This is a genomic window from Hominimerdicola alba (genome assembly GCF_900112155.1).
Taxonomy (GTDB): domain Bacteria; phylum Bacillota; class Clostridia; order Oscillospirales; family Ruminococcaceae; genus Hominimerdicola; species Hominimerdicola alba_D.
The window spans coordinates 1-108,017 of the sequence record NZ_FOKQ01000013.1 but is presented as its reverse complement, the minus strand read 5'-3'; the positions used below and the strand labels follow the sequence as shown (position 1 = coordinate 108,017).

General features: G+C 45.0%; 83 protein-coding genes, 2 tRNA genes and 2 pseudogenes. 57 read left to right on the top strand and 30 right to left on the bottom strand.

Annotated features, from left to right (window positions below; genetic code table 11):
* On the top strand, positions 1-262 hold a 262-nt coding region (locus tag BM265_RS08995), incomplete at its 5' end, for a transposase (RefSeq protein WP_143098698.1).
* Positions 263-388: 126 nt separating this feature from the next.
* Here the strand turns inward: BM265_RS08995 and BM265_RS08990 are convergent.
* The 3 genes from BM265_RS08990 to BM265_RS08980 all read right to left on the bottom strand — a co-directional run bounded on the left by BM265_RS08990 (position 389) and on the right by BM265_RS08980 (position 3,084).
* A complete protein-coding gene (locus BM265_RS08990) occupies positions 389-1,255 on the bottom strand; it encodes a MetQ/NlpA family ABC transporter substrate-binding protein (protein ID WP_347500919.1) in 867 nt (288 codons plus the stop codon).
* Positions 1,256-1,409: 154 nt separating this feature from the next.
* Positions 1,410-2,084: a methionine ABC transporter permease gene (locus BM265_RS08985; protein ID WP_074961234.1), complete on the bottom strand. Its 675-nt coding sequence runs from the start codon at positions 2,082-2,084 to the stop codon at positions 1,410-1,412.
* The gene (locus BM265_RS08980; RefSeq protein WP_074961233.1) at positions 2,053-3,084 is read right to left on the bottom strand and encodes a methionine ABC transporter ATP-binding protein; all 1,032 of its coding nucleotides are present in this window, start codon (positions 3,082-3,084) and stop codon (positions 2,053-2,055) included. The genes BM265_RS08985 and BM265_RS08980 overlap by 32 nt, the downstream gene beginning before the upstream one ends.
* Positions 3,085-3,323: 239 nt before the next feature.
* Between BM265_RS08980 and BM265_RS08975 the strand changes: the two genes are divergently transcribed.
* Positions 3,324-4,709: a glutamate-cysteine ligase family protein gene (locus BM265_RS08975; protein ID WP_074961232.1), complete on the top strand. Its 1,386-nt coding sequence runs from the start codon at positions 3,324-3,326 to the stop codon at positions 4,707-4,709.
* A gap of 83 nt (positions 4,710-4,792) precedes the next feature.
* Here BM265_RS08975 and BM265_RS08970 read toward each other — a convergent pair whose 3' ends face one another.
* Genes BM265_RS08970 through BM265_RS08945 form a run of 6 tightly spaced genes read right to left on the bottom strand, consistent with a single transcriptional unit; the run spans position 4,793 to position 9,501 of the window.
* Positions 4,793-5,911, bottom strand: coding sequence for a cysteine desulfurase family protein (locus BM265_RS08970; protein WP_074961231.1), 1,119 nt, complete (start codon positions 5,909-5,911; stop codon positions 4,793-4,795).
* The gene (locus BM265_RS08965; RefSeq protein WP_074961230.1) at positions 5,904-6,776 is read right to left on the bottom strand and encodes a tRNA 2-thiocytidine biosynthesis TtcA family protein; all 873 of its coding nucleotides are present in this window, start codon (positions 6,774-6,776) and stop codon (positions 5,904-5,906) included. The genes BM265_RS08970 and BM265_RS08965 overlap by 8 nt, the downstream gene beginning before the upstream one ends.
* Before the next feature lie 39 nt (positions 6,777-6,815).
* On the bottom strand, positions 6,816-7,625 hold the full coding sequence (locus BM265_RS08960) for a HesA/MoeB/ThiF family protein (RefSeq protein WP_074961229.1): 810 nt from the start codon (positions 7,623-7,625) through the stop codon (positions 6,816-6,818).
* Positions 7,609-8,205 carry a GNAT family N-acetyltransferase gene (locus BM265_RS08955; RefSeq protein ID WP_074961228.1) on the bottom strand — a complete coding sequence of 199 codons (597 nt, stop codon included), beginning with the start codon at positions 8,203-8,205 and terminating at the stop codon, positions 7,609-7,611. The genes BM265_RS08960 and BM265_RS08955 overlap by 17 nt, the downstream gene beginning before the upstream one ends.
* 12 nt (positions 8,206-8,217) lie before the next feature.
* On the bottom strand, positions 8,218-8,718 hold the full coding sequence (locus tag BM265_RS08950) for a GNAT family N-acetyltransferase (RefSeq protein ID WP_074961227.1): 501 nt from the start codon (positions 8,716-8,718) through the stop codon (positions 8,218-8,220).
* Positions 8,719-8,721: 3 nt separating this feature from the next.
* Entirely contained in the window at positions 8,722-9,501 is a 780-nt protein-coding gene (locus BM265_RS08945) for a tRNA threonylcarbamoyladenosine dehydratase (protein ID WP_074961226.1), read from the bottom strand.
* 156 nt (positions 9,502-9,657) lie between these two features.
* Between BM265_RS08945 and BM265_RS08940 the strand changes: the two genes are divergently transcribed.
* The 10 genes from BM265_RS08940 (at position 9,658) to BM265_RS08895 (ending at position 19,479) form a co-directional block, all read left to right on the top strand.
* A complete protein-coding gene (locus BM265_RS08940) occupies positions 9,658-10,683 on the top strand; it encodes a DsrE/DsrF/DrsH-like family protein (protein WP_074961225.1) in 1,026 nt (341 codons plus the stop codon).
* Positions 10,684-10,698: 15 nt separating this feature from the next.
* Complete coding sequence (locus BM265_RS08935) at positions 10,699-11,292, top strand: HD domain-containing protein (protein ID WP_074961224.1); 594 nt, start codon at positions 10,699-10,701, stop codon at positions 11,290-11,292.
* Positions 11,293-11,769: 477 nt separating this feature from the next.
* On the top strand, positions 11,770-12,114 hold the full coding sequence (locus BM265_RS08930) for a NifB/NifX family molybdenum-iron cluster-binding protein (RefSeq protein ID WP_074961223.1): 345 nt from the start codon (positions 11,770-11,772) through the stop codon (positions 12,112-12,114).
* A gap of 17 nt (positions 12,115-12,131) precedes the next feature.
* Entirely contained in the window at positions 12,132-13,079 is a 948-nt protein-coding gene (gene cysK, locus BM265_RS08925; RefSeq protein WP_074961222.1) for a cysteine synthase A, read from the top strand.
* 14 nt (positions 13,080-13,093) lie between these two features.
* Positions 13,094-14,428 (top strand): nitrogenase component 1, encoded by a 1,335-nt coding sequence (locus BM265_RS08920; protein WP_074961221.1) that lies wholly within the window; start codon positions 13,094-13,096, stop codon positions 14,426-14,428.
* A 6-nt stretch (positions 14,429-14,434) separates the two neighbouring features.
* A complete protein-coding gene (locus tag BM265_RS08915; protein WP_074961220.1) occupies positions 14,435-15,988 on the top strand; it encodes a nitrogenase component 1 in 1,554 nt (517 codons plus the stop codon).
* Between the two features lie 22 nt (positions 15,989-16,010).
* On the top strand, positions 16,011-17,090 hold the full coding sequence (locus BM265_RS08910; RefSeq protein WP_074961219.1) for an ABC transporter substrate-binding protein: 1,080 nt from the start codon (positions 16,011-16,013) through the stop codon (positions 17,088-17,090).
* 28 nt (positions 17,091-17,118) lie between these two features.
* Positions 17,119-17,898, top strand: a complete 780-nt coding sequence (locus BM265_RS08905; protein ID WP_074961218.1) for an ABC transporter ATP-binding protein — start codon at positions 17,119-17,121, stop codon at positions 17,896-17,898.
* Between the two features lie 71 nt (positions 17,899-17,969).
* Complete coding sequence (locus BM265_RS08900; protein WP_177219564.1) at positions 17,970-18,863, top strand: ABC transporter permease; 894 nt, start codon at positions 17,970-17,972, stop codon at positions 18,861-18,863.
* A 58-nt stretch (positions 18,864-18,921) separates the two neighbouring features.
* Positions 18,922-19,479 carry a flavin reductase family protein gene (locus BM265_RS08895; protein ID WP_074961216.1) on the top strand — a complete coding sequence of 186 codons (558 nt, stop codon included), beginning with the start codon at positions 18,922-18,924 and terminating at the stop codon, positions 19,477-19,479.
* Positions 19,480-20,354: 875 nt separating this feature from the next.
* Here BM265_RS08895 and BM265_RS08890 read toward each other — a convergent pair.
* From BM265_RS08890 to BM265_RS08880, 3 genes are all read right to left on the bottom strand, one after another.
* Positions 20,355-21,212: a MetQ/NlpA family ABC transporter substrate-binding protein gene (locus BM265_RS08890; RefSeq protein WP_074961215.1), complete on the bottom strand. Its 858-nt coding sequence runs from the start codon at positions 21,210-21,212 to the stop codon at positions 20,355-20,357.
* Positions 21,213-21,279: 67 nt separating this feature from the next.
* Entirely contained in the window at positions 21,280-21,990 is a 711-nt protein-coding gene (locus tag BM265_RS08885) for a methionine ABC transporter permease (RefSeq protein WP_074961214.1), read from the bottom strand.
* The gene (locus tag BM265_RS08880; protein ID WP_074961213.1) at positions 21,987-22,775 is read right to left on the bottom strand and encodes a methionine ABC transporter ATP-binding protein; all 789 of its coding nucleotides are present in this window, start codon (positions 22,773-22,775) and stop codon (positions 21,987-21,989) included. Before BM265_RS08880 ends, BM265_RS08885 begins: the two co-directional genes overlap by 4 nt.
* A 392-nt stretch (positions 22,776-23,167) precedes the next feature.
* Between BM265_RS08880 and BM265_RS20385 the strand changes: the two genes are divergently transcribed.
* Entirely contained in the window at positions 23,168-23,308 is a 141-nt protein-coding gene (locus BM265_RS20385) for a hypothetical protein (protein ID WP_143098697.1), read from the top strand.
* Positions 23,309-23,492: 184 nt separating this feature from the next.
* Here the strand turns inward: BM265_RS20385 and BM265_RS08875 are convergent, their stop codons facing one another.
* From BM265_RS08875 to BM265_RS20030, 4 genes are all read right to left on the bottom strand, one after another.
* Positions 23,493-24,665, bottom strand: a complete 1,173-nt coding sequence (locus BM265_RS08875; RefSeq protein WP_074961212.1) for a MalY/PatB family protein — start codon at positions 24,663-24,665, stop codon at positions 23,493-23,495.
* Positions 24,666-24,677: 12 nt separating this feature from the next.
* A complete protein-coding gene (locus BM265_RS08870) occupies positions 24,678-25,475 on the bottom strand; it encodes a carbon-nitrogen hydrolase family protein (protein ID WP_074961211.1) in 798 nt (265 codons plus the stop codon).
* Between the two features lie 64 nt (positions 25,476-25,539).
* Positions 25,540-26,298 (bottom strand): AlkZ-related protein, encoded by a 759-nt coding sequence (locus BM265_RS08865; RefSeq protein ID WP_074961210.1) that lies wholly within the window; start codon positions 26,296-26,298, stop codon positions 25,540-25,542.
* Between the two features lie 89 nt (positions 26,299-26,387).
* Complete coding sequence (locus BM265_RS20030; RefSeq protein ID WP_177219563.1) at positions 26,388-26,564, bottom strand: hypothetical protein; 177 nt, start codon at positions 26,562-26,564, stop codon at positions 26,388-26,390.
* Positions 26,565-27,078: 514 nt separating this feature from the next.
* Here BM265_RS20030 and BM265_RS08860 point away from each other — a divergent pair.
* On the top strand, positions 27,079-27,999 hold the full coding sequence (locus BM265_RS08860) for a LysR family transcriptional regulator (protein ID WP_074961209.1): 921 nt from the start codon (positions 27,079-27,081) through the stop codon (positions 27,997-27,999).
* A gap of 51 nt (positions 28,000-28,050) precedes the next feature.
* Here BM265_RS08860 and BM265_RS08855 read toward each other — a convergent pair whose 3' ends face one another.
* The 4 genes from BM265_RS08855 to BM265_RS08840 form a co-directional block, all read right to left on the bottom strand.
* Complete coding sequence (locus tag BM265_RS08855; RefSeq protein WP_074961208.1) at positions 28,051-29,388, bottom strand: nitrogenase component 1; 1,338 nt, start codon at positions 29,386-29,388, stop codon at positions 28,051-28,053.
* Entirely contained in the window at positions 29,388-30,956 is a 1,569-nt protein-coding gene (locus BM265_RS08850; protein ID WP_074961207.1) for a nitrogenase component 1, read from the bottom strand. The genes BM265_RS08855 and BM265_RS08850 overlap by 1 nt, the downstream gene beginning before the upstream one ends.
* A 23-nt stretch (positions 30,957-30,979) precedes the next feature.
* Positions 30,980-31,693 (bottom strand): ABC transporter permease, encoded by a 714-nt coding sequence (locus tag BM265_RS08845; protein ID WP_242940810.1) that lies wholly within the window; start codon positions 31,691-31,693, stop codon positions 30,980-30,982.
* Positions 31,694-31,896: 203 nt separating this feature from the next.
* Positions 31,897-32,928: an ABC transporter substrate-binding protein gene (locus BM265_RS08840; protein WP_242940811.1), complete on the bottom strand. Its 1,032-nt coding sequence runs from the start codon at positions 32,926-32,928 to the stop codon at positions 31,897-31,899.
* A gap of 378 nt (positions 32,929-33,306) precedes the next feature.
* Here BM265_RS08840 and BM265_RS19565 point away from each other — a divergent pair.
* The 8 genes and pseudogenes from BM265_RS19565 (at position 33,307) to BM265_RS08800 (ending at position 39,600) form a co-directional block, all read left to right on the top strand.
* A pseudogene (locus BM265_RS19565) lies at positions 33,307-33,617 on the top strand (transposase).
* Positions 33,618-34,065: 448 nt separating this feature from the next.
* The gene (locus tag BM265_RS08830; RefSeq protein ID WP_074961204.1) at positions 34,066-34,827 is read left to right on the top strand and encodes a MotA/TolQ/ExbB proton channel family protein; all 762 of its coding nucleotides are present in this window, start codon (positions 34,066-34,068) and stop codon (positions 34,825-34,827) included.
* The gene (locus BM265_RS08825) at positions 34,814-35,404 is read left to right on the top strand and encodes a hypothetical protein (RefSeq protein ID WP_074961203.1); all 591 of its coding nucleotides are present in this window, start codon (positions 34,814-34,816) and stop codon (positions 35,402-35,404) included. Before BM265_RS08830 ends, BM265_RS08825 begins: the two co-directional genes overlap by 14 nt.
* 15 nt (positions 35,405-35,419) lie before the next feature.
* Positions 35,420-35,950, top strand: a complete 531-nt coding sequence (locus tag BM265_RS08820) for a hypothetical protein (RefSeq protein ID WP_074961202.1) — start codon at positions 35,420-35,422, stop codon at positions 35,948-35,950.
* Between the two features lie 3 nt (positions 35,951-35,953).
* The gene (locus BM265_RS08815) at positions 35,954-36,808 is read left to right on the top strand and encodes a patatin-like phospholipase family protein (protein WP_074961201.1); all 855 of its coding nucleotides are present in this window, start codon (positions 35,954-35,956) and stop codon (positions 36,806-36,808) included.
* Positions 36,809-36,811: 3 nt separating this feature from the next.
* Entirely contained in the window at positions 36,812-37,336 is a 525-nt protein-coding gene (locus BM265_RS08810) for an SMI1/KNR4 family protein (protein WP_074961200.1), read from the top strand.
* Positions 37,337-37,378: 42 nt separating this feature from the next.
* On the top strand, positions 37,379-38,266 hold the full coding sequence (locus tag BM265_RS08805) for a metallophosphoesterase (RefSeq protein ID WP_074961199.1): 888 nt from the start codon (positions 37,379-37,381) through the stop codon (positions 38,264-38,266).
* Between the two features lie 32 nt (positions 38,267-38,298).
* On the top strand, positions 38,299-39,600 hold the full coding sequence (locus BM265_RS08800) for a Sapep family Mn(2+)-dependent dipeptidase (RefSeq protein ID WP_074961198.1): 1,302 nt from the start codon (positions 38,299-38,301) through the stop codon (positions 39,598-39,600).
* 409 nt (positions 39,601-40,009) lie between these two features.
* Here the strand turns inward: BM265_RS08800 and BM265_RS08795 are convergent, their stop codons facing one another.
* The 5 genes from BM265_RS08795 to BM265_RS08775 form a co-directional block, all read right to left on the bottom strand.
* A complete protein-coding gene (locus BM265_RS08795) occupies positions 40,010-41,740 on the bottom strand; it encodes a LacI family DNA-binding transcriptional regulator (protein ID WP_074961197.1) in 1,731 nt (576 codons plus the stop codon).
* 13 nt (positions 41,741-41,753) lie between these two features.
* Entirely contained in the window at positions 41,754-44,357 is a 2,604-nt protein-coding gene (locus tag BM265_RS08790; protein ID WP_074961196.1) for an EAL domain-containing protein, read from the bottom strand.
* A 97-nt stretch (positions 44,358-44,454) separates the two neighbouring features.
* Complete coding sequence (locus BM265_RS08785) at positions 44,455-47,796, bottom strand: EAL domain-containing protein (RefSeq protein ID WP_074961195.1); 3,342 nt, start codon at positions 47,794-47,796, stop codon at positions 44,455-44,457.
* A gap of 214 nt (positions 47,797-48,010) precedes the next feature.
* Positions 48,011-48,083: transfer RNA gene (locus tag BM265_RS08780), tRNA-Ala, on the bottom strand.
* 16 nt (positions 48,084-48,099) lie between these two features.
* Positions 48,100-48,172: transfer RNA gene (locus BM265_RS08775), tRNA-Ala, on the bottom strand.
* Positions 48,173-48,592: 420 nt separating this feature from the next.
* On the opposite strand from BM265_RS08775, the gene BM265_RS08770 reads away from it, so the two are divergent.
* From BM265_RS08770 to BM265_RS08730, 9 genes are all read left to right on the top strand, one after another.
* The gene (locus tag BM265_RS08770; protein ID WP_074961194.1) at positions 48,593-49,582 is read left to right on the top strand and encodes a diaminopimelate dehydrogenase; all 990 of its coding nucleotides are present in this window, start codon (positions 48,593-48,595) and stop codon (positions 49,580-49,582) included.
* A gap of 167 nt (positions 49,583-49,749) precedes the next feature.
* Positions 49,750-51,396, top strand: coding sequence for a histidine kinase N-terminal 7TM domain-containing protein (locus BM265_RS08765; RefSeq protein WP_074961193.1), 1,647 nt, complete (start codon positions 49,750-49,752; stop codon positions 51,394-51,396).
* Entirely contained in the window at positions 51,393-52,664 is a 1,272-nt protein-coding gene (locus BM265_RS08760; protein WP_074961192.1) for a sensor histidine kinase, read from the top strand. Before BM265_RS08765 ends, BM265_RS08760 begins: the two co-directional genes overlap by 4 nt.
* A 3-nt stretch (positions 52,665-52,667) precedes the next feature.
* The gene (locus BM265_RS08755) at positions 52,668-53,303 is read left to right on the top strand and encodes a response regulator transcription factor (RefSeq protein ID WP_074835308.1); all 636 of its coding nucleotides are present in this window, start codon (positions 52,668-52,670) and stop codon (positions 53,301-53,303) included.
* 250 nt (positions 53,304-53,553) lie between these two features.
* Positions 53,554-54,408: an amino acid ABC transporter substrate-binding protein gene (locus BM265_RS08750; protein WP_074961191.1), complete on the top strand. Its 855-nt coding sequence runs from the start codon at positions 53,554-53,556 to the stop codon at positions 54,406-54,408.
* Positions 54,405-55,088 (top strand): amino acid ABC transporter permease, encoded by a 684-nt coding sequence (locus BM265_RS08745; RefSeq protein ID WP_081358414.1) that lies wholly within the window; start codon positions 54,405-54,407, stop codon positions 55,086-55,088. Before BM265_RS08750 ends, BM265_RS08745 begins: the two co-directional genes overlap by 4 nt.
* A 12-nt stretch (positions 55,089-55,100) precedes the next feature.
* Positions 55,101-55,847, top strand: a complete 747-nt coding sequence (locus BM265_RS08740; protein WP_074961190.1) for an amino acid ABC transporter ATP-binding protein — start codon at positions 55,101-55,103, stop codon at positions 55,845-55,847.
* Between the two features lie 154 nt (positions 55,848-56,001).
* Positions 56,002-56,538, top strand: a complete 537-nt coding sequence (locus BM265_RS08735; RefSeq protein WP_074961189.1) for a hypothetical protein — start codon at positions 56,002-56,004, stop codon at positions 56,536-56,538.
* A gap of 274 nt (positions 56,539-56,812) precedes the next feature.
* Entirely contained in the window at positions 56,813-59,227 is a 2,415-nt protein-coding gene (locus tag BM265_RS08730; RefSeq protein ID WP_074961188.1) for a glycoside hydrolase family 94 protein, read from the top strand.
* Between the two features lie 86 nt (positions 59,228-59,313).
* On the opposite strand, the gene BM265_RS08725 is transcribed toward BM265_RS08730, so the two are convergent.
* Entirely contained in the window at positions 59,314-60,138 is an 825-nt protein-coding gene (locus tag BM265_RS08725; RefSeq protein ID WP_074961187.1) for a hypothetical protein, read from the bottom strand.
* Positions 60,139-60,512: 374 nt separating this feature from the next.
* Here BM265_RS08725 and recG point away from each other — a divergent pair, with 374 nt between their 5' ends.
* The 8 genes from recG (at position 60,513) to BM265_RS08685 (ending at position 72,531) form a co-directional block, all read left to right on the top strand.
* Positions 60,513-62,546: an ATP-dependent DNA helicase RecG gene (gene recG / locus BM265_RS08720; protein ID WP_074961186.1), complete on the top strand. Its 2,034-nt coding sequence runs from the start codon at positions 60,513-60,515 to the stop codon at positions 62,544-62,546.
* Between the two features lie 80 nt (positions 62,547-62,626).
* Entirely contained in the window at positions 62,627-63,232 is a 606-nt protein-coding gene (locus tag BM265_RS08715; RefSeq protein WP_074961185.1) for a hypothetical protein, read from the top strand.
* Between the two features lie 298 nt (positions 63,233-63,530).
* Positions 63,531-64,727: a type II secretion system F family protein gene (locus tag BM265_RS08710; RefSeq protein ID WP_074961184.1), complete on the top strand. Its 1,197-nt coding sequence runs from the start codon at positions 63,531-63,533 to the stop codon at positions 64,725-64,727.
* A 94-nt stretch (positions 64,728-64,821) separates the two neighbouring features.
* Positions 64,822-66,303: a pilus assembly protein PilM gene (gene pilM / locus BM265_RS08705; protein WP_074961183.1), complete on the top strand. Its 1,482-nt coding sequence runs from the start codon at positions 64,822-64,824 to the stop codon at positions 66,301-66,303.
* 3 nt (positions 66,304-66,306) lie between these two features.
* On the top strand, positions 66,307-67,095 hold the full coding sequence (locus tag BM265_RS08700; RefSeq protein ID WP_074961182.1) for a hypothetical protein: 789 nt from the start codon (positions 66,307-66,309) through the stop codon (positions 67,093-67,095).
* A 130-nt stretch (positions 67,096-67,225) separates the two neighbouring features.
* Positions 67,226-69,679, top strand: a complete 2,454-nt coding sequence (locus BM265_RS08695; RefSeq protein WP_074961181.1) for a hypothetical protein — start codon at positions 67,226-67,228, stop codon at positions 69,677-69,679.
* A 21-nt stretch (positions 69,680-69,700) separates the two neighbouring features.
* Positions 69,701-70,480 carry a type IV pilus modification PilV family protein gene (locus BM265_RS08690; protein ID WP_074961180.1) on the top strand — a complete coding sequence of 260 codons (780 nt, stop codon included), beginning with the start codon at positions 69,701-69,703 and terminating at the stop codon, positions 70,478-70,480.
* A gap of 14 nt (positions 70,481-70,494) precedes the next feature.
* A complete protein-coding gene (locus BM265_RS08685) occupies positions 70,495-72,531 on the top strand; it encodes a PilW family protein (RefSeq protein ID WP_074961179.1) in 2,037 nt (678 codons plus the stop codon).
* 153 nt (positions 72,532-72,684) lie between these two features.
* Here the strand turns inward: BM265_RS08685 and BM265_RS08680 are convergent, their stop codons facing one another.
* Positions 72,685-73,518 carry a prepilin peptidase gene (locus tag BM265_RS08680; RefSeq protein WP_074961178.1) on the bottom strand — a complete coding sequence of 278 codons (834 nt, stop codon included), beginning with the start codon at positions 73,516-73,518 and terminating at the stop codon, positions 72,685-72,687.
* Between the two features lie 154 nt (positions 73,519-73,672).
* On the opposite strand from BM265_RS08680, the gene BM265_RS08675 reads away from it, so the two are divergent.
* Both BM265_RS08675 and BM265_RS08670 read left to right on the top strand, forming a co-directional pair.
* A complete protein-coding gene (locus BM265_RS08675) occupies positions 73,673-75,349 on the top strand; it encodes a GspE/PulE family protein (protein WP_074961177.1) in 1,677 nt (558 codons plus the stop codon).
* 105 nt (positions 75,350-75,454) lie between these two features.
* Positions 75,455-76,525 carry a type IV pilus twitching motility protein PilT gene (locus BM265_RS08670; protein ID WP_013499005.1) on the top strand — a complete coding sequence of 357 codons (1,071 nt, stop codon included), beginning with the start codon at positions 75,455-75,457 and terminating at the stop codon, positions 76,523-76,525.
* A 456-nt stretch (positions 76,526-76,981) separates the two neighbouring features.
* On the opposite strand, the gene BM265_RS08665 is transcribed toward BM265_RS08670, so the two are convergent.
* Positions 76,982-79,219: a DNA gyrase/topoisomerase IV subunit A gene (locus BM265_RS08665; RefSeq protein WP_074961176.1), complete on the bottom strand. Its 2,238-nt coding sequence runs from the start codon at positions 79,217-79,219 to the stop codon at positions 76,982-76,984.
* Positions 79,220-79,412: 193 nt separating this feature from the next.
* The gene (locus tag BM265_RS08660) at positions 79,413-81,398 is read right to left on the bottom strand and encodes a DNA gyrase/topoisomerase IV subunit B (RefSeq protein WP_074961175.1); all 1,986 of its coding nucleotides are present in this window, start codon (positions 81,396-81,398) and stop codon (positions 79,413-79,415) included.
* 294 nt (positions 81,399-81,692) lie between these two features.
* Between BM265_RS08660 and BM265_RS08655 the strand changes: the two genes are divergently transcribed.
* The 15 genes from BM265_RS08655 to BM265_RS08590 all read left to right on the top strand — a co-directional run bounded on the left by BM265_RS08655 (position 81,693) and on the right by BM265_RS08590 (position 105,553).
* Positions 81,693-83,195: a dockerin type I repeat-containing protein gene (locus tag BM265_RS08655; protein WP_074961174.1), complete on the top strand. Its 1,503-nt coding sequence runs from the start codon at positions 81,693-81,695 to the stop codon at positions 83,193-83,195.
* A gap of 45 nt (positions 83,196-83,240) precedes the next feature.
* On the top strand, positions 83,241-84,743 hold the full coding sequence (locus BM265_RS20605; protein ID WP_081358413.1) for a dockerin type I repeat-containing protein: 1,503 nt from the start codon (positions 83,241-83,243) through the stop codon (positions 84,741-84,743).
* A 663-nt stretch (positions 84,744-85,406) separates the two neighbouring features.
* Positions 85,407-87,740 carry a glycoside hydrolase family 11 protein gene (locus tag BM265_RS08645; RefSeq protein WP_074961173.1) on the top strand — a complete coding sequence of 778 codons (2,334 nt, stop codon included), beginning with the start codon at positions 85,407-85,409 and terminating at the stop codon, positions 87,738-87,740.
* A gap of 322 nt (positions 87,741-88,062) precedes the next feature.
* Positions 88,063-90,555 carry a fibronectin type III domain-containing protein gene (locus tag BM265_RS08640; RefSeq protein WP_074961172.1) on the top strand — a complete coding sequence of 831 codons (2,493 nt, stop codon included), beginning with the start codon at positions 88,063-88,065 and terminating at the stop codon, positions 90,553-90,555.
* A 360-nt stretch (positions 90,556-90,915) separates the two neighbouring features.
* Positions 90,916-93,609: a glycoside hydrolase family 9 protein gene (locus BM265_RS08635; protein ID WP_074961171.1), complete on the top strand. Its 2,694-nt coding sequence runs from the start codon at positions 90,916-90,918 to the stop codon at positions 93,607-93,609.
* A gap of 645 nt (positions 93,610-94,254) precedes the next feature.
* Positions 94,255-97,260 (top strand): glycoside hydrolase family 9 protein, encoded by a 3,006-nt coding sequence (locus BM265_RS08630; RefSeq protein WP_074961170.1) that lies wholly within the window; start codon positions 94,255-94,257, stop codon positions 97,258-97,260.
* Between the two features lie 153 nt (positions 97,261-97,413).
* The gene (locus BM265_RS08625) at positions 97,414-98,076 is read left to right on the top strand and encodes a response regulator transcription factor (protein WP_074961169.1); all 663 of its coding nucleotides are present in this window, start codon (positions 97,414-97,416) and stop codon (positions 98,074-98,076) included.
* The gene (locus BM265_RS08620; RefSeq protein ID WP_074961168.1) at positions 98,073-99,068 is read left to right on the top strand and encodes a sensor histidine kinase; all 996 of its coding nucleotides are present in this window, start codon (positions 98,073-98,075) and stop codon (positions 99,066-99,068) included. The genes BM265_RS08625 and BM265_RS08620 overlap by 4 nt, the downstream gene beginning before the upstream one ends.
* Positions 99,069-99,262: 194 nt before the next feature.
* A complete protein-coding gene (locus tag BM265_RS08615; RefSeq protein ID WP_074961167.1) occupies positions 99,263-99,487 on the top strand; it encodes a hypothetical protein in 225 nt (74 codons plus the stop codon).
* A gap of 161 nt (positions 99,488-99,648) precedes the next feature.
* Entirely contained in the window at positions 99,649-99,774 is a 126-nt protein-coding gene (locus tag BM265_RS20885) for a hypothetical protein (RefSeq protein ID WP_278287617.1), read from the top strand.
* Positions 99,775-99,909: 135 nt separating this feature from the next.
* Positions 99,910-100,101: a hypothetical protein gene (locus BM265_RS08610; RefSeq protein WP_074961166.1), complete on the top strand. Its 192-nt coding sequence runs from the start codon at positions 99,910-99,912 to the stop codon at positions 100,099-100,101.
* Between the two features lie 139 nt (positions 100,102-100,240).
* Positions 100,241-100,432, top strand: a complete 192-nt coding sequence (locus BM265_RS08605) for a hypothetical protein (protein ID WP_074833836.1) — start codon at positions 100,241-100,243, stop codon at positions 100,430-100,432.
* Between the two features lie 46 nt (positions 100,433-100,478).
* On the top strand, positions 100,479-101,246 hold the full coding sequence (locus BM265_RS08600) for an ABC transporter ATP-binding protein (RefSeq protein WP_074961165.1): 768 nt from the start codon (positions 100,479-100,481) through the stop codon (positions 101,244-101,246).
* The gene (locus BM265_RS08595; RefSeq protein WP_074961164.1) at positions 101,236-103,254 is read left to right on the top strand and encodes an ABC transporter permease; all 2,019 of its coding nucleotides are present in this window, start codon (positions 101,236-101,238) and stop codon (positions 103,252-103,254) included. The genes BM265_RS08600 and BM265_RS08595 overlap by 11 nt, the downstream gene beginning before the upstream one ends.
* 262 nt (positions 103,255-103,516) lie before the next feature.
* Positions 103,517-105,553 (top strand): glycoside hydrolase family 5 protein, encoded by a 2,037-nt coding sequence (locus tag BM265_RS08590; protein ID WP_431767989.1) that lies wholly within the window; start codon positions 103,517-103,519, stop codon positions 105,551-105,553.
* Between the two features lie 74 nt (positions 105,554-105,627).
* Here the strand turns inward: BM265_RS08590 and BM265_RS08585 are convergent, their stop codons facing one another.
* The gene (locus BM265_RS08585) at positions 105,628-107,565 is read right to left on the bottom strand and encodes a substrate-binding and GGDEF domain-containing protein (protein ID WP_074961162.1); all 1,938 of its coding nucleotides are present in this window, start codon (positions 107,563-107,565) and stop codon (positions 105,628-105,630) included.
* 264 nt (positions 107,566-107,829) lie between these two features.
* Here BM265_RS08585 and BM265_RS08580 point away from each other — a divergent pair.
* Positions 107,830-108,017, top strand: a pseudogene (locus BM265_RS08580) (hypothetical protein); the annotation flags it as partial.

Here is a 108,017-nt window from a genome sequence, read left to right as displayed (position 1 = left end):
CGCCGACAGCAAGGCTGAAAAGAAGGCAGCATATAAAGATAATACCGACAGGATCGAAGTGGAGCGTAAGTTCAGTCTCGCAAAGCGCAAATTCGGTCTTGGTCTGCTGCTCACAAAAAGAGAAGACACAACAAGAGCATCGATAGTTCTCAGCGTTATCGCAATGAACATCGACCGCCTGGCGGCGATGCTTTTGCGCTTCTGGAAAATAGTGATAAATATTCGCTTCTCATATCGCCAGCCGGTATGCCATGGATTTTAGAGGCTTGTTGAGGAGAGACTAAGTAGTCTTTTCATAGTGTCACCAGATAAGAAAAACGGTATTTCTTATCTGAAATATCATATGTTCCTGTTCATTTTTTTAGGTCATATTTTTTTGTAACGCTTATCAGAATATTGCTACTACTGCGCCGTCGTATTCGCTCTCGATGAACTGTTTTACATCATCGGTCTTGAGTGCGTCGATAATAGCTTTTGTCTTTTCACTGTTCTCATCGCCTGCACGTACTGCGATTATATTTGCGTATGTGTGGGCAGCATCACCGTCTGCATTCTCGACAGCAAGAGCGTTCTTTATGTCAAGTCCTGCTGCAAGAGCATAGTTGCCGTTGATCACTGCGAGAGAACCCTCATCAGAGTTGCCGAACTGTGCTGCAACTGTATCTGCCTGAACTGTGGTTATCTTATAGCCGCCGTCATCTACGATATCCAGAGTGGTAACGCCTTTTTCAGCGCTTGCATCATCAGGCAGCTTTATAAGACCCTCCTGCTGTAAGAGAAGAAGTGCTCTTGTTTCGTTGCTGTCGTCCGCAGGGATTACTATGCTTGCGCCTTCCTTGACATCATCAAGAGAAGATACACCGTTGCCGTAAAGACCGAAAGGCTCATAATGTATTTCGGCTGCACTTGCGAGGTCTGTGCCATTTTCTGAATTGTAGCTGTTGAGGTAGGGTGTGTGCTGGAAATAGTTCGCGTCAAGCTCTCCATCTGTCAGTGCCTTATTAGGCAGAACATAATCGTCATATATCTTGATATCCAGTGTCCAGCCCTGTTCTTCAAGTACGGGTTTGATGTGTTCAAGTATCTCGCCGTGGGGTGTGGAAGTAGTACCTATAACGATAGTCTTGTTATTGCTTGTTTCAGATTTTGAATTGCCCTGTGTCTTTTCGGAAGCATTTGTACTGTTGCAGCCTGCAAATGCAACAACGGACAGTGAAACTGCGATAGCTGATGTGATTATTTTCTTGATATTCATGATTAAAAACTCCTTTTTCAGATAAATGATTGTTTTATTGGTCACGGTCGAAAGTCATACATCGCAGCATTCGCCCGAACCTGAAATTTATCCGAAGGAGCTTCGTAAATCTTAATGTCATTTTTCATCTTTCCTTACTATGTAATTTAGTGGATCAGGCAGCGCGCTTGTCAGTCCTTCGGGCTATGCGCATACCGATCTCCTGGATAAGCTGTACTATGACTATGGTCAGAGCCACACATATCCATACTATTTCGTCATTAAAACGCTGATAACCGTAGGTTATGGCTATCATTCCAAGACCACCGCCTCCTATGGTGCCTGCCATAGCTGAGTAGCCAAGTATGGTCACAAGAGATATTACCGCACCTACAAGCAGTGCAGGCTTCGCTTCTGGTATAAGTACCTTAGTGATTATCCTGAATTCTCCCGCACCCATGGAATGTGCAGCTTCGATAACACCTTTGTCGACCTCTTTTATGGATGATTCGACCATTCTTGCTATATATGGTATCGCTGCCAGTACAAGGGTAACAATCATCGCTTTGTTTCCAAGGCTTGTGCCGACTATCAGCTTTGCCGCAGGCAGAACAGCGACCATAAGTATTATAAATGGTATACTGCGGAATATGTTGACCAGCAAGTCGAGTATCCTGTTCAGCCACCCGATGGGATGTATGCCGTCCTTTGCGGTGACTACAAGTACCACACCAAGAGGAAGTCCAACAAGATAAGCAAAGAATGCGGATATGAACGTCATGTACACCGTTTCCCAGATACCCAGCTGCAATACACCGTTATCCCACAGCTTTTGCAGTATTTCCGACATTCTGCTCACCTCCCTCGAACTCACTGAATGTGACATTGTTTGCTTTAAGATAGTTTCTGACCTTTTCGGATGAACGGCTGTCATCCGGCAGCTGAAGTATCATCTCGCCGTATGCTTTGCCGTCGATATCCTTTGTTTGGGCATAGAGTATATTGAGCGGCACTCCGCAGGCGAGTATAATATTTGAAAGCAGGGGTGTAAAGGAGCTTTCTCCGTTATAAACCAGTCTTATCCTGTCACCGCCTGTGATATTCTCCATAGTTTTAAGTTCGGGAAGTATCAGCTTTTTAGCAATATCAGATTTCGGGTGAGAGAAGACTTTTGCCACATAGCCGACCTCAGTCACAACGCTGTTATCCATAACAGCTACACGGTCACATATAGTGTCGATGACTTTCATCTCGTGAGTTATGACCACTATCGTTACCCCAAGCCTGCGGTTTATCTCGCGCATAAGTTCAAGTATCGACCTTGTGGTATCTGGGTCAAGGGCACTTGTGGCTTCATCGCACAGCAGATATTTAGGCTCGGTAGCCAGTGCTCTCGCGATAGCAACCCTCTGTTTTTGTCCGCCCGAAAGCTGTGAAGGATATGCTTTTTCTTTATCGGATAATCCTACCAGTTCAAGCAGTTCTTTGGCCCGCTTTTCGGCTTCACGTTTTGATACGCCTTTTATCTCAAGGGGAAAACAGATATTTTTCAGCACCGTCCTCTGTTCAAGAAGATTGAAACCTTGAAATATCATACCTATATTTTGTCTGAGTTTCAGAAGTTCCCGCTTTTTCAGATCGCCAAGCACCTTGCCGTCTATTATAACTTCGCCCGAAGTCGGCTTTTCAAGATAGTTGATACAACGCACCAGCGTGCTTTTTCCTGCTCCCGAAAGACCGATGATGCCGAATATCTCGCCGTCATTTATTGTAAGGCTGACATCTCTGAGGGCTGTAAAACTGCCTTTTTTTGTTTTGTAATCTTTGAAGATGTTTATCAGCTCTATCATCTCGGCCGCTCCTTTCTCATTTCCTATCGGGTATGTATGAATTATATCATACAAATCATAGTAAGTCAATAGGAAATTTCTCACAAAGAAAACCAAAGATATCATAGTTGATTTGTAGGAATTGAAATAGCTGTTGGTGATCTTTATCTTTTTCTTGACAATCCTATCCAAATGTGTTATTATATGGGTACATCATAGTAATATGATAGGAATACTTATATATAAAGCAAGGTGAACTTATGAAAATATACGATCTTGATGAGGCGCTCTACAATAAGTATATAGCACCCACAAAAAAAGACAGAGGGGCATCTATCGGCATCGAAATAGAGATGCCTGTTGTTGATATTTCGGGCAAAGCTGTGGATGAAGCTACGGTCTTATCTATCGCAGACAGATTCAGAGAACATTTTCGTTTCGAGATAACAAACAGCGATGACAACGGAAATGTCAACTCTATGACACATGAAGAAACAGGCGACAATCTGTCTTTTGACTGTTCATATTCAAATCTTGAACTTTCCATGGGAAAGAGCGATGATCTCAATATTCTTCATAAGCGATTTCTGAAATACTATAATTATCTTCAGGAACTGTTCAGACCATTTGGTTATACGCTGACAGGCATGGGGATAAATCCTCATTATAATATAAATACAAACAGACCTGTTCCTAATGAGCGCTACCGTATGCTTTACCATTATCTTCACAGCTACCGAAGATATGAGGGCGATATAGGCAGACATTTCCATGACCGTCCTGATTTCGGGACTTTCACCAGTGCGTCACAGGTCCAGCTGGATGTTTCGCATGATGATCTCATAGAGACCCTTAACGTATTCACTCTTTTAGAGCCATATAAGGCTCTGCTTTTTGCTAATTCATATCTTCCTGAATTTCCCGATTATCTCTGTGCAAGGAATATGCTTTGGGAGCATAGTATGCAGGGCTATAATCCTCATAACATAGGTATGTTCACCGACAAGCTCCACAGTGTTGATGAGCTTATTGAATATATAAAATCCCAATCGATATACTGCACTATGCGTGATGGCAAATACATAGATTTCAAGCCTGTTTCGGTTCGGGATTATTTTGAACTTGAAAAGGTCAGCGGAGAATATTTTGACGGCAGTTCCTACAGAAGCACTACTTTTTCTCCCGAATGCTGTGATCTTCAATACCTCAGAACTTTTAAATTCGAGGATCTGACATTCAGGGGAACTATAGAATACCGCAGCTCATGCTGTCAGCCCATAAGCGATGTTATGACAGTTGCCGCATTCCACACAGGTCTCTCCATAAAGCTTGATGAACTGAAAGAACTGCTTGACAAAGACAGGGTGATATACTCCCACGGATATTCACCTGCGGAATTGCAGGATATGCTTTCAAAGCGAGAACTTCCCAAATTTCTTGACCGTGATGGTCTTAGATCTCAGCTTGAAGCCATACTTGATATCGCAGCAAGCGGTCTTAAAGAACGAGCAAAGAACGAAGAACATTTTCTTGCACCCCTCTATGACCGTGCAGAAAAGCTGACAAATCCTGCGAAAGAGATGTTGGAAGGCTTAGAACAAGGCATACCTATGACGCAGTTTATAGAAAAATATTCGAGAATATAGAAACACTGATATTTAAAAAACTAATAAAGTCCTGCACAAGATCAGTGCAGGACTTTGCTTTTAATGTGGCTGATACATCAGCTTTATCTCTGAATAATACTCCCAAGTATCTCAATAAATTTTTCCAACTCGGCATCGGAGGTAAGGTGTGAAAGGCTTATCCGCCATGAACTGAGAGCACGCTTTCTGTCGTGAAAAAGTGCCATGACTGACCTTGATGGCGTGTTCGCCACCGAGCAGGCGGATTTTACCGAAACACATACGCCTTGCTCGTCCAGCAGACGGCGCATTTCTTCACCTTTTATACCATTTACAGAGATGTTCAGTATATGCGGGACTGCATCTTCGGGGCTGTTTATAGATATCATGTTATTTTCTAAAAAATGATCCCGAAGCTTTTGGTTCAACTCCGACACACGGGAATTACGTTCTTCAATTTCATTAAAGGCATACTTTAATGCTGCTGCACAGGCTGAAGCTGCGGGTGCATCGGGAGTTCCGCTGCGGTAAATGGTAGTGCTGGCACCGCCGTGAATAAGAGGTTCAAGTATGATACTTTTAGCCTTGTACAGTACGCCGAAGCCTTTCAGTCCGTAGAATTTGTGAGGCGCAAAGCTTGCAGTATGCACGCCTGTCAGGTCGAGTTTGATTTTGCCTATCGCCTGAGTTGCATCAACGTGCAGAACACAGTTTGGATAGCCTTTTACTATTTCAGAGATCTCGGATATGGGCTGAACAGTTCCAAGTTCGCTGTCAACGGCACATACGGCACAAAGTACGGTGTCATCGCGCATAAGGCTTTTCAGATGTTCAAGATCGATCTTTCCGCTGGGAAGTATATTCACAAGGTCTATCTCCCAGCCCTGTTCCTGCAAATATGTGAGCGCCCCGCTTACAGAACTGTGCTCCAGAAATGTAGAAACGATGTGCTTACCCTTGCGCCTGCGGCTGTGGGCTATGCCCTTTATCGCCAGATTATTTGCTTCGCTTGCCCCGCTTGTGAATATCAGTTCATCGGTAGATACACCCAACAGTTCCGAGATTTTTACAAGAGAATCATCCACTGCGGATCTTGCTTTTCTGCCCTCGCTGTGGAGAGAATTGGGGTTTGCAAAAGCATTTCTCGCTGTTTCGGTATATACAGAAAGCACACGTTCATCGGCGGGCGTATCGGCAGAATAATCAAGATAGATATTACTCATCGCTTACCTCCGCCACTGTTCCTCTGACGCTTCTGCCCTCATCGAAATCATCCAGAAAATGATGATACTCTTCACCGCGGTGATATGAGATTATGGTCTGCAAATTCACATTCTCAACACTGCGGAATATGTTCATGTCTATGGCAGGACTTTTCGCCCTCAGCTGTTTAAGCAGAGTTTTAACTTCCTGACGTTTTGAACCGCCTCCGCCGTTATCGCACATGGTACAGTTCTCGGTGAAACGACAGGCGCACTGGATAAACTGCAGGTCGTTGTACTGCTTCCACTTGATTATATCTTCCTCACGCACCATATACATAGGGCGGATAAGCTGCATACCCTCGTAGTTCTCGCTGTGAATCTTGGGCATCATGGTCTGAACCTGTGAACCGTAAAGCATACCCATGAGGATAGTTTCGATAACATCATCAAAGTGGTGACCCAGTGCTATCTTGTTGCAGCCCAGTTCCTTTGCAGTCTTGTAAAGATATCCTCTTCTCATTCTTGCGCAGAGATAGCAGGGGTGCTGATCCACCTTTGCCACAGCATCGAATATCTCTGTTTCAAACACCTGTATCGGTATCTGCAAAAGCTCGGCATTTTCTATTATCTTCTGATAGTTGATCTCATTGTAGCCGGGATTCATTACCAGGAATACTACTTCAAAGGGTATCTTTGAATACCTTTGCAGACGCTTCATGCACATCGCCATCAGCATCGAATCCTTGCCACCCGAGATACAGACAGCGATCTTGTCGCCTTCCTGTATCAGGTCGTATTCTTTTATTCCCTTGAGAAATTTTGACCATATGGTCTGACGGAACTTTTTCACAACTGAAAGTTCTATGTCATTTGGCATCTCCATTTATATCACCTTTCGTAAAAATCTAATTATATCATAATTTTATATTTGGCACTCGGGAGGTTCGTAATTGCTGTCCTTCAGCACAGTTATTGTCGGGTGATCACCGCATACTGCACAGCCTGATGTTTCTTTCGGCAGAGGGACTTTCCGAAACTCCATAGTCAGTGCGTTATATGTCAGCAGATTTCCTGTAAGCAGTTCGCCTATACCGAGGATATATTTTATGGCTTCAAGCGCCTGCAAGCTTCCTATCACTCCCGCCATAGCCCCGATGACTCCCGCTTCCTTGCAGGATGGCACAGCATCTTTTTCGGGAGGCTCAGTGAAAACACAGCGATAGCATGGACCTTTGTGTGGTACATAAGTCATAAGCTGACCCTGAAAACGCAGTATCCCTGCGTGAGAGAAAGGCTTTTCAGCCATAACACAGGCATCGTTTATCAAAAACTTTGCCGCGAAATTGTCTGTGCCATCGATGATAAAATCGTAGTCTTTGATAATTCCGAGAATATTCTCAGAGGATATGAATTCATGATATGTGATCACATTCACATCGGGATTAAGAGCATTTATGGTCTCTTTTGCGGATTCAATTTTAGGCTTTCCGATATCCTCAGTGCCGTGGATTATCTGCCTTTGCAGATTTGTGATATCAACATTATCGGCATCTGCTATGCCTATGGTGCCTACTCCTGCTGCCGCAAGGTACATCAAAGCAGGTGAGCCAAGACCGCCAGCGCCTATCACCAGGACCTTTGCGCCAAGCAGTTTTTTTTGCCCACGTACACCGACTTCTTTAAGCAGTATGTGTCTGGAATATCGCTCTATCTGTTCATTTGTCAGTGCCATATTCCGCACCTTCCTTTGTTTCGCAAAATGCTGTTATATCGGGCTGTACATCAAGATGTTCGCCTATGGTCTTGCCAAGCCATACCATATCATACCACCGCATGAATTTGTATCCGCTTTTCGAGAAAGTTCCTTTGAGTTCATAGCCCATATGTTCATGAAAATCCACACTGTTTCGGTCTATATATTCGTCAGCTTCACCGTTTGGCACACCTATGCAGGCGTAAAGATCAATTACACCCATAGCCCGCATACATTTTTCCAGTTCGTTATATAGAAGTCTGCCAACACCCGTTTTCCTTTTATTGTGGTCAACATAAATGGTAACTTCTGCCGACCAGTCATACGCTTTGCGTGCTATGAATTCATGGGCATAAGCATAACCGATGATCTTTTCGTTACTTTCGGCTACAATATATGGATATCGTTTGGTGATATCCCTTATCCTGCCCGCAAATTCATAGGCACTCGGTACTTCATATTCAAAGGTGATAGCTGTGTTTTTCACATAGTAAGAATATATATCAAGAAGCTCTTTTGCATCGCTGACAGCGGCTTTTCGTATCGTGATATCGCTCATATACAGCCCTCATTATTTGTCAAAATATATTTCCATATCATAGCTCACAACATTTCCCTTTACCGATTCCGAGATGCCATGGTTTGTATATCCCATGCTCTCGTAAAAGCCTATCAGCGATTCCTTGCAGGTAAGTGAAACATGATTTACTCCTGCCGATCTTGCCGAAGAAAGTATATGTGTCATAAGCCTGTGAGCTATCTTTTTATGGCGAAAATCAGGGTGTACAGCAAGCCCGTATATCAGCAGATTTTCACCTCTGTCATCAAAACCGCCGTCCTGCTCGTAGAGGTCATCGGTAATATACGGCTTTTTGGAACGGCTGCCGTCGATAAGACCGACTATCTGTCCCGCTATCTCAGCCTTGAAAAACCACTGAGGAAAATGTGTAAGACGGTATTCAAAGGCTTCTTTCGATGCTGCCTTTTCGGGTGGAAAAGCAAGACATTCAATATAATGAAGCTCGTCAAGGTCGGAAAGCTCCGCCTGTTTTATAATGATATCCGCTGACATATTTTATCTCCTTTTCTTTGCCTTGTGATAGCCTGTGGTGATATCCTTTACGACCTCGCCTGCAATAAGCAGACCCGCCACAGCAGGTACAAAAGCTGTACTTCCCGGGATATCCCTGCGTTCGGTACACTTGTGTTTCGCATCGGGGGGACATATACAATGTGTGCGGCAGCTTATGGACATATCTTCAATAGGGCGGGTGGGTATCTCGTCCGAGTACACCACTTTGAGTTCACTGACATTTCGCTTTCTCAGCTCGTAACGCATGACCCTTGCAAGTGGACATACCTTTGTATCGTAGATGTCGGCTATTTGCATACGTCCCGCATCCAGTTTGTTGCCTGCACCCATAGCGCTTATTATCGGGACTTTCTTCGCCTTTGCACGCATTATTATCTCAAGCTTTGCTGTAACGGTATCCACCGCGTCAATGACATAGCTGTATTCCTCAAAAGGGAAGTCATCGGCATTTTCGGGCAGAAAGAAGCATTTGTGAATGCGTATATCCACCTTCGGATTTATTTCCATCATGCGCTCCGCCATGACTTCAGCTTTGTACCTGCCCACGGTCTTGCGGGTGGCAAGTATCTGTCTGTTGAGATTTGTCAGACACACCTTGTCATCGTCGATAAGGTCGAAAGCCCCAACTCCGCTTCGCACCAGCGCCTCACAGACATATCCTCCCACGCCGCCTATACCGAACACCGCCACCCTGGCAGAAGATAGCTTGTCTATGCCCTCTTTACCGATAAGCAGCTGTGTTCTTGAAAACTGATCCAGCATCAGTGATCCTCCTTAGATATTTTTCCTTTGGTATTATATCATTAATATCATAGTAAGTCAATAGATTTAATATGTTATTAATTTTTTCTTCATTGAAATCCTTTCAGAAAAGGTGTATCATAAATATAATATGGTCATGGAAACGGAGATGGTGTAATGGAAGAAACTATAATCAAGCATATCTCGGCAGAAGATTTTTTGAAAATCGACAAAAGCGGAATTACTTTGCTGGATATCCGCGAGGAATACGAGGTTCAGATAAAGCCAATAGATTCCGCGGTGAACATACCGTTTTCAGTGCTTACAAAAAGGCTTTCCGAAATTGATAAAAACAAGCCTGTATATGTCATGTGCTCAACAGGCGACCTCAGCGAGGAGATAACCGAGATACTTACTGATATGGGATATGATGCTTACAATATCGACGGCGGATATGCCGCTTACAAAGAGAAGAAAGAAACTCTTCCGCACCGCGAACTTGATCTTAGGGGAGTTTGCTGCCCCGGTCCTGTGGTGCGTACAGCCGAAGAACTGAAAGATTTGGCTTACGGCCAGCGTTTGTATATCGTATCGGACGAAGCCGCTTTTTCTTCGGATATAGCCGTTTGGTGTGAAAGCACAGGCAACAGGCTGGTAAGTCTTGAAAATGACGGCAGAGAGATCAAAGCAGTCATAGAAAAACAGCCGCCTAAGAAACCAGCAGATGTTCGTCCTAACGGAAAGACCTTCGTGCTTTTCAGCGGTGATCTCGACAAGACCATAGCAGCTTTCATTATGGCGAATGCAGCAGCATCAATGGGCAGGAAAGTCACTTTGTTCTTCACTTTCTGGGGGCTGAATATCCTCCGCCGACCCGAAAAGGTCAGTGTCAGGAAGAATATAGTTGAAAAAATGTTCGGATTCATGATGCCAAGAGGTACTAAAAAGCTGGGACTTTCCCGCATGAATATGGGCGGAATGGGGGCAAAGATGATACGCACCGTGATGAAAAGCAAGGGCGTTGATTCTCTTGAAGAACTGATAGATTCGGCAAAAGCCCAGGGCGTGCGAATTGTTGCCTGTCAGATGTCCATGGATATAATGGGGATACATCGTGAAGAGCTGATAGATGGTGTAGAGCTGGGCGGTGCGGCTACTTTTATTGGTTCGGGCGAACAAAGCGATATGAGTTTGTTTATATAATGAGGAGGAGAAAAAATGATATCAAGAAACGAAGCTTTTGAACTGCTCAGAAAGTACAACAAGGATCATTTCCATTTGCAGCACGCACTTACCGTTGAAGCGGTGATGAAATGGTATGCTAACGAACTCGGTTACGGTGATGACGCTGAATACTGGGGGATAGTTGGTCTTCTGCATGATATTGATTTTGAGATATACCCGGAGGAACACTGCATAAAAGCTCCCGAACTGCTTAAAGAGGGCGGTGTCAGCGACGATATCATACACGCAGTATGTTCCCACGGTTACGGCATAACTGTGGGCTGCGGAGTTACTATAGATGTTGAACCTGTCCACGAGATGGAGAAAGTTCTGTTCGCGGCTGATGAACTGACAGGTCTTATAGGTGCGGCGGCTCTTATGAGACCTTCAAAGAGCACCAAGGATATGGAGCTTAAATCACTGAAAAAGAAATACAAAAGCAAGGGCTTTGCCGCAGGCTGTTCAAGAGAAGTCATCGGCAGAGGTGCAGATCAGCTTGGCTGGGAGCTTGACAAGCTTCTTGAACTGACCATGCGTGCCATGGCAGATACAGAAGATATCATAGCTCAGGAAATGAGCGAGCTTTGATTATATTTCTGCTTTCAATATATCAATATTATAAGTAAACGGCTTGTTCCATTAGCGGACAAGCCGTTTTTATATTGCAGATCTTGCTTTGGTGATATCAATTATCATAAATTGGCAGATAAATGAAATTTTCATAACAGCCTTGATCTGCTCAATGCCCTGAAAAAATGCTTTTCATGGGATGTAACGTTATCACGTATTTAGATTTTAACGCTTTTCCTGTGAAACCAAAAACTGTAAATCTATGGAAATTAACTGCAATGAGATATTTTGCTCATTATTCGTTTACAAATGCCATCGAATTATTTGTGGATAATCAAATGTGATGATAACGTTGCCCTATATTTTCGTTGACGAAAGCAAATTTTATGATATAATAAAAATCAATAAAGACAGATATGACATATAAATCAAATCTATTAGGTATGAATTTAACCAATAACTATAAATCATATTGATAAGGAGAGTTAAAAATTTATGAGCCAATATCGTATAGCAGTTGCTACGGCGGACGGACATAAAGTAGATCAGCATTTCGGTTCTGCTTCACGTTTTGATATCTATCGTATCGAAGATAATATTTCCGCCAAAGAAAAAACTGTATCCTTTGGAAATCAGGATGGCTGCAGCGGTGACCACAGAGGTGCAGAAGCCAGACTTGAACTGGTAGAAGACTGCCAGTATGTGATCGCTGCACGCATCGGCAGCAGGATACAGAGATATTTTGAGATACAAAAGAAGAAATATTTTGAAATGCCCGGTTCTGATACGGATTACGTGATCGAAAAGATCGTAGAGTACAGAAAACGCAGCGGTAAGTAAGGAAAGGTGATGTGATCATGTCAAAGGTAGCAGAAAATCTGACAGAGCTTATAGGCAATACGCCGCTTTTAAAAATAAGCAGGCTGGCAGGAGATGAGGAACTTTATGCAGAGGTGTATGCAAAGCTTGAATACTTCAATCCTCTGGGAAGTGTAAAGGACAGGATAGCCCTTGCGATGATAGACGATGCTGAGGAAAAAGGACTTCTCAAAGAAGGGTATACAATAATCGAACCCACAAGCGGAAATACAGGTATTGGTCTTGCATTCGTCGGTGCTGTCAAGGGATATAAAGTTATACTGACAATGCCCGAAAGTATGTCCATTGAACGCCGAAGGCTGGTAACTCAGCTTGGGGCAAAGGTGATACTTACTCCCGCGGCAGATGGAATGAAAGGTGCTATCCGCAAGGCTGAAGAACTCAATGCTATCATAGAGGATTCATTTATCCCTCAGCAGTTCGATAACCCTGTAAATCCCGAGGTACATACAAAGACTACTGCACAGGAGATCATAAGAGATACCGATGGCAAGGTAGATTACTTCGTTGCAGGTGTCGGTACAGGCGGAACTGTCACAGGTACGGGCAGAGCTCTCAAACAGAATGATCCCGATACAAAGGTGATTGCTGTTGAACCTTATGATTCATCTGTGCTTTCTGGAGAAGCTCCCGGTCCTCATGTTATTCAGGGCATAGGCGCAGGATTTGTGCCACATATCTTCGACAGGGAAGTCATCGATGAGATATTCAGGGTGAAGAACAAGGAAGCACTGGAAACTGCACGTACAGCGGCAAGGCTTGAAGGTCTGCTGGTGGGGATATCATCGGGTGCAGCATTGTTTGCGGCGATAGAACTTGCTAAGCGCAAGGAGAATAAAGGCAAGCGCATAGTTGTGCTTCTGCCGGATACCGGTGAACGTTACCTAAGTACCGCACTGTTCGATCAGCCTGCGGAACTTGCCTGATTAGGAGGGATATCATGTCATTTATAGAAAGACCAAGGTTTTCATGTATGCTCGGAGGAGCACTTGCTACTCTTACCTCTCTTCCGAGAGTAATACCTATTATACACGGAGCACAGGGCTGTGGCGGTCAGCTGACCAATTCATTTGCTTACGGCGGATATCTGGGAGTTGGTTACTGCGGTGGTGCTTCACTGCCCAGCTCAAATGTCAGCGAAAAGGAGATTATCTTCGGCGGTGCTGAGAGGCTCAGAAAAGAGATACTTGCAGCCTACGATGTTATGGACGGCGACCTTTTTGTAGTAGTTACAAGCTGTATGACTGACCTTATCGGAGATGATGTTGAAGCAGTCATCAGTGAGGTTGAAAGACCTGAGTATCCTCTGATATTCGTAGATACCGGCGGATTCAAGGGTAACTCTTACTACGGTTATGATATAGTGATAAAGAGCCTTTTTGAACAGTACATACCTGTAACTAAAGAAAAAGATGAAAAGCTGGTCAACCTGCTGGGAATTGTTCCCGCATATGATCCGTTTTTCAGAGGCGACCTTGAAGAGATAAGACGCATACTTAGCCTGATAGGTGTCAAAGCGACAACTTTCGTTACACCCGACCAGACCATTGATGATATCAGAAATGCAGGCAAAGCATCACTGAATATAGTGCTTTCACCAATAAACGGAGTAAGGGCTGCAAAGGCGGCTAAGGAAAAGCACGGCATAGATTATATAGTTACCGATCTTCCCATAGGCAGCAATGCTTCCGTTAAGTTTGCCCTTGAAGTCGCAGAAAAGCTGGGCATTGACAGGGAGTTTGCCGAAAAGGCTCTTGAAAAAGAAGTTCAGCGTTATTACAGCTATGTTGACAGAGCCACCGATGTTATTGCAGATACGGATTTCCAGAACTATGCAGTGGTAGTCAACAATGCAACACAGGCTCTGCCTTACGCACAGTACCTCGATAACGAGATAGGCTGGCTGCCAGAGTATGTATTTATAACCGACGAACTCAGGGATAAAAACAAGGAGCTTATCCGCAGGCATTTTGAAGAACTGCCCTTTGAATATCGCCCGAAGCTGGTATTTGAAACGGATACCTCAAAGATACAGCAGTACATCACACAGAACGACCCGCAGTATTTATCGGATACCTATTATGAAAAACTTGAGCCTGCATTCGTGCTCGGTAGTTCTATCGACAGAAAGCTTTCGCAGGTGCTGAACGGCAATTTCCTGAACATAAGCTTTCCTGCAATGAGCCGTATAATACTCAACAAAACTTACGCAGGCTTCAACGGTGGACTTGCACTGCTGGAAGATCTGATAACAGCACAGGTATCGGGGAGGTAAAGATATATGAAATTCGATGTTAATTTTGATGTGCAGGTACCGAATCCCAGAGAAAGGCAGAGAGCCACAGCCTATGCTTTCGGCGGATGCACCAGTGATCTGAGGAGCGGTTCATGCGCGGGATGTCTCGGAAGATGCGACCGCAGTTTTACGCAGGCAATGTTCTGCCAGATGGGTGTATCAACTCTGATATCATTCTCAACTAAAGATTCGGTAGTTATAATGCACGGCCCTGTTGGTTGTGGTTCACAGTCCCATGGTATTGATTTCAGTATAAAGCAGTACGGTGCGGCACGTGGCGTTAAGATGGAAGGCGCAAGATGGCTGAGTACAAATCTGACAGAGACCGATGTTATAAGCGGCGGAAACGAAAAGCTTTATAAAACCATAATCGAAGCCGACAGACGTTTTCGACCCACAGCTATATTCGTCTGCAACACCTGTGCCCCCGGAGTTATCGGTGATGATATCGAAAGTGTTGTAAACCACGCGCAGGAACAGGTAACAGCTACGGTAGTTCCTCTGCACTGTCCCGGTTTTGGCGCTAAGGTATTCTCTTCTGCATACGACGTTGTATATCACGGCATCATGCATAGATTCGGGTTTGAACCCAAGAAGTATATCGACTATACCCCCTTTGACAAGAGCGACCCCGACTATGAGCTGAAAAAACAGCGTTATGAATATAAGAAGAGCCGTACAGTGACATTGTACAATGCATGGTCCATAGGTCCAGGAGATGAAAAAGAGATCAAGAGACTTTTGAATGCCTTGGGTATCAACGTTAATATATTCGTTGAGTACAAAGAACCCGATGACTGGAGATTCATCACGGAGACAGCCTTGAATGTCAGCTTCTGCCACGTGCATGATGTGTACTTTCTTGAATTCCTGAAGAGAGAATTCGGCATACCTTATATACTGCCAACTATACCCATTGGTACCGAGCAGACAGTTAAGTTCATAAAAGCCATAGCTGAGTTCTTCGGGCTTGAAAAGGAAGCAGATCTTCTGCTGAAAAAGGAGACCGAGAAACTTAAAAAGGCTCTTGAACCCATAAGAAAGAATGTCGAGGGCAAGAAAGTGCTCATCAGCGGAGGATTCCTGCGTATCGGTGCAACTGGACTTCTGGCAGATGAGATAGGACTTAAAGTTGTAGGTTTCAGAAACTTCAACTATGATGAATTCGGAGATCAGCTGTTCAGCGAAGTTCAGGAAAAGATAGGCGATGTTCAGAATGCGGTTTCAACTCAGGCAAACGAGCTGGTAAACATGGTATACAAGCTTAAACCAGATATTGCAATATCTCACCCATCTGTGGGCGTATGGCTGGTAAAGGCAGGTGTCCCCTCGCTGACATTGTTTGCCCAGAGATTTACATATTTCGGATTTACAGGAGCATATTCACTTGCAAAGAGGATAGAGAGAACACTGAAAAATACAGCCTATGCAAGAAATATCTCAGCCCATACCAAACTTCCATATCAGGAGCAGTGGTACGGTAAGAGCCCATACCATTATATCACGGGTCTGCCCGAAACGGATAAGCCCACTATCTGATAATCGCGAAAGGAAGATATTTATGAAGAAAAGAGTAAGGAAAGCTATTGGAGTACTTATCGCAGCATCACTGCTTGCAGGCAGCCTGACAGCCTGCGGAAGTTCATCGAATAAGAAGTCATCGAGCGGTGTCAAAAAAGAGAACGTTGGTACACTGGAAGTTGCATGGTTCCCGTCATCCATAAAGTCTGCGCTGACAACGGTTGCTTACGATCAGGGATATTTTGAAGAGGAAGGCGTGACAGTAAACTGTGATGTTCTTCTCTCTACCGCTGACAGTTTAACTGCGTTGTCTACAGGTAAGGTGGATGTTGTGCCTGTAGGTATCACACTTCAGTTACAGTTCATGGCTGAGGGACAGGATCTTATATTCTTCGGCGGTTCAGCGCAGGAGGGCGGTGCTATAATCACCAAGCCGGAAAATTCAGATCAGTTTGCTGAACTTTCGGGCTGGGCAGGAAAGAAATGGGCATCAGCCAGAAGCTACACAGGCGATAACATCATACGTGCAAAACTCCGTGAGATAGGCATAGTTCCTGAAAAGGATATCGAGATAGATTACCTCAATGATGATACCTCGATAGTGCAGGCGGTATCAAAGGGCCAGGTAGATGTGGGTTACATCACAGCTGACGGTGTACAGACAGCCAAGAATTTCGGGCTTGATCTGGGTATTAAAGTCGGTGATATCGATCCATGCTATCCCTGCTGCCGTCAGACAACAACTTCAAAAGTAGTTGAAGAAAAGCACGCTGAACTTGTAGCATATCAGCGCGGCCTTATAAGGGCATACAAACTGATACTCAACGATCACGACAATGCCATAGATATAATGGTAAGACAGACAGGTCAGACTGAGGAATATGTTACAGAGGCACTTTATGGTGATTATGCTTCGCGTTACAATCCCGACCCTGCCAAGAACAGAGTTGTGGATTATGCAGCTTATCTTATAGGTGAAGGCATAATAAAAGATGCTGATATAAGCGGAAATGTCAACACTGAGATCTTCCGCGAAGCGCTGGATGAGATTCTTAAAGAATACCCCGATGACCCTGATTATCTTGCACTTAAAGAATTCTCGGACAAATACGATGTTTAAAAGATGATATTATAAGGAGGAACCGATAATGAGTAAAATAGAATTTCGTAATGTTTCATTCAGCTATGAAGCTGATAACAAAGCTGTAAATATCCTTGATGGTCTGAACTTTAAGGTAGAAGAGGGAGAGTTCGCTTGCCTTATCGGTCCTTCTGGCTGCGGTAAGAGTACACTGGTATCTCTGCTGCTGGGACTACAGTTTCCCACAAAGGGTGAGATACTTATAAACGACAAACCTGTGACAGGTCCGGATGTAAACAGAGGAATGGTTTTCCAGCACTATTCGCTGTTTCCGTGGCTGACAGCCAAAAAGAATATAATGTTCGGAATAAAGGAAGCAGGCTTGCTCAAAAGCAGAAAAGAGATCGCAAAAAGGGCAGAGGAATATCTTGAACTGGTAGGTCTTGCTGACAGTGCAGACAAATATCCTCACGAACTTTCAGGTGGAATGCAGCAGCGTGTCGCACTGGCTAGAGCTTTTGCCATGGATACTGATATACTCCTAATGGACGAACCATTCGGTGCAATCGACCCTCAGAAGCGTATAGAGCTTCAGGAACTCAGCATAGAGCTATGCAAAAAGCGGGGCGAAAAGAAGACCGTTGTATTCATCACCCATGATATCGATGAAGCTCTTGTTCTGGCTGACAAGGTATACTTCATGGAGCCTCATAAGATCAGGACGGAAGTAAATGTTGGACTTCCCGCGGATACTCCAAGAGAAGAACTGATAAGACTGAACAGATACGATCAGCTTCGTCATGAACTGCTGGATCTGTTCACAGAAGTGAAGGTGAGAACTGCATGACAGACGCAAGGACATTAAATTCATTGGAAACGCAGGGCAGTGAGAAAACATACTCTGTCGGAAAAATAATATTGAACATAGCAATCGTCACACTTTTCGCGGGAACAGTGATAACACTTTCATTTATAAAAGGAAAGGTCAGCGCACCGAAAAACACTGTTTATGTTTTTATCATGGGGTTTATCTGGCTCTACCATACTGCAAGGGCAGTCATAAAAAAAGATGAATATCATCCTGATATCGCCGTGCTGATATACAGTCTGTTCCTGATATGGGATATAAATTTCCGTATACTCGGCAATGGAAACCCAGTGCTTTCTCCACCGATGGAGAATGTATTTGAAGTATTCCTGAAGGACAGCCAATTTATCGCAGAGGGAATAGGTCATTCGCTGATGATACTGGTAATCGGATTTTCAATAGCTCTTATCACAGGAAATATACTTGGTATGATAGTGGGCTGGGTAAAAAGGCTTAATAATGATTTCACACCCATCGCCAAAGTACTCAGCCCGATTCCCCCCATGGTATATACCCCCTATCTCATCGCGCTTATGCCCACATTTACATCGGCATCTATCGCTGTAATAGGCATTGGTATGTTCTGGCCAATATTCCTCGGAATGATAAACAGGGTAGGCAGTATCAACAGCAGACTGATAGATTCGGCAAAGGCAATGAATGTCAGTACACCAACCATGCTTTTTAAGGTGATCCTGCCTTACAGTATTCCGTCGATTGTCGGAAGTCTGAAAATTCAGATTTCCACCATATTCATGATACTCATCATGGCAGAGATGATAGGTGCCACCAGCGGGCTTGGTTTTTTCATTAAGAAATATTCCGACTATGCTGATTATGCCAGAGTGCTTGCGGGAATATTCGTTGTTGGCGCTGTAATAACCATATTGAATGTTCTGCTGGACATAGCAGAGAAAAAACTGATAAAATGGAAAGCGGTCTGAAAGAATAATACGGAAATAACTGCTGGTTCTGTTTTAATAATATCAAGGAGATGTTCATATGAAAAAAAGCTTTGACAAAGGATTTGTAACACCGCTCCCGGTGTTCATCATAGCAACCTATGACAAGTATGGAAAGCCCAATGCCATGAATGCAGCATGGGCGGGACAGGCAGGGGGAGACCTTATCTCCATAACTCTAGGAGACCATGTTTCTACCGAAAACATCAAGTTGAACAAGGCGTTTACCGTTAGCTTTGCCACAAAGGAATTCATAGCTGAGTCTGACTATGTTGGAATAGTATCGCAGGCTCAGGTACCCGATAAGCTTGAAAAGGCTGGCTTCACCGTGACCAAGTCCGATAAGGTAAACGCGCCCATAATCGACCAGCTGCCTGTTGCTCTGGAATGCAATGTCAAGGATATAATCGAAGAGTACGGTTCGACAAGAGTGGTGGCTCAGATCGTCGGTTTGAAAGCAGATGAAAATGTCCTGACCGATGATAAAGTCGATCTAGACAAGGTAGGTCCGCTGGTGTTCGACTCGTCCGCATTAGCCTACCGCGTGATAGGCGGGATAGCAGGCGGCGCATGGAACGCGGGAAAGAAGTTTGAGTGAAGATTGGTTCATGTATATTGTGCTTATGATCGTACATCTCGGTATGCACATATCGCAAATTAAAGCTGAAAATCAAAATGCTGACAATGCTTTATGCAGGGTCAGCATTTTGCTGATTAAGCTACCAATTATTATTATATGTAAATAAAAAAATCGCAGTAAGATGATAAGAAGCTTTGGTATGCGGCTATAAATTTTATGTAACGCTATCGTACTCAATGGCAAGGTTCATCAAACACGCGATTCGTTATTTAGAATCACTCACCATAAACTGGCATGATAAAATAATACGCAACTGGCTATATGCAGTCAGACCAATTTCTGCTATACTGTAAAAAAACAAGAAATGAGGTTTTGGATATGAGTGAACAGTATCAGCTGAATAAGGAACTTGCACAGATGAGGCTATATGTCGGTATCTTGCAAGAAGCAGGAATATCAATGTTACAACTGAGCAGATTGTGATCGGTTCGGGTGCAGAATATCTCTACGGACTTTGTATCTGGTTTCTATTCCTGTACAGTCCCGATGCTTGAGCAGTATTTTCTGTCAGATTGGCTTGATTCAGGTGAATTTGAACGAAATATCAGCAAGATAAGAAATAGGGTGTAAAGCTATGATTCCTCTCGTCAATTGCAGTGCTAATTTGCTTGTCAAAGGGAATTATTTTTTTATGCCGATCACTGTCGTGACTTGAACAAAGATAAAAGAATCACAGATAGCTTTTTTCTGACTATATTATGTATAATAAAATTAACTAACGGCAGATGTAGGAAATCTACATCTGCCGTTTTTGTAGGGGCAATGGATTGTTTTATACTTATGGTTGATAAAGATGTTTTATATGGTTGCAATGAGGTAAAATATATAGCTTTTTACTCAGATATTTTAGTTACCGGAACGACCGCACCGTTGTACTTTTCGATTATGAACTTTGCGGTGTCCTCTGTTTCAAGAACTTCCACCAACGCTTTCAGACCTGGATCGTCCTTCTTGTCGGGTGTTGTCACGATGATATTTGCATAAGGTGAATCCTCACCCTCGCGGAACAGGTACTTTGTTGCATCAAGACCTGCTTCGATGACTTTGTTGGTGTTGTTGATATATACATCGAACTCGCTGATATGCGTGTTTATCTGTATCGAATCAAGCTCAGTTATCTCGATGGGCTTGATGAATTCTTCGATATCATCTACACTTGCACGTATGTCTTCTGTCTGTCTTAGTTTTATCCAGCCCTGCTGTTCAAGAATGCGGAGAGCTCTGTACTCGTTAGTAGCATCATTGGGTATAACTATTGTTGCGTTATCGGGCACTTCATCGGCAGAATCATACTTTTCGGAATAAGCTGCGATAGGTTCAACATGGATATTTCCTATATTGATAAGATCACCGTTATTGATCTCATTCCATTCTTTAAGATATGGTTCGTGCTGCATATAGTTGAAATCTACCTCGCCGTTCTCAACTTTTTCGTTCCAGGTGCTGTCGGAAGCTGTGCTGACAAGTTCTACCGTATAGCCCTTTTCGTTAAGTGCAGGTTCGATATATTCCAGTATCTCGCTGTGAGGTGTAAGGTCTGCCAGACCCTTTATAACTGTAAGCTCCTTGCCATTTTCCGCTTTCTTTGTTGCAGGCGCGGCAAGGGTAGAGTTTTCTGAGCCGCAGCTTGTGAATATAGCTGAGATGAGTGTTGCTGCAACAGCAGCTGCGATGATGTTCTTGGTTTTCATAATAATTTCCTCCTAAGTGTTTTCATTTTACTTTTCTTTTATATATAACGACTTTTGCCGTTTGTTGCTAAATGAGATGTCTTTTCCTGAGTATAAGGTTGGAGATAAGATCTCCCGCCAGCTGAGCGACCTGTACCATTACGATCAGCACCAGTACGGAAGCTATCAGCATATCATGATAAAATCTGTTGAATCCGAAGCGCACTGCAATATCGCCTATGCCGCCTGCACCGAAATTTCCGGCAAGTGCTGTCATGGAGATTATACCGATAAGTGCTACCGTGAAACCTCTTATTATAGAAGGTATGGCTTCGGGGAGCATTATACGGAAGACTATCGCTGCTGAACTTGATCCCATAGCCTTTGCGGCTTCTATCTTGCCCTTTGGTATCTCGACGAATGCGCCCTGAACCAGTCTTGCATACATTGGTATACAGCTTGCCGCAAGAGCTATGATACAAGCATTTGATCCGTAGCTTTGTCCCAACAGCGCCCTTGCCAGCGGAAGCGTTACAATTATCATTATCATCGATGGAAGTGAACGCAGACAGTTCACGATCGTTCCCGCTGTTTCGTTAAGCACCGGTACTGGTCTTACGCCATCCTTGGATATCACCGAAAGTCCTATTCCCAACAGGATACCAAGCACAAGGGTTATCACTGCACTGAGAGCTACCATATATAAGGTATCCCATACAGCGGGGAATACCGTATCCCACACCTCTTTGCTGAATGCGTGCTTTACAACTTCCCAGAACGAGTATTTCAAAAAACTCATATTCCGCCACCTCCTGTAAATGTTTCATTCTGTCTGAACTCTTTGTATACCTCAAGGAATATCTTTCCTGTTGAGCTTTGGGGATCGAGAAAGATATCGCTTGTTTTTCCGCTCTCGGTTATAACTCCGTTTTCAAGCACTGCTACCTTGCTGCATATCCGCTTTGCAGCTTCAAGCTCGTGGGTTATCATTATTATAGTTACACCCAGTTCTTTGTTGACTTGTTCCAGCAGGTCAAGTATCGAAAGTGTTGACTGCGGGTCGAGAGCACTTGTTGCTTCGTCCGAAAGCAGAACATCGGGATCGTTGGCAAGGGCTCTTGCTATTCCTACGCGCTGTTTCTGACCGCCTGAAAGAGAGCCGGGATATGCGTATTTCTTATCAGAAAGACCTACAAGCTTTAACAGCTTATCCACTTTGGATTCTATCTCCTTTTTGGGAGTTTTGACCAGCTTCAGCGGATATGCGATATTCTGGAACACCGTCATCGAATCGAAAAGATTGAACTGCTGGAATACCATGCCTATCTTTTTGCGTCTTTCTGCAAGCTGTTTTTTGTTCAGTGCTGTTATCTCGGTATCGCCTATCCAGACCTTTCCGCTGTCTGGTTCTTCCAGGCGGTTTATACAACGCACCAGCGTAGATTTACCTGCTCCCGAAAAACCTACTATGCCGAATATTTCGCCTTTGTTTATATTAAGATCTATGCCTTTCAGCACATCATTTTTCTCTTTCTTATTATAGAATGATTTATATAAGTTTTCTGTCCTTATATACGCACTCATATGGTATTACCTCGTTTCTGCTAAGGCTTTTCTATAAGCTGATATAGAATGAATTTATAAATCGCTGTTATATTGATTGATTATATTTATATCACGTTTTTTTCATACCGTCAATCCGAAAATGAGATAACGTTGTCACTGAGAAAGCTGCAAATGCCGATGATGTCATTTTTTTAAAACTAAATGTAAACTATTCTGTGAAATAACATTTCATATCAACTTGGCAAATGAATATTTTGTAAACAAGCGCATTCGAGATAAGTTTATGTGATAACGTGGTCATCTTTTATACGCCTATAATTCAGCAAATTCGGGATAAGATATATTTTTGCTGCGTCAAAAATCATTGCAAGGCGGATAACGTTATCGCTACTTGACATGAAGACTGAAAAGTGATATCGTATTCTGAAAATACAGAAACTGGCAGGATAAGAACAGCAGAAGTTCTGTTTGCAACATCCGGTTCAAGCGGAATGGGCAATTTTACAAAGAAACTGAAAATCAGCGTTTCTGATACGGCAGTTATCAATTAAGGAAAGCGATTCGCAGCAAACACTTCGGTCACCGAACTGAAAAAGTGGGTTAAATCTATCGGAGCGATGTAATGATATACATAACTTGAATAAATCGACTTTGTCGATCGGCAGAATGAATACTATGGCAAAAAGATAAGGGACTGCCGCGAAGCAGTCCCTATAATTGTTAAGGAATATTTTTTTATTCAGAAGCCGTCATTTCCGAAACCGCCCGTGCAAGACGCTCCAGTCCGTCCCGAACCATGCTGCGCGGGCAGGCGATATTCATTCGCAGGAATCCCTTGCCGCCCGTACCGAACTGTGTCCCCTCGGAGAGATATAACCCTGTCCGTCTGCGTATGCTTTGCGCAAGGGTCATTCCAGGATCGGGTTTCAAAGCACGGGCATCGAGCCAGAGAAGATATGTAGCCTGCGAGGGCGTTAACTTTATTTCGGGCAGGTTTGATATCAGAAAATCACGCACAAGCTCTTTGTTCCCATACAGATACTTTCGCAACTCGTCGAGCCATTCTCCGCCGTTTGTAAAAGCCGCAACTGCTGCCTGTGCCGCAAAGAGGTTTGGATAATCGATGCGCCGTGAATGAAGTCCGTCACGGATCTTACGGCGTAGATTGCTGTCGGGAACAACAACAGCCGAGGTCTGTATCCCCGCAAGATTGAATGTCTTGGTCGGGGAAATACAGATAATACTGTTTTCAGCCCGCTGGGGAGATGCAGAAAGATAAGGTACATAGCAGATATCGGGATCTGTAAGGTCGCAGTGTATCTCATCCGATAGAACGATCACATTATGCTTTCTGGCGAGATCTCCGATGTGCGCTAAGGTATCCTTGTCCCAGATATTTCCCGTGGGATTGTGCGGATTGCTCAGAAGCAGCATGGTCGTCTGCGGCAGACTGAACTGCTGTTCGAGAAGTGTGAAGTCAATGCAGTATGTCAGATCTTCCTCGGTCAGCGGACATTCCAGCACAGTTCGTCTGTTGCTGGTTATGCAGTCATAAAAGCAGTTATAAACAGGCGAAAACACAACGATATTATCTCCTGCATCTGTCAGCTCCTGAATAGCGGTACAGATAGTCGGCAGAACTCCAGGGCTGAACAGCAGGTGCGATCTTTGAAAGTTTACCCCATGTCGCTTCGTCCACCATGATGAATACGCTCCATACCATTCATCGGGAATGTCGGAATAGCCTAATACCCCGTTGGAAAGACGTTTCTGCAATGCTTCCAGAACAGTAGGTGCAGCAGGAAAATCCATATCCGCCACCCACATGGGAAGCTCTCCCGGAGCCGTGTTCCATTTCAGGGAATCCGTTCCGCTGCGGTCGGTTATATGGTCAAAATCATAGTTCATTGTAAATGCTCCTTATAAGTAAAATTCATTCCGGCGAAGCTGAGTATAAGGACGCTTATCTCGGATAATTTGTGACTGGGAAATGTCAAACTCCGCATATAGAAGCTGTGCCGTATCTTCAGCCTTGGCGATCACCGAACCGTTTGCATCGGTGACTATGGACTCGCCTGAAAAATGCATATCGTCCTCCCGTCCGACACGGTTGCACATAGCGATAGCAACTGAATTCTGGAACGCCTGCACTCGTACTTCACATTCGAACATTTCAGAAGGTTCTGCTTTCGTGTTGACAGTCGGAATGAGAATGAGATCGGCACCCAATAGTGCTTCCGTTCGGATACTCTCGGGGTAATGACGGTCAAAGCAGACAACAATTCCTATTTTGCCGAATGGCGTGTCAAACACCTTGAAGCCATCATCGGATGGCGTATAGTAGTCCTGCTCGTAAAACTGCTCAGCCTGTGCGATGTGGACCATCTTCTGTAAACCGATGATACTGCCGTCTGCACCGATCAATATGCTGGCATCGAAATATTTGTCATTTTCCCGCAGGTACAAATTCGGCACAGCCATGATCTTGCATTCACGGCATACATTCTGAAACGCGCGGACGGTATCGCTGTTCATTGTAACAGCGAAAGCGGACACATCCTGTCCCGGAAACTGCGGAAAAAACGGCGTGAGCTGTACTTCAGGAAACAGTATCAGGTCAGCACCGTTTTCGGCTGCCTCACGGATATATCGCAGGCTTTGTTCCATATTTTCCCGAACCCTTTCGCAGGGCTGCATCTGACATAATGCTAGTTTCATACTGATTCCTCCGGATGGTGTTTTTATATTATCACTCTTTATTATTTCTTATTGAAGACAGAGTTTACGTTCCGGGATACTTGATCGCAAGCAGTTTCTTGATCTGCTTTTCATCGGCATCGCGAAAGAAACACTTTACCTGTGATACTATCTTTTCCCACGACTCACCTGGCTTTTCATGGTAAGCGGATGTTGTGAAGTCATATCCCCATTTTGTTTCGGGAGTTCCCATTACCGCTATGTGCCAGCCATAGGTTTCACCTTTTTTGTTTTTCTTCTGACTGAAATCAGACATTATGAGATATGTTTGCATTTGCAGCTCCGTTAAGATCCCACTGAAATTCTTTTCAGTGCCGTTTTTCCCGAAACCGGCAATATCTTTCAGTTCGTTGCTCATTATTTCTTTTCCGACTGATTCATCATTCAGCTTAAAAGCGTCCATTACCTTCTTTGCACGATAGGAAGCAAGCTCATCGTCAAACATGGCTTCAAAATCATATCCGTTCCTACGATAGTTTGCAAATACAGGGAAGAAGTCCTTGTGGATAAATCCGGCTCTTTTATCGAAGAACTTACCGTATGCGATCTCGGGGTGAGCCGAAAGAATTATTCGCCATTCCCACGGGTCTGTATCGGCGTTGCCCGTCCACCATGAAGCGGCAGTCGTGCGTTCTTCAACGGAAAATCCGGTGATACCGCTTTCAAACAGCGGCAGAAATCCTATACTGCTAACAAGGGACAGGAGATCATCAACTGTTTTAAGGCGCTGCGGGTCATTTTCCGCGCAGCCTTTCATGATCCATTCTCCGTTTATTGTTTCCAAAAAGACATCTCCGTTTCGATTTTCAGTTTTATGTTATTTCTTTCTTCAGTCACTAAGTATTATTCAGGATAAGAGATCACGCCATTTTCTTAACTTTCGGAAAGATCGTCAAGCGTGATAACGCCGTTATTCAGCAGCGCCGTAATGTTCATGTGCATATCATTTCTGCGGAATCTGCCGGGCAGATCGAAAACAATTGCACGGCTGTCTTTACGAATACGTTCTTGAAGTTGAAAGAATTGATCGGTAGCGTTTTTTCCATTCAAATTATTTTTCGCTGAGCAGCTTCCAATAGCTTTCTTTTGGCATAGTGATGTTACTCTCAATCAAAAAGATATATGCCAATTATATCATAGCTAACTGCAATAGTCAATAAACGGCTGGCTTTCACGCCGAACACATTTAGGGAAATAGTTGATGGAGCTTATGAGAAAGTAAAATAACAGAAAAATGAATACCCTTTGTATGGATCATATCCCCGGGATCTACAAAACCGACGATCACGCACTAAGTTACGCCTTCACATCTTTTTTCAACCGTATCTCATTAAAATATTAAGTTTCTCTTTTCTTGTTAATTATTTCAGAACCCTGTTTCTGCTGATCGACTTGTAAGGTCAAGCATGATATAATTAAGCAAAAATTCATACTAAGCACATTGAAAAGGTGGGAATATAGGGCTATAATATGATCATGTATTATAATTTATGATAAATATATTGCTACTGAACTATGTTTGAAGTATGCTTATTTATGATCATTCATTATTGCGAGGTGTTTTATGACTTTACAGCAGATCAATTATCTTCTTACCATATCCGAATCACGCTCAATGAATAAAGCTGCCGAAAAATTATTCATAGCACAGCCCACCCTTACAGGCGCTGTGCGGGATGCTGAAAACGAGCTGGGAATACAGATATTTCACCGCACGCATAAAGGTGTTACTCCGACAGCCGAGGGAGATGAATTCTTACAAAAGATAAAACGTGTATATCAACATTATGAAGACGTAATGGAAGAATACGGCGAAGGAACGAATATTCGCCGACGCTTTGCTGTTTCGATGCAGCACTACTCTTTTGCGGTCAAGGCTTTCATAGAAATGGCAAAGCATTACGATTCAAACCAATTTGACCTTGCACTGAGAGAAACCGCAACGGCAAATGTGATAAAAGACGTAAGTACTATGAAAAGCGAGATAGGCATAATCTATACCTGCGAAACTAATCAGCGTATGATAAACAATCTGCTGAAAAAGAACGAGCTTGAATTTCATTCACTTATTGTCTGTTCCGCAAGTGTCTATCTTGCTAGATCGCATCCGCTTGCGAAGGAAAAAGAGCTTGGCTTTGAACAGCTTGACCCGTATCCTTGTCTTTCATTTGAACAGGGGAGCGAAAACGAGATATATTTCGCCGAAGAGATACTCATAGAACACGCTTATCAGAAAACCATAAAGGCTACCGACCGTGCTACAATGATGAATCTGATGGAAGGACTGAACGGGTATACATTGTGTTCGAGCATATACTCCGAAAAGCTCTGTGGCGATCAGTTCATTGTGATACCTTTCAGAGCTGATGATAATATCCAGAGCAGTATGAATATAGGATATATAATTAAGAAAAACAATGCGCTGAGCAGTATGGGAAAAAGATTTCTAGAGGAAGTAAGAAAAGAGCTTGAAATAAGAGAATAGTATCAAAGCCTGAAAGCTTATCTGCTTTCAGGCTTTATTATTATCTGCAATTTAACCGCTGACCGCTGCGGAATAAACTTTTTCAATGAATTGCAGTGCTCCCGTATATCCGATATATGTACGGTTCAGAACCACTTCCTCTGTGGCTATAGTACCTACTTCCACAAGCACGGCATTCTTTTCCTTTGCCACATCCTGTTCCCATGAAGAGCCGAGAATAAGCGGTGTACTGTTGCCGAAATCAAATTCAGATAATTTCTTTTCTATGAGATAACCGTCTTCGATAAACTCAACGTTTCCGTATACACCTTCGGAAAGCTCATTATAAAGAGCAGCAACATCTTCTCGGTATTTTACCGGCGTATTGTCTGAAATTATCTGTCCTACAGGTATCAGTCCCAGCTGGTCTGCAAGGAATTTTGAAAGTGCGATATTGTATGCCGCATCACCGACAATAGCAAACCTTGAAGGGAATCCGAACCAGTATTCTGCGAAAAAGTCTGCAAAATGGTCTAAGAAATAGTAGTATCTTTTTGCTTCCTTTTCTATGAATTTCTCAGCCTTTGTATTATCTATACCTGCATATTCCACTACCTGACGCAGAAAAGCAGTTGTAGCCTCCTCGCCCACAGGGATAACAGGTATATGAAGATAAGGTTGATCGTATTTTTTTTCAAGGTGTTTAGCTACTTTCAGATCAAGCCACGGAGAAAGCACAAGATTGAAGGCTGCCTTAGGGATGCTTTTCCACTCTGAAACACCTGCGCTTTCACTTCCGAAAAATACATTTACTTCAAATCCTGCTGCTTCGAGTATACGTTTTATCTCAATGATATCTCCGCGCCAGAATGTATTGAAATAAGGCGCTCCCATCCAGAGATTGATAAGCTTCTTGCGACGGCGTACACCCTTTGCTTCTCCAACAAACTGGTCTATTATCGCGATAATGACTTCCTCGTGCGCCCACAGGTTATTTCCCTTGAATCCGGGAACTTCTGCATGAACGATGGGATATCCTTGTTCGCGGTATGGTTTTATTACTGATGCGACATCATCTCCCACAAGCTGTGGAGAACATCCTGACAGTACTACGAACAGATCGCCTTTCATGATTTTCAGTGCTGACTTTATAACTCCGTCCAGTTTCTTTGCGCCGCCGAAAACTATTTCACTCTCGCCGGAATTAGTACCCGGGATATCTCCGCCGCCTGCACCGGCAGAACCCTGAAAGCCATTACAGAATGACATTGTAAAATACTGCTGATCCACACATCCCGGTCCGCAGTTGATCACGGGAACTGCCCCGGGGATAGCCGATACTGTATATGCTGCGCCAATAGCACACGCATAGTGGGGATGAGTGATAGTTGTATGTTTTTTCTTAGCCATTAGTCCTGCACCTCCTTAGTTGTTTCATCGAGCACCTCGGGGTGCTTTGCAAGAATAAACGGATCCTTCTGACTCAGCCACCAGTCACTGTATGGGAGCCCGACGTGTCGTTTTAGTACCTGATTCATCTTTTTACGAGCAAGAACATCAAGTACCGCTTCACCTACACGTATCATACCGTCATAGCCTACAGGGAAATGTTCATCACCGATGGCAAAAGATGGTATTCCCATTCTTGCAGCGTTGGGAGCAAGACCGTTGTGACGAATGATAATGAAATCTGCTTTCACGCGGCTGAGAAGTGCAGGCAGCTGGAATGGCTGACATTTGCTGACGGTAAAGTGAGGTACATCACCATAGGTATCTACAAGTGTCTTCAGCGTGTTCTGCTCTTCATATCCTCCGTCATATACAGGGTCGTGATGGAATACGACAGAACCGTCAACAGTAATTCCAAGATCACGAAGTACAGATATAAGACCATGTGCATAGGAAGAACCTGTCAGCACAAAACCGTTGACACCTTTAAGCTTTTCTTTAAGTTCCTCTATTTTCGGTCTTACACGTTCATGCTCGGCAGCGATATATTCTTCTGCTTCTTTTTCTTTTCCTACCTGCTTTGCAATGGCACGAAGCCATGCATCTGTACCTGCAAAACCGTATGGTTGAGGAGCTCTTATCTGAGGTACACCATAAGCTTCCTCCAGGGCAGTTGCAAAATAAGAACCGAGAGTATGACAGAATGTTGATGTACAAGCAGCTTCAGATGTCTGTGCAAGTTCGTCAAAGCTTGCTATATCCATGATATAGTTTACTCTCAGCCCCAGTGGTTTGAGCATATCTGTAAAATAGTCCGTACCCCAAAGTGCGACAATATTGATAAGATCGGGCTGCTTTTTCGGGTTCTTGTTTACTATATGTCTCAGAACAGCGTGCTGTGAGATATCGAAGCCTGTTGACCAGTGCTTTGAACGGAATCCCTCGCACTGCATGGGTGCAACAGGTATCCCGAGTTCATCTTCCATCTCAGCTGCGATACTGCTGAGGTCTTCGCCGATTATCGCGGTTGAACAGCTCATCGAGAAAAATATAGCCTTGGGGTTATAGCGTTCAAAAGCTTCTCTTGCAGCTCTTTTCAGTTTTTCAGACGCACCGAATACCATGTCGTTTTCAAGGAGATTGGTCGTCATTATGTTTATATTTCGAGGTTCTATGCCGCGACGTTCCAGACCGTTGCGAAATGCCAGATTAAATTCGGGATTTCTGGCTGAACAGCCCACCGGTGAATGCTGTATAAGTACGCAGTCACGGATATTACCGGCCTGACAGGCAGCTATGGAGTTTGCACACATACTCTGCTGGTTGAATGGCATATTAAGCTCACACAAACGGCAGCCCTCACCGTTTTTTCCGGGACCGGGACATTCTCCCTTATGTCTGAGCGCACGTTCTTCATAACGGGACAGTTCAACAAGCTCTGATGCTTTTCCGTCCCATGATATTATCGAACCAAGACGCATTTCACGATTCTGAACTGTTTCAAGATCAAGTTGTATATTTTTAGCCATAGTTTTTCATTCCTTTGAATTTTCTAAATTTTCCAGCGCAGAAAACGCGCCTCTATTGCTTTTACCAGATTAGTGACTAAAGTTACGATCGTTCCGAGAAAAATTATACCGACCATTATCCTTGTAAAATTGCCGAAATTGGTGTAGTACTGGATATAGAATCCTATACCGCTGTTTCCGCCTATCATTTCTGCCGAAGTGAGAAGAATAAATGACAGGAGCAATCCCATATTACAGCCGTCAAATATCTGCGGCAGCGAGGCAGGCAGCAGAACGCTGTACAGCATATACGGTTTTGACGGGCCGAATATCCTTGCGCTTTCAATAGTAGTTTTATTTATATTCTGCACACCGCTCATCGTTCCGGACAATATGGGAAAGAATGCTGTAATAAAAATGACAAATATAGAACAGCTTTCAAATGTTGGCAAAAGTGCGAGTGTATAGGGAATGAACACGATAGGTGGGATGGAACCGAGGAAATTGGCGATCTGTTCACCAACTTTTCCTATCTGCGCGTTCCAGCCGAGGAATAATCCTATGGGGATCGCAGTAATAAGTGCCAGTACATATCCTAATGTTATCGTTATCATGCTTGCCGCGAGATCATTCATCAACCGCGGAAGATCGCTGACAAATTGTTCAGTCACAATATCGGGAGCTTTGAATATATCCTGTGGTATAAGCACAAATTTAGCAGTAAGCAGAGTCCATATCCCGATAAATGAAAATATCACGCCAAAAACACCGTTTGTTGTTTTAATGCGATCCTGCTTTTTCCTCAATAGGATGAACATGATATAGAAGATCTCCAGTAAAACAAGCAATCCTGCAGAATAATTCGGATCCCCGATTTTTTTTGTATGTGATGGCATAAATTGTATCAATAATGCGGCGAGAAACAGAATATGTGTCACTGAGAACAGTCGTTTGACTCGTTTCATTTGTCTCTCTCCTTGTGATAATCGAGAAGATATTTATACACCTCATCATCAGGATCTTCTGCTACAACAGCGTTAAGCGCCTTATCATAAAGTTCTGCGGAAAGCCCCTGTGAGATATCAAATTCATTTACAAATCCTGTATCGACAAGCGCATCATAAAAATTAGTCATACCTGTGATATCAGGATCAGGATTTGCTATCTGGCTGTCGTAATCGTATGTGTCTTTTTTGAGTGATCCTTCATCAACATCTACATACTTCTGAATATCCTTGATAGTTTTATCGGGTTCTGTCTTATAAAAACGGTATGCACGGATAAGCGCACGAAGGAATGCTTCATAAGTATCCGGATCTTTCTCAAGTGAAGATGTAAGTGAAGCTTGTCGGCAGCAGACATGGTCTTCAAAGCCTGATACTGTACCGCTGTTTGAAAGAATTACATATCCCTCGTCCTCTGCAAGGATACGGTAAGGCGCGTAAAGTATCGCTGCATCTATATCATCGTTTTTCAGAGAATTGTAAGCATCTGCTCCGTCAGCAAAAATACTGAAATCTATTGAGTTTTCAAGTCCCATCTTTTTAGCAGCCGAGCGATAAACGATATAGCCCGAGTCAACACCCTCAACGCCTATATTTTTACCTTTAAGAAGATCCAGAGACCAGTTCTCCTCAGGTATCCCTTCAACAAGTTCCGGCTTGACGATAAGTCCGTGACCGGCAATCATAGCACCGCCGAACACAGTTATTTCATGTCCGTCACCGAGATATGTTACAAGTTCACTTGAGCCAAATGCACCAACGTCTATCTTACCAGATTCAAGAGCTGCCAGTTCACTGTTGTTCTCACCGAACATAACAAGCTCTGTGTTCAGACCTTCATCCTTGAACATACCCTCCTCCTGTGCAACAAAATAGAGAAGATGTCCGGGGGACGGCAGATAACCGATCTTCAGAGAATCAGATTTTTCTTTTGAGCTTACTCCCGAAGTATTTTTTCCTGCGCAGCCTGTTAATGAAAAAGCTAACAGCAGCGCTGCCAGTAATGCTTTTGATCTTTTAATTTTTTCATTTTAATTAATTCCCAGCTTTCATATCAATTTACTAAGCTTTATTATTCTATCATAAAAACCTTTACCTGTCCAATTGTTCTTTTTGATTATTGATTCTAAGAAAATCCGATAAGCGAATAATTTTGCTTGTATATAAGGATCTATAAAGCTTGAACAGTTGATCATTTATTAGACCTGTCCTATGCTTTTGAATGGTGATGGACAAGGACTTTGGCATAGATATTTCACCCATTTTGTTTTTCTTACGACGTTTCATAGCTGTCCGGGGGGCTCCCGAGTTATAGGAACAATCTATATTCAAATCTAACGAAGATCGGATTCGTTTCGCAGAAAGCAATGTACAGATGTGAAAGCTGTGAAGGGTGTCCCTGCAAACAGAACTGCACAAAGGCGAAAGGAAGTAAGATCCTGTCTGTATCGCATAAGTTCAAAGAGCTGAAAGCATGGAAAACATAACTACCGAATTCGGAAGACAGTTCAGAATGAACCTAAGCATACAGGCTGAAGGAGTATTCGGAGTGAATAAACAGAATTATGGCTTCAGAAGATTCCTGTGCAGGAGCAAAAACAAAATCAGATCTGAATTTCTTTTGCTGGGACTTGCATACAACATAAAGAAGCTTTTAACTAAGATCTCAGAAAACTGACTTGGAATTTCTCTTTTTGAACTGAAAACGGCATAAAAAATCAGCAGAACAAAACACCCCTGAATCCTCTTTTTTGAAGAGGGCTTGGGGGTGTGCGCTCTGAAACAGCTTATTTCACCAGTTAATATGTTTTTTTACTCTGATGTTCAGATATGGTTAGAGGGTGTTGCGGTTGCAACACCCCTTTTGCATGAAAATATGATAAGTGATCGATTTGACTGTCCTGTGTACGTTTTGAGAAGCCTTTTTCAAAATGGGCTTCCTCAATAACATCAGCAGTCCGTAGGATAAATTATTATCTACAGTCATGCAGAGCGGAATATTGATTTGTGTAAAATGACGTGAAAATATTGAAAAAGTTCTTGCATTTTGTTGATAAATGTGTTATTATATTATTGTGTTATGTGCGGAGCGTTCCGCAGAAAGAATACATAAAGAGGGTCACATTATGAAACTTATTTCGGTAATATTCATGAACCTTTGGGGTTATGATATACTTATATTTATAGCGGCGTTTTTCACGGCGGTAGTTTATCGACGTCTGAAGTATTCGGCTGATAAACTGTACAAAAAAATGCACTTGACAGTCTTTGTGCCCGACGGCGGAGCATCAAGACGGGAGGCTGACAGGGACATATCAGGGCTGAGAGAGCAGGATATCGTGGCGATGAGAAATAACACAGGCAAGCTGTATTCGCTGTTTGTAAACCTTACGGGAATATTCCCGCTGCTGGGTATCTTAGGCACGGTAATATCGCTGCTGAGCCTTGTATCGGACAGCACAAATGTCACAGGCAATTTCTACGGTGCACTTACTTCGACTTTCTGGGGACTGGTGTTCGCCATAATATTCAAGTTTCTTGACGGCATAGTTTCAGCTAAGATAGAGGACAACGAAAAGAGCGTTGAGTTATATCTCACCAGAAATTTCAGGACAGTGCAGGAAGATATCACTGCGGAGCCGATCACTGCACCGCGGAAAGTCAGCACCATAAAGGAAAAGCCCGCAGTCATGGAGGAATACCACAGTAAAACTTCAACGAAAAAGGTTCTGAAATCTATGGGCGATCTTTTCGGGGTGACAGATGATGACGATGATATACCCGAGTATAAGGAAGAAACTGTGAAGAGCGGTTCGCCTAAAAAGGGCGTAGCTCTGCTGAGAGCGCTTTTCGATATTTCAGATGGTGATGACGATGAGGAAAAATAAAGGCATCATCATCGAGCTGACCGCCTTGCTGGACGTTATCTTCATCATGCTTTTCTGGATGATGATAAATGTTCAGGAGGGAAGCACGAAAGTCCGCGAGGACGCTGACAGCCGCATCGCACAGGCACAGGCTGAGGTGGAGCAGATCAGGGCGGAGACCGATGAAAAGCTGGAAAGCATGAGAGAACAGGCTGACAGCGAGATAAAAAAAGCTCAGGAGCGTGCGGAGCATCTTAACAGGGATGCCGCCGCAAATCAGCAGGCGCTGGAGAATTTCGGCAAGGGGCTGATGCTGACCATAAATCTCAGGTATTCCCCCGGGGGAGAACTTATCGTCACCAACGGCGATAACGAACTTGCCAGAACGGCTGTGACTTCCGAGAGCGATGTTTATTCGGCGGTCAGTCAGGCAATTACAAAAGCAGGTATCGCCAGCGAGGATGTTGTGCTCTGTGCTTTCGTATACGACGGAAGCCGTGCGCTTTTCCGTGATGTTTCGGAGATAAGTGATGCAGTGAACAGGCTTGGCAAAAGCTATAAGAATTTTTACTGCACCTTTATAAATACTGCCAGATAACAGGAGGTAATCAATATGAGCATAGAAAAAGAGGTTGAGAAGATGTACAGAGAAGACGCTGAAAAGCAAAAGAAAAATCAGAAGAAGAAAAAGAGCGGGAGGGCTGCCACATTTGTGGTGCTGATACTTATATTGATACTGGCTCTTCTGCTGGCGAAGCTGTTGGGTCTGTTTGACGGCAGCGGATTCGGTTTCGGCGGAAAGGGCAAGAATACCGAAGACGGCAGCGGCACTCCCGACAGAGCTGTTGTAGTATCGGCTGAGGAAGATGAAAGCTCAGTAGCTGAGATGAAGAAGGTCTATGAAAACATAAAGGTATCGGGCAGCACATACCTCTACAAGGGCAGCGAGGTAAGCCTTGATGACCTTAAAGACACATTCTCCATGGATAAGATGAACAAGGACGTTGTTGCACTCATCGAGGACGACAATGCTACCCAGAACACTATGGAAGATCTTACTAATGCCCTTACTGAAATGGGCAGAGAGTTCACTATCGAAACTCCTTCTGCTGGTGAATCTGCACCTGAATCTGCGGCAAAGTAATATATGCTCGGACTTACTCTTGAGGGTGGTGCCAGCAGGACGGTATATTCCTGCGGAATACTGGACGCACTGCTTGAAAATGATATAATGGCTGACAGGATATTCGGCGTATCGGCAGGCTCGGCTTTCGGCGTGAGCTATGCTTCGCGTCAGCATGGCAGAAATTACAGGCTGGCTTCGGAGTTTATGCCAACCCCTGAATATATGGGTGTGAAGCACCTCATAGACCCCCGCAACAAAAGCTATTATAATCTTGATTATGACTATGATACTATCCCAAATAAGCTACTGCCTTACGATTATGAAGCTCTTGGCAGATACAAGGGTGAATTCTACGCGGTGGCGACCAATGTTGAAACTGGTAAGGCTGAATATCTTCGGGTGGACGAAAAGGACAGGAAATGGTACAAGCTTCGTGCAAGCTGTGCCATGCCTATACTTTTTCCCGAGATAGAGATAGACGGCAAAAGGTATCTCGACGGCGGAGTTGCTGACCCGATACCTTATAAAAAGGCGATGGAAGTCGGCTGTGATAAGAACATAGTAATACTCACCCGCCCCAGAGATTACCGCAAGCACAGCGACAGTATGACAAAGCTGTGCATGGCGAGATTTAAGAAATATCCCGAATTTGCCAAAGCTATGGGCACAAGGGCTGAGCGCTATAACAGGTCTGTTGAGGAGATAATGGCGCTTTCAAAACAGGGCAAGATATTCGTGTTCACCCCAAAGACCACCTTCGGCGTTGACCGCATCGAGGGTGACCCGCGCAAGCTGAAAAAGCTTTACGACCACGGCTACAAGCACGCATTGTGGGCGATGGACAAGCTGAAAGCCTATCTTGAAAATGGAGTATAGCTTATGTTTGAAAACTTTGATCTGTCCGACTTCTGGCGTGACAGCGATTACGCTTTGTCTGAATATGTGGGAGAGACCCCGACTGATGAATATATAAAGTCGGTGGAAGATGAACTGGGCTATAAACTGCCCGAATCCTATAAATATCTTGTAAAACAGCACAACGGCGGTATGCCGAAAAATACCGCTTTCCCCACAAAAGTACCCACCACATGGGCGAAAGACCACATCGCCATAGAGGGTATTTTCGGTATTGATAAAAAGCTTGATAATTCTGTCTGCGGTGAGCTTGGCACAGAGTTCTGGATAGACGAATGGGATTATCCTGCCATAGGTGTTGTCATTTGCGATACTCCCTCGGCGGGGCATGAGATGGTATTCCTTGATTACCGCGAATGTGGAAGTCAGGGAGAACCAAAGGTTGTCTATGTCGAACAGGAAAACAACTATAGGATCGTACCGCTGGCAGACAGCTTTGAGGAGTTTATCCGCGGTCTTGTCAGCGCAGATGATTTTGATCCGGAATAGAGATACTGTCCCGAAAACAGGACAGACCGAAAGAGGTAAAAAATGAAATGGAAAACTGCTCTGCTCGCGGCAGGATCAATGTTTGCGGGCATTAATGCTTTACTTGGCAACAGACAGCTTGTTCTCGACAAGGAAGTTGTGTACAGCCGAAAGCTCCCCGAGTCCTTTGAGGGCATGAAGGTCATGCTTTTAGCCGATCTTCACCATAAAAAGTTCGGCAAGGATCAGTGTTTTCTGCTGGATTCGGTGAAGGCGGCTTCACCCGATATAATAATATTTGCGGGAGATCTTTACAGCAAGGACGAAAAGGAGCTTGGTGGAAAGGTCAAGTTCATCAAAGAACTTAACGAGATAGCGACTGTATACTACGCTCCGGGAAATCACGAGATGCACCGTCCCGAGCTTTGCGACGCTATGTTCCACAAGCTGAAAAGCATGGGCATAAACGCCCTGAGGAATGAGATGGCAGTCATCTGCCGCGGGCGTGACAGGATAAATATCTACGGGCTTCAGATGCCGCTGAAATACTTCATAAACAAGGACGGTTCCTACAAAGATCTGCCTGTGCCCGATGGCAATACAATAGCGAGATATCTTGGAGAGAGCGACCCTGATCACTGTGATCTGCTGATAGGGCATAATCCTCTGTTTTTTGAAGCCTACGAACAGTGGGGCGCTGATATCGTGTTCTCGGGACACGTTCACGGCGGCGTGATACGTCTGCCGATAATAGGCGGTCTGCTTTCCCCCGAGCGCAGATTCATGCCTAAGTACACCAAGGGTCTGTACAGGCTGGGTAAAACCGTCATGGCGGTGACGGCGGGTCTTGGAAAATTCAGGATAAACGACCCCTCACAGATAATGCTTCTCACGCTGACTGGCAAAAAACAGCCCGCAAAGCATATGAAAGGTCATGCCTGGGAGATATGAACTGACAAATATTTAGGGAAAGGCGAATGATGATGGATAAAACACAGCTTGCCGCGGCTTTTGCGGAATATTTCGACAAGCACACAGATGAGATACTTGCCGACCTTGCAGAAATAATCGGGATAGAGAGCATAGCGGACGAAAATGCCGATGTCAAGCCCTTTGGCGAGGGTTCGGCAAAGGCGCTGGCATGGGGCGAGGATAAGATGAAGTCACTGGGCATGGTGACTAAGAATTTTGATAACTATGCGGTAAGGGGCGATTATGTATCGGGTGAAGAGCCTGTGCTGGGCATACTGGCGCACCTTGATACTGTGCCTGTCAGCAGTAACTGGAGCTTCCCTCCTTTTGAACTCACACAGAAAGACGGTGTGCTTTACGGCAGGGGCACCATAGACGACAAAGGTCCTGCCACCGCGGTACTGTGGGCTGTAAAGGCGATACGTGAGATGGGTCTGCCCATGAAAAATTTCCGCGTGATATTCGGCGGAAACGAGGAAAACGGCTGCACCGATATGGAGTACTACGAAAACTGCGAGAAGTTCCCGCCTATGGTGTTTACTCCTGATGGTTCTTTCCCTGTACTGAACTGCGAAAAGGGCATGGTACACATGACTTTCTCAGCACCTTTTGAGGACAGCGAGATAATTTCGATAGATGCTGGCATGGCGATAAATGCTATCCCCGACAGATGCGCTGTAACATATACTGACGGCAGAGATTCTCTTACTGTGGGACTCTCTGCACACGGTTCACGCCCCGAAAACGGCGATAATGCGGTGACTAAGTTCCTTGCGGGATATGAGGGCACAAACGCGCTGCTGCTTGGTCTGAAAAAGCTGTTCCCTCACGGTGAGTTTGACGGAAAGACCTGCGGGCTTGGCTTTGAAGACAATATATCGGGCAAGATGACCTGCGCACTGACGGTACTGAAAACAAAGGACGGCAGACTTAACGGCGGAATCGATATCCGTTTTCCCATAGACCGCAGCTATGCCGAGATAAGCGGCATAATCAAGGATGCTGTCTGCGGCATCGGTTTTGAGATAGACACCTGCGAGGGCATGGAACCCCATTATGTTGATGAAGACAGCGATTTCGTGCAGGCACTGCTGAGGGTCTACGAAAGGGTCAAGGGTGAAAAGGGCAGCTGTATCGCTGAGGGCGGCATAACTTATGTACACAACACCCCGGGTGCTGTGGCTTTCGGCGCTGAATTCCCCTGGGAGAACAACAATATGCACGGCGATGACGAGCATATCTCCATGGAAACATTCAAACTTAACCTTAATATGTATGCCAACGCTATCGCTGAGATATGCATGAAAGACTAAAATAACCCGCCGCAGAGGAGCTCTCCTCTGCGGCTTTTTGTTGTTATATCCACCAAAAGCAGAGGTCTGCCATTGTGCAGACAACTGTTTTTTTATTTAACCCGGACATATTTCTGCAAGAGTTGTACAAAAACGTACAACTTTTTCGCATTTTTACCTGATAGTGAAAAGTGTTTTTCGCATATTGCAGTTTTGATAAAATATCAGGAGGTAACATTATGACAGAACTTTATGAGATACTTAAAGCAGGAAAAGGTATGCCCGTAACAAACCTGTACGTTGTGCTGATGACTCTTGCATTGATCGGCGGGATAGTTATCGGGGAAAAGGCATTACAGCCTTCAAACTCGGGAAAGCGGATGAACGCCAATAAAAAACCGCCCGAAGTCATATCAGCTTCGGGCAGTGATCATTGTTCCGATAATGCCAGGCTCCTGCCCAGCTCCATGGCGATGAACTCGCCGTTTTCGCATATATCATCAGTCAGCTCACACATAAGCAGACCGAACAATCTTTTGCCGCATATTACAGGAAAGGACACAAAGCCCTTGCACTTCATAGTCAGCTTGTTGCAGCCAAAGATATCCTCGACCCTGAATTTCTGCCTTTCCTCGGGCATGAGGTACAGGTCACCCATGTGCATCATGCATTTTAGCAGTATATTCTTAGGGAGCACGGTCTCTTTATCGCGGTCATGGACTATGGGTTTTTCAAATATGAAAAGCAGAGCATTGTCAAGACCCAGCCTGTCAAAATTGCGGTACAGACCGCAGCAGCCTGTTTTATCCATACCCGATACGATGAATTCCTTTATCCGCTGGCGGACACGGTTCGTCTTGCGTTCGTGGCTGATGAGCTCTTTCGACTGGTTCACGATAGCCCTGTCTTTCATACGGGCGAACAGCCTGTTTATAAACACCGTAGCAGCAAGAGAATGGGCATTTTTGTTCATTATGTTCTGTATCTTCTCTATGCTGGTCGTGAGCTTCGTGGAATCGGTGTACTGCATCGCACCTTTTTCAAAGAACTTGTCTATCATCATGCACAGTTTTCCGAAAGTCTCCTCGTCCATATAAGTGTGCTTGCAGGCTATCAGCATTTTTGACATGAACTCATAGAAAAGTCTTCTGAGATCGACCTTTTCTCTGTCGATAGATTCCAGCTTGTACCTGTAAAAGCAGTCGTTGAACATCTTGTATATAAAAGCAGGTTCTGCCTTTGAAAGCTCGATAGGGTTGTATTCGTACATCTCATATGGCAGGGAAGCTCTGCCGTAAAGCCTTGTTGGAACAGTGCCTGACTCAGCTTCTTCGCCGTTTATCATCGAAAGCAGAAGTTCTAAAGCCTTGCCCCCAAGTGATGAACTGTCAGCGCCGACAGATGAAAGAGGAGGATCAAGGTCGCTTGACATACGGGTATTGTCAAAGCCGAATACCATGACATCTCTGCCTATGACCTTGCCGCGGGCTTTAAGCGTGGTGTACAGCCCCTTTGCGACCGCGTCGTTGATACAGAATACCGCTTCGGCATCGGGGTTGCGGTCCAGCAGTCTGTCGGCTGCCTCCACGGAATCCTCGCTCATATCGGTATTCTCAAACTGATCTTCGCTGTATTCCAGCCTGTAATCATGCAGGCATTTTATGAATATCTCTTTTCTGTCACGGGCATCTTTGTTGTCATCTCTGCCACCAAGCATACATATTTTTGTAAGACCTTCGATGTTCGCGATGAATTCGATAGCTTCCCGTATTCCGCTCTCGTTGTTGTAATTCACGGTGACAGCATCTTTAAGGTCTGAAGCTACCAGCACTTTCGGGATACCGCTCAGTCTTTTAAGAAAATCATCAAATATCCCGTTGGAGTTCTTGCCGCGCTCGCTGACACTGCCGAGATGGATTATCAGACCGTCTATACTGCATATCTCGCTGAAACGAAGTATGTTGTTGTATATCTCTCGGTACTTGTGCAGACAGTTGTCTTCAATGCCGTAGTCGTACTTTACCGGCAGTACCACCAGTCTTATCTGCTTGTTTTCAGAAATGGCGTTCGCGACGCTTTTTACCAGTTCTTTTGAAAAATCGCTGTTGATATCTTCAAGTATCATACAGATGACTTTTTCAGTTTTTCTGATATTTTCCATCAGCTCACCCCTGTCATATCTCGGGACAAGGCTTTGAGAACAGATATCCCTGAGAATAGTCTATGTTGTACTCCATAAGAAGATCCTGTATCTCCTGATTTTCCACAAACTCCGCGATAATGCGCATTTTGTGTTTGCTGAGTCTCTTCCAGCCCGCTATCAGTTCTATCAGATTTGCACATTGTTCGTCCTTGGTGCTGTTTCTCACGATAGAACCATCAATTTTAAGATAATCGCAGTGTATGCTGGCTATATGCTTCAGGTTCGAGAAACCGCTGCCGAAATCATCGATGGATATCTGTCCCCCAAGGTCGTGTATCTTGTCAACAAAAGCCACAAGGGTGTCGTAATCGTCGATATCCTCATTTTCAAGTATCTCAAAGATGAAGTTTTCGGGATGCTTTACCGTGGTGAGAAAATCGTATATGTAATCGACTATCTCGCGGTTCTTTATATCCCTCATGCCGATGTTTATGCTTACGCACTTGTCGGTTATGTCCTTGAACCTGTCAAAGACTTTTGTTATCATCGTCTTGGACAGCGAATCGTAAAGCAGACCGTATGACCTTGCAACATCCAGGAAACTTCCGGGGTAGTATATCTTTCCGTTTTCGTCTTCAAGTCTCATCAGGGATTCGTAGTGGTGTACGGTATGGGTCTTGTTATCGTGTATCCCTTGGAAATACGGTATCACCTTATCATGATTTATGGCGTAGTTTATCACGTTTACCATGTGATAACGCTCCCGTATGCTTTCCTCGTCCAGCATATCGGAACTTGCATCCCTTACGCAGAACTGGATGTTCTTGCTTGACATGGTAAGCCTTGCGGAATGGACAGCCTGCTCTATATTCTCGATGGTACAGCCGTCAAGAACGCTGAAAAGGGGAACTATGGCGATATAGTCCTCAGAAGTTTCAAACAGGTCACGCTGCAGCTTTTCCATATCCCTTACAAAGTCGGGAAGTGCGTACATATATGAGGGCGCACCTATTGCCAGGTTCCAGTCCTTGATGTGGTATACCTTATAGCCCTTCTGCTTTGCATAGCTCATGCACTTTGTAATGTAGTTTTTGTATGTCAGGTCAATGATCGCCTTCGGGAACACACTGCTCATGGCATAGGTCTCGAATACGTTTATCATGCATATGCGGTCGTAGCCTTTCAGCTTTATATCCATACTCAGGGCTGCGGCGTTGGGCAGTTCTTCTGTATCCGAATACAGCATCTTCAGTTCGCAGTCCCGCACGAAGGCTTTAAGGCTGTCTGCCGCTGAGAAAGCTTCGTTTGCATTCAGCTTGTTTTCGATATCATAGAGATAGTTCAGCATCTCCCTGTTATCAGCGATAAGCGAATCCGTGTGGGAGAAAGCATAGGGGTTATACTCCTGAGTTGCAGGGGCTTCACCTATTACCGATACGACGAATGAGCAGTTGGCAAAAGTGTTCCTGCCGTTGACATGGGCTATCTCACCCTCGGTGATACATCCGCACATATTTGAGTTCTCATATGCTGAAAGTTCCCACTTTACGCAGTTTGAATATATCATCGAACGTGCTATGCAGGAGTATCCGAACAAGGTCTCCGCTTTTTCAAAATTCTCTATCCTTCTGAAAAGCGAACGGTTATCCGCGATAACTTTGCGGTCGTAAATAAACGCACGCCTCAGTTTCTTGCCAACAGTGACATTGTGGTTTGCGCATATGCGCTCGCGCTTTATGTTATAATCCTTTTCGGGATACTTCTTTTGCAGCTTGTCTATGATAGGCTCACTGCTGTCAAAAATATCGTTCAGTGACTGATTCTCGGAGAAACGAACGAATATGGGTATATCACTGACATCTGAATATACATAGGGGAAAAGATTTGTCAGCTCGGGTCTGTCGGTAAGTTCGTCGCCTATGCCCAGACGGTACTCTCTTGCTGCGTCCTTGCCGTCCAGAGAGAGTATGCAGGAACAGAAAGTATCGGTTATCTCCCTTTCCTGACCCAGTGCCTGAACGCCCGTGGCATAGGAGCTGAAACTCTCCACCTCGGCACCGCTTATAGCCGCTACGATTATCGCTCTGTTCGACCAGCCCTTTTCATTGAAAACAAAGCCGGAATCAAGGAACTTTTTCAGGCTGACTTCGGAAGTGTTTGCAAGTCCGCCTATCATCTGCACTCCGGGGAAAAACTTATTGCTCTTTTCCACAAAGTTATACACGCCCAGATACTTTCTTGTCATGAAAGTCAGCATGAGCTTGGTATCGTCACTTATCACAGCATCCTTTACTGCCATGCACAGATCATCGGAAGTCACGGGCAGACCGTTCTCCTCAAAGGTGGGGAGCATGGCTGTCCTTATGGTGCCTTTCGACATCTGTGTTACAGAGATTATACACTGGTTCTGTATCAGCTTGCCCCAGCATATGGTGGCAGAGGTACTTGTGCCGAAGATATGGGCTTCGGGTATCAGCTGGGATATGTACCTGGCAAGCTCCACCGCTTCATCTTCAAGATGTATAGCGGTGTGTATCCTTATGAGTATATCTCCGTTTTTAGGGTCCAGCATAAGCTGCTGGAACGTATCTGCAAGACGCGCTTTTGAAGCATACCTGAAATTCCATGTAAACATAAAAGTTCCCCTTGTTATCTATCCGCTATGATTTTATCATAAAGTCTGTGTCCTGTCATGACGTTGTCGTTCATATGATATTTACGGTATCATCGGTTCAGTCGCTGCTTTTGGTACGCTGAATCTCCTTGCCGTTCACGATGAACCTGCCGCTGCCGTTTATTATCCTGAAATTCTCTTCCTCTGCAAAACAGTCGGTATCAAGATTGTTCCTTACATCCCATTTTGCATCGCATCTGTTCATTCTTATGTATGTATCATCGGAATATCCACCCACTGCAAGAGAATCCGCGCCCGAAAGCATGAACTTCGTTATCGTCGATGACATCTCGCACCTGGTGGTGCCCCGAAGTGCACCTATGCCTGTCAGCGATATACCGCCTATCTCCATGTTCAGGCTGGATATGTCTACAGATACCTGTGCATTTTCGCCCCTCACCGAGCCCAGCCCCACTATCTCGGAGCCGTCGCCCTGCAGTTTCATGGTGCACTTGGAAATGGATATCTTTGAACTGCCCGTTACAGAACCTATGGCGGCGCCATCCTGCGTGGTAAAATCAACGATGATATTGCTGCTGTCAATCAGCACATTTGCGTCTCCCGAAAGTGAGCCTATGCAGACTGTCCTGCAGCCGTTGGTACTGAGTATATACTGTCCGCTGAACATACGTATCTTTCCGCCTTTGCCGCCGCCGATACATACGCCCGAATTTCCGTGACCCTTTATCTCGATAGTGCCGCTCTGGGCGAATATCAGCTCACCCGCCGAACAGTCGGGGATATTTCCTATGCCGCAGAATTCCGGGGAATTCAGTACTATTACCATATTGCCGTCACCCTCGATGGTGAGCTTTGAGGTCATTGGCACTATTATGCCCGAATTCATCAGCACGTTGTCACCGGAAAGCACCAGCGTAACATCTGAATTTTCACCTATCTCAACTGCGGGACATTTCCTGTCGTTGGTCAGGGTGATGTTTTCCAGAGTTATCCTGCCCTTGTAGCCGTTTTCAATTTTGATATGTACATTTGAATTCGCACCGGGAGTGCCGTAGAATGTGATATCCTTGTATATCATCGCGCCCTTGCCCACAACTATCTCGGCTATGCTCTCCTTGGTAAGTGCAGAAAGTGATACACGGTTGGTCTTGCCTGCGATATATCTTTGAATATTGCTGCCTGCAAGGAATTCGCTGCGGTAAGCTGTTATCTCTTTGCGTACGCTTTCGCTTACCTCCTCCATGAAATCAGGAGCGGGTTTGCCTGTGTAGAAGCCCTGAATAAGGTCAGCACCCAGTATTATCGCGACACGCAGTTCATCAGAGGTCTCAACACCCTCTGCCAGCGCCAGTATGTCGTTATCGTGGCAGAAGTTGATTATCTCCTTTACGAAGTGCTGTTTCTGGGGCTTTATCTGTATCTCGCTGATGAGCGCCCTGTCTATCTTGACAAAGTTCGGCATATACCTCAGCAGATTGTTTACGTTTGAATAGCCTGAGCCGTAGTCATCAACAGCTATCTTTATGTTGTGCCGCTGAAGGATATTTTTCAGCCTTTCCAGCTCGTCATCTGCCAGCTGTGATTCCTCTGTCAGCTCCACGATAACAGTGTCTGAAAGCTTTTCAAGATAGCCTTCCACTGTCCTAAGGTCCTCGTCTTCAAGCATAATGCCGGGTATGCTGTTTATGAATATCTTGGCACTGCCCAGTTTATCCAGGTTTTTCTCAACTATGCTCAGCACGTTCATGAATGTTGATCTTTCGATATCCACCAGCCTGTGCTGCATATCGGCGTACTTTACTATTGTCAGCGGTGGCAGATTTCTGTCGGTATCCGAGCGCATCAGCGCCTCGTATGAGAATATGGAGCCGTCCGTTGTGCTTACTATGGGCTGGAATCTGTAGGTGAAGAGATTGTTGTCCAGTATCTTTGTGACCAGCTCGTAATCGGCTTTTTCCTCGCTGTCCAGATTTTCATAAGCCGCATTGATCGCCGCAAATTTTGAGCTTTTCAGATTATTCAGCTGTTCCTGTATGCGGTTTGCTTCAAGATATCTTCTCAGTGCCTCTAGTCCGCGGGATACCAGCAGTATCCACTTGCGGTAGGTCTCATCGTAGCTTCTCGCTTTGTCGCCGTACTCCACAGCCGCATATCCGAAACAGGTGTTTTCCGAGAATACAGGCGTGAAGAACACAGCCCTTGGCTTTTCGCGCTCTTCAAAAAGGTCGGGGAGAAGCTTGCTGCTGTCAAAGGAAACATCAAGTCCTGCAATGCCGTCCTTGAAGCTTTTGTTGAACCTGACAGCGTATATCATATTATCGGGGTAGCCGTCGTTGCCGAAATGCACGTCACTGCTCTTGCCCATATACCGCCAGAGATCGCCAAGGCACAGGTGAAAATTCTCTGCGCCTATCTTGAAAGCGTGGGAATATACCGTTCCCGCAAACCCCGCAAGGTCGGTCTGGGATATGAGATCGTCAGCCATTGTGTTGTTTACCGAATCAAAGCCCTCCTGAGATATAACAGTGCCCCACTCGATCCTGCGAGTGCTGATCTTGGGTATCTCGCAATGGACACAGCCGCAGCTTTCCCCCATGAAAAGATTTTTCGGTGCATAGAACGGGGGGGTCTCTCTGCCTGCGAATCTGTCAGCCATATACCCCGCAGAATACTCGCCGAGCTCCTCAGCGGGTATTACCGCCGATGTTATTGGCTTAGGAGAAGTCTGACCCTCGAAAATGGAATCGTAGCTGACTACTGCTATCTCTTCGGGTACTGATATGCCCCTTTCTTCAAATGCCTGACAAAGACCTATCGCCATGCAGTCGTTGGCACATATCACTGCGTCTGGCAGTTTTTTGCCGCAGTTAAGCAGACGGTCAGCGCAAAGTTCACCGCTGAGATACCAGAAGTCGCCGTAGATTATCCTGTCCTCGGGCAGGGTAAGTCCGTGTATTTTTAGTGAATTTTCCACCGCACGCAGACGCTGCTGAGAGTGCTCGTGCCACTGTTTGCCGCACAGAAAAGCGATATCCTCAGCGCCGTGTACCGTCACAAGATGATCGATGAGTGCTTCGATGGATTCACGGCAGTCGGTGTAAACACTTGGGAAGTGTCTGCTTTGCGATTCTATCATAAGTACGGGCTTGTGGAAATTCTCGTACAGCCATTCATCAAGGTCTTCGGCTGCCCCCGCAGTCTGGATAGTATCTGCCAGCACCACTGCGCCGTCAAAAAGCTCCGGGCGCATCAGGGTAAAGATGTTGGTCTCGCCCTTTTCACGTATAGCGGTATCCTGATATTTATGGTACATCGAAAACACGCACACGTCCATATCGAGAGCAAAAGCATTTCTCAGGAAGCCTGTTATGAATCTGCTCTGATAGCTTTCGTCTGCCTGTCCGACAAATAAAGCGATATGTTTCCTGTTGTTTGTCATTATAAAAACCTCTGTTTGGGCTTATTGTATGTATTTAATATAAATTATAGCACAAATCTCAAAATTTTTCAATATTATTTAAGAAAAAATCTCAAAAAAGAGGCTTCTTTACCGAAATAACAAATAGGAAATAATTATAACGGCGTATATAGGCGAAAAAAACTCTTCCGCCCGTAATGAACGAAAGAGTTCTTTTTTCATACAATAATAATTATGGAGCATACGGGGATCGAACCCGTGACCTCCACACTGCCAGTGTGGCGCGCTCCCGGCTGCGCCAATGCCCCTTGTTGTTAACTATAATGGACCTGAGGAGGGTCGAACTCCCGACCTCTGCGTTGCGAACGCAGCGCTCTCCCAATTGAGCTACAGGCCCATGATACTGATATTATAGCACAATGAATTTGCGATGTCAATAGATCTTTCCCCAATACGACTGTCTTTTAAGCCCTTTGGCAGAGGTTTGCACGTGCTGGTATATATTGGGAAATAAAATGGAAAAACCCTGGTGAAATATATCCGATATGCAAGTTGCGGCTGCGAAACTTTCATTTTCTGCATTTTGCATAAAAATAGGGGCTCTCGTGGGCGCTAAGGGGGACGTATGATACTAATACTCCCTTGATTAAGGCGTTTTACTTATGTAAGATGTGCTCTGAAACTAGGAAAATGTCTGAAAAATCAGGTGGAAAATCTGTTTGAAAAGGTGTTCTCGTGAAATTTTGCTATTGACGTTTGCGCAAAATTGTGATAAAATATTTAGCGTAAGATTTTTATCTGAAAGGACATGATATTAATGAGCAATATTCGTATAGGTATAGTCGGCTACGGCAATCTCGGCAGAGGCGTTGAGCTCGCTATAAGACAGAACCCCGATACCGAGCTTGCAGCTGTATTCACCAGAAGAGATCCCTCTACCCTGAAGATACTCACCGCAGGTGTTGGTGTATATTCTGTAAATGATGTAGCTGATTTCAAGGACAAGATAGATGTACTTATCCTCTGCGGCGGCAGCGCTACCGATCTGCCCGAGCAGACACCTAAGTTCGCTGAACTGTTCAACACCATCGACAGCTTCGATACTCACGCTCGTATCCCCGAGCACTTCGCAAATGTTGACGCAGCTTCCAAGAAGGGCGGCAATATCAGCGTTATCTCCGTGGGCTGGGATCCCGGTATGTTCTCCGTACAGAGACTTTACGGCAGCTGCATACTCCCCGAGGGTAAGGATTACACATTCTGGGGCAAGGGCGTTTCTCAGGGACATTCCGACGCTATCAGACGTGTTGAGGGCGTAGCTGACGGCAAGCAGTACACCGTTCCCGTACAGGCTGCTATGGACGCTGTAAGAAACGGCGAAGATCCTGACCTGACCACAAGACAGAAGCACACAAGAGAGTGCTTCGTAGTTGCTAAGGAAAGCGCTGACAAGGCAAAGATCGAGAACGATATCAAGACTATGCCCAACTACTTCTCCGACTATGATACCACTGTAAACTTCATCTCACAGGAAGAGCTGAACGCTAACCACAGCGGTATCCCCCACGGCGGTTTTGTATTCCGCAGCGGCAAGACAGGCGTTAACGGCGAGACCCGCCACATCATCGAGTACAGCCTGAAGCTGGGCTCCAACCCCGAGTTCACTTCCAGCATACTGGTAGCATACGCTAGAGCTGCTGTAAGAATGAAGAATGAAGGCATGACAGGCTGCAAGACCGTATTCGATATTGCTCCCGCATACCTCTCGTCCAAGAGCGGCGACGAGCTGAGAGCTTCCATGCTTTAATATCATATTCCATATTCGATTATTTTAAAGAGATCGCTTCGGCGGTCTCTTTTTTGTCCTCGGATAAGTTACGTTGTATCTTTACTTTTTGTGGAAAATCTGGTATAATAACAATGTATTTTGATTATTTGCCCGAATAGTACGGGCTCGGGAAAGGAAGTGAGTATGTGCCGATAAACCGCAAACACCGCATAGAGCTCATATTCGGAGCGTCAGCTGTTCTGGTGGCAGGCATGGCAAGGGCGGTGCTGGATAAAACTGCCTTATCATACGACTACCTTATCTCTCTGCTGCTGATGATGGTCTATCTGATGTGGCTTTTCGCGTCGCGGAGAAGATTCCCGCAGAAGGATATGCGGCGCATACTCACTGTATCTGCGCTGCTTATGATGCTCTGGAACACGGTGGATACTGTGAACAACGAATTTATAACCAAGGAATCTGACCTTAGCAGGCAGATATGGTACTGGTATTATCTGCCGATGGTCATGCTGCCTATGCTGCTTTTGATGGCTGCGTTCTATATAGGCAGGACTGACAGCTATGAGCTGCCGCGAAAATGGTATATAGCCTTTATACCCGTGGTGGGGCTGGGTGTAGGCATCGGCACAAACGATCTGCATCAGCTGGCTTTTGAGTTTGAAAACGGATCTATGAGAAGGTACCGATACGGACCTCTTTACTACTGTGCCATAGGATTGCTTTTGTTCTCAGTGGTGGGTATACTTTTCAAGACGCTGAGAAGCTGTTCAAAAAGGCAGTTTTCACGAAATTTCATGCTTCCCGCTGTAATAACTGCACTAGGGGGCATCTATTTCATCAGTTACAGAAATACTGATGACCCGCTGCTTTTTCAGCGTATGTATGAGTTCCCTGATTTCACCTGTCTGTTCTATATGTGTTTTTGGGAGAGCCTTGTCATCACCCATATGCTTCCATCAAATGCCGACCATAAGGAATTTATCCGAGCTTCATCCATAAGTGCTGGTCTTGTGGATGACGATCTGGAGATAAATCTGCGTGGTGAGAACAGCCCGCTGCCTAAGAAAGAACAGCTGACCGAAGCCTGCGCTAAAGAAGTGCTGAGCGGCAGCAAGGTGCTGAAAGTTCAGCCTGTAACAGGCGGATATTTCTACTGGTTCGAGGATATAAGCGAACTGCAGAACCTGAATATGCGGCTTGAAGAGACCCGAAGCTACCTTGAAGAGGAGCACGTTATGCTGGATACGGCGAATAAGCTTGAAGAGAGCCGCCGCCGCACCGCGGAGCAGAACAAGCTCTACGACAGCATATCAAAACGGCTCAATCCCGAATTTGAGAGCCTTTCAAAACTGCTTAACGAGCTTCCCGCAGATGAAGAGGGATTCCGTGCGGGAATGAAGCGTGCGGCGATAGACGGCGTATTCATCAAGAGGTGTTCAAATCTTCTTCTGCTGGCAGGCAGCAGCGATCATATCGACAGCGGCGAGTTGGGTCTTTCGGTGGGAGAATCTCTGGGATATCTGGAGCTTTCGGATATCTGGGGACAGGCTGATATACCCAAGGGCAGAGAATTACCCGCAGAAACGGTTCTGTTTATGTACGAGCTTTTCAGCGGAGCGGTAAAGATTGCCCTTGACGATTTGCACGCTGTGATGGTCACTCTCAGACTGGATGACGGCATAGATTTCCGCATTGAGCTGGACTGCGAATGTCAGCCCGTAAAAGATGAAGCATTCACCCGTGCTGAAGAGCTTGGCGGCAGCATTGAAACCGTACACGAGGACGGCAGTACCTATGTGATATTCACGGCAAAGGGGGCGGCTGTTTCGTGACACTTGGAGAATCAACGATGCTTACGCTGCAGGCTCTGGGTATAGCGGCTTATTTTCTGAGCATCCTCTTTCTCGCGGGAATGATGAGAGGGCGCGTAGCAGGCAGAAAACGCAGGGGTATCATATTTATCCCCCCGCTTGTTGTATGTCTGATACTGCTGATGAGCATAACCGAGGTCTGCCGATGCATGACAAGAGATGTCGTACCTTCGGCATTTGAAAAGATCGCTGAGAAGATCAGCACGCCCTTTTGTATCGGTGCTGAATTCGTTATGACTATATTATGGGGAGTGCTGTGGCTCAGGCAGGAGCTGAATATCATAGGCAGGCTCACTCCGCAGTCCCTTGAAGACGGACTAAACAGTATGCCCGACGGAGTGGCTTTCGTCAGCTCAAAGGGGATACCTCTGCTGGTAAACAGCACTATGCAGATGGTCTTCCGCGAATCTATGGGCTCACCTTTTTTTGATCTACGCGATTTTGAATACAGTATGCAGAACCAGACCCTTATCGTGGGCTGTTCCGCCGATGTACACGGCAAGGGGTACTATCTCCACCTTATCGACGGCAGTGTGTGGGATATACAGAAAAGTCTTATGATGATAGAAGGCAGAAAGGTCTGGGAACTGCTGGCATACGATGTCACCGAGAGATACCGCAAAAGCCTTGAGCTTGAAGAGCGCAACGAACATCTGGCAGAAGTAAACCGCAGCATAAGGAACTACACCCGCGAGATGAATGCTATCATACGTGAGGAAGAAGTTCTGGCGGCGAAGATACGCATACACGATGACGTGGGCAGAGCTCTGCTGGCACTGAAAAGCTATCTGATACGCGGCGGAGACAGGGAAGCACTCATAGAGATGTGGCAGTTCACAGCGGGTCTGCTCAGGGGCGAGAACACCCCCGACGACAGTGCCGACCCCATAGGGGCATTGAAAGAAGCCGCAGACGCAGTGGGTGTCAGGCTGATACTAAACGGCGAGATACCCAAGAAGCTCCGCAAGCTGATAGCCATAGCCATACACGAATGTCTGACGAATACCGTCAAGCACGCCGACGGCAGTGAACTGACGGTGGATATAACCGATGAAGACGGCATAGTAACAGCTGTCTTCACAAACGACGGCAAGCCCCCCGAGGGCGAGATAAGCGAGAGCGGCGGTCTTAAAAGCCTGCGCAGCACTGTCGAGCAGTTTAGGGGCGAGATGGAGATAGCATCACATCCCGGGTTCATGCTGACCATAAGGGTCAGCGGAAAGGAATAAACTATGGAAAAGTACAGGGTAATGATAGTTGACGACCAGTCCATATCACGGCATCTTTTTGAGATGTACGTCAACAATTCCCCGAAGTACGAGCTTGTGTTCTCACTGAGCTCGGCATCGGCGGCAGATGTGTATATACTGCGGCATCAGGTTGACCTGATACTCATGGATATCCTTATGAATGACGGCTCAAACGGCCTTGAAGCCGCCGAGAAGATAAAAAAGCTCCGCCCCGATATAAAGATAATAGCCGTGACCTCCATGCCCGAATATTCGTGGCTTGAAAAGGCGAAGTCCATAGGCATCGAAAGCTTCTGGTACAAGGAAGCTGATGAGCAGACCATACTGGAAGTTATGGACAGGACTGTGGCAGGGGAGAGCGTCTATCCTGATAGCAGTCCCAGGGTCAAGCTGGGTCTGGCGGACAGCTCAGAGCTTACCGACAGGGAACTGGAGATACTGCGCATCGTCACCACAGGTGCTACAAATCAGCAGGTGGCGGAACAGCTGGGGATATCCGAAAATACTGTGAAATCCCATGTGCGCTCAATGCTGGATAAGACGGGATTCCGAAGCCGCACCGAGCTTGCCATAAAGGCGAGGGTTCTGGGCATAGCCATAAGCAGTGACGACGTGTAATGTCGGCGCATATCTCTGACAGAAAAAGATAATGGGTGAGGACACACCTCACCCCAATAATGTTTACGGAATATTATCATTTCAAGCACCCGAAAAAGCGTGTATATCGCAAAAAGGAGTATTGACAAAACTCAAATGATGTGATATACTAGGGCTTGGTGGCTGCCTCGGCAGCCGTTTTGTGCGTTAATAGTAACAAGGTGATTGCGGCAGCGGAAAATTCTGCGCCGCGGGAAGGAAGGATATTGTGATGGAGCTTAAAAAAGTGATGACTGCTGTTCTCAGTATGGCAGTGATGACCGCTGCGCTTGCAGGCTGCGGTACAAAGAATAACGGCAGCGACAAGAAGAGCGGCAAAAGCGGTAATAAGACTTTCACCGTCGGTTTTGACGCTGAGTTCCCCCCTTACGGATATAAGGACGATAACGGCGAGTATGTAGGATTTGACCTTTCTCTCGCTGAGGAAGTATGTTCAAGAAACGGCTGGGAGCTGGTAAAACAGCCCATCGACTGGGATTCAAAGGATATGGAGCTTTCTTCTGGCTCTATCGACTGCATCTGGAACGGCTTCACCATCAACGGCAGAGAGGACGCTTACACCTGGACTACTCCTTATGTTGACAACTCTCAGGTAGTTGTTGTAAAGAATGATTCGGGTATCGATAAACTTGCTGATCTTTCCGGCAAGGTAGTTATCGTTCAGGCTGACAGCTCAGCGCTGCACGCACTTACAGGCGATGATGCTACTGACGATAACAAGGCTCTTGCGGCTTCTTTCGCTGATCTTCAGCAGGTAGGCGACTACAACTCCGCTTTCCTGAACCTTGATTCGGGCGCTGCCGAGGCTGTATGCCTTGATTACGGCGTTGCTGTATATGAGGTAGCTAACAGAGGAAGCAATTTCAAGATACTGGATGAAAAGATCTCCACCGAGCAGTACGGCGTTGGCTTCTTAAAGGGCAATACCGAGCTGAGAGATACCGTTCAGAACACTCTTGACGAGATGGCAAAGGATGGTACACTGGATAAGATCGCCGATGAATGGGCAGACAAGGGCATCGACAAGCAGAGCCTCTGCTTTGACCCCGACGCAAAGGCTGAATGATGATATTTGCAGAAGATACTTTGACGTTTGAACAGCTGGCGGATATTGTTCAGCAGGTAATGACAGGCGTTGGTGCGTCACTCGGGATATTTTTCCTGACACTGCTGTTCTCACTTCCGCTGGGTATGCTGATAGCATTTGGCAGAATGTCGAGATTCAAGCCCCTTAGCCTGATCGTAAAGCTGTATATATCCATAGTCAGAGGTACACCTCTGATGCTGCAATTGCTGGTGGTATTCTTCGGACCTTACTATCTGTTCCGTATACCGACCACGCCTGATTACCGATTCTATGCGGTAATAATAGGATTTTCGCTGAACTACGCGGCTTACTTTGCTGAGATATACCGTGCAGGCATACAGGCTGTGCCAAAGGGTCAGCATGAAGCCTGCGAGATACTGGGTTATTCAAGGGCACAGAAATTCTTCAAGGTGGTATTTCCACAGATGATGAAGAACATTCTTCCCGCCATTACAAACGAGGTCATCACCCTTGTAAAGGATACATCCCTGGCATTTGCCATAGCTTATACCGAAATGTTCACTGTTGCAAAGCAGGTGGCTGCGGCGAAATCTACCATCGTGCCCCTGTTTGTGGCAGGTCTGTTCTACTATGTGTTCAATTTCCTGGTGGCTTTCATAATGGAGCGTATCGAGAAGAAAATGAACTATTTCAGATAGGAGGAGCCCGATATGAAATTGCTTGAGATAAAAAATCTCCGCAAGAGCTTCGATGACCTTGAGGTGCTGAAAGATATCAGCCTTGATGTCAGCGAGGGTCAGGCAGTATCTATACTGGGTCCTTCGGGTTCCGGAAAATCCACGCTTTTAAGATGTATGTCGATGCTGGAGACTGTTGACGGCGGCAGCATGGCGTACTGCGGCAAGACCGCTGTTACGGACGGAAAGTACGTTTCAAAGGCTGAGCTGAAAGAGATAAAAAGCTATTTTTCACTGGTTTTCCAGAGCTTCAATCTGTTTCCGCACTATACGGTGATGAAGAACATCTGTGATGCGCCGATACACGTTATGAAGCGTGATAAAAAGGAAGTCACCGAGAACGCGCTGGCTCTGCTTGAAAAGATGGGACTGTCCGATAAAGCGGACTATTATCCATATCAGCTCTCGGGCGGACAGCAGCAGCGTGTGGCGATAGCAAGGGCACTGAACATGAAGCCGAAAATGCTGTTCTTCGATGAACCCACCTCGGCACTTGACCCCGAGCTTACTGCTGAGATACTGAAAGTACTGAAAGAACTGGCAGAGGAGAAGATGACTATGGTGATAGTCACCCACGAGATAGCCTTTGCAAGGAGCATATCCGACCATGTTATATTCATGGACGGCGGCGTTATCGTGGAGCAGGGCAAGCCTGCTGACGTTATCGACAACCCCTCAAACGAGAGGACACAGGCTTTCCTTAAAAAGCTTGAACAATGATGATTTGCGGACTGTTTGCGTGACAGTCCGTTTTTTTGTACCATTCATCAAAACGGTCACGGAAGATTTGTTGATATCATGTATTGACTTTGCTGCCGTGAGACATTATAATATTGGTAGAAATTGGATTTGAATCATAACAGGGGGGCTGTGTATGAAAAAGAAAATACTTTTTGCAGTATTGCTTTGTGTTCTTGTTGTGGCATCTGTGGCGATTTTTGTTTTTGTGAAGAATGACAGCGGGAAATCCGCAGTGAACTCGGAGAAGACTTCTTCTGAAAGCGATGAAACTTCTGCCTCCGCCGAAAACACTTCATCTGACAATGAAGAGAATTCGGTTATATCCGAAAACAGCTCATCTGAAATTGAAGAGACCTCTGTTGTTTATGACGAAAGTTCTTCTGCTGAACTTATAACAGACCCCGAAAAGATAAAAAGTCTGATAGATAAATGCATTGAAGAAAATGGTTATAAGCTAGGTGTTAGAGTGGGAATAGATAATTCAAAGAATTGGATACTTGATGAACCTGAACATGAAATAGTAATTGTCGGGCTTTCTGTGGATTATAACAGACGTTCTGAAATCGAAAACTGGGACGAGTATCTGGGAGAGATAAGCGATAAAGTTCTCGAATGTATTTCGGACAATAATATTGATGAAAATTATGTGTTTGTTTACCTGTATGAATGAGTATATCCCCGACACTATATCGAAAACCCTTTTCGCACCCGCAATAACCTGCGGGTGCGTTTTCATATATTTTAAATAAGTTCAAATGTTAATAAATCTGAGGCGATAGGCTATCCTGCACTAAAAATATTACGAAATTTTTGTAAAAATCTTGCGTAAAGATTTAAAAAAACTTGCTGACCCCCTTGTAAAAAAATTGGATTTATGTTACAATAACAGTAACGCATATGCGTTCGGAATACGATATGAAAATAATTTTAAGGAGAGAATGACAATGCAGTATGGTTATTTTGATCTGAAAAACAAGGAATATGTCATCACCCGTCCCGATACTCCCGCCCCCTGGGCAAACTACCTCGGTTCACCCGAGTACGGCGCTATCGTTTCTAACAACGGCGGCGGTTACAGCTTCGTAAAGAGCGGTGCTAACGGAAGAATCGCAAGATACCGTTTCAACTCTAACATCGGTCTCCCCGGCAGATATGTTTATATCAGGGATAACGATGCTAAGGATTACTGGTCTGCTACATGGCAGCCTGTTGGCAAGAGCCTTGATGAGTACAAGACCGAGTGCCACCACGGTACAGCTTATACTACCATAATCTCCAAGTACAGCGGCATCAAGAGTGAGCTGACTTACTATGTGCCCCTGAACAAGACCTACGAGGTATGGAGAGTAAAGGTCACCAACGAGAGCGATAAGCCCAGAAACCTTTCTACATGGGGCTTTATCGAGTTCACTAACGAGAATAACTATGAGCAGGATCAGGTAAATCTCCAGTACACACTGTTCATCACACGTACCTCTTTTGAGGGCAACAAGATAGTTCAGCACATCAACGAGAACAGCGGCAAGGATGCAAGCGGTTCCAACCACAGAGAGAGATTCTTTGGTCTGGTAGGTGCTGAGGTTTCAGCTTACAACGGTAATTTCGATAACTTCATCGGTTCTTACAGAGATTACGGCAATCCCATCGCTGTTGAGAGCGGCAAGTGCGACAACGTGCTCAACTATAACTCCAATGCCTGCGGTGCTTTACAGTCCGATTTCACACTGGCAGCAGGCGAGACCAAGGAGCTTATCTATATCCTCGGTCAGAAGGATCCTGCTACTGCTGAGAGCATCATGAGCGAGTACAAGGCTGCTGGCAAGGTCGATGCTGAGGTCAAGGAGCTTGTTGATTACTGGCACGGTCAGCTTAACAACTTCCAGGTTGAAACTCCTTCCGAGGAATTCAACAACATGGTTGACGTTTGGAACGCTTATCAGTGCTTCATCACATTCATCTGGTCCAGAGCTGCATCATTCATCTACTGCGGTCTGAGAAACGGTTACGGTTACAGAGATACCGTTCAGGATATCCAGGGTATCATCCACATCAATCCTGAGCTTGCTGCTGAGAAGATCAGATTCATGCTGTCAGCACAGGTATCAAACGGCGGCGGTCTGCCTCTGGTTAAGTTCGACCACAAGGCAGGTCACGAGACTTGTCCCGATGAGAACGACGAGAATTCCGTATACGCTAAGGAGACAGGTCACCCCTCTTACAGAGCAGACGATGCTCTCTGGCTGTTCCCGACTATCGTTAAGTACATCGGTGAAACAGGCAACAAGGCATTCCTGGACGAAGTTATCGTATATGCAGAAGAGGGCGGCGGAGAGGCTACCGTTTACGAGCACCTCAAGAACGCTATCCGCTTCTCACAGGAGAGACTTGGCGCACACAAGATGCCCGCAGGTCTCCACGCTGACTGGAACGACTGCCTGAGAATGGGCAAGCAGGGCGAATCCACCTTCGTTGCATTCCAGCTGTACTACGCTATGAGCGTTATCAAGGGCTATGCTGAGGAGAGAAATGATACCGATTATATCGAGTACATCACCAAGGCACAGGCTGAGCTGGGCAAGGCACTGGCTGACTGCTGGGACGAGGACAGATTCATCAGAGGTATCCGCGACAACGGCGTTATCGTTGGTGCGAAGAAAGACCCCGAGGCTTCTATGTGGCTGAACCCCCAGAGCTGGTCGGTAATATCCGGTTTTGCTTCCAAGGAGCAGGCTGAAAAGGCTCTCGATAAGGTACACGAGATACTGAACACACCTTACGGCGTAAAGCTGATGGATCCTCCTTATGTAGATCACTACTTCGACGGCGCACTGATGCACATATTCAACCCCGACACCAAGGAGAACGGCGGTATATTCAGCCAGACACAGGGCTGGATAATCCTGGCAGAATCCCTGATGGGTCACGGCAACAGAGCTTTCGAGTACTTCAAGGAGAGCGCTCCCGCAAGCATGAACGACAAGGCAGAGCAGAGAGTGCTTGAGCCATACGTACACGGTCAGTTCACCGAGAGCACACGTTCACCTTACGCAGGCAGAAGCCACGTTCACTGGCTGACAGGTACAGGCTCCACCGTAATGGTAGGCTGTGTTGAGGGTATCTGCGGTATGCGTCCTAACGCTGAGGGTCTGGTAATTAGCCCCTCTATCCCAAGTGAGTGGGACGGCTTCAAGATCGAGAAGAACTTCCGCGGCAAGCATCTGTCCATCGACATACAGAACCCCGACCACGTTGAGAGCGGTATCAAGCAGATAACCGTAAACGGCGAGGCAGTTGAGGGCAACTTCGTATGCGAGTGCAAGATGACCGAGCAGACCAATATCACAGTTGTGATGGGCTGATAACTCAATAAGGCAATAATTAAGACCGTCCCTTGTGGGGCGGTCTTTTTGTGGTTATATTCAGCTGAAAGAAGTGCCGCAGATTTTTAGCCGACAAAGTCGGGGTCTTCTTCGATTGAGTAGATTATTTTTGCGGCATCAGCTATGTAATCATATTCAATTTCGTGGTCTTTGAAAGAAATAGACTGGGTTATGAAGTTTACGTATCCGTTGTCAGGATTTTTTATAAAGGCATATAATATATAATCAATGGTTTCGTTTGATTGTTCATTTCTTACATAAGCAATTTCATATTCTGTTCTACCTAAAATTGTATTCTGCTTAATTTCTGTTGGTGTATATCCAGCATCATTTTCAGCGTGTTTCATATAACCTTTCATAAATTGTTGTATAGTTGAATTAAAAGTTTCTTCGTTAAGTTCAACTGAGGCGAACTCTGGTATATATGTTATTATATACATTGAAAGTATGCCATCAGGATCGACGTAAGAATAGTACAAAGTGTTTTCTCTGTTGACTTCTTGGGGAGAAAAATTACTTGGTATATGATAGATCAAACCGCCATTTTTGACTTCCATGGTATCGGATTCATCTGAGCCTGTTTCGGAAGCGGTATTTTCTTCCGCGTTATCATCGGATATTTCAGCTTCGCTGTCCTTGGATTTAGAGTCAACACTGTCATTAGCGGATGAGCTTTCTTTCAGAGATTCGGAAAGTTCCGAAACATCGGACTCAACAGCTGATTCAGCGGGATCGGTGGATTCGATTTTTGATTCATCGGCAGAAGCTTTTGTTGTAGTTTCTGATTTTGAGCTGTTATCCGTGTCGGTTTCCTTGGCTTTATCGCAAGCTGTCATAGCTAAACCCATTGAAGCCGCACACAGGATCGAAATGATTTTTCTTGTCTTCATAGTTTACCCCTTAATAAATAGTTTTGATGGTTAATCGTGCTTTATATTATACCACGGCGAAATTGAAATTACAATTGTATACATCGACAAAAAACATAGTTCGGTTATTTCAGGAACAGTTGTTATTATATCGGAAAACCTCGATAAGGACGAAACGGACGAAAATCACGAAAATACCGAAAACAAGGGATAATGCCCGCAAAGGGCTTTTCCCGGGAAAAATTATATATCTGCGGGACGGCTTGGGTCGTCCTTTTTTATTTGTGAATATTACGGTTTGGTGACATTTTACAAAAGATATGCGCCATGCACTTGCAATTTTTAGGAGAATGTGTTATAATATGAATGAAGATATGTTAAGGCGGTGAAAATATATGCTCGGTGAACTGGCAAAGCCCGTGATGTACCTCGCGGGGGTCGGACCGAAAAAAAGCGAGCTTTACGAAAAGCTGGGCGTTCACACGGTCTATGACCTGCTGTACCATTTCCCGAGATACTATATCGACATGAATGAGCCGCAGGCTATCCGCGATGCGCCCCTCAACGAACAGATCGTTCTGAGAGGTCGGGTGGTGCGAAAGCTCCCCGAAGGTCACGTAAGGCGGGGTCTGACGGTCTACAAGGCGATATTCACCGATGATACAGCCGACCTGACTATCGTTATCTACAACGCGGGGTTCATGTTCAAGGCGCTGGAAGTCGGGCACGAGTATTTTCTCGTGGGAAAGCTGACAGGCAACATGATAAGGCGCGAGATAAATTCTCCCCAGATATATCCCGCTGATGCCGAACTGGTACAGCCCGTATATCGGCTGACTGAGGGCATAACACAGAATCAGCTGAGGCTGAATATGCGTACTGCGCTGGAATCTCTTGGCGGGTTCATCTACGAACCTCTGCCCCCCGATGTGGTGCGTGAACAGGGGCTTTGCTCACTGAGCTACGCTTTGCAGAATATCCACTATCCTACGGATATGCACACCCTTGAACTGGCGAAAAACAGGCTTGTCTTTGACGAACTGCTGACGCTGGCGCTGGGTATGCTGATGATGAAGAGCCGAAGCCGTGAAAAGGCAGGCTGTCCCATGGGTGCTGAGAGCATTGACGAGTATTATTCGGCTCTGCCTTTTGAGCTTACCGAGGGTCAGAAAAGCGCCATAAATGACTGCATCTGCGATATGCAGAAGGATTTCCCCATGAACCGTCTGGTACAGGGCGATGTTGGTTCGGGTAAGACAGCTGTGGCGGCAGGCGCGGCATACTTCGCTTATAAGAATGGTTTTCAGACGGCGCTGATGGCTCCTACTGAGATACTGGCGGGTCAGCACTATGAAACGATGAAAGGTTTTCTTGAACCGCTTGGTGTCAAGGTGGTACTGCTGACAGGCTCTCTGACCCCGAAGAAAAAGGAAAAAGCCAAGGCAGATATCGCGGCGGGTGAATATCATGTTATTGTGGGAACTCACGCGCTGGTTCAGGCAAGCACCGAATTCAAGCGGCTGGGACTGGTCATAACCGATGAACAGCATCGTTTCGGCGTTGAGCAGAGGGCTCTGCTGGCGGGAAAAGGGGATAATCCTCACAAGCTGGTAATGTCCGCAACGCCTATCCCGCGAACGCTGGCGCTGATGATCTACGGCGACCTTGATATCTCGGTACTGAAAGAACTTCCCAAGGGCAGACAGCCTGTGGAGACCTACGCGGTCACGGGAAAACTGAGAGAAAGAGCTTTCGGGTACGTCAAGCAGTATATTGAAGAGGGAAGACAGGCTTACATCGTCTGCCCCATGATCGAGGAGAGCGACAGCGATCTCCGTGATGTTAAAAGCTACGCTAAGGAGATATCTGAGGGCATTTTCAGCGGCTATCGGGTGGGGCTTCTGCATGGCAGACTTTCAGCCGACAGTAAGGAAAAGGTCATGAAGAAGTTTAAAGCTCATGAACTTGACATACTTGTTTCAACTACTGTTGTGGAAGTTGGTGTTGATGTACCCAATGCGGCGGTTATGGTGATAGAAAATGCCGACAGGTTCGGACTATCACAGCTCCATCAGCTGAGAGGTCGTGTTGGCAGAGGCGAGCACAAATCCACCTGCATACTGATAACCGACAACCCGACGGAGGAAGTTGTACAGCGGCTGAAGATACTTTCAAAAAGTCATAATGGATTTGAGATATCTCAGGAAGATCTGAAACTCAGGGGTCCGGGCGATTTCTTTGGAAGCAGACAGCATGGTCTGCCGAAAATGAAGATAGCGGATATGTCCCAGGATATGGAAGTACTTGTAAAAGCCCAGGAAACAGCCAAAGAGATCCTCCGTAAAGATCCGAATCTTGACACCGGTGAAAACGCCGGTCTGAGAGAACTGGTGGAAGGGCTGTTTGAGCAGGATATAGCCAATGACTGAATTTTGTATATTTTTCATAAAGAATTGTGTTGAGATTGTGATATGTCAAGCATTGCAGCTTTTCAGTAGGGAGGTGTAAAATGGGCAGCGAAGAATATGACTGGCTGCGGTTTGTAGTCGGATACACGGCTGCAAGACTGGGTCTGCTGCTGGCATTGGTAGTTTTCGGTGCCTTCACGGGAGCGGTACTTTTTCCCTCGCTGGTGACATTTCTTCCATATTCGATGGTGGGTGTCAAGAATTTCTTTACTCAGCCAGACGTAAAGTCTGCGGTGGGTACAGTGGTGATATGTCTTTTACTCATATGGGTGTTCTTTGATGACGGAAGAAAGCATACAGCATATGAAGAATGGAGTATGACCACTATACTTACAGTGCTGATAATGGTGGGTATGTTTTACTTTATACCCGCGATTTTTCGGGATTCTTTCCATGCTGAGGGCAAAGGAGACATCTTCTATATGGTACTGTATTATCCTGCCGGATGGGTTATAGACCTGTTCAATGATAACTACCTTATCGGGATAATGTTCTCGATACTAGTCATGCTAGGAACGGCATTTGCGGCATATGTTATATCATATAAGACGTATGTGAAAAAACACCCCGTTCTGCTGTCTTCGGGCAGGCATTCAACAGTTGAAGTAGCAGAGGGATCAGCCGATGAGAATGACACTGAAGAATGATCCCGGTGTGATGTTTGGTTAGAAGAATAAACGAGTACAAAAAAACTCTCTGCAAGATTTATAAATTTGTTAAAAAGTTAAATAATGTATCTTTATAGTGAGAATTCACTAAAAATAACATTAGGATTTTGTGAATAAAATTGCAAAAAAATCCGTATTTTGACTTGTAAAAAAATCAAAAAAATGATATAATGATAAAAATATGTTTTGTAGTTTTTGCCTTGTTGTGTTTTGATGCACTGCTGAGTCAGACGGCATAAGCTGTGAAGCATTAAAATGGTGGAGGTGTATCTACAATATGAAGAATTATAGCTACGTCGCTAAGGATACCACGGGTAAAACCATAAAAGGTACCTACGAGGCTGACAGCGAGCAGGAACTGCTTGATAAGATCTATGAGCAGGGTCTGTTCTGTGTAAGCTATAGTGAAGCTTTGGGCGGAGGCAAAAAGACCGCTCACAGGTTCAACACAGCTGAGCTGGCGTACTGCTGCAGACAGCTGGCTGCAATGATGTCGTCGGGACTGACGATAGTAAAAGCCCTTGATATCCTTTATAAAGAGGAAGAGAAAAAGGGTCCGAAGGAAGTCTGGAAGCAGGTATACGAGGAAGTTCAGAAAGGTGAAAGCTTTTCAAATGCACTCGAAGCAAAGCGTGGCTGCTTCCCCGATTTCTTTATCTCGATGGTAGACGCGGGCGAGATATCAGGTTCGCTCGATATCACCATGAAGAGACTGCAGGAATACTACGCAAACACTAACAAGCTGAACAACAAGATTAAGGGCGCTTTGGTTTATCCTATCGTTCTGCTGGTTTTGGTCATCGCAGTTGTTATCCTGATGAGCGTAAAGATCCTGCCTATATTCAAGAGTATGATGCCTGAAGATAAACTGAATGCTTTACAGAAGGCGTTGTTCGGATTCAGTGATTTCATCATCGACAAATGGTATGCGCTGCTGATAGGTATAGTCGTGCTGATAGGCGTTATCGTTTATGCGCTGAAAGTCGAATCCGTAAAACTGAAATTCGATTATGCTAAATTGAAGATGCCCCTTATCGGGCCTTTGATGGTAAAGATCGCTGAAGGTCGTTTCTCAAGAACGCTTTCTTCTCTTTACTCCAGTGGTATACCAATGGTTGACTGTCTTGAAAGATCTTCGAGAATACTTAATAATACATATATCGATAAGATGTTTCTCCAGGTCGTAGATGAAGTAAAACAGGGTTCTCCTGTATCTACCGCTCTTTCCAAGACTGAGATATTCGAGGGTATGTTCTGCTCTATCATCTACGTTGGTGAAGAGTCCGGTGCGCTGGACGAAATCCTTGAAAAGACTGCGGACTTCTACGAAGAAGAAGCAGACTCCGCGGTAACACGACTTGTAGGATTGATGGAACCTCTGATGATCATCATCCTCGGTGTTGGTATCGGTCTCGTACTTGCTGCTGTATTCCCGATGCTTTACGGTGGTATCTCGGAAATGGAAAACGAATAATATGCTGCGGGGCGATAAGCCTCGCACATATCATTGCCGCTTGCGAAAAACGGCAAATATATCATAAAATTTTTATATTGAGGTGAAGGAATAAATGCTATCATTCGATTTTTCTGATAGGCAGATCAATATCGTAAAAGGTGATAACACAGCCAGCAGGATCCGTATCGACAACTCGACATCTATCCAGGTTCCTGCGGATATGATCGTTAACGGTGAAGTTATCCAGCTGTCGGGTCTGTCAGAGCTTCTGCTCACAACACTTAGATCCGAGCAGATGATGGACAAGGACGCAGTTGTTACATTCTCGTCCAGCAACATTGTTTTCAAGGAGCTTATAGTTCCTAAGGCTAAGGGCAGCGAGTTCCTGCAGATGGTACAGAACCATATGAGCCAGGAAATGGGTATCTCCAATGAGTACGCTATCTCCTATACAGTAGTGGGCGAAGCAGGTGAGCAGAATCCCGGTTCGCTGAAGGTACTGGCTACTGCGTGCCCTAGCTCTATCGTTGAAGGTTTCAGAAAGCTCTTTGCTGTAATGAACATCAACCTCAGATCCGTAAATATCGGCTGTAACTCTATCTCCAGAATCGTTCTGAGCGATAAGTCAAATGCCGATAAGATGCCTCTGCTGGTTTGTCAGCTGGACAACAACTTCCTTGGTCTGACACTGTTCGAGAAAGGACAGATGGCTTTCGCAAGATACGTACCGATCTCACCTGATGAGTACGATGCTGATGACTACGTTCTGGAAGCTCTGAACGAGAATATATTCAGAATGGAGCAGTTCAACAAGGCAAGAGGCGGTTCGGGTCTGTCAAATGTTATCCTTTACGGTTTCATTGAAGACTACAAGAAGATCGTTGATGCTCTGGACGGTCTGGAAATAAGAGCTTCCGTTCTGGGCACACCTAGCCAGATTACAGGTTATGAGAACTTTGAGTTCACCGTATTTGCTAATGCAATCGGTGCTCTGTACAGAAGAAACAAACAGACCGAGAGGATTAACCTCCTGGAAGTTGATCACTCCACAAATAAGGACTCTTCTGCAGGTCTGAGCTCCATGCTTACTACAGCAGGTATCCTGTCTGCTGCTTCTGCAATACTTATCGCTGCTGTTTATGGTTTCATCTCCATGAGAGCAGGCAACATCGATAATCAGAAAGCTAAGGTCGATGAGCAGATAGCTGTTGAGGAAGAGATCAAGGCTAAGAACCAGCTGCTTCATAATAGACTTGAGATCATCAACAAGTACAAGAACTATATTCAGACTATACAGCTTGATATAGATACTCTGCCTGTAATGAAGAAGGATAAGTTAGATAAGGTTCAGGAAGTGCTTGAAAAGCATAAAGCTACACACGATGGTATTAGTTTCGATCTTTTCGGCGGTACCATGAGTATCAATAATATCACCCTCGAAAAGCAGGAAGAAGTAAAGAAACTGGTTGATGACCTGAGAGACCTTGAATTCTCCGCATATATCGGTTATCAGGGTTATACAGGTACTGGTGAAGAAGACGATCCAGTTATTGTCAGTGCCATTACTATTTATTTAGAGAAAGAGGGTGCTTAATCGATGAAGCTTAATTATCGTGATAGGATAGTACTTACCGCAGTTATTGTAATTCTGGTATGGGTAGCAGGTGTAATGCTTTTCATTAAGCCCGCAATTGAAAGACTTCAGGATTCACAGGCTGCACTTGATGATGCAAAGGCTACTCTTTCAGATCTGAAAGAGAGAAATAAGGCAGATGAGAACCTTCCCGAAAGGATCAAGGCTGCATATGCTGAAGTAAGTGAAATGACTAAAACGTTCTATTCAATACAGGAAACCCAGCTTGTTTCTCAGGAAGTTGATGATCTTCTTGATGAAAACGAAATTGAGAACAGCGCTTTGACTACAACAGATTATACCATATCAACTCTCAAGCCATATGAGTTCCAGAGTTCAAGAGCTGTTACCGATATGGATACAGAAGTCCAGAACTATATCGATGAATCAGGTAATGATTCCGAAAAGGTCATAGATGCTGATAATGCTGATGCTGAAGCAGGTGCAAAGGGCAAGGCTGTAGCAGCTCCCGCTTCTATCGGTGTCTACGAGGTATCTATCCCCTATAAGGGCAAGCTTGACGACGTTGAAAAGTTCTGTGATAAACTGCAGAAAACTGCTAAGCAGAAGACAATGGTAGTTAAGAATATTGATTACAAGTTTGCTGCTGAAACAGATAAGGATGGCAAGCCTATATCTGAAGAAAATAAGGAAACTGGCAAGAAGAAAATCAAAATGTCTGATACTGATGTTGAAGGCACTATGGTTCTGACTTTAATGGTAGTTAAGACGCTGCCTGATCCTAATGTATAATTAATTTGTTTATAGCGTTTGGTGGGCGGAATTATCCGCCTGCCAAATCGTGCTATAAAAAATGATTAAAATTTTTATTTTGATCATTTCATACAAAGTCGGGTAACCAAAAGAACGAAAGGTGGTAATTATGAAAACTAAGTTCAAGTCCCAGCGCAAAGGCGCTGTCTTGGCAACAGTAACTGTGGTATCAGTTATGATGGTCGTTATTATCGCAGCGGCTACTCAGTTGGTATCGCATACCAGTACCAGGACAAACAAAGAGTACCGCAAAAAACAGGCGTACTACGTAGCATCGTCTTGTGTGAGAGCGTTTGTTGCACAAACAACAGGTTTTTCACATGAGGCAGGAAACTCAGATGAAGAGATCATAGCAATGATCAATCAGCTGCAGGATATTGCACGATCAGGTGAAGAAATCAAGGTACAGATTGATAAACTTGACCATAATGAAGCAACAGATGTTGGAGAATCTCAGCCCAGATGGAATAATGCAGAATGTTATATTAAGATCGAACCATTCAACAAAAATGGTGGAGGTACTGCAAATTATAACAATCTGAAGGTTATTGCTACAGCTACTTATCTTGGCCAGAAAAAGAAAGTTGTTGCATATCTTACATGTGAGACTCTTCATTATAATCAGTTTACTCCTAAGGCACTTGAAATCATCGGTACTGACGGTGGTATCAAGAATCATTTTGAAAACCTTCAGGTTTACGGTGCAACAGGTGCAACTTCTCAGGCATCACATGATGAGAACGTTCTGTACAAGTTCAATCACAACAGAAACAGACTCTATGGTAATACAGATATCAATGGTTCTATGGCAGTCCAGAATAATAATGTTTTTGGAAGCAATCCTTACTATCTTGCCGGCGTTGATGATTCAAAGGGATGCGCAGTGAATGTTTCCAGATCTATGATATTCAGTGCAAACACTCCTTCATTTGTGCCCGATCATTCCAAGGATCTTTTCAATACAGATCTTAATCCACAGAGTACAATGTGGAACTACAACTATCTCAATGTTCTTGAGGGATTGGTGTTTACATCCAATGGTGCTAGTGTAGGCGTAAACGACACTAATTCAGTTGATACCTATACATCTATGCTTTATTTAGGACCGGAACCTGGCGTTGAGATCAAGACAGCTATTGCAAGAAAGCACCCCTCTGATACCGATGTTGATTATGTCAGCTTCTGGGATACAAAAGAAGGTGTCAAAGACGATTATGGTTTTGGTCAGGGCGCTGGTAACATTTTCCATGGTAATATTTTCACTTATAATTATGATGGAAAATTCTTTAATGGCGATATGATGGTATATGCTAACGACACAGTAATCAGTGGTGATATTTATCTTTCAGGTGATCTTTATATTACTGCTTCTGAGGGTCAGTTTAAAGCACATAGTATCATTCTGCTCCCCGGTAAACATGTCTATAAGTGTCAAAGAACATATAATGCAGATGGAAGTGTAGCTGCAACGACTGCTACACCTGTTAATGATAGCATATTTGGTATTCCGATACGTGAAGATAACTGGTTGAATCTCCCCAGAGCACAGAGACCTAAGTGTTCGCTGCTTGATGAGACTCCTTACTACTACTATCCCGAGCATCTTATGTGCTGCGAGGAGGGTAATGTTTCAACTATATGGAGCCAGTACAAGAGTATGTATACTGCCGATGAAAACGGTAAAATGTGGAAACTTGATACTGATGTTGTTAAGAACGTTACTCATAATGACTTCAAAAATACAGAAGGTATAGTATATGAGGAAGATGGCGGCTCATTTAAACCCGATTATATCGTAACTGAAGATTGCTACATTGATAAACTTAATAATGATAAGATACTTATTGATGTTGATGCAAGTGGTCAGAAAAACCTTGTGGTTGTTCTGAAGGACGGCGGTTCTCTTACAAATAACAACCTGATTTTGATAAAGAATAGTACAAGTGGCGATGATGAGGATGCTAAGTTCGTATACTTTGTAAGTGATTCCGGTTACGGTACTGCAACAGATGATTATGGTAAAAGCGGAGTTGTTTCAAAGTATGATCCCAATTCATTCAAAACTCCTAGACCCAAATTCAGCTTCAGCGGTGCTCACAATGTTATAATGGATCTCAAAGCATTCTTACACTCTGATGTTTATGATGGCGGTGAAACCGCTAAGGGCAACGGCCAAAGTCTCAATCCTACTAAGGATAAAGATAGGGATGGTTATCTGCTTAGCTCAAACAACATCATTATGCTGTTCACCGAAGGCAGTGAGCTTTTCTGTGATGAGTCCAACACAATACTGCACGCAAGCATTTATATGCCTGAAGCAACTTACAGAACAAGCAATAAGGGCAGAGGCCTTAAGGTCGAACCTTATTATCATGATAACCAGATGCAGTCAGTAGCTATAATTGGCAACCTTGTATGTCATCACTATCAGGTAGATAAAGGTAATGATAATGCGATCGTTTATAACAGCGTTTCACCTTATTCAATGCTTGCTTATGTCAAGGGCTTTGGTGATGAACATGCATCTGAGGCATTTGTACTCAGAAAATATGATGCGTCATAATGCAGGAAGGAGGTCATTAATATGAAATTTAATAAAAAGGGTATGACACTCGTTGAATGCATTATTGCAATGGCAGTCTTTGCTGTTGCTACAACAGGTTTTACAATGGTTGCAACTGCTTGCATGAAAGCACAGGCAAAGACCGGTGCAAGGATGACAAAAACTAATACTCAGAGTACAAATCTTGAGCATTTCTCGACTTATGCTAAAGTCCTTGACCCTGGGTATACTAATGTTTCTCCTATGTACGCTGGTACAAATCAGTTTCAGATGACTTTTAATTTTGAAAAGGCTGGTATCACTGTACAAAATAAAAATGTTTACGGCTATTATGCTAAGCTTGAAGATACTGATAAAGATTCAGTTTTTGATCTGTCATTCTTTACGCCAGCTAATCAGGTACAGCTTTCCGATGGTGAGTACTGGGTAACACTGTACAATTATGACTCTGAACAGCATACCTGGGATATAACCTGTAATTCTGATTTCGCATTCTTTGATAATGAAAAGAATACAACACAACAGCAGACCCTGCCCAGACATATCTGGGCACCGAACGGCGGTTACTATAAGTTTGGTATAAAGCAGAAAACTCCGGGTGTTGGAGATATTACTTCTTGTCTGACTATTCACAGCTATGAGGATAACGCTGATTATCCTCCTGTTGGCATAAGCGATAAGATGCCAAATGGTGCGCTTGGTACTGAAGGCGGAGATAATATGGTTTATATCTATTATTACAATGGTGCTTTCCAGACTCCGGAACAGTTTGATGCAGATCATCCTGATCCTAATGCATAAGGGGGGGCGCAATAATGAAGAAGAATAACAAAAAAGGTTTCACACTGATCGAACTGGTCATTGTTGCGACCATTATGGTTATGATAATGGGTGCTATCCTCAATTGGATCAGACCGATGAACAAATTCTACGAAAGGACTCAGGCTCTTGCCGATTCAAATGATGTCGGCTCGGAAGTGATGGATTTTGTAGACGATGAACTGAGATACGCAACTAACGTTGTTGTATTACAGGATTATCAGGGTGTTCCTAAGCTCGCAGAAGGATATCTGGTGGACACTTCTGGTAATATCTCTTATACAAATGCAAAGTTTACAAATGCTCTCATTATCGATAATGAGAATATAAGAGGTTCTGTGTTCCCTGATTATAATCCAACCAGCACAGTATCACGCAGAAAGCAAGCCAGAGGCTGTATCATTAAGGCTAATATTGATCCGGCTATGGGTATTGACACAGACAATATGAAGTGCCTGGGCACTGAGCCCATTTATAATGACTACGGTTGTACATTTGATGCTACATTGAAAGTTCTTGAGAACAAGAGCACATATGTTACTATTGACATGGAACTTACTAGACCCAGACGCGAGGGTATGTCCTACGTGTTTGATAAGTTCGGTTTCAAGCAGGCTCGTGATTTTGAGCTTGTTAACGTTAACGTTTTAGGCTCTGATAAAATGATGACTGCTGCTCTTTACTCATCACGTGATGGAGCTACAAATCCTCTTGATTATACTAAGTTTGCACAAGCATCAAATACCGGAAGCAATGGTAATGCTGGTGCTTTGTATGGTCAGCGTCACACCTATATTCTGTACACCAGGGATGTTACAGAAGCTGAAAAGGTAAATATAATTATCCGTGATGAGAAGGATTCAAATCAAAAGATTACTATACAAAAGAATTCCGGACAAAATTTAACTCAGGATGAATACAACTCACTGTGGGATAGAGGTAAGATGAATGAAGATACTACCTGGAAACTTTATCCTGATGGTAAGTACAAGAAAAAGAAACTGAATGATATCCTTTGCAATGGCGGTGGTGGTGAGAAGCTTGAAAAATACATAACAACCAGTATTATATCAGATATTGATTGTTATTATGAGTATACTTATGTGGATCGAAATGAGCCTGAAAAGTACTTTATATTCTACGACAGATTCAATGAAGAAAAAGAAGATAAATTAGTTGGAGGAGTATACGAATTTTCAAGACAGGCTCCCTACTATCCTCCTAACCCTGAAGATGGATCTGATGGTGTTGTTTCCATGGGTTATGATGGAAACTGTGATCAAGCCGGTTCGTTTAAATTTATAGGCTGGAGTATTTATGAGGATGCAAATGGTCCGGTTCCTGAAGATGATCCCGATGCTGCTATAGCAGCAGGTTGGTTTGTTAACGGTGCGGTTTACAACTCATTTATGGGTCCTTTCTATGCAATATATGACGAAGATACCAACGTAGAATTTACTGTTCAGGGTATGGGCGATCTCAATATAGGTGAAAATTCCACTGCTGATGATTTGAGAAATAATCCAAGATATCAGGATATGAAGGATGAAGCTGAGGATAATGCGCCTGAAAACGAGATATTCTCGCACTTTGAAGTAGTCGATCCTGAGGATTCTTCCAAGACACTTGGAAACATTGAAACGGTAATTGGAGATCTTGATTATAGTAAAGCACCATTTGAGATCATTCCTGTCTACAAACCCAATACTCGTCCCAACGCATATGAAGTTACAATTAGAATTGATAATGATATTCCACAGTATCAATGGAATGCTTTAATTGTAAGCAAAAAAACTAATAATGGCATACATATGGAAATTACTCAGGAAGATGGTACTACTGAAGTAATGGAGGAAAATTTATATTACCATGCTCAGAAGACCGATATAGTTTTTGCAGGAACAATATTCAAGCTCTATGTTTATGATGATGGTGAGCAGAACATTGAAGTACAGGTAGGTAATTTCCCTGGTATTAGCGTTTCTGGTCCTGACACTATAGCTTTTGATGGTTCTAAAATGATCAGAGGTTAAACTTAACAAAATTCACAAGCGGCTTTAATCAGCCGCTTGCTGAAAAGATTTCCGCAGGTCTTCCTGCGGGAACCTTTTGAGCAAAATGTGAAAAGCTCGTAAAAAAGGGCAAAAAAATACCGCTGAATAATTCAGCGGATATTTTTGAGTTTTTTAAAGGATATTCGCGATGACATTTGAAGTGACTTCAATTGTTTTGTCGAGATCTGTGAAATGTACATAGAATTCTGCGATGGCGTCACCGTAAAGGGCTGCTACCGCGATGCCTAATGCAAGGTAAGGTCCGAAAGCGAACACTGAACTGCCGTTTGAGTGTTTCAGTATTATTCCGACTATCGAGCCTGTCACAAGAGCTATCAGCATGGCGATAAGTACATTCGGCACTCCGAGGAAAAGTCCCGCAGCCGCCATCAGATACACATCTCCCATGCCCATGGCTTTTTCATGGCTCGCAAGTGAGATCACGAGAAGCGGTATACTGATAACCAATGCACCGATGATCATTGATTTCAGGGTGATGCCGCATTCATCACTACAGAATATGTATTTCGGTATCGCGAGAGCGCCAATGAATACTACCACCCATGTGTTGATGAGCTGTGTGTCCCAGTCCATAAAGAATACTACTATCAGTGCTGATGTCATCAGTGAAACGATGGCTGCATAAAGCGGATGGGATATCACATCAAAATGCAGGAAGATAACGAGGTAGCAGATTCCGTTGAGCAGTTCGACAACTGTGTATCTGGGCGAGATCTTAGCACCGCAGGCATGACATTTGCCGCGCAGCAGACACCAGCTTACAACAGGTATGAGATCACGTTTCCTGATCGGTGTGCCGCAGGTCATGCAGTGAGAATTGCTTTTTATCAGGCTCTCACCAAGTGGCAGACGGTAAATACACACGTTCAGAAAGCTGCCGATGCATATGCCAAAGATAAAAACGAACACGTATACCATTATAAGATAGAGTGTTTCGGTATCCACCTTTGATCTCCTCCTTTCTTAAAAAATTGATATGCATTCGCATTTCATATATATATTTTACCACAGTTTTACGAGAATTACAAGAGGTATTAATAATTTAAGAATTTATTCAAAAATTTATTTTTCCGCATAAGGCGGAGTTAGGAGCGTATCTATGAGAAACGGACCAATTGGACAATATCTGGTTGAAAAGAACCTGCTGAGTGAAGCAGACCTGAACGCCGTTCTTGAAAGGCAGAAGACCGAAAAGGACAAAAAGTTCGGCGATCTGGTCATCGAGATGAAGCTTGTCAGCGATATCGATTTTGCAAAAACGCTGGCAGAAAGAATGAATGTCGAGTTTATCGATCTTGATAATGCACAGCTGAATGCTGATGTTGTCAAGCTGATACCCGAGGCTACAGCAAGAAAATATACTGTTATTGCCGTTAAGAAGATAGGCAGACGTATGATGGTCGCTACAAACGACCCCATGAACTTCTACGTTTTTGAGGACCTGAGAGTTATCACAGGCTGCAATATCACAGCTCAGCTTGCTACAAAGGCTGCGATAAACAGAGCCATCGGTAAGATGTACTCCGAAGGTGCTGCTGCTAAGGTGGCTGAGGAGGCTAAGCAGGAGAAGGAAGAAGAGTCCGTAAGCCTGGATGAGATCGATCTCAGTTCCGACCGTGTTGATAATGCGCCTATCGTTAAGCTGGCAACTGCCATAGTTGAGCAGTCCTACCGTCAGGGCGCGACGGATATCCACATCGAGCCTTTCAAGGATCACACCAAGATCAGAGTCCGTATCAACAGTGACCTGGTTCCCCTTATGGAAGACCTCGACTCAAGACTTCACGTATCACTGGTAACAAGATTCAAGATCCTCTCGGGTATGAATATAGCCGAGAAGCGTATACCTCAGGACGGCCGTATGTCGCAGGTCATCGACGGCACAACCGTTGACCTCCGTGTGTCCAACCTGCCAATGGTATACGGTGAGAAGGTCGTTCTCCGTATCCTCGCGGGCGACAGCTCCGTAAGACGTATACAGGATCTCGGTATGACAGACTATAACTACAAGAGATTCGTTTCTTGTCTGAAGGTTCCTCAGGGCGTGGTACTGGTTACAGGACCTACCGGTTCCGGTAAGTCTACCACACTGTACGCAGCTCTCGGTGAGATCGCGAAGCCTAACCTTAACGTTATCACCGTTGAAGACCCTGTCGAGAAGAAGATCGCCAATATCAATCAGTGTCAGATAAACGAGAAGGCAGGCATGACCTTTGCGGCTGCTCTGCGTTCTATCCTTCGTCAGGACCCTGATATCATAATGATCGGTGAGATGCGTGATACCGAGACTGCAGAGATCGGTATCAGAGCCGCTATCACAGGACACCTTGTGCTGTCCACACTTCATACCAACGACGCTGCTTCCACTGTTACAAGACTTGTGGATATGGGCGTTGACGCATACATGGTTGCTACTTCGCTTATCGGCGTTGTTGCACAGAGACTTGCTAAGGTCGTTTGTACAAACTGCCGCGAGGGCTATATGTCTGACGCTGAAGAGAACGAACTGATGGGTATTCCTGAGTCTATCCCGATATACAAGCCTGTGGGATGCTCCAAGTGTACAAGAGGCTACACAGGACGTACCGCTATCCATGAGATCCTTCTGGCTACACCTAAGATGAAGGAGATCATCGCTGCAGGTGCTAAGAGTGAGCAGATACAGGAACTTGCAAAGGAAGAAGGCTGCCGTCTGCTGCGTGATAACGTTTCCGAACTTGTTCAGCAGGGCAGAACTACCATAGACGAGCTGGTACGTGTTACCTACGCCGTATAAAAATGTTAAGCTTAGATGGCTGTTGGGGTTTTGTGTCAGACTATACTATTCAGTTCAGGACGATAAACAGTCAGCTATAAATATATTGTTTGGAGGTATAAACAAATGGCAATTGATATTAACAAGATACTGGACGAATCCAGAGCACTGGGCTGCTCGGACTTGCACTTTACCGTTGGTATCCCCCCCATAGTAAGACAGGGTGGTAACCTGAGAAAGCTGTCAAGCTATCCCGATATGACCGAGATCGAAATTCTCAGAGTGTGCGAGGATATGTGTAACGACAGACAGAGACAGCAGATCAAGGATAAGATCGATACTGACTTTACATATGTATCAAGCAGAGGTTTCCGTCACAGAGTTAACGTTTACCATCAGAGAGGCAATACTGCTATCGCTATCCGTCTGCTGAGAAACGATATCCCTACTCTTACCGATCTGGATCTGCCTCCCGTACTGGCTGAATTCGTAATGCGTCCCCGTGGTCTTGTGCTTGTAACAGGTCCTACTGGTTCCGGTAAGTCTACTACACTGGCTGCTATGATCGACCACGTTAATATCCATAAATCTTCTCATATCATAACAGTTGAGGATCCTATCGAGTATCTGCACTCCCACAAGAGATGTATGATCAACCAGAGAGAGATCGGACCCGATGTACCCAGCTTCTCCATGGCGCTGAGAGCTGCGCTCCGTGAGGACCCTGATATCATACTCGTCGGAGAAATGCGTGACTTCGAGACTATCGAAGCTGCCGTAACCGCCGCAGAAACAGGTCACCTGGTTATGTCTACACTTCATACCACTGACGCTGCTTCCACCATCGACCGTATCATCGACGTATTCCCTGCACACCAGCAGCACCAGATCAGAACTCAGCTGGCGTCCGTACTCGTTGGTATCTGTACTCAGACTCTCTGCCGTACTTTCGACGGTACAAGCCGTGTAGCTTGCTGTGAGATCCTGAACGCTACTGACTCCATCAAGGCTATGATCCGTGACGATAAGGTTCACCTCATCGGTTCCGCAATGCAGACAGGTAAGGCTGTGGGAATGCAGACCATGGACCAGGAGCTTGCAAAGCTGGTTAGAAACAGAACTATCTCCAAGGAAGTTGCACTTGAAAAGTGCGTAAACGCAAACGACCTGAACAGATACATCAATCAGAATATCTGATAATTCAAGGGCTGTACTTCGGTACAGCTCTTTTTTTGATACTGCTCTATGTATCTTAGATACGCATCTGTTGGTATAGCCGATAGTTCTGTTATATGTCTTCGCTTGGTGAGATTTGGCCCCTCGTTCCTCGGGTCGAGAAATCAACGAGCGTACCGCCGTTGATTTCGGCGCGGCAATAATTATACGTCGAAAGAAAGAGCGTGGACATTTGATTTGTCCACGCTCTGGATTATTTGTTATTGCCGCGCCTCTTTGTGGCGGGAGTTTGGTGTTCTATTGACAGTACTATTGTCATGTCGCTTTTGTGCCTTGACCGAGAGGCTCTGCCTCTCGAGCTCTCCGCAAGCCTTTCGCGAAAGGCTTGAGCCAAAGCTCGCCTTTTGGCAGTGTATGCGGGCTATTCATTCCCGAGCCCCTGTCAACAATTATGAATTATGCATTATGAATTATGAATTAAAAAGACAGTTGGTCGGGGTCTTCAAGGTCTTTGGAAAGACAGCCTGCAACAGGGATGGTCTTGCTGCGAAATTTTGAAAGGGTCTCGGCTTCTTCATCGGAGACGATGTATGCCTTTTCCACCTTTGCGTTCTTCGCTTTTAGTGTCATCACCTGTACACCCTGAGTGTTTCTGGTGGTCTTGGGCAGAAGCAGTGCGGTGTCGAAAAGCATCGCTCTGCCATTTGTAGTCCTAAGCATTACCTGCGCGTTGTCGGTGAGTTTCAGTATAGCTACAAGTCCCGACTTGTCGCTGTAAGCATTTGCAAGCTTTTTACGGTTGGTCTTGGTTGCGTAGGAATCAAGGGGAACTTTCGCTGCCTTACCGTTTTCGTATACGAACAGCAGATAGCCCGAATAGTCCATTGTCTCTACCATCGTGTGGAAAGCTTCACCGCTGTCAAAGCCCAGAACTGCGGGGATATAATCGCCAAGATCGCTTGCCTTGGTGTTGCCGAAACGGCTCGCTCTTGACTTATATACGCTGGCTTTGTCCGAGAAGAACAGCAGCTCGGCGCGGTTGGAGGACTCTGTTTCCGACATCATGCGGTCGCCCTCTTTCAGCTTCTGATCGCTTGCCATTCTCAGGGACTGCATAGTACACTTCTTGAAATAGCCGCTCTCGGATATGAACAGCTTGCAGGGGTAATCCTCGATCTCTTCCTCTTCCTCCACCTCTTCGATGTCGCTCTGGTAGAAGAACTGAGTTTTCCTCTCCTGACCGTAGTTCTTGATAACGTCCTTCAGCTCGCTGACGATTATCTGCTTGATCTTCTTCTCACTGCCAAGAACTTCTTCCAGCTCGGCGATCTCTTTTTCAAGCTTTTCGGTCTCGGATGTGCGTTTGAGGATATACTCGCGGTTCAGGTGACGCAGTTTGATCTCGGCAACGTAATCAGCCTGTATCTCATCGATGCCGAAGCCTATCATCAGGTTGGGTACAACTTCGCTTTCTTCCTCGGTCTCGCGGATTATGCGGATAGCCTTGTCGATGTCCAGCAGTATCTTGCCCAGACCTTTCAGCAGATGCAGTTTGTCTTTCTTCTTTTTAAGGTCGAACTCAACACGTCTGCGGACGCAATCCACGCGGAATTTTGTCCATTCGTCCAAAATTTCGTACACACCCATGACCTTCGGATAACCGTGTACAAGGATGTTGAAATTGCAGGAATAGGTGTCCTGCAAAGGTGTAAGCTTGTAAAGCTTCTGCATCAGCTTATCGGGGTCAACGCCCTTTTTGATGTCGATACCTATCTGCAAGCCGTTGAGGTCTGTTTCGTCACGTATATAGGAGATCTCTTTGATCTTGCTTGCTTTTACCAGCGCGATTATCTTCTCGATTATCGCTTCGATGGTGGTGGTGGCTGGTATCTCGGTTATCTCGATGCAGCGCTCCTCTTTGTTGAAGCGGTACTTTGCTCTCAGCTTGACCGAGCCGCGTCCTGTGCGGTATATCTTATCCAGCTCTTCCTCGTCATAAAGCAGATATCCGCCGCCGGGGAAGTCGGGACCTTTCAGAGTATCAAGTGCATTAGCCTCGCTGTTTTTGATAAGTGCTATGGCAGTTTCGCAGACCTCTGTCAGGTTGAAAGGACATACCGATGAAGCCATAGATACGCCGATTCCCACGTTAGCGTTAACGAGTATCGTGGGGAATGTGGCAGGGAAGAGGGTGGGCTCTGTCATTGTGTTGTCGTAGTTGGGGACAAAGTCAACGGTCTCCTTGTCGATATCCCTGAAAAGCTCCTCGCATATGGGTTCAAGCTTAGCCTCGGTGTATCGCGATGCCGCATAAGCCATATCTCTCGAATAGGATTTGCCGAAGTTGCCCTTTGACTGCACATAGGGGTGCAGAAGTGCCTCGTTGCCGCGGGAGAGTCTTACCAGGGTCTCATATATAGCCGCGTCGCCGTGAGGGTTCAGCTTCATGGTAGCGCCCACGATATTGGCACACTTGGTCAGCTTGCCCTTTATCAGTCCCATGAGGTACATGGTGTACAGAAGCTTTCTGTGAGATGGCTTAAAGCCGTCTATCTCGGGGAAAGCACGGGATACTATAACGCTCATGGCGTAGGGCATATAATTCTTTTCAAGGGTCTGGGTTATCTTCTGTTCAGCGACAAGTCCCGCGCCCTCGATGTAAGCATCTATCTTAGGTGCAGCAGCCTTTTTCGGCTCTGCTTTCTTCTTAGCCATGTATAACAACTATCCTTTCAAAGAATGTATTATCAGAATGTCAATCATATCAAATAACTCACTTCAAATCGCGGCACAAAATGATTTGCCAAATGGAAACTCAGCCGCGATGAACTTTTATCAAACTATCGACAAGCCCAACAAAACTTTGTTGCCCACCAATAATTATGAATTATGAATTGTGAATAATGAATTAAGAAATATCTGCCATTTCAAGATATTCAGCGCCGTTGTTGGTGATGAATTCCTTACGTCCTGCCAGGTCGTCACCCAGCAGCATATTGAACATCCACTGGGTCATCTCGATATCATCGGGGTTGACCTTGATAAGACGGCGGGTCTCTGGGTTCATGGTGGTAAGGCTCATCATGTCCGCCTCGTTCTCACCAAGACCCTTCGAGCGCTGTATAGTAAAGCTCTTGTTGCCTATCATTTTGAGTATCTTATCCTTTTCGGGCTCGTCATAGGCGAAGTAGGTCTTGTCCTTGGTGGTAATCTCAAACAGGGGAGACTCCGCAATATACACATAGCCTTGCTCGATGAGTGTAGGTGTCAGGCGGTAAAGCATGGTGAGTATCAGCGTTCTTATCTGGAAGCCGTCCACGTCCGCATCGGTACATATTACTATCTTGTTCCAGCGGAGGTTATCAAGGTTGAAAGCGGAAAGATCCTTTTTCTTGCCTGTGTTTACTTCAACGCCGCAGCCCAGTACCTTTATAAGGTCTGTGATGATCTCGTTCTTGAATATCTTGTCGTAGTCCGCTTTAAGGCAGTTGAGTATCTTACCTCTTACGGGTATTACAGCCTGGAATTCGGCATCTCTTGCCAGTTTAACGGAACCCAGCGCCGAGTCACCCTCCACGATGTAAAGCTCGCGTCTGCTCAGGTCTTTTGAGCGGCAGTCAACGAACTTCTGCACCTGGTTTGAAAGGTCGATAGTGCCCTGAAGCTTCTTTTTGATATTGAGTCTTGAAGACTCCGCACTTTCACGTGAACGCTTGTTGACCAGTACCTGCTCGGCTATCTTCAGAGCCTCGTCGGGATTCTCGATAAAGTATATCTCAAGATTGTGCTTCAGGAACTCTGTCATGCACTCCTTGATGAACTTGTTGTTTATCGCTTTTTTGGTCTGGTTTGCATAGGATGTCTGTGTTGAGAATGAGCTTGATACCAGCACTAGACAGTCTGCTACGTCCTGGAAAGTTATGGGCTTTTCATTTTTATTGTACTTATTATTGGACTTTAAATAAGCATTTATCTGAGAAACGAAAGCGCTTCTTACAGCGTCATCAGGTGAGCCGCCGTGGGAAAGGAAGCTGGAGTTGTGGAAGTATTCCAGAGTCTGCACCTTATTGGAGAACACAAAGGATACACCTAGCTTTACGTTGTATTCGGGTTTGTCCGCACGGTCACGTCCGCGCCTGCTGCCTGAGAAGTACTGTACGTTTGTCAGGGTGTTTTCACCTGCTATCTCCTTGACATAGTCCTCTATGCCGTGTTCGTAGTAGTAGGTGGTCTCCTCAAAGGACATATTCTCGCGCTGTATCCTCAGCAGGAAAGTCACGCCGGGGTTTACCACAGCCTGTTTTTTCAGTATATCCTCAAAGTATTCTTTCTCAATGCTTATCTCGGTGAATACGTCAAGGTCGGGCTTCCAGTGGGTGCGTGTGCCTGTTTTTTTGCTATTGCACTCTTCCTTTTTAAGGCCGCCTATGTTGTCGCCCTTTTCAAAACGGAGTTCATACTTGAAACCGTCGCGGATGACCTCAACGTCCATATATTCGGAGGAATACTGTGTAGCACAGGCGCCAAGTCCGTTTGTACCCAGGGAGTACTCATAGTTGTCGCCCGAGTTATTATTGTACTTGCCGCCTGCGTAAAGCTCGCAGTAAACAAGCTCCCAGTTATAGCGCTTTTCACGCTGGTTGTAGTCCACGGGACATCCTCTGCCGAAGTCCTGAACTTCTATTGAATCATCAAAATACTTGGTGACGATTATCTTATCGCCGTGACCCTCACGTGCTTCGTCTATGGAGTTTGATATTATCTCAAATACCGAATGTTTACAGCCGCCCAGTCCATCCGAGCCGAACATTACCGCAGGGCGCAGACGTACTCTGTCCTTGCCTTTCAGCAGCGTAATGTCTTCATTGCCGTAATCCTGCTTTTTGTTAGCCATTTCATAACCTCACATCATATTATACGCCCTCTGAATAAACAGAGAACAACAGTTCTATTTATTTACAAACAAAGATATTATACCACACTTTACAGCGTTTTGTAAAGAGTGTGTCAAAAAAATTTACGAATTGTCGGATTTAAGGGCGTTTTATTGTACAGATTTTATGAGTATGACGGACATTCCGAAGAAATAAATATTTTGGGAATGATTGACAAAAGAATAAAATCGTGATATCATCTAATTATACGGTAATGACCTGCCGTAATGATAACACTAATAAGGAGAAATATGATGAAGTTAAAAATGATTGCTGCGTTCTCAGCGGCGGCAATGATGCTGTTTACATCGGTCACTGCCTCGGCTGACAACATAAAGCGCACTATCGTCACGGGAGTACGCCTTAACAAGCCGTATATCAACATCAATATGCAGACTTCAAACGGCACGGATATCAGCAATGTAAAATTCGCGCTGAAAAACTCAAAGGGTGTAAAGATCGCGACCTTTACCGGCAAGAACGGCAAGGTAAATATACTTGACGGTACAGCCGTTGATCTTACGGGAATACACGATGTTGACAGCTACAAGAAAATATCCGGTTACGAAAGCCGGTTTCTCGATCCGTATTATACCGGTGCCGATTACAAGGGTTACTATCCCTCAGGCTGTACCGAGATAAACGGTGACAGATATTATTATAAAGGAGATGACGCTCTCAAAATAGCACCCGATGATGAGGTCTTCCTTACCTACAATGATAAGTCATGCTTCAAGATCGTTGATACGATGACTGTCCCTGCCAATAAGATAGTGTTTGATGTGGATAAAAAATTCCTGCAGAACGAGAATAAAACTGACAACTGTTATTTTGTACCCAAAGAAAAAGGTCAGAAGTGCGAGATAACTAAGGATAACAGTTTTCTGATGTATGATCATGCCGGTAAAAGGGAAATGATATCTGCAAGCAAAGGAAAATACGCTATTGTTTTTTCCGGCTGTAGCGGTTCAGAAAGATGTGATGTTTCAGATCACGCGGTGAGTTATTCAAAGGTCAGGATCAAGTTCAATGAAGCTTTCCCCGGGTTAGCGGACAACAATCTTAAAATAACAAAGGATTATTCAGAATATACCGTTACATATGATCTCAGAGGAAAAATGAGTACGGTTTTAGATGATTCACTGAGTTATGCTGTAGTTTCAACATTGTGCTACAGCGGATCTGTGTTAACGTCTTGTGTCCCCGATTCGGAAGGTTATGTTGAGTTCTGGGTAAGTGATGAAACTCTTTCGACTGATATGACGTACACGTTCAACTATTTCAAAATGGTCGATGGTTCTGCGAGATTCGGAGCCGGAGGCGGTTCCGTTATAAAAGCTGATCTTCCAAAGACAAGGGAAAAGATCAGCGTGCTTATGGAGTTCCCGCAGTCGGGATACTGCATAGCTGCTCTCAAGCCTGACAAGTATACCATAGTTATGGAGGACAATACAGACGTAAGAGATTACGATATCTCGGGAGAAAGCTTCACTGTCACCGACACAAAGAAGCTGCAGACTGCGAATGTCAAGATCAGCAAAAAGTCGCTGCTGCTGGGTGACTGCGACCGTAACGGCGTTATAAATGTTAATGATGTCACGGTTTTAGCGGCGCACGTTAGGGGCATCAGAGTTCTCAAGGGCAGAAGCCTTATCGCGGCTGATGTAAATGGGTCAAACAGCATCAATGTAGCCGATATTTCAGCTTTAGCCGCCCATGTAAAAAACAAAAGGCTGTTGCCTAACAAGACAGTCTGATAATGTATTATTATAGTATAATTTATTATAAAGGAGAAGATGATTATGATATCAAAGAAAATCAGAGCACTTTCGGCAGTTATGACGGCTGCTGTGATGTGCGCAATGCCGGTAAGTGCGTTTACGCACGTTGATGACCTGCCTGCTGACAGTGTAACGAATGTAAGACTTAACAAGCCGTATATGAATTTCGGCGTAAAGGCGGGAGAAGATGTGGATATTTCGGACATGAAGTTCGCAGTAAAGGACAGCTCGGGCAACAAGGTGGCAGAGTTTACGGGGCCTGAGGGAAAGCTTAATGTACTTGATGATACTTTATATGATTTTTCGGAAATCCATTCTCTTAATGATCTGAAAAACTACAGCAAGAGGAGCAGTATCCCCTACGATGAATTTATCCCCGACAGAATGAAAGGCGTAAGCCCCAGCGGTTCTCTGAGAAACGGCAAAAGTTACAAGTACAGCTCTTCCAGCGACGGTAGATGCTATATCAGACTGGACGACGAGTGCTACTATTATTATAATGACATAAATAAAATGACGGTAGTTGATACTATGACTGTACCTGCAAATACTATAATTATTGATGCCGACAGCAAATTTCCCGAACTGAAAAATACCGCCAGCAATGTTAAACTGGAACCTTACGAAGATAGTCAGAACTGCGATCTGAAAGGTCTATACTATATGTATCAGCACGCGGGTGAGAAAAATTCCTTTAAAGCTGATACCGGAAAGTATAAAGTATGGTGCAGCGGTGGTTATGTAGGTGATTACTGCGAGGTATATGATAAATCTGTTACTTACAGCAAGGTAAGAATGAAGTTCAATGACGCTTTTCCCGGACTTGCTGATGAAAATCTGACAATAACAAAAGAAACATCCAGTTTTGATGAAAAGCACACCCTGGTATTTGACCTCCGCGGCGATCAAAGCAAGTTAGCGTTTACAGCTGTCTATCACAGCGGTTCGGTGATCAGTGCGCCTATCCCCGATAAGGATGGTTATGTTGAGTTCTGGGTCTCCAATGAGATCCCTGCAGTTGAAATGGATTATGATTTTGACTGGTCATATACTCTGAACTCGGGTTCAACTGTTTTCGGCGGAGGCGGTGGTTCTTTAAGAACTGCGAAACTTGCCAAGAGCATAGAAGATCTGAACTTTGTGTTCAAGTATCCTGAGAAAGACTACTGCCTGTATAATGTCAAGCCTGAGACTTACACTATATATATCGATAACAAGGCTGACAGCAGAGATTACTCGCTGAGTCTCAGCAAGCTGAATGTGAAAGATACAAAGGATATGCAGAGATTCAACGTGACAGTCAACAAAAAGCCGCTGCTGCTGGGTGACTGCAACCGCGACGGTGTTATCGATGTTACCGACGTTGTTATGATCGCGGCACACGTCAAGAGTAAAAGGATCCTTGACGGCAGAGGTCCTGTGACGGCTGACGTTAACGAATCAGGTGATATAAACATCAACGATATTATCGCCATAGCCGCACACGTAAAGGGCAAGAAGCTTATCCCCGCGAAGTATGTATGATCGGGTGAGGATAGCTGATACGGCTGAAATGATCTGAATATTTTTAGCGGGACTGACCGGTTTTGGGCAGTCCCGTTTGCATTAGAATAGGTTTCAAATAATTTGCATAAAAAGCAATAATTGGTCAGTGTGAACGAATTATTGCTATTCTGACGATTTTTCATAATTTTTGGTGATTTTCAAAAAGTCCGAAAAACTGGGAATTTTCAACCAATCGTTAAAAATATTACGAAATTATTTCGTATCGATTATTGCTTATTTGTATGGTCGAAATTTTTACATTTTATATTTTTAGGATACAACTTGTACGGAAAAGCCCCTAATTTCAACCGAATTCAGCTGAATTTTTTATGTTCCTTGACAATTAATCGCAATAATTAACAAATGTAATCGTTTAATCAGCAAAAAATGCCTTGTAAATTTTCGCAAATTTGGTAAAATTTTTAATAGAGACGGTCAATAATTGCGAAAACACTATGGCACGTCAATATATGACAAAGATCAGTCAGCATAGGTGAGCAAAAAACTTACAGCGTATGATCTGCCGGGTGTCATACAGAGGTGCCTTGGGTCATGTTTTTGCATATTGGGAGAGGTTCCCGATGGAATGTGGTTGGACCGTCCGAATACACAAACTTAAACTGAAAGAGAGGTAATTAGTTTATGAAGAAATCAGTTACAAAGCGCATAACAAGTGCTTTTGTTGCCGGTATACTGATGGTTTCACCTATTATATCATCAGTTACTGCATCTGCTGCTAAGGTACTGACAACAAGCCCTTCGCACACACAGGAAGTCGGCTGGTACAATGATTACCATCACGAGATCTGGCAGGCAGATACCCCTAACTCTTCTACTATGACACTGCACGACAATGACGGCGGTTTCAGCACATCATGGAAGTGCGGTCCTAACGGTTCAAGAGGTAACTTCCTTGCTCGCCGTGGTCTTTACTGGGGTCTGAATAACCCTAAGACTTACAAGGATTACGGTGATTTCTACTGTGATTACGACTGCAACTGGCAGGCAGGTTCATCAGGTAACTCCAGAATCTGTATCTACGGCTGGGCTCAGAATCCTCTGGTAGAGTACTACATCATCGAAGACTGGAAGAACTGGTCTCCTGCACAGGATTCCTCTGCACAGTACAAGGGTTCCGTTACTATCGACGGCAGTGAATACAAGATCTATACAAGTGCAAGAAATTCCTACACCATCGAAGGCAACAAGAATTTCACACAGTATATCAGCATCCGTCAGAACCTTAGAACTAAGGGTACAATCAGCGTTTCCGAGCACTTCAAGGCTTGGGAATCCAAGGGTCTGAAGATGGGCAACCTGTACGAAGTTGCTTTCAACGTTGAAGGTTGGGAATCCGACGGTTCAGCTGATGTTAATCTGAAGATGTATGAAGGCAAAAGTGGCTACACTCCTGACCCCGAGCCGGAGGAGCCGGAGATCGAGGGTACACTGTACTCCGCTACATTCGAGAACGGCACCAATTCCTGGTCAGGCAGAGGTTCTGCAAGTGTAACATCATCTTCTTCCAAGGCTTATGAGGGCAGCAAGTCCCTGTATGTAAGCGGCAGAACTGATAACTGGAACGGCGGTGAAGTAGATGTCAACACTTCTACTTTCAAGCCCGGCAGCGCTTACAGCTTCAGCGCTATGGTAAATCCTACCGAGAGCACAACTGTTCAGCTGTCTATGCAGTATGATCAGAATGGTACCACAAATTACACTCAGATAGCTGAGGGCACCTGCACAGCAGGCAAGTGGACAAAGCTTGAGAACACTAACTTCACAATTCCTTCGGGCGCATCCAACGTAAAGATGTACGTTGAAGCTCCCGACAGCCTGTGCGACATCTATGTTGACAGAGCTATAATCGCAAACAAAGGCTACACCGCAGAAGGTACTGGCACAGGTACAGGCGGCACAAGCGCAACTGTTCCTTCAAACGTTAAGATGGAATACAGCAGCCAGTACAACCAGATGAGATTCACTTGGGACGCTGTAAAGGGCGCTGACAAGTACGGCATCGCAGTTTATCTGGCAGGTAAGTGGAGAGTTCAGGATTCCAACATCTCCGGCACTTCTTACACTACTCCCAAGGGCCTTACTCCCAACATGAGCTACAGAGTAGCAATTGCTGCAAGAGTAAACGGCAAGTGGGATACAGCAGGCGCTCTGGACAGCTACGTAGTAGTGACCACCAGATCCTACAACAACATTCAGTACCGCACACCTGTTTACACCAACAACGGCGGTAACGAAGAAAACAACGGCGGTAATAACGGCGGAAACAACGGTGGCAATAATGGCGGCAACAACGGCGGAAACAATGGTGGTAACAACGGTTATTACGTTGACCCCAGCAAGCCTATGGTAGCTATCTCTTTCGATGACGGTACTGCACAGGGTTACTCCGGTCAGAGAATCATCGATGCTCTCTATAAGAACGGCTTCCACGCAACATTCTTCTATGTTGGCAACTGGATCGGCAAGCCTGATCAGGTTCGTGATGCTTACAGCAAGGGCATGGAGATCGCAAACCACACTATGTCTCACCCCAACCTGACTGAGAAAAACGCAAGCCAGATCCGTTCTGAGTATGATAACTGTGCAAGCAAGCTGAAGAGCATCATCGGCGCAGAGCCTTCCAAGCTCCTCAGACTGCCTTACCTGGCTTCCAACTGGCAGGTTCAGCAGACACTGTACGATGTTCCTATGATCACTTGTGCTATCGATACACAGGACTGGAACGGTGCATCTGCATACCAGATCGAGAACACTATCAAGAACGCAGCTAACAACGGTTCTCTGAACGGTGCTATCGTTCTCTGCCACGAGACTTATGACAATACTGCTACAGCTATGGAGAGTGTTCTTCCTTGGCTGAAGTCTCAGGGCTATCAGGTAGTTACCATTTCTGAAATGTTCGCAGCTAAGGGCAAGACCCTGAACGGCGGTCAGATCTACACAAAGGTAAGCTGATTTTCATTAAAAAGACCATATTAATAAGGTCGGAGGAGATCTCATCTGAGGTCTCCTCTGATCTTTTTGTTAAAATATATGCCAAATACTAAAATTTCTGTGAAAATGATTGACGTCTTGTATAAAGTGTGATATAATATAAAAAATTACCTTATATGCCCGTGGTCTATATATTTTTCACGGCGATATGGTAGCCAAAAACAAAAAGCGGAGACATATATACCGTGCTGCAAGGCGGGTCTGAGTATCGACCGAGGAGAGCGGTATATCGTAAATGTGTGTTGTACACACTGTTGATGTTCACGTAAGGAGGAACAAGCCAATGAGCGGAAACTATACTCTGAAGAAAGTAACTGCTGGACTGCTGGCATTCGTGCTTGCGGCAGGTATGATGCCTGTAAGTGCAGAGAGCTTTTCGAAAGATGGTGCAGCTGTTGTTGCTGTTACCGCTGTAAACGAGAAAGAAGAAACTGAGATATGGAGCGGTAAAGGCAAGGGCACTAAGGCCGAGCCTTATCAGATCGCATCTGCTGATGAATGGAAAAAGCTGGCTGAAAAGGTAAATGAAGGCGAAAGCTTCAGCGGCAAATATTTCAAACTTACAAAGGATATAACAGTTACTGATATGATAGGAAAGAACGAGCATCCCACAGAGACTGTGAGCCGTCCTTTCTCCGGAATTTTTGATGGTAACTATCATACAATAACTCTCAAGATAGACGAATCCGAAAAGGAAGCCGATAAAATGACACACTGCGCTGCTCCTTTCTGTGGCGTAAAGGATGCTGTCATCAAGAATATGATCGTTAAGGGTTCTGTTAAGAGCGGTATACATTCTGCTGGCGTTGTTGGTGCTGCGCTGGGAACTCTGGAGATCGAAAATGTTCTGGTAACTGCTGATATCAGCGGCGGAACCCATAACGGCGGACTTATCGGTCACAGCTATAATGCAGAAGTAAAGCTCAAGAACTGTGGTTTCACAGGAACTGTAAAGGCTTCCGATGTTGCCTGCGGTCTTGTTGGCTGGTGCGGATATAATGCAAATGTTACTGTAAGTAACTGCCTGATAGACGGAAAGTGCTCCGATGCAAGTATAGTTCATCCCGTTGCTGACGGTATGAGCGGTACTGTAACTATAAAGGACACATATTCTACTATTGAGGCTGTCGGTGGAAACGCTCTTGCTTTCAAAGGTGAAGTAAAGAAAGTTTCGGATATAACAGCACCTGTTGCTGTTGAAGATCTGGTATATGATGAAGAAGAGCATGAGCTCATAACCGCAGGTTCTGTTAAAGACGCTAAAATGGTTTACAGCCTTTCGGCTAACGGTACCTATACAGAGGAACTGCCTAAGGTCAAGGAGGCAGGTGAATACAATGTCTGGTACAAGCTGGAAGGCATGGGCAACTGCACAGCTAAGTCTGTGAAAGTTACTGTTGAAAGAGCAGATATCGAACCTACAGTATCTGTTGCTAACTGGGCATTCGGCGATGAACCCAGCGTTCCCGTTGTTGACGGAAACAAGGGCGAGGGCGAAGTCACTTTTGAATACAAGCCCAAGGATGCAGAGGATTCCGAATATACCGATAAGGTACCTACCGAGGTAGGCGACTATACACTTAGAGCAACTATTGCAGAAACTCAGAACTTCAAGGGTGCTGAGGCTCTTGCTGATTTCTCACTTGAGATAAAGTACACCTGGCACGATGCTGCTGAAGCTGACTGCGAGAATGACGGAAACACAGGTTATTATGACGGCTCTGACGGAAAGTTCTATGTTTTCGCAGACGGTGCATATCAGGAGATCGAGAAGGATTCCTGGAAGGTACCCGCAACAGGCCACACCTATGGTGAGCCCGAGTGGAACTTTACAGATGACTTCAGAAATGCTGTTGCTTCCTTCAAATGTGAAGACTGCGACCACGTTGAGAATATCAAGGCTATCGTAACTTCCAAGATCATGGATGCTACCTGCACCGAGGACGGCAAGGCAGTATGTACCGCAATTGCAGAGTTCAATGGTAAGGTATACACTGAAACAAAGGAAACTATTCTTCCCGCTCTGGGTCACTCCTACACTAAGACCGAGTGGATCTGGAACAAGAATGCAAGCGGTGCAACTGTAAATGTTATCTGCGAAAAGTGCGGTGACGTCAAGACAGCTGAAGCTGAAATTTCAGTAAAGACTATAAATCCTACATATAATACCGAGGGCAAGAAGATCTATACTGCAACAGCAACAATCGACGGCGTTGAGTATACAGATGTAAGAACGATCACTATAAACAAGCTTTCCACCGCTACTGAGCTTTCTTATGAAGCAGGCAACGGTTCTGCTGTGCTTTCATGGACACCTGTAGCGGATGCTGAGAAGTACGCTGTATGTGCATATATCAGCGGTGTATGGCGTAAGTTCGACGAGGTCGACGGTACTTCCTATGAGTTCAAGGGTCTGAATCCCGGAGTAGTATACAAGGTAGCTGTTATAGCATATGCAAACGGCAGCTGGAGCAACGATGTTTCCAATTCTATAGGCATTGGATGCAAGTCTAAGTTCCCCGGCGTAGATGTTGAAGTGTCTCACAAGAGATTCAAGCTCACCTGGACACCTGTTGAGGGCGCTGAAAGATACGCAGTCGGAGCTTATATCAACGGCGAATGGAAGATTCTTGCAAGAGAAGACGGCGACGTTACAAGCGTTATATCACCTGAGTTTGAATCCGGCACTTATAAGATGGTAGTATGTGCTAGGATCAACGGCGAGTGGGATCTTAGAAAGCTGGAATCCAGAACATTTGAAGTTACCATTGGCTGATCGAAGATCATTGATATGAAGATAACAGGACAAAGAGGCTGTTCTCTTTGTCCTGTTTTGTTTGGTAAAATTGCACGTTTAATCGTTTAAGTTTTTGTAAGGCATCGATTTTGTAGCTAGTATATGAGAACGGAAAATTTGTCTGTATGCGCGGAATTTGTACGGTTTCTCGTGAAAAACTGCCTTGATATGATAAGATAAAATGTGTATACGTTAAATGATTTTGTTTCATGTAATCGTTTAATTAATTATATTAGCTATTGACAAACAACAAACAATATAGTATATTTTAAAAATATAGGGATATTATATTTATTATGCCTAAACCGGAAATCTTTATTTATCGAGAGGAGAATGGAAATGATATTTAAGAAGATTACCGCAGCAGTTTCGGCACTTGTTATGGCAGCAGGAATGGTTTCTGTACTGCCTCAGGACAATTCACCGGTACTGACGGCAAACGCAGCTTCGGCATACAACTATGCAGAGGCACTCCAGAAGTCTATGTTCTTCTATGAAGTACAGCAGTCGGGCGTACTTCCCGAATGGAACACTGTACAGTGGAAGGATGACTGTATGGTGGATGAAGACGGCAACGAGACCGACTATGTAAAGGGCGGCTGGTTCGATGCAGGCGACCACTTCAAGTTCTGTCTTACAAATGCTTATTCAGCTTCAATGCTTGCATGGGGCTACCTTGAGTACAAAGATGCTGTTGACAACGCAGGCATGGGCGAGCTTTACAGAAACAATCTCAAGTGGGGACTTGACTATGTAATGGCATGCGATAAGGGCAACGGCAAGATGGTAGGTACCATCGGTGACTTCACAGGCGGTTCTACCGACCATAACATCTGGTGCAGCTCAGAAGTATATCTCCGTAAACACCACCTCAACAACGGCGACTGGGAGCGTCCTTATGATGTGATCGAGAATTCTTCTGTTGCAGGTCTTTCTGCTGCTGCTCTTGCACAGGGATATCTCGTATTCAAGGATTCCGATCCCACAACTGCGGCACAGTACCTCAAGCACGCTAAGGATCTGTTTGCCGGTGCTGACAAGATAAGAGATTGTTCAGATATCGGCGGTATGACAGGTATGTACAAAACAGAGTCATGGGTAGATGACTGTATGTTTGCTGCTCTCTGGCTTTATAAGGCTACAGGCGATAAGACATATCTCAATAAGGTAGAAAATGAATACATACCGATATTCCCTCTGGAAGAACAGGATACAGCACGTAAGTTCACATGGGGACTTTGCTGGGATGATACTTCACAGGGTGCTGCATTCCTCTACGCTCAGATAACAGGAAACAAGGAGTGGACTGCTCACGTTAAGCGTCATCTTACTTACTGGATGGGCGAGGATTCTAAGTCGTTCTTCGGAAAGATAACACCCAAGGGACTTTCTTGGCTGTTCCAGTGGGGCTCTCTGCGTCACGCAACAACGACAGCTTTCCTTGCAAAACTCGGTTCCGATACACTTTTCAAGGGTACAGATGTTGAGAGTAAGTTCAGCAAGTGGGGCGACCTCCAGATGAACTACTGCTTCGGCGATAACGAAATGGGTTACAGCTATGTTCTCGGCATGGGTGAGAAGTCGCCTTCTGCTATCCATCACAGAAACGCTTCCGGCGTACACGATGACCACTGGAACGAACTCGGTCAGGAATCCGGCGGAAACGAAGGCTGGCAGACAGAATATGCTCATACTCTCTACGGCGCACTTATCGGCGGTCCTGACAGTTCCGGTAAATACGGCGATTACAAGGTCGCTGACTTCCAGTATACAGAGGTCGCTATAGACTACAACGCAGGTTACACCGCTTGTCTGTGTGCTATGATCGACGATTACGGCGGAAAGCCTCTCGCAAACTTCCCTGAAACAGAAACACCCAAGTGGGCTGAATGGGAAGTTGCAGCTGTACTCAACGGCAAGGGCAGCAGCTATTCCGAGATCAAGGCATGGGCTATGAACCATACCGCTTGGCCTGCAAGAGTTGCTAAGGATATCGAATACAGATACTTCTTCGATGCTTCCGAGATCTTCGATGCAGGTTTGACTATCGATGATATAAAGGTTATAAGCAATAGCCAGCAGTATAAGGAAGGCGAACAGGGCTATGCTACTGTAAGCGGTCCTTATGTATATGAGGGCGACAAGACAGGCAATACCCTTTATGCAAAGATCAAGTTCGAAGACGGCAGAGCTATACAGCCTACCGGTCAGAGCGAGCACAGAGATGAAGTACAGTTCAGGATCTCTATTCCCGATGCTATAAACGGCAAGTCTACCGCAGGCGCTTGGGATCCTACAAACGACTGGTCTTACAAGGGCGGTTTAGCAACAGCTTCTGACATCAAGAGCGATGCAGCTCTCAACAAGAATATACCTATGTACGTAAATGGTGTACAGGTTTGGGGTACTGAGCCTAACGGCAAGACTGCAAGCCAGACCGAGTACGTATTCAAGAGAAACGGTGGCAGCTCTACTCCTGTTTCTACAAATCCTACCGCTAAATGCGATGCTACCACTACCACCACTGCAAAGCTCAGCTGGAATAGCGTAAGCGGCGTTTCCAAGTATGGCGTATTCGGTTATTCCAATGGCAAGTGGTCGAAAATCACTGATATAACAGGCACTTCTTACACGGTAAGCGGTCTGAAGGCAGGCACAAGCTACAAGTTTGCCGTTCTTTCAAATAATAACGGCACGTACGATGGTGACTACTCCAAGGCTATAACTGTTACTACCCAGAAAGAGAGCAGCCAGATCGATTATCCTACAAACATCAAGGTAAATTACAATACCCAGTACCATCAGGTACAGCTCGTTTGGGACAAGGTTGCAGGTGCTGACAAGTACGGCATCGCTGTATACCTGGCAGGTAAGTGGAGAGTTCAGACCTCCAACGTTACTACAAACAGCTATGTAACTCCTAAGAACCTGACTCCCGGCATGACCTACAAGGTAGCAGTTGCTGCAAGAGTCAACGGTAAGTGGAACACAGCTGATCCTATCAAGAACGCTGTAACTGTTACTGTCAAGTAATTTACAGTTCCACAGAATCTATAACGGCAGTTTCTTCGGAGACTGCCGTTTTTTTGCTTGCCAACAGATCAAAATAAATTATTGAATTTAACAAAATAGCACAGAAAACGATTGCGATAATTGTTAAGAACGTCAATTCGAAAATTTCAGTTTTAAGAGTACCTCAGATGAAGTTCACAGGAATATGGATAAAACGGTCAAATGCCTGTATATGGACATTTCAGAACTTTTGCCAAAGGAAAGTTTGGCATTGTAGGAATATTTTATCATGCCGAGTCTAAAAGAATATTATGAGTTATAGTCATATTAAGCTTTAGTTTGTGACAATACAACTTATTAACATATAGTATTCAAAGAATTAACAGGCTGTACGAAAACACGAGTTTTACTTGACTTTTTACATATTACGAGTTGTACGTATTGTATAAATAAACACGTGCGTAATCGTTAAAGTAAATGAAATTTAATCAAAACAATTGACTTTTTTGAGAAATATATTATAATAATAGCAGGTGGAAAAAAGGGTAGTGCAAGTCGGATGAAGACTTCCTTATTTCTCTTAAAACATTCGTTGATTCGGCAGCCGCACTGATGCCGTATCACAAACAAATTTATTTTTTCTATTTTTTCAGGGAGGGTTAATTCATGCAGAATCCAATGAAGAAGATTGCCAGCGGACTTCTGGCAAGCGTTGTATCTCTGTCCACAGCTTCCGCACTCATTCCTATGAGCGCATCTGCTGATCAGATGCTGGGTCAGACAGATTTTGATGCTGGTGTAGGTCTGCCTTGGCATACTTGTGAGACCAACCCCGCTAAGCAGTCTTTTGACATCAGCGGCGGTACTTACAACGTAGAGATCATTAACAACGATGGTCCTGAGTCCAGATGGGATCTTCAGCTCCGTCACAGAAATCTCACAATCAAGAAGGGTCAGACTTATAAGGTTCACTGGGAAGTTGATTCTACCAGCGATGGTGAGATGTACACCAAGATCGGTAACTACGGCGGAACTGTTGAAGTTTGGCACAATAACTGCACAGACGGTACTTTCAACCAGTGCTGGGACTGCGTACCGATAAAGAAGGGTCATAACGAGTTTGATGCAACATTCACTGCTGATCAGGATGTTGACGTTGCTGAGTGGGCATTCCACTACGGCGGTAAGGGTCAGTATCAGAATGTTGACTGCTTCCCTAACGGCACAGTTCTGAAGTTTGATAATCTCTCACTGGAAGGTCCTGATGGTTGGGATCCTAGCAATGAGATGGGTGTTGTAAGACCCGAGAGCAACGTTCGTCTGAACCAGCTGGGTTACTATCCCAATCTTTCCAAGAAGGCTTCTTATGTAACAGACGCTTCTTCTCCTCTGCAGTATGAGATTAGAGATAAGAGCGGCAACGTTAAGTATACCGGTACAACTACAGTATTCGGTTCCGACCCTGATTCCGGTACAGGTAAGACCACAAGCGTTCAGATTGGTGATCAGTCTGTTACCAGACTGAAGGACAGCGGTGCTTATGTTCATATCATCGACTTCTCCAAGTTCAATACTGAGGGTACATATACAATCTTCGTAAAGGATAAGGTTGGTGTTTCCGGCACACAGGTTCTGCTTGCTAAGAATGTTAACGATACCAAGCTCAGCGGCGATAAGCTGATGTGGACAAATCCTCAGACCCAGAAGCAGTATGTAATGAACCAGAGCCATGAGTTCGTGATCAGCAGTAACGTTTACAGCACTCAGCTGCTGAAGGACTCCATGAACTACTTCTATCAGAACCGTTCAGGTGTTGCGATAGAGTCTCAGTACATCACTTCCGGTGATAAGAGCGAGCTGGCTCACACTAAGTATGGTCATAACCCTGATACTGCTTATGTACAGTCCAAGTGGGTTAAGTCCTACGACAGCGAAGGCTCTGACGTTGAGAAGAGCAAGAGCATCAACGGTACCGGCGGTTGGTACGATGCAGGTGACCACGGTAAGTACGTTGTTAACGGCGGTATCTCTGTATGGACTCTCCAGAACGACTATGAGTTCACCAAGAAGAACGGCACCACCAAGAAGTGGACAGACGGCACTATAGCTATCCCTGAGAATGGTGATAAGGCTCCTGATATCCTCGACGAAGCAAGAGTTGAGTTGGAGTGGATGTTCAAGATGATCGACAGCGACGGATTTGTATATCACAAGCTGCACGACCACAAGTGGACAGGTCTGGCTACCAAGTCTTGGGACTATGATAAGGAAACGATGGAGAACGGCGAGAAGGGCTGGGGCACTATCCGTATAGTTAAGCCTGCAACCTATGCCGCTACATTCAATATGATCGCTTGCGCAGCACAGGCAGCACGTCTGTGGAAGGGCATCGATGACAGCTTCGCTCAGGAGTGTCTGAAGAACGCTCAGAACAGCTGGAAGGCTATAAGCGCTAAGGAGAGCAAGTGGAACATCAAGAAGGGTGATTCTTCTACCGATCCTTACTTCGCTCCTCTGGATCAGGCTATCGGCGGCGGTGCTTACGGTGATACCTATGTAGGCGACGATGCTTACTGGGCAGCTTGCGAGCTCTTCGCAACAACCGGCGATTCTACTTACTATAACTTCCTCAAGAAGTACAGCAACCCCAACGATACATCCGGCAAGGATAAGGCATTCAGCCTGACAACCAGCCTGGGCGGCGGCGAGAACAACGGCTCCTTCAGCTCCTTCAACTGGGGTTGTACATCCGGTCTGGGTACCCTGTCTCTGTACCTGAATCCCAGCAAGCTTTCTTCTTCTGAGCAGAGTGCAATTAAGTCTTCCATCACATCTGCTGGTGATACTTATCTGGCTCAGCAGACTAAGCAGGGCATGGGCATTCCTTACAAGGGTGCTACATTTGAGGATGCTATCAACATCGGTGAAGGCATCAAGATCACTGGTTATGAGTGGGGTTCCAACTCCTTCGTAATCAACAACGCAATGGTACTTGCTTACGCTTATGACGCTTCTAAGGGCTCTAAGTACCTGAACGGTGCTGCTGAAGCTCTGGACTACATCTACGGACGTAACGGTCTTGGCTTCTCCTATGTATCCGGCTACGGCGATAAGACTATGGAATGGCCTCACCACAGATTCTGGTCTAAGGGCGTAGATCCTACCTTCCCGAAGGCTCCTGATGGCGTACTGTCCGGTGGTCCCGGCGCTGGTATGCAGGATCCTTACATCGGCGGTCTGGGCTACAAGAGAGGCACACTGGCTAACCAGAAGTGCTACGTAGACAGCGCAGAGTCTTGGTCTGTAAACGAAGTTACCATCAACTGGAACGCTCCTCTGGTATGGATGACCACATTCATGATCGATAATGCTGGCGGTTCTCCTGTTCCTGTTGTTGATTGGCCTCAGAATGTTAGAGCTATAACCAACTCTCAGTATCATCAGGTACAGTTCGTATGGGACAAGGTTGATGGCGCTGACAAGTACGGCATCGCTGTATACCTGGCTGGTAAGTGGAGAGTTCAGACTTCCAACATCACCACAAACAGCTATGTAACTCCTAAGAACCTGACTCCCGGCATGACCTACAAGGTAGCAGTTGCTGCAAGAGTTAACGGCAAGTGGAATACAACTGATCCTATCAAGAATGCTATCACTGTTACTGTTAAGTAATATATAGTTTCACAGAACCTATAACGGCAGTTTCTTCGGAGACTGCCGTTTTTGTTATGTAAATACGCGCTTTTACGCTTGACGAATCGTGATAAATGATATATAATTGTTAAGGCGATAATGCTATGAATATCATTGAACGGGAGATAGACAATGAAAAAAATAATGATAATCGAAGACGATACCGTGCTTCGTGATGAAGTCGCAACACTGCTTAAAAACTCAGGGTATGAGGTCCAGGCTGTCACCGACCTCAGCATTTCCCTTGAACAGATGAAGTCCTCGGGGGCTGACCTTATACTGCTGGATATAAATCTTCCCTTTGTGGGCGGCGAGACACTTTTGCAGGAATTCAGAAAAGTCAGCGATACCCCTGTTATAATGCTGACCAGCAGAAGCACCGAGATAGACGAGGTGCTTTCCATGAGCTTCGGCGCTGATGACTACATCACCAAGCCCTATAATCCCACCATACTTCTGCTGAGGATATCCGCGGTGCTGAAGCGCTTTACCAAGACAAGCGGTTCCCAGATGTATCATGATGCCGAGGTCAGCACCGTTAAGGGCAGCATCGACCGAAACGGCAAGGAGCAGGTACTGACCAAGAATGAAATGATAATTTTTCAGCTCCTGCTTGACAGGCAGGGGGAGATAGTCACCCGCGATGACCTTATGACCGCACTCTGGGATAACGATGAGTTCGTTAACGACAATGCTCTTTCGGTGAACATCAGCAGACTTCGCGGAAAGCTGGCGGACCTTGGCTTTGAAGATGCCATCGAGACCAGAAAGAAACAGGGGTATGTACTGAAATGAGCATCACCGAATATTTAAAAGACAGACTTTCGGCTTACATGATATACCTTGTCAGTCTTGCAGTAGCGCTGATCTTCATGCAGGCTTTCCATATCAGAACACAGTGCATTGTAATTGTATATGTGATACTCCTGCTGGGCGGAGCCATCGCTGAGTGCTGGACGTTTTTCAGGAAAAAGAGTTTCTACGACAAGCTTAACTACTGCCTAGATAGCCTTGATAAAAAGTATCTTCTTGCTGAGATGACTGAAGCTCCCGACTTTTTTGACGGCAGATTTCTGTACGAAGTTCTCAGGCAGTCTGACAAGGCTATGTGTGAGCATATCGCAGAGTACCGCCGCGAGAATCTGGAATTCCGTGAGTATATAGAAATGTGGGTGCATGAGGTCAAACTCCCTGTGGCAAGCTTGCAGCTGATGTGTCACAACGATGGCAGTAATAGGTATTCCGAACAGCTGAAACGCATCGATGACTACATTGAGAACGTGCTTTACTATGCCCGAAGCCGCAATGCCGAAAAGGACTATATAATCAAGAATGCTTCACTGAAGAGGATCTTCGGCGAGACCGCAATGAAGAACCGCTCGGAGATACAGGAGAGGAATATCTCCCTTTCCGCTGAGGGTCTCGATGTAGAAGTCATGACCGATGCTAAATGGCTTGCATTTATATTTGGTCAGCTTATGGGCAACAGTATTAAGTACGAAGCGGACGAGATAAAGGTCTATGCAGAGGACTTTGATGACAAGACTGTTCTGCATTTCCGCGATAACGGAATAGGTATTTCGGAGGCTGACTTGCCTTATATTTTTGAAAAATCCTTTACAGGTGAAAACGGAAGAACTCATACCAAGTCAACGGGTATGGGTCTGTACATAGTAAAGATGCTTTGCACAAAGCTGGGTCACAGTGTACAGGCAGAATCGGTACAGGGCGAATACACCGAGATAACCATAGTTTTCGGCAAGGACAAACTTCACAATATTCAGTAGACCAAACTATCCCATATCCCGACAGCAGATGTGCTATCGGGATATGGGAGTATTTATGCAAACGCGAACATTACGAAACTGTAATGTCAGGTAAGATTAAAATATCGACCCGCCCGTCCTTTTGTGTTATACTTTAATCACAGCAAGGGGGAAGACCCCCACGGACAGTATAACTCAAGAAGGGGAGATAAATTATGGAGAACACAAGAAAAGTAATGGTGATAAGCGCACTGGTAACAATAGTAATGTTTCTGATCGCGGTGATAAACTACTCGCATACAGATGTGTTCGATCCCGCACTTGGTACAATGATAGCTTTTGGTACAGGTATCTACTGCTGCGCTTCAATGAAGTACAAAGAGGAGATCGAAGAGGCTGACAAAGAGGAAGCAACATTACAGAACTGTAATGCAGTGTAAGATAAAAATAACGACAGACAGCAAAACCTATGATATAATATAGACACAGTAAGGGGAACACCCAATAACCTGAGACTTCTGAAAGGAAGATAGATATGAAAAAGGAAAGAACAGCATAGATCATAAGCACAGTTACAACACTGGTACTTTTTATCATCGCAATGATGAACTACATCCGCACAGGTTTCTGGGATACAACCCTCAGCGGACTGATCGCCTGCAACGCCTGCATCTGCTGCTGCACGGAAGAGAAATACAAGGCGGCTAAAAAAGCGCAGAAGCAGTAAACATTACAAAACTGTAATGTAACGTAAGATAGATAAAACGACAGACAGCAAAACGTATGATATAATATAGATACAGCAAGGGGATAAGAGTTCCCGAGGAAAAGAGTAAAGCTTAAAGAGGAAAGGTCGATAATTATGAAAAATGTTAAGATCTCGGTTATGATTTGTTTTGCAACTATGATGGCAGTTCTGGCAGGTCTGGTCATCAACACAATACAAACCGGCAGCCTTGATGCTCAGGGAACTACAGTACTTGCGATCTGCACAGTAATGTACTGCTCGGCAAAGACAAAGTACGACAGAATGAAGGTTGAGCAGATGTTTTAAGAATAAATCCGCCAACATTACAAAACTGTAATGTAACGTAAGATAGAAAAAACGACAGACAGCAAAACGTATGATATAATAAAGATACAGTAAGGGGCAGGACCCCACAAAGAATATGAAAAGGATAAGGTGATCCGAAATGAAATTTGCAAAGATGACACTGGTGATATGTACACTGATGATGATGGCAGTAACAGCAGGCGTGATAATGCACTTCGTTGCAATCAGAAATCTGGACATTCCGGGCATGGCGATACTTGCAGCAAGCACACTTGGTTATTCATATGCATATTCAGTATATCTCACAAAGAGATCGGAGCAGTTCATTTAAGAAAGACCTTGATATAAAAAAACTACAAAGGAAAAGAGAGTTGGATATGGAACAGTTACTCAAGATCGAAAACATTGAAAAATACTACGGCAGCAAGTCAAGCCTTACCAAGGCGATAGACGATATATCCTTAGGGGTATCAAAGGGCGAGTTCGTTGCTATAATGGGAGCTTCGGGAAGCGGCAAGACAACACTTCTCAACTGCATCTCCACCATCGACCGCGTGACTTCGGGTCATATATATCTGGAGGACAGCGACATCACCGAGATAAAGGGCAAGGAGCTGAACAAGTTCAGGCGTGAAAAGCTGGGATTCATCTTTCAGGATTTCAACCTGCTTGATACACTGACTGCTTACGAGAATATTGCACTGGCACTTTCGATACAGAAAAAGCCTGTCAAGGAAATTGACGAGGCAGTCAAGACAGTTGCTGAACAGCTGGGAATCACCGAGGTGCTGAAAAAGTACCCCTATCAGATGTCAGGCGGACAGAAGCAGAGAGTTGCATCGGCACGCGCCATAGTTACTTCACCAAAGCTTGTACTTGCGGACGAACCTACAGGTGCGCTGGATTCAAAGTCGGCTAAGATGCTGCTGGAGCGTTTTCGCTACCTGAATACAGAGTGCGGCACAACCATCATGATGGTAACTCACGACAGCTTCACTGCAAGCTATGCCAGCCGTGTCATCTTCATCAAGGACGGTAAGATATTCAACGAGATAAGCCGCGGCGCTGATACCCGCAAGCAGTTCTTTGATAAGATAATCGATGTAGTAACTCTCCTGGGAGGTGACATGAGCGATGCTCTTTAAGCTTTCGGTAAGCAATATCCGCAGAAGCCTGAGGGATTATGCGATATACTTTTTCACGCTGATGATCGGCGTTTCGGTATTTTATGTTTTCAACGCCATCGGCGGACAGGCTGCTATGATGAGGATAAATGACAGCAGCTATGAAGTAATTGATATTCTGAGAACTGTTCTTTCGGGAATAAGCGTATTCGTTGCAGGCGTTCTGGGTCTGCTGATAGTTTACGCAAGCCGTTTTCTGATGAAGAGAAGAAAGCGGGAGTTCGCGCTGTACATGACTCTCGGTATGAGCAAGGGCAGCATATCAAGGCTGCTGCTGATAGAAACAGTCATCATCGGTCTGGGTTCTCTGGCAGCGGGTCTGCTGGTGGGCATAGGACTTTCACAGCTGATGAGTGCGCTGGTGGCGAATCTATTTGAAGCTGATATGACAGCTTACAAGTTCACTGTTTCAACCGAAGCAATAGTCAAGACCATACTTTACTTTGCTGTTATGTATCTGGTGGTAATGGTATTCAACAGCATAGTCATCACAAAGATGAAACTCATCGACCTTATGCAGTCAGGCAGACGTTCAGAGCAGATAAAGCTGAAAAATCCCATAGTCTGCGTGCTGATATTCATAGCAGCGGTGATCGCCCTGAGTATTGCATACTACAACGTAACAGTAGGCTATAATGACCTCAACGAAGATAAATTCATTGGCAGCGTGATAACAGGCATCATATCCACATTCTTCATCTTCTGGTCGGTATCGGGTATGCTGCTGCGTACAGTGATGTCGGTAAAGGGTATGTACTACCGCAGTTTAAACAGTTTCACTTTCCGCCAGATAAGCAGCAAGGTAAACACCATGGTAATGTCCATGACAGTTATCTGCCTGATGCTTTTTGTTACCATCTGTATGCTGGCAGCCGCTTTCACCATAAGAAATTCCATGAATTCAAATATCAAGGAGCTTTGCCCCGCTGATTTCGAGGGTAGAGTATATATCTACAACGAAGAACATACTTCCGATCTTGAAAAGATGTATAAAGAAGCTGGTGAAGATATCACAGAGGATTTCAGCGAGTATAAACATTTTTACAGTTACTTTGATGAGGGTTTCACCTTTGAAGACTTCCTCGGTGACAAAGCCGAAGAAATTAAAGCGCAGTATCCGAATATGATGTTCGATTCAACCGAGGAGCTGGTCCGTGTCAGCGATTACAATGCGCTTATGAAGATATATGGCAGAAAAGAGCTTAAATTGGAAGATGACAGTTTTATAGTATTATGCAACTACGGTTCAGTGAAGGCTCTGCGTGACACCGCAATTGAAAAGGGTAATGAGATAAACGTATTCGGCAAAACTCTGAGATCACAGTACAGCAGCTGTGTTGACGGCTTCATATCCATTTCGTCAAATAAAGCAAACTTTGGTATAATAATAGTTCCCGATGATGTTGTAGATGAAAGCGGTGTTCATATGGAATACTTTATCGGCAACTACCTTTCCGAAGACAAGGAAGCAGCTGAAAAAACAGTAGCTGCAAAGTTCGATAATGTAATGGATTTGTCTGACACAGCCGATAATTATTACATTCGCGATTCCAGGATTCAGATCAAAGCAGATTCCGTTGGCATAGGCGCAATAGCTACATTCGTAGGGCTTTATATCGGACTGGTGTTCCTTATCGCCAGCGGTGCGGTACTTGCACTTAAAGAACTCTCCGAGAGTGTTGACAGTGTGGGCAGATACGAGATGCTCAGAAAGATCGGCGCTGACGAGAAAGATCTTGGCAAGTCTCTGCTGAGACAGACAGGTATATTCTTCCTGATACCTCTGCTGCTCGCCTGCGTACACTCTGTATTCGGTATGCGCTTTGCGGCACGTACACTTGAAGTATTCGGCACGGAAAATATCGGTCAGTCCATGACAGTGACCACCCTGATAATCCTGATGATCTATGGCGGATATTTTCTCATAACATTCTTCAGCAGCAAGAGCATTGTGAAAGAGAGAAGATAGACAAAACGGATATTTTTTATAAAACTATAAGACGGATGTGCACCCCTGTACATCCGTTTTTTGTTTAAAAATTCAATAAATTTCCCAAAATTACGGTACGTATAATATATTAACAAAAAGTTTAATCGATTTCGTGACTTTATGTTCAGTTTTTACAAGATTGGTATTGACATTTTTCGGTAACGATGATACAATTAAAAAAGTAAGATACCTTAATAAATTAACATTCGGTATCACGAGAGGGGAATATTTTATGAAAAGTATTATCAGAAGGATGGCTGCTTTTGCTTCAATAGCTGCTCTCACCGTTTCAGGTGCGGCTACAGGCATTTCAGCAGTCAGAACAACCACAGCCTCAGCTGCAACAGTTGATGACTGCAACGACGACTGGCTGCACGCTAAGGGCAGCAGACTTTATGACAAATACGGCAATGAAGTATGGCTGACAGGTGCAAACTGGTTCGGTTTCAACTGCAGCGAAGCTTGCCCGCACTACCTTTGGAGCGCTGACGCTGATGACTGTCTGAAAGAGATCGCAGACCGTGGTATCAACGTTATCCGTTTCCCTGTTTCTTCCGAGCTTCTCGTTTCATGGATGAACGGCAAGCCTATGCCTGTAAGCAGCTTCTCCTGCAACGCAGACCCTGCTTACACCATCAATGCTGATTTCTGCGAGGCTGATGGTAAAACTGCCAAGAACAGTATGGAAGTATTCGATATCATGATGCAGAAGTGCAAGAAGTATGGTATCAAGGCTTTCATCGATGTACACAGTCCTCATACTGACAACTCTGGTCATAACTACAACCTCTGGTACGGCAAGGCTGGCGTTACCACAAAGGTATGGATCGATTCACTGGTATGGCTTGCTGACAAGTACAAGAATGATGATACCCTCATCGCTTATGACCTCAAGAACGAGCCTCACGGAAAGGGTCAGGAAGGCGCTGACGCTGCTAAGTGGGACGGTTCTACCGATGAGAACAACTGGGCTTACGCTGCAACTAAGTGTGCAGAAGCTATCCTTGATGTTAACCCCAATGCACTTATCCTCGTTGAAGGCGTTGAGCAGTCCATGAGCGGTGCTATGGCAGGCGACTACTGGGGTATGCCTGACAGAAGAGATAACTCACCTTACATAGGCGCATGGTGGGGCGGTAACTTCCGCGGCGCAAGAGAGTATCCTATCGTTCCCAAGCAGGGTACATCACAGATAGTTTACTCACCTCATGACTACGGCCCTTCTGTTTATGCACAGACATGGTTCGATAAGGACTTCACAGAGCAGACTCTGCTTGACGATTACTGGTATGATACATGGGCTTACATCAATGCGGAGGAAATAGGCCCTGAGCTTATCGGTGAGTGGGGCGGTCATATGGACGGCAAGGAGAACCAGAAGTGGATGACTCTTCTCCGTGACTACATGATCAAGCATCACATCAACCACACATTCTGGTGCCTCAATACTAACTCCGGCGATACAGGCGGACTTTGGGACGGCCTCGGTTTCATGGCAGGCTCCGGCACTACTATCAAGTGGAATGAACCTAAGTATGAGCTCTTCGAGAAGGCTCTCTGGCAGACATCTACCACCGGTAAGTACATCGGTCTTGACCACCAGGTAGCACTGGGCAAGAACGGTATCTCCCTTGGCGAATTCTATTCCAAGTATTCAAATACCGAGGGCAGCAACCTTGACGGCGGTAAGAAGGTTAATGGTAATGGCGGCAACAATGATACACCTGTTGTTCAGACCATCAAGATTTCTTCCACAGCAGGTGAAGGCAGCGTTAAGCTCAGCTGGAATTCCATCAGCAATGCTGACAAGTATGCTGTATACCAGAACGTTAACGGCTCCTGGAAGCAGGTTACCGAAACAACAGGCACTTCTTACAACTGGACAGGTCTGACCTCTGGTACAAACTACAAGGTAGCTGTCGTTGCAAGAGTAAACGGCACTTGGACCAATGATTATTCCAATGCTGTCACTGTAACTCCCAAGGCCTCAACTTCCAGCGATGATTATCCCAAGAACGTTAAGGCTAATTACAGCACTCAGTATCATCAGGTACAGTTTGTCTGGGATAAGGTTGAGGGTGCAGACAAGTACGGTATCGCTGTATATCTGGCAGGTAAGTGGAGAATTCAGACTTCCAATATCACAACCAACAGCTATTTAACTCCCAAGAATCTGACTCCCGGCATGACCTACAAGGTTGCTGTTGCTGCAAGAGTCAATGGTAAGTGGAACACAGCTGATCCTATCAAGAATGCCATAACTGTTACTATCAAGTAATTTAGCTGAATAAGCTGATAAATAAATATCCGTCGGTTCATTACGAGCCGACGGATATTTTGTTTATTATCATATTATAGTGCGGTGCGGTTTTTCCTGCGTGACGATTTGCAGCGGTACATCTCCTCATCTGCTTTGGTAAGATGCTTTTCAAGCTCAAAGCTGTTTTCATCACTCAGAACACAGCCTATGCTGGCATCTAAACGGTAGGGCTTATCAAGCTCTGAATTGGATTTTTCAAGTATATCTGCCAGATGTTCTGCACGCTTTTTCGGTTCGTCATCACTGTATGCCCCGATGCCGATTATAACGAATTCATCGCCGCCTGCCCTGACGGGTACCTCATTATCGCCGCAGAGAGTCTTTATAGCACGGCTCATTGTGATTATAGCTTCATCACCCTCGCTGTGACCGAAGGTGTCGTTGATGTATTTCAGCCCGTCCATATCTATCACACATATCATCAGCCTGTCGTCCTTATCTGCGTGCTTCATCATATCGCTGAATTTCTCATACATTCCGCGGCGGTTGTACAAGCCTGTCATATTATCAACTATAGAAAGCTGAACGTACCTGTTCTTCGCCCTAGCCATTTCAAGAGAATTGTTTACAAGTCTCAGCCAGTTGCGGAACACCAGATTCAGCAGATGCCTGTCGGAAAGTTCTCTTTGGAGCACGGCATAGCCAAGAGTATTGTCACCGAAATGTACTGCTGCAAAATAGAACACGCAGGGCTTTTCGGTGTACTCATTCAGCTCGGGTACCAGATCCTTGGTATCTATGGTGAACATATCTTTCCAATTATTTACCTTTACGCCGTTCTCCGTTGAATCAGCCACCGCTACCATCATCTTATCGGGGTAGCCCTCTTTGAGATATGTATCGTAGCTCAGCCAGTCCTCACGCAGACAAAGCCTGAAATTAACAAAGGGCAGAAGCAGATATACCTTGCCGAATATGTTTTTCAGACATTCTTCGGGGGTGGCAGATGCGGTAAGTGATTCAGATGCATAGCTCTCCATCAGCATACCTATGTCGATATTATCGAACACATTTTCAGATGTATAATTGTGGTATATGTAATAAAGGGAATCCCTGAATGTTCTTGCTGACTGTGTTATATCAGGCTGACAGCCGCAGCTCATACCTTCGTGGCAGAGGTTCTGCATATCCGGAACATAAGGTTTGATACTGCCATCGGGGTCGATATTTTTGCGCAGATAGTCAACAGCGTCAGCCGCTGTTTTGGTGTAATTGGTTTCATAGGAAGTCAGAGTTATCTCAGCCAGCATGGCTTCGTCAGTGGCATCAAATCCAATAACTATGATATCCTCGGGTACCCTTATACCGTGTTTTGTGAGTTCCTCGATAAGTCCCAGACCCATGTAGTCACCTGCTGTTATAACAGCTTCGTACATCGGGCGCTTTCCCTCGATCATCTCTTTAGCAAGAGCGATTCCGCTGTTGTACCAGAAATCTCCGTATATCCTGTGATCTTCATCAAGCTCGATACCAAGCTTTCCGAGCTCATCGGCAAATACTGCCAGACGTTCTTCAGCTTCTGGATGACCTTTTTTACCTGTCAGGACGCATATATCCCGCTTGCCGTGAACGTTCACAACATGGCGGCACATCTCGCGGAGTATATCATCATTGTAGCCGTTTATCGTATGATATCCGCCATAGGGTATGCCAAGGCATACGACCGGTATATTTCCGCATTCCTTTATCCTGCGGTCAACAGTTTTCATGACCTTGCCTGTGCCGTCCTCAAGAAGCGTTACGGTATCAATGATGACGCCGTCAAACAGTTTGAAATTCGGCAGAGAGTAGATGTTGTTCTCGCCCTTTGCGTGTTCCTCGATAAAGAACAGGAAGTGAGACATGGAAGCAAATACAGCCACATTGTAGCCGTACTTATCGCACTGTTCAAAAACGCCCTTAGCCACACGCCTTGCGTGCAGTGTTTCAGGCATACCTGTTATAAGGCAGATGGTTTTTCTTTTTTCCATATCAATGCCTCCTGCGATAAAATCTGTGTCCGATTTGCTGTTGTCTAATTATACCATATATTAATAGATTAGTCAATAAGTTAATTGCAAGATATACAAAATCATGACGGAGTTAAAAAAAGGGGCTGTTGCAGCCCCAACAAAGAAAAAGAGCCTGGCACAGTGCCAAGCTCTTCTTTTTATGGTATAATATAATTGCAAAAACCATTAAACCAACGAAAGGATTGTACCACAAAAATGAGAAATTGTCAAGTGCGTCTTAACATGAATTATGAGATCTACATCGAAGAAAGCTCAACTGTCAGAGTATTGAGCAATGTTATAGATGAGATCTATCAAAAAGAAGAATACACGATAGTAAGCAAGTGGAATGGCGCCATACCCGAGGATATCATGATGAAGATACTCATCTACGGCTACATGAACGACTCTTTTTCAAGCCGTAAGATTGA

What these genes read in the sequence shown, in the direction of transcription:
- BM265_RS08850 (WP_074961207.1), bottom strand. Translation starts at nt 30,956, where the DNA reads ATGGCTAAAAATATACAACTTGATCTTGAAACAGTTCAGAATCGTGAA.
- BM265_RS08700 (WP_074961182.1), top strand. Translation starts at nt 66,307, where the DNA reads ATGAAGCTTAATTATCGTGATAGGATAGTACTTACCGCAGTTATTGTA.
- BM265_RS08750 (WP_074961191.1), top strand. Translation starts at nt 53,554, where the DNA reads ATGGAGCTTAAAAAAGTGATGACTGCTGTTCTCAGTATGGCAGTGATG.
- BM265_RS08685 (WP_074961179.1), top strand. Translation starts at nt 70,495, where the DNA reads ATGAAGAAGAATAACAAAAAAGGTTTCACACTGATCGAACTGGTCATT.
- BM265_RS08820 (WP_074961202.1), top strand. Translation starts at nt 35,420, where the DNA reads ATGAGCATAGAAAAAGAGGTTGAGAAGATGTACAGAGAAGACGCTGAA.
- BM265_RS20885 (WP_278287617.1), top strand. Translation starts at nt 99,649, where the DNA reads ATGATGAACTACATCCGCACAGGTTTCTGGGATACAACCCTCAGCGGA.
- BM265_RS08950 (WP_074961227.1), bottom strand. Translation starts at nt 8,718, where the DNA reads ATGTCAGCGGATATCATTATAAAACAGGCGGAGCTTTCCGACCTTGAC.
- BM265_RS08855 (WP_074961208.1), bottom strand. Translation starts at nt 29,388, where the DNA reads ATGGCTAAGAAAAAACATACAACTATCACTCATCCCCACTATGCGTGT.
- BM265_RS08735 (WP_074961189.1), top strand. Translation starts at nt 56,002, where the DNA reads ATGAAAAAGAAAATACTTTTTGCAGTATTGCTTTGTGTTCTTGTTGTG.
- BM265_RS08985 (WP_074961234.1), bottom strand. Translation starts at nt 2,084, where the DNA reads ATGTCGGAAATACTGCAAAAGCTGTGGGATAACGGTGTATTGCAGCTG.
- BM265_RS08895 (WP_074961216.1), top strand. Translation starts at nt 18,922, where the DNA reads ATGAAAAAAAGCTTTGACAAAGGATTTGTAACACCGCTCCCGGTGTTC.
- BM265_RS08970 (WP_074961231.1), bottom strand. Translation starts at nt 5,911, where the DNA reads ATGAGTAATATCTATCTTGATTATTCTGCCGATACGCCCGCCGATGAA.
- BM265_RS08795 (WP_074961197.1), bottom strand. Translation starts at nt 41,740, where the DNA reads ATGGAAAATATCAGAAAAACTGAAAAAGTCATCTGTATGATACTTGAA.
- BM265_RS08755 (WP_074835308.1), top strand. Translation starts at nt 52,668, where the DNA reads ATGGAAAAGTACAGGGTAATGATAGTTGACGACCAGTCCATATCACGG.
- BM265_RS08730 (WP_074961188.1), top strand. Translation starts at nt 56,813, where the DNA reads ATGCAGTATGGTTATTTTGATCTGAAAAACAAGGAATATGTCATCACC.
- BM265_RS08935 (WP_074961224.1), top strand. Translation starts at nt 10,699, where the DNA reads ATGATATCAAGAAACGAAGCTTTTGAACTGCTCAGAAAGTACAACAAG.
- BM265_RS08785 (WP_074961195.1), bottom strand. Translation starts at nt 47,796, where the DNA reads ATGACAAACAACAGGAAACATATCGCTTTATTTGTCGGACAGGCAGAC.
- BM265_RS08620 (WP_074961168.1), top strand. Translation starts at nt 98,073, where the DNA reads ATGAGCATCACCGAATATTTAAAAGACAGACTTTCGGCTTACATGATA.
- BM265_RS08595 (WP_074961164.1), top strand. Translation starts at nt 101,236, where the DNA reads ATGCTCTTTAAGCTTTCGGTAAGCAATATCCGCAGAAGCCTGAGGGAT.
- BM265_RS08815 (WP_074961201.1), top strand. Translation starts at nt 35,954, where the DNA reads ATGCTCGGACTTACTCTTGAGGGTGGTGCCAGCAGGACGGTATATTCC.
- BM265_RS08830 (WP_074961204.1), top strand. Translation starts at nt 34,066, where the DNA reads ATGAAACTTATTTCGGTAATATTCATGAACCTTTGGGGTTATGATATA.
- pilM (WP_074961183.1), top strand. Translation starts at nt 64,822, where the DNA reads ATGCTATCATTCGATTTTTCTGATAGGCAGATCAATATCGTAAAAGGT.
- BM265_RS08585 (WP_074961162.1), bottom strand. Translation starts at nt 107,565, where the DNA reads ATGGAAAAAAGAAAAACCATCTGCCTTATAACAGGTATGCCTGAAACA.
- BM265_RS08915 (WP_074961220.1), top strand. Translation starts at nt 14,435, where the DNA reads ATGAAATTCGATGTTAATTTTGATGTGCAGGTACCGAATCCCAGAGAA.
- BM265_RS08675 (WP_074961177.1), top strand. Translation starts at nt 73,673, where the DNA reads ATGAGAAACGGACCAATTGGACAATATCTGGTTGAAAAGAACCTGCTG.
- BM265_RS08605 (WP_074833836.1), top strand. Translation starts at nt 100,241, where the DNA reads ATGAAATTTGCAAAGATGACACTGGTGATATGTACACTGATGATGATG.
- BM265_RS08910 (WP_074961219.1), top strand. Translation starts at nt 16,011, where the DNA reads ATGAAGAAAAGAGTAAGGAAAGCTATTGGAGTACTTATCGCAGCATCA.
- BM265_RS08965 (WP_074961230.1), bottom strand. Translation starts at nt 6,776, where the DNA reads ATGGAGATGCCAAATGACATAGAACTTTCAGTTGTGAAAAAGTTCCGT.
- BM265_RS08710 (WP_074961184.1), top strand. Translation starts at nt 63,531, where the DNA reads ATGAAGAATTATAGCTACGTCGCTAAGGATACCACGGGTAAAACCATA.
- BM265_RS08980 (WP_074961233.1), bottom strand. Translation starts at nt 3,084, where the DNA reads ATGATAGAGCTGATAAACATCTTCAAAGATTACAAAACAAAAAAAGGC.
- BM265_RS08715 (WP_074961185.1), top strand. Translation starts at nt 62,627, where the DNA reads ATGGGCAGCGAAGAATATGACTGGCTGCGGTTTGTAGTCGGATACACG.
- BM265_RS08655 (WP_074961174.1), top strand. Translation starts at nt 81,693, where the DNA reads ATGAAGTTAAAAATGATTGCTGCGTTCTCAGCGGCGGCAATGATGCTG.
- BM265_RS08860 (WP_074961209.1), top strand. Translation starts at nt 27,079, where the DNA reads ATGACTTTACAGCAGATCAATTATCTTCTTACCATATCCGAATCACGC.
- BM265_RS08600 (WP_074961165.1), top strand. Translation starts at nt 100,479, where the DNA reads ATGGAACAGTTACTCAAGATCGAAAACATTGAAAAATACTACGGCAGC.
- BM265_RS08670 (WP_013499005.1), top strand. Translation starts at nt 75,455, where the DNA reads ATGGCAATTGATATTAACAAGATACTGGACGAATCCAGAGCACTGGGC.
- BM265_RS08790 (WP_074961196.1), bottom strand. Translation starts at nt 44,357, where the DNA reads ATGTTTACATGGAATTTCAGGTATGCTTCAAAAGCGCGTCTTGCAGAT.
- BM265_RS08810 (WP_074961200.1), top strand. Translation starts at nt 36,812, where the DNA reads ATGTTTGAAAACTTTGATCTGTCCGACTTCTGGCGTGACAGCGATTAC.
- BM265_RS08635 (WP_074961171.1), top strand. Translation starts at nt 90,916, where the DNA reads ATGATATTTAAGAAGATTACCGCAGCAGTTTCGGCACTTGTTATGGCA.
- BM265_RS08920 (WP_074961221.1), top strand. Translation starts at nt 13,094, where the DNA reads ATGTCATTTATAGAAAGACCAAGGTTTTCATGTATGCTCGGAGGAGCA.
- BM265_RS08905 (WP_074961218.1), top strand. Translation starts at nt 17,119, where the DNA reads ATGAGTAAAATAGAATTTCGTAATGTTTCATTCAGCTATGAAGCTGAT.
- BM265_RS08740 (WP_074961190.1), top strand. Translation starts at nt 55,101, where the DNA reads ATGAAATTGCTTGAGATAAAAAATCTCCGCAAGAGCTTCGATGACCTT.
- BM265_RS08640 (WP_074961172.1), top strand. Translation starts at nt 88,063, where the DNA reads ATGAGCGGAAACTATACTCTGAAGAAAGTAACTGCTGGACTGCTGGCA.
- BM265_RS08885 (WP_074961214.1), bottom strand. Translation starts at nt 21,990, where the DNA reads ATGAGTTTTTTGAAATACTCGTTCTGGGAAGTTGTAAAGCACGCATTC.
- cysK (WP_074961222.1), top strand. Translation starts at nt 12,132, where the DNA reads ATGTCAAAGGTAGCAGAAAATCTGACAGAGCTTATAGGCAATACGCCG.
- BM265_RS08940 (WP_074961225.1), top strand. Translation starts at nt 9,658, where the DNA reads ATGGAAGAAACTATAATCAAGCATATCTCGGCAGAAGATTTTTTGAAA.
- BM265_RS08610 (WP_074961166.1), top strand. Translation starts at nt 99,910, where the DNA reads ATGAAAAATGTTAAGATCTCGGTTATGATTTGTTTTGCAACTATGATG.
- BM265_RS08625 (WP_074961169.1), top strand. Translation starts at nt 97,414, where the DNA reads ATGAAAAAAATAATGATAATCGAAGACGATACCGTGCTTCGTGATGAA.
- BM265_RS08615 (WP_074961167.1), top strand. Translation starts at nt 99,263, where the DNA reads ATGGAGAACACAAGAAAAGTAATGGTGATAAGCGCACTGGTAACAATA.
- BM265_RS08725 (WP_074961187.1), bottom strand. Translation starts at nt 60,138, where the DNA reads ATGAAGACAAGAAAAATCATTTCGATCCTGTGTGCGGCTTCAATGGGT.
- BM265_RS08960 (WP_074961229.1), bottom strand. Translation starts at nt 7,625, where the DNA reads ATGGCACTGACAAATGAACAGATAGAGCGATATTCCAGACACATACTG.
- BM265_RS08825 (WP_074961203.1), top strand. Translation starts at nt 34,814, where the DNA reads ATGAGGAAAAATAAAGGCATCATCATCGAGCTGACCGCCTTGCTGGAC.
- BM265_RS08665 (WP_074961176.1), bottom strand. Translation starts at nt 79,219, where the DNA reads ATGGCTAAGAAGAAAGCAGAGCCGAAAAAGGCTGCTGCACCTAAGATA.
- BM265_RS08800 (WP_074961198.1), top strand. Translation starts at nt 38,299, where the DNA reads ATGGATAAAACACAGCTTGCCGCGGCTTTTGCGGAATATTTCGACAAG.
- BM265_RS08695 (WP_074961181.1), top strand. Translation starts at nt 67,226, where the DNA reads ATGAAAACTAAGTTCAAGTCCCAGCGCAAAGGCGCTGTCTTGGCAACA.
- BM265_RS08945 (WP_074961226.1), bottom strand. Translation starts at nt 9,501, where the DNA reads ATGCTGGATCAGTTTTCAAGAACACAGCTGCTTATCGGTAAAGAGGGC.
- BM265_RS08955 (WP_074961228.1), bottom strand. Translation starts at nt 8,205, where the DNA reads ATGAGCGATATCACGATACGAAAAGCCGCTGTCAGCGATGCAAAAGAG.
- BM265_RS08930 (WP_074961223.1), top strand. Translation starts at nt 11,770, where the DNA reads ATGAGCCAATATCGTATAGCAGTTGCTACGGCGGACGGACATAAAGTA.
- BM265_RS08990 (WP_347500919.1), bottom strand. Translation starts at nt 1,255, where the DNA reads ATGAATATCAAGAAAATAATCACATCAGCTATCGCAGTTTCACTGTCC.
- BM265_RS08975 (WP_074961232.1), top strand. Translation starts at nt 3,324, where the DNA reads ATGAAAATATACGATCTTGATGAGGCGCTCTACAATAAGTATATAGCA.
- BM265_RS08805 (WP_074961199.1), top strand. Translation starts at nt 37,379, where the DNA reads ATGAAATGGAAAACTGCTCTGCTCGCGGCAGGATCAATGTTTGCGGGC.
- BM265_RS08875 (WP_074961212.1), bottom strand. Translation starts at nt 24,665, where the DNA reads ATGAACTATGATTTTGACCATATAACCGACCGCAGCGGAACGGATTCC.
- BM265_RS08690 (WP_074961180.1), top strand. Translation starts at nt 69,701, where the DNA reads ATGAAATTTAATAAAAAGGGTATGACACTCGTTGAATGCATTATTGCA.
- BM265_RS08745 (WP_081358414.1), top strand. Translation starts at nt 54,405, where the DNA reads ATGATGATATTTGCAGAAGATACTTTGACGTTTGAACAGCTGGCGGAT.
- BM265_RS08660 (WP_074961175.1), bottom strand. Translation starts at nt 81,398, where the DNA reads ATGGCTAACAAAAAGCAGGATTACGGCAATGAAGACATTACGCTGCTG.
- BM265_RS08630 (WP_074961170.1), top strand. Translation starts at nt 94,255, where the DNA reads ATGCAGAATCCAATGAAGAAGATTGCCAGCGGACTTCTGGCAAGCGTT.
- BM265_RS08870 (WP_074961211.1), bottom strand. Translation starts at nt 25,475, where the DNA reads ATGAAACTAGCATTATGTCAGATGCAGCCCTGCGAAAGGGTTCGGGAA.
- recG (WP_074961186.1), top strand. Translation starts at nt 60,513, where the DNA reads ATGCTCGGTGAACTGGCAAAGCCCGTGATGTACCTCGCGGGGGTCGGA.
- BM265_RS08770 (WP_074961194.1), top strand. Translation starts at nt 48,593, where the DNA reads ATGAGCAATATTCGTATAGGTATAGTCGGCTACGGCAATCTCGGCAGA.
- BM265_RS08880 (WP_074961213.1), bottom strand. Translation starts at nt 22,775, where the DNA reads ATGAGTGCGTATATAAGGACAGAAAACTTATATAAATCATTCTATAAT.
- BM265_RS08890 (WP_074961215.1), bottom strand. Translation starts at nt 21,212, where the DNA reads ATGAAAACCAAGAACATCATCGCAGCTGCTGTTGCAGCAACACTCATC.
- BM265_RS08645 (WP_074961173.1), top strand. Translation starts at nt 85,407, where the DNA reads ATGAAGAAATCAGTTACAAAGCGCATAACAAGTGCTTTTGTTGCCGGT.
- BM265_RS20605 (WP_081358413.1), top strand. Translation starts at nt 83,241, where the DNA reads ATGATATCAAAGAAAATCAGAGCACTTTCGGCAGTTATGACGGCTGCT.